This is a genomic window from Parafrankia discariae, from assembly GCF_000373365.1.
Taxonomy (GTDB): Bacteria; Actinomycetota; Actinomycetes; order Frankiales; family Frankiaceae; genus Parafrankia; species Parafrankia discariae.
Genome location: NZ_KB891208.1, coordinates 56,899 through 172,241, shown reverse-complemented (window position 1 = coordinate 172,241; position 115,343 = coordinate 56,899). Strand labels below are relative to the sequence as shown.

At 73.0% G+C, this 115,343-nt stretch carries 92 protein-coding genes and 2 tRNA genes (2 of these 94 only partly in view); 40 read left to right on the top strand and 54 right to left on the bottom strand.

Going from position 1 to position 115,343, the window contains the following annotated elements:
- Together B056_RS0112175 and B056_RS0112170 are read right to left on the bottom strand one after the other, a co-directional pair.
- Positions 1-493 carry the 5' portion of a hypothetical protein gene (locus B056_RS0112175; RefSeq protein WP_018502142.1) on the bottom strand. It extends 38 nt beyond the left edge of the window, so only the first 493 of its 531 coding nucleotides appear in the window; the start codon lies at positions 491-493; the stop codon falls past the left edge of the window.
- Between the two features lie 215 nt (positions 494-708).
- Complete coding sequence (locus B056_RS0112170) at positions 709-2,718, bottom strand: thioredoxin domain-containing protein (RefSeq protein ID WP_018502141.1); 2,010 nt, start codon at positions 2,716-2,718, stop codon at positions 709-711.
- A 275-nt stretch (positions 2,719-2,993) separates the two neighbouring features.
- Here B056_RS0112170 and B056_RS0112160 point away from each other — a divergent pair, with 275 nt between their 5' ends.
- On the top strand, positions 2,994-6,044 hold the full coding sequence (locus B056_RS0112160; protein ID WP_018502139.1) for a leucine--tRNA ligase: 3,051 nt from the start codon (positions 2,994-2,996) through the stop codon (positions 6,042-6,044).
- 88 nt (positions 6,045-6,132) lie between these two features.
- Positions 6,133-6,564: an alternative ribosome rescue aminoacyl-tRNA hydrolase ArfB gene (arfB, locus tag B056_RS0112155; RefSeq protein ID WP_018502138.1), complete on the top strand. Its 432-nt coding sequence runs from the start codon at positions 6,133-6,135 to the stop codon at positions 6,562-6,564.
- Between the two features lie 69 nt (positions 6,565-6,633).
- On the opposite strand, the gene B056_RS0112150 is transcribed toward arfB, so the two are convergent.
- Together B056_RS0112150 and mca are read right to left on the bottom strand one after the other, a co-directional pair.
- Positions 6,634-6,969: a hypothetical protein gene (locus B056_RS0112150; RefSeq protein WP_018502137.1), complete on the bottom strand. Its 336-nt coding sequence runs from the start codon at positions 6,967-6,969 to the stop codon at positions 6,634-6,636.
- 128 nt (positions 6,970-7,097) lie between these two features.
- Positions 7,098-7,994, bottom strand: coding sequence for a mycothiol conjugate amidase Mca (gene mca, locus B056_RS0112145; protein WP_026239609.1), 897 nt, complete (start codon positions 7,992-7,994; stop codon positions 7,098-7,100).
- A gap of 765 nt (positions 7,995-8,759) precedes the next feature.
- On the opposite strand from mca, the gene greA reads away from it, so the two are divergent.
- From greA to B056_RS0112115, 5 genes are all read left to right on the top strand, one after another.
- Complete coding sequence (greA, locus tag B056_RS0112135) at positions 8,760-9,245, top strand: transcription elongation factor GreA (RefSeq protein ID WP_018502134.1); 486 nt, start codon at positions 8,760-8,762, stop codon at positions 9,243-9,245.
- A gap of 225 nt (positions 9,246-9,470) precedes the next feature.
- Positions 9,471-10,982: a magnesium chelatase gene (locus B056_RS0112130; protein ID WP_018502133.1), complete on the top strand. Its 1,512-nt coding sequence runs from the start codon at positions 9,471-9,473 to the stop codon at positions 10,980-10,982.
- 51 nt (positions 10,983-11,033) lie between these two features.
- Complete coding sequence (locus B056_RS0112125) at positions 11,034-13,031, top strand: vWA domain-containing protein (protein WP_026239608.1); 1,998 nt, start codon at positions 11,034-11,036, stop codon at positions 13,029-13,031.
- 81 nt (positions 13,032-13,112) lie between these two features.
- Positions 13,113-14,231, top strand: a complete 1,119-nt coding sequence (locus B056_RS0112120) for a trypsin-like serine peptidase (protein WP_026239607.1) — start codon at positions 13,113-13,115, stop codon at positions 14,229-14,231.
- Between the two features lie 78 nt (positions 14,232-14,309).
- Positions 14,310-14,771: a membrane protein gene (locus tag B056_RS0112115; RefSeq protein WP_018502130.1), complete on the top strand. Its 462-nt coding sequence runs from the start codon at positions 14,310-14,312 to the stop codon at positions 14,769-14,771.
- Here the strand turns inward: B056_RS0112115 and B056_RS0112110 are convergent.
- Entirely contained in the window at positions 14,746-15,669 is a 924-nt protein-coding gene (locus B056_RS0112110; RefSeq protein WP_018502129.1) for an alpha/beta fold hydrolase, read from the bottom strand. The two genes, B056_RS0112115 and B056_RS0112110, sit on opposite strands and share 26 nt — an antisense overlap.
- Positions 15,670-15,910: 241 nt before the next feature.
- Between B056_RS0112110 and B056_RS0112105 the strand changes: the two genes are divergently transcribed.
- A complete protein-coding gene (locus B056_RS0112105) occupies positions 15,911-17,611 on the top strand; it encodes an MBOAT family O-acyltransferase (RefSeq protein ID WP_018502128.1) in 1,701 nt (566 codons plus the stop codon).
- A gap of 115 nt (positions 17,612-17,726) precedes the next feature.
- Here B056_RS0112105 and B056_RS43580 read toward each other — a convergent pair whose 3' ends face one another.
- A complete protein-coding gene (locus B056_RS43580) occupies positions 17,727-17,978 on the bottom strand; it encodes a hypothetical protein (RefSeq protein ID WP_018502127.1) in 252 nt (83 codons plus the stop codon).
- 133 nt (positions 17,979-18,111) lie between these two features.
- Here B056_RS43580 and B056_RS0112095 point away from each other — a divergent pair, with 133 nt between their 5' ends.
- Positions 18,112-19,116: an SGNH/GDSL hydrolase family protein gene (locus B056_RS0112095; RefSeq protein WP_018502126.1), complete on the top strand. Its 1,005-nt coding sequence runs from the start codon at positions 18,112-18,114 to the stop codon at positions 19,114-19,116.
- 114 nt (positions 19,117-19,230) lie between these two features.
- Here the strand turns inward: B056_RS0112095 and B056_RS0112090 are convergent, their stop codons facing one another.
- Positions 19,231-19,617, bottom strand: a complete 387-nt coding sequence (locus B056_RS0112090; protein WP_018502125.1) for a hypothetical protein — start codon at positions 19,615-19,617, stop codon at positions 19,231-19,233.
- Positions 19,618-19,726: 109 nt separating this feature from the next.
- Here B056_RS0112090 and B056_RS0112085 point away from each other — a divergent pair, with 109 nt between their 5' ends.
- Positions 19,727-19,954 carry a DUF4287 domain-containing protein gene (locus tag B056_RS0112085; protein ID WP_018502124.1) on the top strand — a complete coding sequence of 76 codons (228 nt, stop codon included), beginning with the start codon at positions 19,727-19,729 and terminating at the stop codon, positions 19,952-19,954.
- Positions 19,955-20,071: 117 nt separating this feature from the next.
- On the top strand, positions 20,072-20,479 hold the full coding sequence (locus tag B056_RS0112080; RefSeq protein WP_018502123.1) for a PPOX class F420-dependent oxidoreductase: 408 nt from the start codon (positions 20,072-20,074) through the stop codon (positions 20,477-20,479).
- Between the two features lie 11 nt (positions 20,480-20,490).
- Here the strand turns inward: B056_RS0112080 and B056_RS0112075 are convergent, their stop codons facing one another.
- The 11 genes from B056_RS0112075 to mfd all read right to left on the bottom strand — a co-directional run bounded on the left by B056_RS0112075 (position 20,491) and on the right by mfd (position 36,016).
- Positions 20,491-21,288 (bottom strand): Bax inhibitor-1/YccA family protein, encoded by a 798-nt coding sequence (locus B056_RS0112075; protein WP_018502122.1) that lies wholly within the window; start codon positions 21,286-21,288, stop codon positions 20,491-20,493.
- 375 nt (positions 21,289-21,663) lie between these two features.
- Positions 21,664-21,738: transfer RNA gene (locus B056_RS0112070), tRNA-Leu, on the bottom strand.
- Positions 21,739-23,487: 1,749 nt separating this feature from the next.
- Positions 23,488-24,312 carry a uracil-DNA glycosylase gene (locus B056_RS0112060; RefSeq protein WP_026239605.1) on the bottom strand — a complete coding sequence of 275 codons (825 nt, stop codon included), beginning with the start codon at positions 24,310-24,312 and terminating at the stop codon, positions 23,488-23,490.
- A gap of 40 nt (positions 24,313-24,352) precedes the next feature.
- A complete protein-coding gene (locus tag B056_RS0112055; protein WP_018502119.1) occupies positions 24,353-25,309 on the bottom strand; it encodes a Ppx/GppA phosphatase family protein in 957 nt (318 codons plus the stop codon).
- Positions 25,306-25,947, bottom strand: a complete 642-nt coding sequence (locus tag B056_RS0112050) for a DUF501 domain-containing protein (protein WP_018502118.1) — start codon at positions 25,945-25,947, stop codon at positions 25,306-25,308. The genes B056_RS0112055 and B056_RS0112050 overlap by 4 nt, the downstream gene beginning before the upstream one ends.
- Positions 25,944-26,348 carry an FtsB family cell division protein gene (locus B056_RS0112045; protein ID WP_018502117.1) on the bottom strand — a complete coding sequence of 135 codons (405 nt, stop codon included), beginning with the start codon at positions 26,346-26,348 and terminating at the stop codon, positions 25,944-25,946. Before B056_RS0112045 ends, B056_RS0112050 begins: the two co-directional genes overlap by 4 nt.
- A gap of 7 nt (positions 26,349-26,355) precedes the next feature.
- The gene (gene eno, locus B056_RS0112040; RefSeq protein WP_020572460.1) at positions 26,356-27,639 is read right to left on the bottom strand and encodes a phosphopyruvate hydratase; all 1,284 of its coding nucleotides are present in this window, start codon (positions 27,637-27,639) and stop codon (positions 26,356-26,358) included.
- Between the two features lie 367 nt (positions 27,640-28,006).
- A complete protein-coding gene (sppA, locus tag B056_RS0112035; protein ID WP_026239603.1) occupies positions 28,007-29,962 on the bottom strand; it encodes a signal peptide peptidase SppA in 1,956 nt (651 codons plus the stop codon).
- Between the two features lie 359 nt (positions 29,963-30,321).
- Positions 30,322-31,620, bottom strand: a complete 1,299-nt coding sequence (gene mazG, locus B056_RS0112030; protein ID WP_018502114.1) for a nucleoside triphosphate pyrophosphohydrolase — start codon at positions 31,618-31,620, stop codon at positions 30,322-30,324.
- 5 nt (positions 31,621-31,625) lie between these two features.
- Complete coding sequence (locus tag B056_RS0112025; protein WP_018502113.1) at positions 31,626-32,381, bottom strand: SurA N-terminal domain-containing protein; 756 nt, start codon at positions 32,379-32,381, stop codon at positions 31,626-31,628.
- 80 nt (positions 32,382-32,461) lie between these two features.
- The gene (gene mfd / locus B056_RS0112020; protein WP_018502112.1) at positions 32,462-36,016 is read right to left on the bottom strand and encodes a transcription-repair coupling factor; all 3,555 of its coding nucleotides are present in this window, start codon (positions 36,014-36,016) and stop codon (positions 32,462-32,464) included.
- 491 nt (positions 36,017-36,507) lie between these two features.
- On the opposite strand from mfd, the gene B056_RS0112015 reads away from it, so the two are divergent.
- On the top strand, positions 36,508-36,921 hold the full coding sequence (locus B056_RS0112015; protein WP_018502111.1) for a MerR family transcriptional regulator: 414 nt from the start codon (positions 36,508-36,510) through the stop codon (positions 36,919-36,921).
- Positions 36,922-37,005: 84 nt separating this feature from the next.
- On the opposite strand, the gene B056_RS39410 is transcribed toward B056_RS0112015, so the two are convergent.
- Positions 37,006-39,723, bottom strand: coding sequence for a glycosyl hydrolase (locus tag B056_RS39410; protein ID WP_018502110.1), 2,718 nt, complete (start codon positions 39,721-39,723; stop codon positions 37,006-37,008).
- An 868-nt stretch (positions 39,724-40,591) separates the two neighbouring features.
- On the opposite strand from B056_RS39410, the gene B056_RS0112005 reads away from it, so the two are divergent.
- The 5 genes from B056_RS0112005 to B056_RS0111985 are packed head-to-tail and all read left to right on the top strand — an operon-like array spanning position 40,592 to position 45,409.
- Positions 40,592-41,434, top strand: coding sequence for a sugar phosphate nucleotidyltransferase (locus B056_RS0112005; protein WP_018502109.1), 843 nt, complete (start codon positions 40,592-40,594; stop codon positions 41,432-41,434).
- A gap of 19 nt (positions 41,435-41,453) precedes the next feature.
- A complete protein-coding gene (locus tag B056_RS0112000; RefSeq protein ID WP_018502108.1) occupies positions 41,454-42,887 on the top strand; it encodes a DUF4910 domain-containing protein in 1,434 nt (477 codons plus the stop codon).
- On the top strand, positions 42,884-43,633 hold the full coding sequence (locus B056_RS0111995; protein WP_018502107.1) for an IspD/TarI family cytidylyltransferase: 750 nt from the start codon (positions 42,884-42,886) through the stop codon (positions 43,631-43,633). Before B056_RS0112000 ends, B056_RS0111995 begins: the two co-directional genes overlap by 4 nt.
- Positions 43,596-44,522 (top strand): phytanoyl-CoA dioxygenase family protein, encoded by a 927-nt coding sequence (locus tag B056_RS0111990; RefSeq protein ID WP_026239602.1) that lies wholly within the window; start codon positions 43,596-43,598, stop codon positions 44,520-44,522. The genes B056_RS0111995 and B056_RS0111990 overlap by 38 nt, the downstream gene beginning before the upstream one ends.
- Positions 44,519-45,409, top strand: a complete 891-nt coding sequence (locus B056_RS0111985) for an SDR family oxidoreductase (protein ID WP_018502105.1) — start codon at positions 44,519-44,521, stop codon at positions 45,407-45,409. Before B056_RS0111990 ends, B056_RS0111985 begins: the two co-directional genes overlap by 4 nt.
- Positions 45,410-45,464: 55 nt before the next feature.
- On the opposite strand, the gene B056_RS36210 is transcribed toward B056_RS0111985, so the two are convergent.
- Positions 45,465-46,619, bottom strand: coding sequence for a glycoside hydrolase family 26 protein (locus B056_RS36210; RefSeq protein WP_018502104.1), 1,155 nt, complete (start codon positions 46,617-46,619; stop codon positions 45,465-45,467).
- 852 nt (positions 46,620-47,471) lie between these two features.
- Here B056_RS36210 and B056_RS0111975 point away from each other — a divergent pair.
- Positions 47,472-48,791 carry a hypothetical protein gene (locus B056_RS0111975; protein ID WP_018502103.1) on the top strand — a complete coding sequence of 440 codons (1,320 nt, stop codon included), beginning with the start codon at positions 47,472-47,474 and terminating at the stop codon, positions 48,789-48,791.
- Positions 48,792-49,436: 645 nt separating this feature from the next.
- Here the strand turns inward: B056_RS0111975 and B056_RS0111970 are convergent.
- The 5 genes from B056_RS0111970 to B056_RS0111945 form a co-directional block, all read right to left on the bottom strand.
- Positions 49,437-51,020 carry a Wzz/FepE/Etk N-terminal domain-containing protein gene (locus tag B056_RS0111970; RefSeq protein ID WP_026239601.1) on the bottom strand — a complete coding sequence of 528 codons (1,584 nt, stop codon included), beginning with the start codon at positions 51,018-51,020 and terminating at the stop codon, positions 49,437-49,439.
- A 222-nt stretch (positions 51,021-51,242) separates the two neighbouring features.
- Complete coding sequence (locus B056_RS43575; RefSeq protein ID WP_195905893.1) at positions 51,243-54,980, bottom strand: hypothetical protein; 3,738 nt, start codon at positions 54,978-54,980, stop codon at positions 51,243-51,245.
- A gap of 111 nt (positions 54,981-55,091) precedes the next feature.
- Entirely contained in the window at positions 55,092-56,375 is a 1,284-nt protein-coding gene (locus tag B056_RS0111960; protein WP_018502098.1) for a class I SAM-dependent methyltransferase, read from the bottom strand.
- A 587-nt stretch (positions 56,376-56,962) separates the two neighbouring features.
- Entirely contained in the window at positions 56,963-57,532 is a 570-nt protein-coding gene (locus B056_RS0111950) for a dTDP-4-dehydrorhamnose 3,5-epimerase family protein (protein WP_018502096.1), read from the bottom strand.
- Entirely contained in the window at positions 57,529-58,557 is a 1,029-nt protein-coding gene (locus B056_RS0111945; RefSeq protein ID WP_018502095.1) for an NAD-dependent epimerase/dehydratase family protein, read from the bottom strand. Before B056_RS0111945 ends, B056_RS0111950 begins: the two co-directional genes overlap by 4 nt.
- Positions 58,558-58,961: 404 nt before the next feature.
- On the opposite strand from B056_RS0111945, the gene B056_RS0111940 reads away from it, so the two are divergent.
- The gene (locus tag B056_RS0111940; RefSeq protein WP_018502094.1) at positions 58,962-60,482 is read left to right on the top strand and encodes a S8 family serine peptidase; all 1,521 of its coding nucleotides are present in this window, start codon (positions 58,962-58,964) and stop codon (positions 60,480-60,482) included.
- Between the two features lie 57 nt (positions 60,483-60,539).
- On the opposite strand, the gene B056_RS0111935 is transcribed toward B056_RS0111940, so the two are convergent.
- Positions 60,540-61,559: a glycosyltransferase gene (locus B056_RS0111935; protein ID WP_018502093.1), complete on the bottom strand. Its 1,020-nt coding sequence runs from the start codon at positions 61,557-61,559 to the stop codon at positions 60,540-60,542.
- 50 nt (positions 61,560-61,609) lie between these two features.
- Positions 61,610-62,827 carry a glycosyltransferase gene (locus B056_RS0111930; protein WP_026239600.1) on the bottom strand — a complete coding sequence of 406 codons (1,218 nt, stop codon included), beginning with the start codon at positions 62,825-62,827 and terminating at the stop codon, positions 61,610-61,612.
- A 188-nt stretch (positions 62,828-63,015) separates the two neighbouring features.
- On the opposite strand from B056_RS0111930, the gene B056_RS0111925 reads away from it, so the two are divergent.
- The gene (locus tag B056_RS0111925) at positions 63,016-64,242 is read left to right on the top strand and encodes a glycosyltransferase (RefSeq protein ID WP_018502091.1); all 1,227 of its coding nucleotides are present in this window, start codon (positions 63,016-63,018) and stop codon (positions 64,240-64,242) included.
- A gap of 109 nt (positions 64,243-64,351) precedes the next feature.
- Here the strand turns inward: B056_RS0111925 and B056_RS0111920 are convergent, their stop codons facing one another.
- The 10 genes from B056_RS0111920 to B056_RS0111875 form a co-directional block, all read right to left on the bottom strand.
- The gene (locus tag B056_RS0111920; RefSeq protein ID WP_018502090.1) at positions 64,352-65,005 is read right to left on the bottom strand and encodes a PIG-L deacetylase family protein; all 654 of its coding nucleotides are present in this window, start codon (positions 65,003-65,005) and stop codon (positions 64,352-64,354) included.
- A gap of 109 nt (positions 65,006-65,114) precedes the next feature.
- Positions 65,115-65,702, bottom strand: coding sequence for an aminoacyl-tRNA hydrolase (gene pth / locus B056_RS0111915; RefSeq protein WP_018502089.1), 588 nt, complete (start codon positions 65,700-65,702; stop codon positions 65,115-65,117).
- A 17-nt stretch (positions 65,703-65,719) separates the two neighbouring features.
- Positions 65,720-66,346 (bottom strand): 50S ribosomal protein L25/general stress protein Ctc, encoded by a 627-nt coding sequence (locus B056_RS0111910; protein WP_018502088.1) that lies wholly within the window; start codon positions 66,344-66,346, stop codon positions 65,720-65,722.
- 313 nt (positions 66,347-66,659) lie between these two features.
- Entirely contained in the window at positions 66,660-67,307 is a 648-nt protein-coding gene (locus tag B056_RS0111905; protein WP_018502087.1) for an alkaline shock response membrane anchor protein AmaP, read from the bottom strand.
- Entirely contained in the window at positions 67,304-68,068 is a 765-nt protein-coding gene (locus B056_RS0111900) for a DUF6286 domain-containing protein (RefSeq protein ID WP_018502086.1), read from the bottom strand. Before B056_RS0111900 ends, B056_RS0111905 begins: the two co-directional genes overlap by 4 nt.
- 107 nt (positions 68,069-68,175) lie before the next feature.
- The gene (locus B056_RS0111895) at positions 68,176-68,685 is read right to left on the bottom strand and encodes an Asp23/Gls24 family envelope stress response protein (RefSeq protein ID WP_018502085.1); all 510 of its coding nucleotides are present in this window, start codon (positions 68,683-68,685) and stop codon (positions 68,176-68,178) included.
- Positions 68,682-68,921 (bottom strand): DUF2273 domain-containing protein, encoded by a 240-nt coding sequence (locus tag B056_RS0111890; RefSeq protein ID WP_018502084.1) that lies wholly within the window; start codon positions 68,919-68,921, stop codon positions 68,682-68,684. Before B056_RS0111890 ends, B056_RS0111895 begins: the two co-directional genes overlap by 4 nt.
- A gap of 51 nt (positions 68,922-68,972) precedes the next feature.
- On the bottom strand, positions 68,973-69,341 hold the full coding sequence (locus tag B056_RS0111885; RefSeq protein WP_018502083.1) for a hypothetical protein: 369 nt from the start codon (positions 69,339-69,341) through the stop codon (positions 68,973-68,975).
- The gene (locus tag B056_RS0111880; protein ID WP_018502082.1) at positions 69,331-69,717 is read right to left on the bottom strand and encodes a hypothetical protein; all 387 of its coding nucleotides are present in this window, start codon (positions 69,715-69,717) and stop codon (positions 69,331-69,333) included. Before B056_RS0111880 ends, B056_RS0111885 begins: the two co-directional genes overlap by 11 nt.
- Positions 69,714-70,268: an Asp23/Gls24 family envelope stress response protein gene (locus tag B056_RS0111875; protein WP_026239599.1), complete on the bottom strand. Its 555-nt coding sequence runs from the start codon at positions 70,266-70,268 to the stop codon at positions 69,714-69,716. Before B056_RS0111875 ends, B056_RS0111880 begins: the two co-directional genes overlap by 4 nt.
- A gap of 364 nt (positions 70,269-70,632) precedes the next feature.
- Between B056_RS0111875 and B056_RS0111870 the strand changes: the two genes are divergently transcribed.
- A complete protein-coding gene (locus B056_RS0111870) occupies positions 70,633-71,790 on the top strand; it encodes a 4-(cytidine 5'-diphospho)-2-C-methyl-D-erythritol kinase (protein ID WP_268258367.1) in 1,158 nt (385 codons plus the stop codon).
- A 76-nt stretch (positions 71,791-71,866) separates the two neighbouring features.
- Positions 71,867-73,735, top strand: a complete 1,869-nt coding sequence (locus B056_RS0111865; protein WP_018502079.1) for an ABC-F family ATP-binding cassette domain-containing protein — start codon at positions 71,867-71,869, stop codon at positions 73,733-73,735.
- A 120-nt stretch (positions 73,736-73,855) separates the two neighbouring features.
- On the opposite strand, the gene B056_RS0111860 is transcribed toward B056_RS0111865, so the two are convergent.
- The gene (locus B056_RS0111860; RefSeq protein WP_018502078.1) at positions 73,856-74,875 is read right to left on the bottom strand and encodes an acyl-CoA desaturase; all 1,020 of its coding nucleotides are present in this window, start codon (positions 74,873-74,875) and stop codon (positions 73,856-73,858) included.
- Between the two features lie 480 nt (positions 74,876-75,355).
- Between B056_RS0111860 and B056_RS0111855 the strand changes: the two genes are divergently transcribed.
- The 4 genes from B056_RS0111855 (at position 75,356) to B056_RS0111840 (ending at position 79,804) form a co-directional block, all read left to right on the top strand.
- Positions 75,356-75,427 (top strand) — tRNA-Gln (locus B056_RS0111855).
- A gap of 287 nt (positions 75,428-75,714) precedes the next feature.
- Positions 75,715-77,196: a bifunctional UDP-N-acetylglucosamine diphosphorylase/glucosamine-1-phosphate N-acetyltransferase GlmU gene (glmU, locus tag B056_RS0111850; RefSeq protein ID WP_018502077.1), complete on the top strand. Its 1,482-nt coding sequence runs from the start codon at positions 75,715-75,717 to the stop codon at positions 77,194-77,196.
- Positions 77,197-77,631: 435 nt separating this feature from the next.
- Complete coding sequence (locus B056_RS0111845) at positions 77,632-78,606, top strand: ribose-phosphate diphosphokinase (protein ID WP_018502076.1); 975 nt, start codon at positions 77,632-77,634, stop codon at positions 78,604-78,606.
- Positions 78,607-78,784: 178 nt separating this feature from the next.
- Positions 78,785-79,804, top strand: a complete 1,020-nt coding sequence (locus tag B056_RS0111840; protein WP_018502075.1) for a tryptophan--tRNA ligase — start codon at positions 78,785-78,787, stop codon at positions 79,802-79,804.
- Between the two features lie 67 nt (positions 79,805-79,871).
- Here the strand turns inward: B056_RS0111840 and rsmA are convergent, their stop codons facing one another.
- Both rsmA and B056_RS0111830 read right to left on the bottom strand, forming a co-directional pair.
- Complete coding sequence (gene rsmA / locus B056_RS36195) at positions 79,872-80,666, bottom strand: 16S rRNA (adenine(1518)-N(6)/adenine(1519)-N(6))-dimethyltransferase RsmA (RefSeq protein ID WP_018502074.1); 795 nt, start codon at positions 80,664-80,666, stop codon at positions 79,872-79,874.
- Positions 80,667-80,758: 92 nt separating this feature from the next.
- Positions 80,759-81,583: a TatD family hydrolase gene (locus B056_RS0111830; protein WP_018502073.1), complete on the bottom strand. Its 825-nt coding sequence runs from the start codon at positions 81,581-81,583 to the stop codon at positions 80,759-80,761.
- A 135-nt stretch (positions 81,584-81,718) separates the two neighbouring features.
- Here B056_RS0111830 and B056_RS0111825 point away from each other — a divergent pair, with 135 nt between their 5' ends.
- Both B056_RS0111825 and B056_RS0111820 read left to right on the top strand, forming a co-directional pair.
- Positions 81,719-83,092, top strand: coding sequence for an ABC transporter substrate-binding protein (locus B056_RS0111825; RefSeq protein WP_018502072.1), 1,374 nt, complete (start codon positions 81,719-81,721; stop codon positions 83,090-83,092).
- A gap of 215 nt (positions 83,093-83,307) precedes the next feature.
- Positions 83,308-83,775: a YdcF family protein gene (locus B056_RS0111820; protein WP_018502071.1), complete on the top strand. Its 468-nt coding sequence runs from the start codon at positions 83,308-83,310 to the stop codon at positions 83,773-83,775.
- Positions 83,776-83,847: 72 nt separating this feature from the next.
- On the opposite strand, the gene B056_RS0111815 is transcribed toward B056_RS0111820, so the two are convergent.
- Positions 83,848-84,396 (bottom strand): YdcF family protein, encoded by a 549-nt coding sequence (locus B056_RS0111815; RefSeq protein WP_026239597.1) that lies wholly within the window; start codon positions 84,394-84,396, stop codon positions 83,848-83,850.
- An 826-nt stretch (positions 84,397-85,222) separates the two neighbouring features.
- Here B056_RS0111815 and B056_RS0111810 point away from each other — a divergent pair.
- Positions 85,223-85,837: a dTDP-4-dehydrorhamnose 3,5-epimerase family protein gene (locus tag B056_RS0111810; protein ID WP_018502069.1), complete on the top strand. Its 615-nt coding sequence runs from the start codon at positions 85,223-85,225 to the stop codon at positions 85,835-85,837.
- A gap of 18 nt (positions 85,838-85,855) precedes the next feature.
- Here B056_RS0111810 and B056_RS0111805 read toward each other — a convergent pair whose 3' ends face one another.
- From B056_RS0111805 to B056_RS36185, 5 genes are read right to left on the bottom strand one after another with little or no spacing between them, the layout of a single operon-like run.
- Positions 85,856-86,455 (bottom strand): acyltransferase, encoded by a 600-nt coding sequence (locus B056_RS0111805; RefSeq protein WP_018502068.1) that lies wholly within the window; start codon positions 86,453-86,455, stop codon positions 85,856-85,858.
- Positions 86,452-87,486, bottom strand: coding sequence for a glycosyltransferase family 2 protein (locus B056_RS36190; protein WP_018502067.1), 1,035 nt, complete (start codon positions 87,484-87,486; stop codon positions 86,452-86,454). The genes B056_RS0111805 and B056_RS36190 overlap by 4 nt, the downstream gene beginning before the upstream one ends.
- Positions 87,483-88,112: an acyltransferase gene (locus tag B056_RS45750; RefSeq protein WP_018502066.1), complete on the bottom strand. Its 630-nt coding sequence runs from the start codon at positions 88,110-88,112 to the stop codon at positions 87,483-87,485. The genes B056_RS36190 and B056_RS45750 overlap by 4 nt, the downstream gene beginning before the upstream one ends.
- Positions 88,109-89,032 (bottom strand): glycosyltransferase, encoded by a 924-nt coding sequence (locus tag B056_RS0111790; protein WP_018502065.1) that lies wholly within the window; start codon positions 89,030-89,032, stop codon positions 88,109-88,111. Before B056_RS0111790 ends, B056_RS45750 begins: the two co-directional genes overlap by 4 nt.
- On the bottom strand, positions 89,029-90,510 hold the full coding sequence (locus B056_RS36185) for a glycosyltransferase family 4 protein (protein WP_230202955.1): 1,482 nt from the start codon (positions 90,508-90,510) through the stop codon (positions 89,029-89,031). The genes B056_RS0111790 and B056_RS36185 overlap by 4 nt, the downstream gene beginning before the upstream one ends.
- Before the next feature lie 183 nt (positions 90,511-90,693).
- On the opposite strand from B056_RS36185, the gene B056_RS0111780 reads away from it, so the two are divergent.
- Together B056_RS0111780 and B056_RS0111775 are read left to right on the top strand one after the other, a co-directional pair.
- Positions 90,694-92,235: a lipopolysaccharide biosynthesis protein gene (locus B056_RS0111780; protein ID WP_026239596.1), complete on the top strand. Its 1,542-nt coding sequence runs from the start codon at positions 90,694-90,696 to the stop codon at positions 92,233-92,235.
- Between the two features lie 20 nt (positions 92,236-92,255).
- Positions 92,256-93,452, top strand: coding sequence for a glycosyltransferase (locus tag B056_RS0111775; RefSeq protein ID WP_051105601.1), 1,197 nt, complete (start codon positions 92,256-92,258; stop codon positions 93,450-93,452).
- A 52-nt stretch (positions 93,453-93,504) separates the two neighbouring features.
- On the opposite strand, the gene B056_RS0111770 is transcribed toward B056_RS0111775, so the two are convergent.
- From B056_RS0111770 to B056_RS0111750, 5 genes are all read right to left on the bottom strand, one after another.
- A complete protein-coding gene (locus B056_RS0111770; RefSeq protein WP_230202954.1) occupies positions 93,505-94,929 on the bottom strand; it encodes an O-antigen ligase family protein in 1,425 nt (474 codons plus the stop codon).
- A gap of 2 nt (positions 94,930-94,931) precedes the next feature.
- Positions 94,932-95,756 (bottom strand): YveK family protein, encoded by an 825-nt coding sequence (locus B056_RS0111765; RefSeq protein WP_018502060.1) that lies wholly within the window; start codon positions 95,754-95,756, stop codon positions 94,932-94,934.
- Between the two features lie 179 nt (positions 95,757-95,935).
- Positions 95,936-97,072 (bottom strand): glycosyltransferase family 4 protein, encoded by a 1,137-nt coding sequence (locus B056_RS0111760; protein WP_018502059.1) that lies wholly within the window; start codon positions 97,070-97,072, stop codon positions 95,936-95,938.
- Positions 97,069-98,130, bottom strand: coding sequence for a polysaccharide pyruvyl transferase family protein (locus tag B056_RS0111755; RefSeq protein WP_018502058.1), 1,062 nt, complete (start codon positions 98,128-98,130; stop codon positions 97,069-97,071). The genes B056_RS0111760 and B056_RS0111755 overlap by 4 nt, the downstream gene beginning before the upstream one ends.
- Before the next feature lie 57 nt (positions 98,131-98,187).
- Positions 98,188-99,294 carry a hypothetical protein gene (locus B056_RS0111750; protein WP_020572454.1) on the bottom strand — a complete coding sequence of 369 codons (1,107 nt, stop codon included), beginning with the start codon at positions 99,292-99,294 and terminating at the stop codon, positions 98,188-98,190.
- Between the two features lie 837 nt (positions 99,295-100,131).
- On the opposite strand from B056_RS0111750, the gene B056_RS0111745 reads away from it, so the two are divergent.
- Complete coding sequence (locus B056_RS0111745; RefSeq protein WP_018502056.1) at positions 100,132-101,034, top strand: tyrosinase family protein; 903 nt, start codon at positions 100,132-100,134, stop codon at positions 101,032-101,034.
- A 10-nt stretch (positions 101,035-101,044) separates the two neighbouring features.
- Entirely contained in the window at positions 101,045-101,404 is a 360-nt protein-coding gene (locus tag B056_RS0111740; protein ID WP_018502055.1) for a hypothetical protein, read from the top strand.
- 127 nt (positions 101,405-101,531) lie between these two features.
- On the opposite strand, the gene B056_RS0111735 is transcribed toward B056_RS0111740, so the two are convergent.
- Both B056_RS0111735 and rsmI read right to left on the bottom strand, forming a co-directional pair.
- Positions 101,532-103,169 (bottom strand): right-handed parallel beta-helix repeat-containing protein, encoded by a 1,638-nt coding sequence (locus tag B056_RS0111735; RefSeq protein WP_063826619.1) that lies wholly within the window; start codon positions 103,167-103,169, stop codon positions 101,532-101,534.
- Between the two features lie 715 nt (positions 103,170-103,884).
- Positions 103,885-104,895, bottom strand: a complete 1,011-nt coding sequence (gene rsmI, locus B056_RS0111730) for a 16S rRNA (cytidine(1402)-2'-O)-methyltransferase (RefSeq protein ID WP_018502053.1) — start codon at positions 104,893-104,895, stop codon at positions 103,885-103,887.
- 40 nt (positions 104,896-104,935) lie between these two features.
- Here rsmI and B056_RS0111725 point away from each other — a divergent pair, with 40 nt between their 5' ends.
- A complete protein-coding gene (locus B056_RS0111725; protein ID WP_018502052.1) occupies positions 104,936-106,570 on the top strand; it encodes a dolichyl-phosphate-mannose--protein mannosyltransferase in 1,635 nt (544 codons plus the stop codon).
- Positions 106,571-107,018: 448 nt separating this feature from the next.
- Positions 107,019-107,219, top strand: a complete 201-nt coding sequence (locus tag B056_RS0111720; protein ID WP_018502051.1) for a hypothetical protein — start codon at positions 107,019-107,021, stop codon at positions 107,217-107,219.
- A 53-nt stretch (positions 107,220-107,272) separates the two neighbouring features.
- Here B056_RS0111720 and B056_RS0111715 read toward each other — a convergent pair whose 3' ends face one another.
- On the bottom strand, positions 107,273-108,784 hold the full coding sequence (locus B056_RS0111715; RefSeq protein WP_018502050.1) for a hypothetical protein: 1,512 nt from the start codon (positions 108,782-108,784) through the stop codon (positions 107,273-107,275).
- A gap of 390 nt (positions 108,785-109,174) precedes the next feature.
- Between B056_RS0111715 and B056_RS0111710 the strand changes: the two genes are divergently transcribed.
- From B056_RS0111710 to B056_RS0111690, 5 genes are all read left to right on the top strand, one after another.
- The gene (locus tag B056_RS0111710; protein WP_018502049.1) at positions 109,175-110,959 is read left to right on the top strand and encodes a glycoside hydrolase family 15 protein; all 1,785 of its coding nucleotides are present in this window, start codon (positions 109,175-109,177) and stop codon (positions 110,957-110,959) included.
- Between the two features lie 160 nt (positions 110,960-111,119).
- A complete protein-coding gene (locus B056_RS0111705; protein ID WP_018502048.1) occupies positions 111,120-112,760 on the top strand; it encodes an FAD/NAD(P)-binding protein in 1,641 nt (546 codons plus the stop codon).
- 29 nt (positions 112,761-112,789) lie between these two features.
- The gene (locus B056_RS0111700) at positions 112,790-113,224 is read left to right on the top strand and encodes a hypothetical protein (RefSeq protein WP_018502047.1); all 435 of its coding nucleotides are present in this window, start codon (positions 112,790-112,792) and stop codon (positions 113,222-113,224) included.
- Between the two features lie 207 nt (positions 113,225-113,431).
- Positions 113,432-114,952, top strand: coding sequence for an FHA domain-containing protein (locus B056_RS0111695; RefSeq protein ID WP_026239595.1), 1,521 nt, complete (start codon positions 113,432-113,434; stop codon positions 114,950-114,952).
- 83 nt (positions 114,953-115,035) lie between these two features.
- Positions 115,036-115,343, top strand: the 5' portion of a protein-coding gene (locus B056_RS0111690; protein WP_018502045.1) for a DUF305 domain-containing protein. The gene runs 634 nt beyond the window's last position; the window shows 308 of its 942 coding nt (coding positions 1-308); it begins with the start codon at positions 115,036-115,038; its stop codon lies off the right edge, out of view.

The window sequence follows — 115,343 nt, the reverse complement described above, 5'->3', positions numbered from 1 at the left end:
TTTCCATCGCCTCGCGCAGCCGGGCGAGCCAGGTGTCGGCGTTCTCCCCCACCAGCCGTACGCACCAGGCGAGGGCCTCACTGCGGCTGCGCGCCACCCCGGAATCGACCAAGGTGTCGAGAACCTGCCGCTCGGGCTGGCGCAGCCGGGTCATCACCGGAACGGACACGGTGGTGAACAACTCCGTACTACCTGCCAGTGACACGCCCCAGGACACGCTGCGGCCGTAGCGCAGTTCCGCCTCCCGGGCCAGACCGATTCGCGCGTCCCGCGTCTCCTCGCGGAATCCGCGGATTCGGCCGGCCCGGTCCGCGTCCGACGGCGGCAGCGCGCCGATCACGGTGATCTCGTCCCGGTCGACGGTGACCTTCGGCGGCCCGGTGAACCAGCCGTCGGGTACCCGGTGGGCGAACCACGCGGCGACGTCATCGGCCGGAACGGGCTCGGGCCGTTCGACTCCCCGTCCGCCCGCTCGCCCACGAAGACCGGCCATGACAGACCCCTCACCTGGTCGGATGGCACGCCCGGTCGGGCGGCACGGTGGCCCCGCCCGGGCCGGCCGGCTCGCGCCACACCCGGCCCGCGCCGTCGATTACATGCTTACACAGGCAATGGTGACAATGCGCGGGCCGTCGGGCCCAGGCCCGTTCGGCCTCAGCGAACAGGCCGGGCCCACCGCCAACCGGGTCAGGCCGGCTACCAACCGGGTCAGGCCGGGAGCCGCACTCCCAGCCGGGCCCGGACCTCCTCCGGGGTCCGGGCCGGGAGCTCGCAGACGAAGTCCCGGCAGATGTAGACGGCCGGCTCGTCCCGGCCCTCGGTCAGCGGGCCCTCGGTGACGACGACCGCGCCGGGCGCGGTACCGAGCCTGGCCAGGCGCTCCAGATCCGGCCGGCCGACCACCGCCACCTCGGCCGGCCCGGCCAGCAGGGCCTCCGCGACGGCCCCCGCCCAGCCGGCGAACCGGGCGTCCCGGCTGAGCAGCGGCGTGAGCTGCTCGACGGTCGCCCCCGCGCTGTCCCGGTGATCGGCGGAGCCGGTCAGCGCCGCGTAGGTCAGCAACGCGCCGGCGACGGCCGCCTGGCCTGAGGGGGTCGCCGAGTCGGAGGCGTCCCGCGGCCGGCGCAGCAGCGCCTCGGCGTCGTCGGCGGTGTCGAAGTAGCCGCCGTCCGGCGCGGGGAACCGCGCCCGGACCACGTCGAGCAGCTCGCCGGCGAGCGTGAGCCAGCCCGCCACGCCGGTCACCTGGTGCAGCGTGAGGAAGCCCTCGGCGACACACCCGTAGTCCTCCAGCACGCCGGCGTTCGGGCCGCGGCGGCCGTCCCGGCTGGTCCGCCCCAGCCGGCCCTCGTGCAGGTGGACGTCCCGCAGCAGCTCGGCGGCGCGCTCGGCGGCCACCACCCAGGACGGCTCGCCCAGCAGCGCGCCCGCCTCGGCGAGCGCCCCGATGACCAGGCCGTTCCAGGCAGCGACGATCTTGTCGTCCCGGGCGGGCTGCGGGCGGGTGGCCCGCGCCGCGGCCAGCGCGGCCCGGACCCGGGCGAACCTGGCGGGGTCCGCCGGGTCGACCGGCAGCATCAGCACGGACGTCCCGTGCTCGAAGGTCCCCTCCGCGGTGACCCCCAGGACCTGGGCGGCCCAGGCACCGTCGTCGGGGCCGAGCACGTCCATCAGCTGGGCGGGCGTCCAGGAGTAGCTCGCGCCCTCCTCGGGATGGCCGTCGGGGCTGCCCGCCGGCACGGCGTCGGCGTCGAGCGCCGAGGCGAAGCCGCCCTCGGGGGTGCGCAGGTCGGCGAGCAGGAAGGCCGCGGTCTCGCGCACCACCCGCTCGGCCAGCGGCAGGCCGGTGGCCCGCCACAGGTGCAGGTAGACCCGCAGCAGCTGGGCGTTGTCGTACAACATCTTCTCGAAGTGCGGGACGGTCCACGACTCGTCCACGCTGTAACGGGCGAAGCCGCCACCGAGCTGGTCGTACATGCCGCCGCGCGCCATCCGCTCGCAGGTCTCGCGCACCATGCCCAGGGCCCGGTCGTTCCCGGTGCGGGCCCAGCCGCGCAGCAGCATCTCGGCGACCATGGACGGCGGGAACTTCGGTGCCCCGCCGAACCCGCCGTGCACGGAGTCGAACCGGTCGGCCAGCCCGGCGACCGCCCGGTCGAGGAGATCGGCCGTGATCTGTGTTGTGGCCCCACCACCGGCCGCCATCCCACCGGGCGCCACCGCCTCCGCCAGCTGGCGGGCGATGTCCGCCCCGGACTGCTCGACCTCCGCCCGGCGGGCCGTCCACGCGTCCACGATGGCCGTCATGACCTGCGGGAACGAGGCGCTGCCCCGCATCGGCCGGGGTGGGAAGTAGGTGCCGGCGAAGAACGGCTCGGCGGCCGGGGTGAGGAACACCGTCATCGGCCAGCCGCCGTGCCCGGTGAGCGCGACCGTGACGTCCATGTACACCGAGTCGACGTCGGGGCGCTCCTCCCGGTCGACCTTGATGTTGACGAAGTGCTGGTTCATGTACGCGGCGATCTCGGCGTCCTCGAAGGACTCGTGCGCCATGACATGGCACCAGTGGCAGGCCGCGTAGCCCACGGAGAGCAACACCGGCACTCCGCGGGCGGTGGCCTCGGCGAACGCCTCGGGCCCCCAGGGCCACCAGTCGACCGGGTTGTCGGCGTGCTGCAACAGGTAGGGGGACGTCTGCTCCGCGAGCTTGTTGGGCACCGCACCACCATGCCATCGCCACGGCCGGGACACCGGCCGCGCCGGGGCATCAGGGCCCCTCCGGCCCACAGTCCCGCGACAGCCGTGCGCGGGAGGAGGGGGCCGTGGCCGAACCGATACGCTGGAGGCCGAAGGTGATCCCCGCTGTTCACTCGCTCCGGTCCACGACCGCCACGACCGCCACGACCTCGCCGGGCCGGCGGACGGCCGTCGTCGGCAGGGCGCGCGAGCGCGGGCGGGTCAACAGTGATCGAAGCCCTGGGATGCGACCTGCCATGAGCGAGACGACCGAGCGCGGCCCCGCCGCGGTGCCCGCGGGAACCGCGGCCGGTGACGGCGACCTGCCCCACCGGTACGACTCCCGGCTGGCCGCCGAGATCGAGCGGCACTGGCAGCAGCGGTGGCTGCGGGAGGGCACCTTCGAGTCGCCGAACCCGACGGGCCCGCTGTCCGAGGGCTTCGAGGCGGTGCGCGGCCGCGACCCGTTCTACGTCCTCGACATGTTCCCGTACCCGAGCGGGACCGGCCTGCACGTGGGCCACCCGCTGGGCTACATCGGCTCGGACGTCTTCGCCCGCTTCCTGCGGATGACCGGGCGCCACGTCCTGCACACCTTCGGCTACGACGCCTTCGGGCTGCCGGCCGAGCAGTACGCCATCAACACCGGTCAGCACCCGCGGGTGACGACCGAGGCGAACATCGCGAACATGCGCCGCCAGCTCGCCCGGCTGGGGCTGGGCCACGACACCCGCCGCGAGATCGCCACCACCGACACCGCGTACTACCGGTGGACCCAGTGGATCTTCCTGAAGATCTTCGACAGCTGGTACGACGAGGCCGCCGGGCAGGCCCGTCCGATCAGCGAGCTGGTCGAGGAGTTCACGGCCGGCCACCGCGCCGCGACCGGGCCCGGCACGGCCGAGGCGAACCCGCGGCAGGCCGCCTGGTCGGAGCTGACCGCGGCGGAGCGCCGCCGGGTCGTCGACGCGCACCGGCTGACCTACATCTCCGAGGAGCTGGTCAACTGGTGCCCGGGGCTGGGCACGGTGCTGGCCAACGAGGAGGTCACACCCGAGGGCCGCAGCGACATCGGGAACTATCCGGTCTACCGCCGTCCGCTGCGCCAGTGGATGATGCGGATCACCGCCTACGCCGACCGGCTGATGTCCGACCTGGACCTGGTCGACTGGCCGGACTCGATCAAGCACATGCAGCGGAACTGGATCGGCCCGAGCGACGGCGCGACCGTCCGTTTCTCCTCGGTCACCGGCCCGGGCGACCCTGCCGGCACCGGCGGCCCGAACGCCCCGGGCGGCCCGGCGCCGGTCGACGTCGAGGTGTACACCACCCGGCCCGACACCCTGTCGGGGGCGACCTTCCTGGTCCTGGCGCCGGAGCACCCGCTGGTCGACGCCCTGACCGCCACCGCGTGGCCGGTCGACACCCCGGCCGGCTGGCGCTTCGGGCAGGAACGCCCCGCCGGGGTCACCGACGAGCAGTGGACGCCCCAGGCGGCCGTCGACGCCTACCGGGAGTTCGCCGGCCGGCGCAGTGACCGCCAGCGCGGCGGCGCGGAGATCGACCGCACCGGCGTGTTCACCGGGACGTACGTCCGCAACCCGGTCGGCGGCGGCGTGATCCCGGTCTTCCTGGCGGACTACGTCCTGCTCGGCTACGGCACCGGCGCGATCATGGCGGTGCCCGCGCACGACGAGCGCGACTTCTCCTTCGCCCGGGAGTTCGGCCTGCCCGTTCCCGCGGTCCTGGAGCCCGACGCGGCCTGGCTGGCCGAGCGCGGCCTGGCCGCCGGTGCCCCGGCGTCGTCCTGGCCGGAGGCGTTCAGCGGCGAGGGCGGGTATCTGCCCGGCGCCGCGGACCGGCCCTCGCTGGTCGGCCTGTCCAAGGCCGAGGCGATCAAGACGACGATCGGCTGGCTGGAGGACGCCGGCCGCGGCCGGGCGACCCGCTCCTACCGGCTGCGGGACTGGCTGTTCTCCCGCCAGCGTTACTGGGGCGAGCCGTTCCCGATCGTCTTCGACGACGACGGCATGCCCCGCGCCGTCCCCGAGGACCAGCTGCCGGTCGAGCTCCCGGAGATGACCGACTTCCGGCCGAAGGCGATGGCCGACGACGACGAGAGCGAGCCCGTCCCCCCGCTGGCCCGGGCCACCGAGTGGACCACGGTCACCCTCGACCTCGGCGACGGCCCGCGCGACTACCGCCGCGAGCTGAACACGATGCCGCAGTGGGCCGGCTCCTGCTGGTACTACCTGCGCTACCTGGACCCGACGAACTCCGAGCGCTTCGTCGACCCGGCCGTCGAGCGCTACTGGATGCACTCCGAGCGCGGCCCGGCCGGTGACGGCGGCGTCGACCTGTACGTGGGCGGCGTCGAGCACGCCGTGCTGCACCTGCTCTACGCCCGGTTCTGGCACAAGGTCCTGTACGACCTGGGCCTGGTCTCGACCAGGGAGCCGTTCAATCGGCTCTACAACCAGGGCTACATCCAGGCCGACGCCTTCACCGACGAGCGCGGGATGTACGTCGCGGCGGCCGAGGTCGTCCAGGCCCCGGACGGCTCGTTCACCCACGAGGGCGCCCCGGTCAACCGGCGCTCCGGGAAGATGGGCAAGAGCCTCAAGAACAGCGTCAGCCCCGACGAGATGTACGACAGCTACGGGGCCGACACGCTGCGGGTGTACGAGATGGCGATGGGCCCGCTCGACGCCCACCGCCCGTGGCGCACCGACGACATCGTCGGCTCCTACCGGTTCCTGCAGCGGCTGTGGCGCAACATCATCGACGAGGCCACCGGGCAGCCCCGGGTCCGCGACGTCGCGCTCGACGACGAGACCGCGCAGGCCCTGCACCGGACGATCCTGGCCGTCCGCACCGACTACGCCGAGCTGCGCTTCAACACCGCCGTCGCCCGGCTCATCGAGCTGACGAACCTGGCCAGCAAGCGCTTCGGCGGCGGGCTCGACGGCCCGCCGCGGGAGCTGGCCGAGGCGTTGGTGCTGATGGCCGCGCCGCTGGCGCCGCACATCGCCGAGGAGCTGTGGACCCGGCTGGGGCACACCGGCTCGGTCTGCGCCGTGCCCTTCCCGGAGGGGGACGAGTCACTGGCCGCCGCCGCGACGGTACGGCTGCCGGTGCAGGTCAACGGCAAGGTGCGCTTCACCATCGACGTCCCGGCCGACGCGGACGAGGCGGCCGTGCGCGCGGTCCTGGAGGCACACGCGGACTACGCCCGACACACCTCCGGGCGCACCATCAAGCGCCTCATCGTGGTCCCCGGCCGGATCGTGAACATCGCCCTGGGCTGAGCCGACCCCGGCCCCACCGCCAGCCGATCCGTGGCGGTGGGGCCGAAACTCCCGGGACGAAACCACCGCCGGCTGGCACGATGGACAGGTGCTGCCGAGCGTCCTGGTGATCCGGCCGGGCTTCGGAATCCCGGCCGGCGAGCTGGCGTGGCGCTACTCGCGATCCGCCGGGCCCGGCGGCCAGTCGGTGAACACCTCCGACTCCAGGGTCGAGCTGTCGTTCGACCTCGCCCGGTCGGGCTCCGTCCCGGAGCAGCTGCGGGCGCGGGCGCTGTCCCGCCTCGACGGACGGCTGGTGGACGGTGTACTCACCCTCGCCGCCTCCGAGCACCGCTCCCAGCTCCGCAACCGGGAGGCCGCGCTCGCCCGGCTGGCCGGCACGCTGCGGGAGGCCACCGCGCCACCGCCCCGTCCCCGCAAGGCGACCCGCCCCACCCGTGGCTCGGTCGAGCGCCGCCTGGCCGGCAAGAAACGCCGCTCCACCACCAAACGCACCCGCCGCATCGGCCCGGACGACTAGGCACCCGGGCCGAACCGGGTACCGGAAACAGCACTCACAACCCTGCGACCCGGGCGGCGGGGCCACCGGTCAGGCCAGGTCCTGGTCCTTCTCCGGGCCCGCCGCCGTGCCACCGGTCACCGTTTCACCGGTGGTGGCACCACCTGCCCCCGCGCTGCTCACCGCCGCGCTGCCTGCCACCGGTTCAGCGGCCGGCGCCACGGCTGCGGCCTCGGACCGGCCCCGCTCCTGCGTCTGCGGGCCGAACTCGCCGCTGGCGACGTTCGCCCGCATCCGGCGCAGGCTGCCGGAGAGGAACGTGAACAACGCGACCGAGGCGAGGATCAGCGCGAGGACCACGAGAGCGCCGCCGGTGCCCGTGCCGATCTCCGCGGCGAGCCGCGTTCCGCCAGACGTGTCACCCACTGACCGGCACCTCCTGTCCACTCTGCCCGCTGTTCGAGGTTCGTCGGCCGATGTCTGATGTTCGTCGGCCGACGTCGTCGGCCGGGGCGTCTGCCCCGTTCCGCGACCCTACGCCGCGCCACCGACAGTCAGCGGATCCCGTTGAACAGATCGTCCTCGGGAAGGACCCCGACCTCGAGCAGCGACCGGGCGAGCTGGTAGTCCTCGGTGGGCCACGTCTGGCGCTGCAGTGCCAGCGGCACCTGGAACCAGGGCCCGCTCGGGTCGACCTGGGTGACGTGCGCCAGCAGGGCGCGGTCGCGCACCTCGAACCAGTCGGCGCAGGGCACCCGGGTGGTGAGCCGGCCGGTGTCCTCGGCGCGGTCGATCCACTCGTCGAGCCGCTTGGCGTAGGGCGATTCCAGGCCGGCGGCCAGCATTCCCTCGTGCAGGGCGAGGATCCGGTCCTTGTGGAAGGTGAGGTGGTAGTAGAGCTTCAGCGGCTGCCACGGGCCCAGGTCGGCGTCGACACCGACCTCGGGGTAGCGCGCCGGGTCACCCGCCGCCTCGAACGCCTCCACGCTGATCCGGTGCGTCATGATGTGGTCCGGGTGCGGGTACCCGCCGTTCTCGTCGTAGGTCGTGACGACCTGCGGGCGGAACTCGCGGATCAGCCGGACCAGCGGCCGGGCCGCGGCGGCCAGCTCCAGCGTGGCGAAGCTCCCTTCCGGCAGCGGCGGCAGCGGGTCACCTTCGGGCAGTCCCGAGTCGAGGAACCCCAACCACTCCTGGCGCACGCCCAGGATCCGCCGGGCCCGTTCCATCTCCTCCCGACGGACCTCGGGCAGCCGGGCGAGCACCTCGGGCGAGTCCATCGCCGGGTTGAGGATGCTGCCCGCCTCGCCGCCGGTACACGTGACCACCAGGACCTCGACGCCCTCGTGGGCGTAGCGGGCCATCGTCGCCGCGCCCTTGCTGGACTCGTCGTCGGGATGCGCGTGGACGGCCATGAGCCGCAGACCACGCTCCTGTTCGTCCGGGAGCATGCAACCATTGTGGCTGACGGCCGGACGGGCCCGGCCCGGCGTCAGCCCGGCGCGCGGCCCGCTGCCGAACGGGCGCCTCACACCGGCTCGCGGGCAGTTGACGCAGGTCAACGGGCACCGCACGCCGGTCGGCGGGTGCCCGGCCACGGACCGCCAGTGCCGCGACGGCACGGACCGCACCGGTAAGTGCCACGACCGCAGGCCCTGGGCCAGGTACGCGACCGGCGGTTCGAGAGGCCGTCGGCCGGCGATGGCCGGCGGTTCGGCCGGCCGCCCGGACAGGGGATGATCGCCCCCGGCCAGGCCGGTACGGAAGCCGGCCGGTCACCCGGCGAGACCCAGTTCACTTTCGATCTGGAAAAGTCACCGAGAGCCGTGGCAGAATACACCGTCCGCGCACGCTCCGAAGACAGCGAGGTCGCCGGCCGGCACGCCGACATCGTCGTCGGCCCGGCCTCGAGCGGCCCACCGGTCAACGGCCGCGCCGGCCCGTCGCACGGACGGCCGCGCGCGCCGGGCGAACCGACGTCGAGGACGGCCGGACCATCCGCTCGGCTCGACCTCGTGCCGACCGCCGTGGCGTCGCACGTGGCGTCGGCCATGTGCCGACCTCACGAGATCGGACGGGACGAGATCGGACGAGACGGGATTGGACGAGGCGGGAACGGACCAGGCGGGAACGGACCAGGCAGGGCCGGACAAACCGGCAACCATGATTCCCTCCAGTAAAATAAGAACTTTGGTATCCCTCGAGGAGCGTGACGCGTGACGCAGCAGACCTGGCTCACTCAGGAGGCCTACGACCGACTTCGCTCCGAGCTCGACTACCTCACGGGCACCTGGCGGACGGAGATCGCCGCGAAGATCGAGGCCGCGCGGGAGGAAGGCGACCTGAAGGAGAACGGGGGCTACCACGCGGCCAAGGAGGAGCAGGGCAAGCAGGAGGCCCGCATCCGCCAGCTGATGGACCTGCTCCGCGACGCGCGTGTCGGCCAGGCGTCGTCGGGAGCGGTCGGTGAGGCCGGGCCCGGCACGATCGTCGAGATCCGCTTCCCCGGGGAGAAGGAGACCGAACGGTTCCTGATCGGCTCACGCGAGGACCACAGCGCGAGCATCGAGGTGTTCTCGCCAGCCTCGCCGCTGGGCGGCGCCGTCACCGGACACAAGGCCGGAGACACGGTGAAGTACACGCTTCCCAACGGCCGGCCGGCCACCGTGGAGATCGTCTCGGTCGCGCCCTACGCGTCCTGACGACGTGACGCGCCGGTTGCGGACGATGCCACGCCCGGGTCCTGGGCGATGTCGCGCTCCGCGTCCTGACGATGTCGACCGTGTTCTGTCGGTGTCGCGCTCCGCGTTCCGACGAGTCGGCCCGCGTGTTCCGTGGGCGTCCCTGGCAAGCCGGGCGGAGTACGCCATAAGCGGACGACCGCCCAGTCCGCTGCGCGCGGGCCGGCGCGGACGTACCGTCGGCTGGTGGCAGATCCGCCGGCTCCGCACAGTCCGTCCACGCCTCCGACGAACCCGATCACCGTCGGCTCGACGGCCCGGAAGACGACCGACGCCCCCGGGTCCGGAACTCCGCCGACCGACATCACCCTGGCCGACCTGCGCAGATCAGGGCACCGACAGCGTTCGGTTCGCGCCGAGCTGCGCGAGAACCTCCTCATCAGGATGCGGGCCGACGAGACCCGTTTCCCGGGCATCGTCGGCTTCGACGACACCGTCCTGCCGCAGGTCGAGCGGGCGCTGTTGGCCGGGCACGACATCGTCTTCCTCGGCGAGCGCGGGCAGGGCAAGACCCGGCTGATCCGCACACTCGTCGGCCTGCTCGACGAGTGGTCACCGGCCGTCGCCGGTTGCGAGATCAACGACCACCCCTACGCGCCGGTGTGCGGCCGGTGCCGCCTGCTGCTCGCCGAGCTGGGCGAGCGGCTGCCGATCACCTGGCGGCACCGCTCGGAGCGCTTCGGCGAGAAGCTCGCGACCCCCGACACCAGTGTCGGTGACCTGATCGGCGACGTGGACCCGGTGAAGGTCGCCGAGGGCCGCACCCTCGGCGACCCGGAGACCGTCCACTACGGGCTGGTCCCGCGGACCAACCGCGGCATCTTCAGCATCAACGAACTGCCCGACCTGGCCGAGCGCATCCAGGTCTCGCTGCTCAACGTGCTCGAGGAGCGCGACATCCAGGTCCGCGGCTACCTGCTGCGGCTGCCGCTGGACCTCCTGCTGGTCGCCTCGGCGAACCCGGAGGACTACACCAACCGGGGCCGGATCATCACCCCGCTGAAGGACCGCTTCGGCGCCGAGGTCCGCACCCACTACCCACTGCGTCTGGACGACGAGCTGCGGCTGATCCGGCAGGAGGCCGTGGTCTCCTGGGCCGACTCGCCGCTGGGCCGGCCCGAACTGCCCGACCATCTCATCGAGGTGGTCGCCCGCTTCACCCGGGCGGTGCGCGAGGCACCGCAGGTGGACCAGCGCTCGGGTGTGTCGGCCCGGCTCGCGGTGGCGGCGGCGGAGACGGTGGCCGCCTCGGCCGTCCGCCGGGCGGCGCTGACCGGCGAGGACACCGCCACCGCGCGGGTCGTCGACCTGGGCGCGATCATCCCGGCGGTCCGGGGCAAGGTCGAGTTCGACCAGCTCGAGGAGGGCCGCGAGGAAGAGGTCCTGGCCCTGCTGCTGCGCCGCGCGATCGCGGAGACCTTCCGGGCGAAGCTGGCCGGCACCGATCTCTCCGGCCTGCAGCAGCGCTTCGAGCGCGACGGCGCGGTCGAGACGGGCGACCTCGTGCCGGCCGCCGAGCTGCTGCGGCGGGTGGGCCCGGTGCCGGGTCTGGCGGCGATCCTGAACCGTCTCGACATCGACGGCGCGGAGTCGCCGGGGCTGGCCGCCGCCGCCCTGGAGCTGGCGATGGAGGGCCTGCACCTCAACCGCCGGCTCGCCAAGGAGGAACTGCCCGGCCGGACGGTCTACGGGGGCTGACCGCCGGCACCGGGCCCCGCACCACTCCACCCACCCGTGCAGGAGGAACCGGTGAGTTCCGGACAGTTCCGCTACGGCCCATGGGACGGCGGGCCGGACCCGCTGGCCTCCCCGTTCTCCGCGACCGACGCCATGGACGAGATGTCCCGGCAGATCCTCGAGGGGCGCACGCCCCGGGAGGCCATGGAGAGCCTGCTGCGCCGCGGCATGCCGAACCGCCGCGGCCTGGACGACCTGCGCCGCGCGATCGAGCGCCGGCGCCGCGAGGCCCGTTCGCGCGGCCGGCTGGACGGCACCCTCGAGGAGGTCCGCCGGCTGCTCGACACCGCGGTCGGCCAGGAGCGGGCCACGCTGTTCCCCGACCCCGCGGACGAGGCGCGGATGCGCGAGGCGGAACTGGACGCGCTGCCGTCCGACCCGGCCCGGGCGGTGCGCGAGCTGGCCGACTACGACTGGCGCTCGCCGCAGGCCCGCGAGACCTACGAGCAGATCTCCGACCTGCTGCGCCGCGAGGTCCTCGACTCCCAGTTCCGCGGGATGAAGCAGGCGCTGCAGGGCGCCTCACCCGAGGACATGGCCCGGGTGCGGGAGATGGTCCACGACCTCAACGAACTGCTGGAGGCGGACGCCCGGGGCGAGGACACCCAGGGCCGGTTCGACGAGTTCATGCGCCGCAACGGCGAGTTCTTCCCGGAGAACCCGCGCAACGTCGAGGAGCTCGTCGACGCGCTCGCCCGCCGAGCCGCGGCCGCCGCGCGCCTGCTCGCCGGGCTGACCCCGCAGCAGCGCCAGGAGCTGGCCGACCTGATGTCCACCGCGATGGAGGACATGGGCCTGGCCGCCGAGATGTCCCGGCTCTCACAGGCGCTGCGCTCGGCCCGGCCGGGCCTGGACTGGGGCGGGCGCTCGCGCGGGCGTGGCCGGGGGCGGTTCTCCGACGCGATGTCCGGCGAGGAGCCGCTCGGCCTCGGCGACGCGACCAGCGCGCTCGAGGAGCTGGCGGAGCTCGACGACCTCGCGGCCTCGCTCAGCCAGGACTACCCGGGCGCTTCCCTGGACGACGTCGACCCGGAGGCCGTCGAGCGGGCGCTCGGCCGGTCGGCCGTCGACGACCTGCGCAACCTGCAGCAGATCGAGCGGGAGCTGGAGCGGCAGGGGTTCGTCACCCGCCGCGCCGGGGCGCTGGAGCTCACCCCGCGGGCCGTCCGGCGCATCGGTGAGTCGGCACTCGCCCGGATCTTCCGCGAGGTGGCGGCCCGCGGGCGCGGCGACCACAACCTCACCGACGCCGGCTCCGCCGGTGACCTGCTCGGGACGTCCCGGCGCTGGCAGTTCGGCGACACCCAGCCGATCGACGTCGTCCGCACGGTGCGCAACGCGGTGCTGCGCGGCGGGCCGCCGGGGCGGGGCCGGCGGATCCGGCTGCAGGTGGACGACTTCGAGGTGGCCGAGACGGAGCGACGCACCAGCGCGGCCGTCTGTCTGCTGGTGGACCTCTCCTACTCGATGGCGCTGCGTGGGACCTGGGGGGTGGCGAAGTCGACCGCGCTCGCCCTGCACACCCTGGTCGCCACCCGGTTCCCGCAGGACAAGGTGCACATCGTCGGCTTCTCCGACTACGCCCGCGAGCTGCGCCCGGTCGAGCTCGCCGGGCTCGACTCGGAGATGGTGCAGGGCACGAACCTGCAGCACGCGCTGCTGATCGCCGGGCGGCTGCTGCGCCGGTACCCGGACTCCGAGCCGGTGATCATGGTGGTGACGGACGGCGAGCCCACAGCTCACCTGCAGCGCAACGGCACGCCGTCCTTCTCCTGGCCGCCGCTGCCCGAGACACTGGAGCTGACGCTCGCCGAGGTCGACCGGCTGACCCGCCGCGGCGTCACGATCAACGTCTTCATGCTGGACGACGAGCCCCGCCTGGTGCGCTTCGTCGAGGAGATGGCCCGCCGCAACGGCGGGCGGGTGCTCTCCCCCGACCCGTCCGCGCTGGGCAGCTACGTCATCCGGGACTACCTGCGCTCCCGCAACTCACGCCGCGTCGCCCGCTAGGCCCGGGGCTCGGGAAGGTCCGGAGAACCACCCCACCCAGCGCCAACACAATGAGTTATCAAGCTGCTACCGTGCGCGCTCGTGGTGGCAGAGCGCGGACGCGGCGACGGACACGGAATCCACCGACCCCGACGGTGGGTCGCCGCGGCGGCCGTGGCGGCGGCACTGTGCTCGGTCGCCCCGACCGTCCCGGCGCTGGCGGCCGCCGCCGTCGGCGACCTCCCCGCCGGCGGTGCCACCGTGGCCGTCCCGCCCGCGCTCACCTCGAACCTGCCCGGCCCCTTCGCCGGCCCGAACTCCGAACCGCTCGGACGTCCCTACGCCGAGCCGATGTCGGCGTCGGTCGCGGCGAGCCCCCTGGAGCAGTCCCGGATCGAGCGGTACTGGTCCGCCGACCGGCGCGCCCGAGCCCAGACCGCGGACGCGGCCGAGCGCGGCGACCGGCCCGCCCCGTCCACGCCGGACGGGTCCGCCGCGACCGGCCGGGCCCAGCTCGCCGCCGCACCGCCGCCGCCGAGCACCGGCAGCCCGTACGCCTACGGCGGGCTGGTGACGAAGACGGTCGGGCGGCTGTTCACCACGCTGCGCGGCGTCGACTACGCCTGCTCGGCGACGGTCGTGTCCAGCCCGAGCCGTGACCTGGTCGTGACCGCGGGCCACTGCCTGCACGAGGGCTCGGGGGGCGAGTTCGCGACGAACGTCAGCTTCATGCCCGGCTACTCCGGGGGACAGCTGCCCTACGGAATGTGGATCGCCCGTCGGATCACGGTCACCCCGGGCTGGGGCCTGGACGGGGACTTCGACTACGACACCGGGTTCGCCCTGTTCAACACCCGTGGCGGTCGCCAGCTCGAGGACGTCGTCGGCGCCCAGCGCATCGCCTTCAACCAGCCCCGTACCTTCGCGCAGTACGCGTTCGGGTACCCGCGGCTCGCGCCCTACGACGGCAGGCGGCTGGTCTACTGCGCCGGAGCTCCCTCCGCCGACCCGTACGGAACGGCGTCCCTCGGGCTGAACTGCGACATGACCGGCGGCGCGAGCGGCGGCCCGCTGATCACCGGGCTCGGCCGGGCCGGGCCCGGGGCCGGCTGGGTCGACAGCGTGGTCAGCTACGCCTACGTCGGCGAGACGCAGACCATCTACGGCACCTACTTCGGGCGGGCGATCGAGCTGCTCTACTACCAGTCGATGGAGCTCTGAGCGCCGCGGCGGGGCCTCGAAGGTGGAGTCGCGCCGCCCCGCGGCGGGCGCCCCGCCGGAGCTGGATACGGTCTCGACATGCCGCACTCGGGCAGCTTCGGGCTCTTCCTCACCTTGCACGTACTCTCGGCCGTCCTGCTCGTCGGGCCGCTCTGCGTCACGACCGCCGCGGCTCCCGGGCTGGTGCGGACGGGGCCGGCCGGCCTGCCCAGGATGCGCGCCGCCGCGCGGACGACCAGGTATTATCCGCCCGCCACCGTCCTGATCGTCCTGTTCGGGCTGGTGATCGTGCGGCAGGGGTCGTTCGGCAGCGTCCGCGGGTTCGGCGACCCGTGGCTGGCGGCGTCGGTCGTGCTGTGGCTGGCGGCGGTCACGATCACGATGGCCGTGGTCGGGCGGAACCTGCGCAGGGCCGTCCATGAGATCGAGCGCGGCGGTGACGCGCGCCGTCAGCTCCCGATGATCACCATCGGGGCCGCGGCGGCCGTCACCTGCTGGGTCGTGGTGATCGCGCTCATGGTGGTGAAACCGGGCTCCTGAGGGTGCTCCGCACGGCATCCGCACGCACGGTCTCACCGTGGTGCGTGACGTCCTCGAGCCGGTCCAGCAGCCGGGACCAGATCTGCCTGGGCAGGTCGTGCCCCATCCCGTCGATCTCCATCAGCTCCGCGGACGGGATCGCGGCCGCGGTCAGCCGCCCACCGCGGACGGGGATCAGCGGATCGAGCGTGCCGTGCACGACGAGGGTGGGCACCCGCAGCGCGCGCAGCGCCTCGGTGCGGTCCGACGCCACCAGGACGGCCGCGAGCTGCCGGGCGACCCCCGCGGGGTTCTGCCGCCGTTCCCAGAGCACCGCCGAGCGGGTGCGCAGCCATTCGACGTCGAGCGGGAACTCCGGCGAACCGATGACCCTGGCGGACTCCTCGGCGGCGACGATGAACTCCGCCAGGTTGGTCGGGCTGGGGCGCAGCAGCAGGTCGACGGCCTCGTCCGAGGGCTTCACGGTGGGGTCGCCGGGGTGTGACATCACCGAGGTGATGCTGCGTACCCGCTCCGGGCTGGCCAACGCGAGGATCTGCGCCACCATCCCGCCCAGCGAGACACCCAGGACGTGGGCGGACTCGAGCTCCAGGACGTCCATCAGGCCCAGCGTGTCGGCGGCCAGGTCCTCGAGCCGGTAGGGCGCCAGCTCCGTCCGGCCGTTCACGATGGCCAGCAGGTCGGGCGGGCCGTGCCAGTCCAGCTGGGTGGAGTACCCGACGTCCCGGTTGTCGAAGACGATCACCCGGTAGCCGCGCCGGACCATGCTCGCGAGCAGGTCGGGATGCCAACCGACGAGATGCTGTCCCATCCCGCTCACGAGCACCAACGGCAGTCCGTCCGGATCACCGTGCACCTCGACGGCCAACTCGAGGCCGTTGACGGGAACGATTCTCATGCCCCGGGACGGTAGCCATCACCCGGCCGCTTCGTCAGTACACGGCCGCGAATCGGCTCCATGTCACCCACGTCACCCAGGGGTGACGTCCGGGCTCTTGGGGTGACGCACCGGCTTCCCGGGCGACCCGTCCGGCCGACCCGGGCCGGCCGGTGGCCCGTCGGAGAGCGCCACGGCGCCACTTCAACTACTTTCAGTAGTCGACCATACTCTTTCCGTAGCAGACGCCGGGCGGTTGCGCGTGGTATTCCCAACGATCGAGTTCGCCGCGTTCCTGGTGGTCGTCATGGCCGTCTCCTGGCTGCTCATGCCGGTCCCCCTCCTGTGGAAACCGTTCATCCTGGGCGCCTCCTACTTCTTCTACGCCTACGCGGACGCCCGGTTCGTGCTGCTCATCGTCGCCTCCACGCTGATCAACCAGGCCGCGGCGGTCGCCATCGACCGCTTCCGCGACCGACGGATCCTGATCGCCGCCATCGTGTGCGACCTCGGGCTGCTGGGCTGGTTCAAGTACTACGGTTTCTTCGCGCTGTCCGTCGACCGGGCCCTGCAGGACGTCGGACTGCCCGCGCCGCTGCCCCTGCTCCAGGTCGCGCTGCCGATCGGGATCTCGTTCTTCACGTTCCAGGCGCTGTCCTACGTGATCGACGTGTGGCGGGGCGACATCCGCCCGGTGTCACTGATCGACTTCGCCGTCTACGAGGCGTTCTTCCCGCACCTCGTCGCCGGGCCGATCGTGCGCGCCAGCGAGTTCACCCCGCAGCTCACCTCCCCGCGGGACCCGCGCCAGGTACAGGTGACCAGGGCGGTCTTCCTGATCGCGGGCGGGCTGGTGAAGAAGGTCGTCCTCGCCGACCTGCTCGCCACCCGCATCGTCGACCCGGTCTTCGACGCCCCGGGACGGCACTCCTCCGGCGAGATCGCGGTGGCCGTCTACGGCTACGCCGTACAGATCTACTGCGACTTCTCCGCCTACTCGGACATCGCGATCGGCGTGGCCCTGCTGCTCGGCTTCCGCTTCCCCGACAACTTCGACCGCCCCTACACCGCCACCAGCCTCCAGGACTTCTGGCGCCGCTGGCACATGACGCTGTCCCGGTGGCTGCGTGACTACGTCTACCTCCCGCTCGGCGGGAACCGCTCGGGCCGCCGCCGGACCTACGTCAACCTGATGATCACCATGGTCCTCGGCGGGCTCTGGCACGGCGCCGCGTGGACGTTCGTCGTGTGGGGCGCCCTGCACGGTGGCGGGCTCGCCGCCGAACGCGCCTGGCGCGCCCGCCGCGACGGCCGCCCGCCCGCGGTGGGCGGCTTCGGCGCCGGTGATTCCGGCGCTGGCGGTGTCGGCGCCGGTGGGGGCAGCGCCGGCGGGGGCAGTGGGGCCGGTGGCGGCGGCAGCGCCGGTGACGGCGGCGGGGCCGGCAGGCCGATGGTGCCCGCGCCGGCCCGGTCAGTGGAGGTAGTGGAGATACCGGTGGCCGCCCAGGCGGACCGCTCAGCTCCCACCGGCGCGCCCGTCACGGCCGGTGCGGCAGGCACGGCCGGTGCGGCCGCCAGCGCTGCCCCGGTCGCGGCCACCGTCCCGATGCGTGGCCGGCGGCACACGCCACGGGCCTGGATCGGACGTCTCGTCGTGTTCCACTTCGTCTGCGTGGCCTGGGTGCTGTTCCGGTCGCCCGACCTCGCGACAGCCGGCGACATCTTCGGCCGCCTGCTCACCGCCGGCGGACCATCACCCCTGGTGACGAAAACCGTGCTGGCCGCCATAGCGATCGGCCTCGGCACGGCCGCCGTCCCCCGCCCCTGGTGGATCCGGGCCCAGCAGATCTTCGCCACCCGTTCCCTGACCGCCCAGATCACCATGGTGGTCGCATTCCTACTGATCATCTATACCTTCGTAGGTCAGCAGGACGTAGCACCGTTCATCTACTTCCGGTTCTGATGAGCGGGCGGCGCACATCGGTCGCATCGGTCGCACAACCTGCACCCACAGTGATCATCACTTAAGGTAATCGATTGAGCACATAGAACTCGACAGTTCCGGGGGAGGCCATGACTCAGCGCGACGAGCCCGCGGCTTCGACTCCGACCGCGCCGGCGCCCCGCCGGGATGGCGACCGACCACCGACGGCCGTGCCCGGTGCCCCGGCCCAGCCAGGCGCACCGGCCCAGCCAGGCGCACCGGCACCGCGGAACCGCCCGACGCCCGACGCGTCGCCCCGCCCGATGGCGTTCGAGGCACCGCCGCGTCCGACGACACCGGAGGCCAGGTCACCGAGCGCGGCGACCGCTCCGATGACGCCCCCCACGGCTGCTCCGCCATCCCCACGCGCGAAGCCGGCCGCTCCCACGGCGCCCCACAAGCCCACAGCGCCCCACAAGCCCACAGCGCCCCACAAGCCCACAGCGCCTCGCACACCGACGGCGCCCCGCACACCGACGGTGCCCGGCACGCCCGCCGTGTCGGCCCGGCGGGGGCTGCTGTTCGTCGTGGCCTGCCTGACCCTGCTCGCGATCCTGCGCTCGGCCGCGATGGTGCACGCCGGGGAGGGGATGCCGCCCGGCACCACCCGGGACCTGGTGCTTGGCGTGGCTCGTCCGTTGGACAGGGTCGCCTCGACGCTGCGGCTCAACCAGCCCGACCGGCTGCTGACGAAGGCGTTCGGGCACCCCGACCCGACCGTGGACAAGACCGACGACTCCGAGCTCGCCACCGCCGCCGCGCTCGCCGAGCCCGACACGAACACCGGCACCGGCACCGGCAAGGGCCGTGGTCAGGACGACGCGGCGGCACGCGCGTTGCGTACCCCCACCGCCGCCGACCCGCTGCGGGTGCTGGTCACCGGTGACTCGTTGACCGAGTCGCTGGGGCCGACCATCACCAGAACGGCGCCGTCGGCGATCCGCGCCGAGACCGACACCAGGTTCGGCACCGGCCTCGTCCGCCCGGACTTCTTCGACTGGGCCACCCACGCCCACCAGCAGGTCGCCGAGCGCGACCCCGAGGCGGTGGTGGTCGCGATGGGAGGCAACGACGGCCAGGGCATCACCCAGCCGGACGGCACGATCCTCCCGGCCGGCTCACCGGAGTGGGAGGCGGAGTACCGCCGTCGGGCGATCGTGCTCATGCGTATCTGGTCGGACGGCGGAACCCGCCGGGTGTACTGGCTCGCCCTGCCGCCGGCCCGCTCGAGCACACTGAACGACTACTTCACCCGGATGAACGAGGCGACCCGCGCGGCCGCCGACCGGGTACCCGGGGCACGCTTCCTGGACCTGCGGCCGACCCTGTCGAACAACGGCGCCTACACCGACTACCTGACGGACGGCGGCGGCCACTCGGTCCTCATCCGCACCCGGGACGGCGTCCACCTGACCCTGGACGGCGCGCGGCTGGCGGCGGCCCCGGTGCTGCGGACACTCGGCGAAGACTGGCATCTGAGCTGAGGCGGGGCACCGCCACGCGCGGCCGGCCCAGCCGGGATCGACACGGCCCGACCCGGTTCGGATCGACGGGGCCGGGGCCGGGGCCGAGACGCGGCCGGGGCCGGGGGCGGCCGGTCAGCGTGGTCGGAAGCCGAAACCCGGGCCGTCGAGGTCGTCGCGGGCGGTGCTCACCGCGGTGAGCGCCCGACCCATCAGCTCCGCCTTCCGGTTCGGCGCGGCGGTGCGGTCCGCCGAGGTGACGGCGTCGAGGAAGTCATCCGCGAGGACGATGAGCTGGTCGGGCAGGGCGTGATCCGCCACCCGCGGCGGACGGACGCCGAGCGGAGCGCCGCTGCCGGCCTGCCGGCCGAGCACAGCCAGCTCGTCGATCAGTGTCCGGAGCCGGGCGGCGCGCGTCTGTCCGGTGGGGATCCGCACGTCCCAGGACGAGCCCGTCCAGCTCCGCACGCGGGAGAGCAGCAGGTTCGTCTGCCGGGACAGCTCACGGACCGAATCCGACATCCGGGCAGGATACCCGACGATGGCACTGTCGGGTCTTGCTCAGACGTGTGGCATGAGGCACGCTCGCTTCATGGTCCGTTGACGTCGGGTTCAACCTCTGGAGGCGCGCATGTCGCAGTACCGCTCCCCGCAGATCCACCAGGGACTCATCGACCGCATGCCGCAGGCGACCGGACACGACGTCGGGCACTGGCTCGCCCGCCTGCACGACGGACCCGGGCTGTTGCGCTTCTCGGAACGGGTGGGCTGGCTACGGGACGCGCACAGCCTGCCGCACCGGTACGCGGCGGCCGTGGTGCACGAGGCCGACCTGCGTCGGCGCGCGATCCGCGTCTGAGGCTCGGCACGCGATCAGCGACTGAACAGTGATTCCGGCCGGCGGCCGGGCCCGGGCCGGGCCGCCGGCCGGCCCGGCCGGCGGGCGGCCGTGGGCCCGCCGGGCCACAATGACGGCGTGGATCTCGCCGCCGCCCAGGCGTTCGTCCTGGAACATCATCGTGCCGTCCTGGGTACCACCCGCCGGGACGGCACCCCCCAGCTGTCGCCCGTTCTGGTCGGCGTGGCGGATGACGCGCTGGTGATCAGCACCCGCGTCACCGCGCTGAAGACCACGAACGTCGAGCGGGACCCGCGGGTGCACCTGTGCGTGCTCTCCGACGGCTTCTTCGGGCCGTGGGTGCAGATCAGCGGCACCGCCGAGATCGTCCGGCTGCCCGACGCCCTCGACGGGCTGATCGCCTACTACCGCCAGGTCTCGGGAGAGCACCCGGACTGGGACGACTACCGCGCCGCGATGGTGCGCGAGCAGCGCTGCCTGATCAGGATCACGCCGACCACCGCGGGGCCGAACCGCTCCGGCTGACGGCGCCGGAGTTACTGCCGGAGCTTGGAGAGCAGGCGCAGCAGCTCCAGGTACACCCAGACGAAGCCGACCAGCAGGCCGAACGCGGCCCGCCAGGCCTCCTCACGAGGCGCGCCGGAGGCCACCGCCCGCTCGATGTAGTCGAAGTCGAGGATGAACTGCAGGCTGGCCACCACGAGCACCGCGACGCTGAACAGGATACCCAGCGGCGACGCGTCGTTGATCACGGGCAGATGGCTGCCGGACACGGCCCTGATGACGAGATCGGTGATACCGAGCAGCACCACGCCCAGCAGGGCGCCCGTGACGATGCGCGCCATGCGGGGGGTGGCCCGCAGCCGCCGGCTGCGGTAGGCCACGAGCATGGCGACGAACACCAGCGCCGTGCCGAGCAGGGCCTGGAGCACGACGCCCGAGAACGCGGACTCGTAGAACCGCGAGACCGCGCCGACGAGCAGGCCCTCCAGCGCGGCGAAGACCACCACGAGCGCCGGGCTGATCCGGCTGCGCAGCGAGATGACGAAGCTCAGCGCGAGCGCCGCGACACCGGCCCCGAGCGCGATGCCCGGCGAGTCGGACGAGAGGTACCAGCCGAAACCCGCGCCGACCAGCATCACCGCGAACACGCCGAGCGTGTGCATGACGACGTCGTCGAAGGTCAACCGGTCGAAGGCCGGGGTGGGCGGTGGGCCGCCCGGCCACGGAGCCGGGCCGCCCTGCGGCCAGGAACCGGCGGGTGGGACCGGCGAGCGGCTCTGGCCGAAACCCGACCGGGTGAACGCCGGGTTGGATGAACGCAGCTCTGCCATCGGGCCTGGACCTCCCCAGCGAGTCGCGGACGGTCCACCTGCCGCACGCGATCGCACAGTACAACGGCCACCGGATGAGGAGCGTTCCGCACCTGGCGCGCAACGTGATCCCGCCACGCACCCGGGACAGTCGACCGGTCTCGGGGTGGCGCGACCCCGGCGGCCCCGGGCGTGGATCACCGGAACCCCGGGTCCCCACTCGTCGAGCAGTAACAGAAGGGGCGAAAGGGACAGGAGCGGACGCAATGCGTGCCGCCGCAAGAATCAGTCCGCACGGAGGCGCCCTTCAGACAAAGGGCGCCGATGCTGATCACGAGCCTGCCGACCGCCGCCCCCACAGGGGCATTACCAGGCGCGGCGGTCGACATTGATAGGTGCCGGTGGTCGGAGTCGAACCGACACTCGAGCTGTTTTTAGGACAGCCTCCTCTACCTGTTGGGATACACCGGCTCGTTCACATCGCTGATGTTTCTACCACGCTACGTAGGGTCTGGGAATGACACATCGCAGGAAAAGTCGCGCGGAGAGGCCGCCACGGACGAATTCGTGACTCTTTGTGACGACAGCGACGCGCACACCGCTCTCCTGCGGCGTGCGGTCACTCCGCGGTTCGAATCCGGCAGGGGGTGGGACGGCCGCCAGCCCCCGCACGGCGCTCCCCGGTCCCGGACGGGACCGTTCCCGGCCCGCCCCCCGCGTACGCATGAAGATCAAGAATACTGAAGGCCCCGGCCCGTCCGGCCCCCGCCCAGGCGAACGGCCGCGCCGGCCGGACGGCGCGCCGCGCACCCGGCCGGGCCGGCGGGCGGCGGTCCGGCCCGGGCGTTCCCGCCGGCAGGCGGCCCACCGCGACCCGCCGCCCCGGCCGGCCGGCGAGCCGGTAATCCCAGTCGTGGCGGTCGATCCCGCCACGCGGTCGATCCCGCCGGACGGCCGCTCCCCCGGCCGGCGGCACGGTGGCCTCGCCGACGCGGCACGGGCAGTGATCCGCGGCGCCGGCGCCGCCGCGCGCGAGGTCGCCCAAGGACGCCGCCCGAGCCGGCGGCCGCGGCGCGCGGCGCGCCCGGGCGGTTCCGTGGCGGGCCCGCCTGTCGCGGGCGGGCCGGCGGCGAGGATGACAACGGGGCGTGTTCGAGGCGGGCCCTCCGGCCGGCCGTGGCGGTGGGGCGGCACGGCAGGTCGGCCGGGCCGTACCGCCCCGCCTGCCCGGTGCCGCGACAAAGTGCCCACCGGGCACGAAAGACATGGCGCGGCGGGCACCGGTGCCGCCGGCGGCACCGGCCCGGCGGATTCCTGTCGTTATCAGTGGTGCGGCGCGAGAATCCGTACCCACGGCAGCCGGGTGAATTCCGGCGGTTGTTCCCGGCGCCGACCGGAATCCAGTGCCAGTGCCATCGAAATCCTCCGGCGTGCCCCTGATGTCATTCAGCCGACACCGGCCGGGAACCGCGGATCTAATTCGAAGGCCATTCGGCCGGTGTCGGGAAGGCCGTCTCGACTCGGCCGCCGCCGCGGACGGCCCGCGCACCCGCGCACCCCCGGACCGCGCACTCCCGGACCGCGCCCGGCGACCGGACCCGACCCACCCTCGCGCGGACCACCGGCCCGCCTCCGGTGTCTCCACCGGACCACCCCCCGACACCCCCGCCGTCCGCCACCTCGGAGTGACGCTGGCCACACAGTGGCATCACAGCGGACACCCGGGATACACCTTCCGCACGGCCTCGGAAGCGGAAAGCGATACCACGGGCCACCGGGACCCGGGTCACGCGCCCTGGGCGAAGGGGGCTCCGCGATCACCGCCGGTCGCCGGATCCGGGCCGGACGGTCCGACCCGCCCCACCAGGACCGCCGGCGGGTTCACCGGTTCGTATCCCCGCGGACAATGAGATCCGCGGTGAACCACGTTCTCGGCGAGGAAAAATGCGGCTGCCCCAGCCGCCACGGCGAACCTCGAAGACCACACCGAGCCTTCACCACACGACCCGCGTGTTAGTCCGATAGCCGGTCACAGCGTGATCTGGCCCACTGTCTCCGCATAGCGGAAGTCCCGCTCCCACCGGATACGGTAATAGATGTTTCCGCAAGACTCGACCCTCAGTGTGGTTTCGGTAACCTGGTCCCGCGGCGATTCGCGGCCCCGCGAACACGCCCCGACCGGGCGGCTCGGGACGCCACCATCAGCCCCGCGCACGGCCGTCAGACCGGCCGGGTCACCGGATCGGCCACGGCGGCGGCGAGGACGGCGTCGAGCATCGGCTCGGTCAGCCGGCCGGTGAACGTGTTCTGCTGGCTCGGGTGGTAGCACCCGAGGATCCGCACCGGGCCCGCGTCCGCCGCGACGCCGTGGCCGAACGGAACACGCCGCGCCGGCGTCGGGTAGCCGGCCCGGGCGAGCGCCGGCCACAGCGCGGACCAGGCGAAGCCCCCCAGCACGACGATCGACCGCAGAGTCGGTCGCAGCAGCTCCAGCTCACGGACGAGCCAGGGCCGGCAGGTGTCCCGCTCGGCCGGGGTGGGCTTGTTCGCCGGCGGCGCGCACCGGACGGCGGCGACCACCCGCGCGCCGGTCATCCGCTGGCCGTCACCGGCGGAGACGGAGGTTCCGAGGGCGGCCAGGCCGGCCCGGTGCAGCGCGGCGAACAGCCAGTCCCCACTGCGGTCGCCGGTGAAGATCCGACCGGTCCGGTTGCCACCGTGCGCGGCGGGGGCGAGGCCGACGATCAGCGTCCGCGCGTCGGCCGGCCCGAACGAGGGCACCGGCCGGCCCCAGTAAGGCTGGTCGGCGTACGCGGCCCGGCGGGCGGCGGCGACCTCCTCGCGCCAGTCGACCAGCCGCGGGCAGGCCCGGCAGACCGACATCCGCGCGTCGAGCTCGTCGCAGCTCGGAGCCGCCCCGGCCAGGCCGGCGACCTCGGGCCCGGAGCGGGCTACCGGGGTGCCCGGGACGGCCGGGTCGCCGGGCCAGCCCGAGCCGGGCGCGGCGGGAGACCGCTCGCCCACCCCGGACCGCCCCGCGCTCACCTGGGCCCCGGCGCCGGCCCGGCGGTGGTGCCCGCCGGGTTCACCGAGCCCCGGACTCGACCACTCCGCCCAGGGAGAGAGCGATGCCGTCGAGGATGTCCCGCTCGCTCGCGATCACCGAGGGGGTTCCGGCCCGCTCCATGAGGGTCCGCAGCACCAGCGCGCCGGCGGCGATGACGTCCACCCGCCCGGGGTGCATCACCGGCAGTACCGCGCGCTGGGCGTGGGTCATCTCGAGCAGGCTCGCGGTGACCGCCGCCACGTCGGCGGCCGAGGTGACCATCAGGTGGATGCGGTCGGGGTCGTAGGTGGGCAGGTCGGCGGCCAGGGCCGCGACGGTGGTCACCGTCCCGGCGACACCGACCAGGGTGGCGGCGGTGGTGATGGGCACCGTGCGCTCGGCCAGGTCGAACGCCGCGTTCACGTCGGCGACGATCGCGGCGATCTGCTCCGGCGCCGGTGGATCGGAGTGCAGGTGACGCTCCGCCATGCGCACGCAGCCCACGTTGACCGAGATCGACTCCCGGACGCCCTCGGCGCCGCCGAGCACCAGTTCGGTCGAGCCGCCGCCGATGTCGGCCAGCAGGATCGGGGTCGCGACCCCGTCGAGGTCGCCGATCGCGCCGGTGAAGGAGAGCGCCGCCTCCTCACCACCGCTGATCACCTCGGGGTCGACGCCCAGGATCGCGCGGACGCCGTCGACCAGCTCGGCGCGGTTGCGCGCGTCCCGGGTGGCGCTGGTGGCGACCATCCGGACCCGGGTCGCGCCGAGCCGGGTGATCTCGTCGGAGTAGTCGCGCAGGGCGGCGAACGTCCGGGCCAGCGCCTCGGGCGCCAGCTCACCGGTGCGGTCGACGCCGGCGCCGAGCCGGACGATCTCCATCTGGCGGGTCAGCTCGCGCAGCCGCCCGCCGGAGCCGGCCGCACCCTCGTCGATCTCGGCCACGAGCAGTCGGATGGAGTTGGTGCCACAGTCGATCGCGGCCACGCGGGTCATCCGGCGGTCTCCTCTCGTCCCTGGCCGACGCGTGCCGCCTGGCCGCGTGAGCCCCCCGGTTCCCCCGCACAGGATGCGCCGTCCGGCTCGACGCACGGCCCCCGGGCCCCCCAGTCGGCGAGCTGGGCGAGAGCCTCGTCACCGAACGGATTGACCCCCGGGCCGGCGGCCAGGCTGTGGGCGACCAGCACGTGCAGGCACTTGACCCGGTCCGGCATCCCGCCGGCGCTCGGGTCCCCGGGGAGGGTGTCGTGCGCGTCGCGACGGGCCAGGTAGTCGCGGTGGGCGGCGCGGTAGGCGGCGGCGAGCGCCGGGTCGGCCCCCAGCCGGGCGGTCATCTCCCGCATCAGGCCGGAGCCCTCCAGCCGGGAGATCGCCGACGCCGCCCGCGGGCAGGTCAGGTAGTACAGCGTCGGGAACGGTGTTCCGTCCTCGAGCCGGGGGGCCGTCTCCACGACGTCCGGCAGCCCGCACGAACAGCGGTGCGCGACGCCGAGCACGGCCCGCGGCGGGCGGCCGAGCTGGCGCCGCACGACGGCGCGCTCGGCGTCCGTCCAGCCCGCGGCGTCCGCCCGGCCCGCCTCGCCCGCCCGGTGCGCGGTGTCCGCCCGGCCCGTGACGCCGGCGTCGCCGCTCATGAGGGCGGCGCCGGTGTCGGGGTCGCCGGGGGCTGGTCCAGCTGCGACCACAGCCGGCCGTACCAGGACCGGTCGCCAGCGCCACCGGCCGCGTCCGCTCCGGGCCGCGCGGTCGGCTGCGGCGCGGTGGGCATCAGGTACGACTTCTCCCCGGGCAGGATGAAGTGCAGCCGGCGGCGCGCCTCGTCCGCCACCCACGCCGGGTCGTCGTAACGGGCGACCTCCGCGCGCAGGTCGTCGACCCTGGTCTGCCGCTGGGCGTTCGCCCGCGTGAGCTCGGAGATCTTCGCCTGCTGCTGCAGGTACAGCCGCAACGGATAGGCCAGGGTCAACACCAGCACGCAGATGACGACGGCCAGCAGCGTGGCCCTCGTCGTCAGCGCGGTACGCCGGACGGGCATGCTCGACTCAGCCGGTGGTCGTCCGGCGCGGGAACGCGCCGGCTCCCGCATACCGGGCGGCGTCGTCCAGCTCCTCCTCGATGCGCAGCAGCTGGTTGTACTTCGCGACCCGCTCGCTGCGCGCCGGGGCACCGGTCTTGATCTGGCCGCAGTCGACGGCCACGGCCAGGTCGGCGATCGTGGTGTCCTCGGTCTCGCCGGAGCGGTGCGACATCATGCAGCGGTAGCCGCTGCGGTGCGCGAGGTTGACCGCGTCCAGGGTCTCGGTCAGGGTGCCGATCTGGTTCACCTTCACCAACAGCGCGTTCGCCGCCCCCTCGGCGATGCCGCGGGCCAGCCGCTCCGGGTTGGTGACGAACAGGTCGTCGCCGACGAGCTGGACCCGGGAGCCGAGCCGGGTGGTGATGTTCGCCCAACCGGCCCAGTCGTCCTCGGCGAGCGGGTCCTCGATGGAGACGATCGGGTAGGAGTCGACCAGGTCCGCGTAGTAGTCGATCAGCTGGTCGGCCGACCGGCCGCTGCCCTCGAAGGTGTAGGAGCCGTCGGCGAAGAACTCGGTGGAGGCGACGTCGAGCGCCAGCGCGATGTCGTCGCCGAGCCCGAAGCCGGCCTTGTCGATCGCCTCGGCGATCAGGTCGAGCGCCTCCCGGTTGGTCGGCAGGCTCGGGGCGAAGCCGCCCTCGTCGCCGACCCCGGTGGCCAGGCCGCGGCCCTTGAGCACGCTCTTGAGCGCCTGGTAGACCTCGGCGCCCCAGCGCACCGACTCCGCGAACGTGCCCGCGCCGATCGGCGCGATCATGAACTCCTGGATGTCGACGTTGGTGTCGGCGTGCGCGCCGCCGTTGAGGATGTTCATCATCGGCACCGGCAGCAGGTGCGCGCTCGGGCCGCCCAGGTACCGGAACAGCGGCAGGCCGCTGGAGGCCGCGGCGGCTTTGGCGACCGCGAGGCTGACCCCGAGCAGCGCGTTCGCGCCGAGGGCCGACTTGTCGGGCGTGCCGTCCAGGTCGATGAGGGTCGCGTCGAGCAGACGCTGCTCGGTGGCCTCCAGCTCCATGATGGCGGGGCCGATCCGGCCGATGACCGCCTCGACGGCCTTCGTGACACCCTTGCCGCCGTAGCGGTCACCGCCGTCGCGCAGCTCCACGGCCTCGAAGGCACCGGTGCTGGCACCGCTCGGGACGGCGGCGCGACCGAGGGTGCCGTCCTCCAGGACGACCTCGACCTCGACGGTGGGGTTGCCTCGGGAGTCGAGGATCTCACGGGCTCCGACAGCCTCGATGGACGGCACGGGCACGACCTTTCGATGGAGACGCGACCGGGGCACCGGCGCGGGACGGCATCTGCTGGCGGACAGACATCTGCTGGCGGACACGAGCGACAGCTGGCGGACAGAAACGGCATCCGGCGGACGGACGGGCACCGGGGATCCGCCGCGGCGGCCCGGCAGCCCGTGGCCCGGCGGGCGCGGACCCGGGACACGGGGACGAGCGGCGCCGTCCGGACGAACCGGTCGGTGCGAGACTACCGCCGCCCGCGCGCCACCGCGTCGCCTCCCGGTCGCGCCACGCGGGGACGTCCCACCGTCCTCGTGACCAACCGATCACGCTCCGAGGCCGCGCAACCGCCGCGCATTTCACCCGGCCGGGCCCACCGGACTAACGGATCTCGCCGACCGGCGGCATCACCAGCGGGCCGGCGCCCGGCAGGCCCGCCCGGGCCAGGCAGGCGCCCAGCAGCCGCTCGCCGACGAGCAGCGCGCCCCGCGCTCCGAGGCCGGCGAGCCCCGCTCCCACCCCGGGTACCAGCGCGGACGCCGCGGCCGGCTCCTCGCTGGACTTCGGCGCGCGCAGCCGGTCGAACACCGACGGCTTCGGGGTGAGCCGGACCCGGGGCGTCTCCCCCGCCGGCAGCCCGGCCCGGGCCCAGGCCAGGTCGATCGCGTGGGCGAGCCCGCCCAGTTCGTCCACCAGGCCGTGGTGGTGGGCGTCGGCGCCCGTCCAGACCCGGCCGCGGGCGAGCTCGTGGGCGTCGCCGTGCGACAGACGACGAGCCTGGGCGACCTTGTCCACGAAGTCGGCGTAGACGCGGTCGAGGAACTCGTCGAGCTTGGCCCGTTCGGTCGGGGTGAACGGCTGGCGCGGGGACATCATCAGCGCGTTCTCGCCGGCGGCGACGGCGCCGAAGCCGATGCCGACCTTGTCGAACAGGTCACGCACGACCTGCTTGCCGCCGAAGACACCGATGGACCCGGTCAGCGTTCCCGGGTTCGCGACGATCACGTCCCCCGCGAGCGCGACGAAGTACCCGCCCGAGGCGGCCACCGAGCCCATCGAGACGACGACTGGACGGCCCGTGGATCGGAACCGTTCGATCTCCCGACGGACTACATCCGAGGCCACATAGGAGCCTCCGGGGCTCTCCACCCGGAAGACCGCGGCGGCCACGGAGGGATCACGCGCGGCGGCGCGGAAGGCTGCCGTGACCGCGTCGGCGGCCAGCACCGGCCCCGAGAACGGCATCGTGGCCCCGCCGAGGACCACCGGCCCGGTGCCGTGCACGAGCGCCACCACCGACGTGCGCGGATCGATCTCCGGCGGCACCACGCCGGCACCGGCGGGCGACAGAGCCGCCGCGTCGGCCGGTCCCGCGCCCCCGGGACCACCGGCCGGCCCCGCGGGGGAACGGCCGGACTCCCGCGAAAAGATCGTCGCCGGCAGCGACGAGGCGAACGCCCCGGCCCGGCGCACCGGCGACTCGGCCTTGCGGACGGCCGCCCGCCGGTAGGCCGAGACGTACCTCAGCACCGGTTCGACCGTCTCACCGGCGTCATCGCCCGGTTCCAGGCCGGCCAGCGCGCGGGCCCGCTCCCGGGCGTGCTCGTAGACCTCGTCGCGGTAGCCGATCCGGTCGACGAGGCCGGCGGAGAGCGCCACGTGGCCGGCCAGCGGCGCGGTGTCGATCATGTGCCGGACCCGGTCGGCCGACAGGCCCCGGCTCCGCGCGATCCCGGCGACGATCTGCTCGGCGCTGGAGTCGACGAGGCGGCCCAGCGCCTCCCGGTGGGCGGGGGTGAAGTCCCGTTCCACCAGCGTGTTCACCGCGTTCTTGTACTCGTGGCGCTGACCGATCTCGACGGTGACCCCGAGCCGGTCGAGCGCGTCGCGCAGGAACGGGGTCTCCATCGCGACGCCGGTCAGCCCCAGGTCACCGGGCGGCGCGAGCCAGATCTCGTCGAACGCGCAGGCCAGGTAGTAGGCGACGGTGCCGCCGCCGAACTCGCCGAAGGTGTCCGCGTAGGCCAGGGCGACCCCACCACCGGCCCGGAACTCGGCGACGGCGTCCCGGATCTCCTGCACCCGCGCCAGCGGCATCCCGCAGGCGGCGACGTGCGCCACGACGACGCTCGCGCGCTCGTCCCGGGCCGCTCGGCGCAGCCCGTCGACGATCTCCCGCAGGCCGGTCCGCCGGTGTGAGACGGCCGCCGTCAACGGGTCCGCGGGCACGCCCTCGACCGGATCGGACGTCAGGTCGAGTTCGAGCACGATCGGGGCGTTGCGCCGCCGCGCGATCCGCTGGACGTCGGCGACCACCTGTCTGGGGGTTCCAACCATGCTCCGAGGCTAGACGCAAGGCCGGGTAATTCGGCGAGGCTGGTCGGGCGCGGCTGTCAGGGCCAACGCCGCCCGCCCACCATGACGGCGGCACCGCGGAACACCATGATCACCCGCGGGACGCGGGACGCGGCCGGGGCTCGGGGGGTCGTGTCACCGGGAGGCAGAGGTGCGCGGCGGAGCACCGGGAATCCCGGAGAAGGCCGGAGAAGGCCGGAGGTGGAGAATATTCACGCCTACCAGGCCTGTATGCACGGCGCTGAGGAACCGCGGCGGTTGAGTGACAGCCAGGACACTCACCCATCCGCCACGCATCGCCGGACGGCGGTATCCGGCCTGCGTAGTTCCTCGACGCCCGGTCAGGGCTCGCGCACCGGCCCGCCCGCGGCGCCCCGCTCCAGCGGGGGAGGGCTCGCGGCTGCCCACAGGTCTCGCCAGCTGTCGGCGGCCAGCCCACCGGGCTCCTCGCCGCGGGCGAGGGCGGCGTGCTCGGCCCGGGCCAACGTGTCCCGGAACAGCCGGGCCCGCCCACGCAGCGCGGTCTCCGGGTCGACGCCCCGCTCCCCGGCCAGCACGACCGCGGCGAACAGCAGATCCCCGATCCGCTCCTCGGCGCCGGTGCCCGCCCCGGCGGTCCCGATCTCCCGGGCCAGCTCCGCGACGAGGTGTGGCACACCGGCCCCGGCATCGCTGGCGGTCCTGGCGGCATCGGCATCGGTGCCGTTGTCCGCCGGGTGGCGGGGCAGCGCCAGCTCCGGCGGGAGTCCGAGCTTCGCGGCCCGCCGCAGCAGCTTGGCGGTCAGGAAGAGCGCCGGCGCGGACAGCGGCACGCCCTCCGTCACCGACTTCCGGCCCTTCTCCACAGCCTTGATCGCGTCCCAGTTGGTGACGACGTCGTCCGCCCCGGAGACGGCGACGTCACCGAACACGTGCGGGTGGCGGCGGACCAGCTTGGCGGTCAGCCCGGCCGCGACGTCGTCGACGTCCCAGCCCGCCCCGCCGGCCTCGGCGGCGACCCGGGCGTGGAAGAGCACCTGCATGAGGACGTCGCCCAGCTCCTCGCGCAGCTCCGCGAGATCGCCGTCCTCGATGGCCTGGTAGGCCTCGTAGGCCTCCTCGAGCAGGTAGGGCGCCAGCGAGACGTGGGTCTGCTCGGCGTCCCAGGGGCAGCCGCCGGGCGAGCGCAGCCGGTCCATGACCGCGACCGCGTCGAGCAGCGCCGACCCGGGCAGCTCGCGGGTGGCGACCAGCAGCTCGACCTCGACCCCCGGCCACGCGAGGTGGTCCCGGCCGGCGGCGTCCCGGCCGGCGGCGTCCCGGCCGGCGCGGGCGGCGGCGCGCAGCACGCGGTCGGCCGCGGTCGGTGAGACCGGGTCGAGCAGCCACGCGACCTCGGCACCCGGCCCGGCCGCGGCCCGCAGCTCGGCGACCGGGTCGACCTCCACGCCGGGCTCGGCGGGCGACGCCGACCGCAGCACCGAGACCTCGACGCCGGCCTCGCGCAGCGCCGCGGCCTGCGGGTGGTCCGGGCTGGCCGTCCAGACCCGGGCCGAGCGGAGCACGTCCCAGGCGGCGGCGGTCAACAGACCGGGGGCCACCCGGGCGCTGGTGGAGACCAGGGTGATGCGGGTTCTCCCGCCGGTCACGCGGCTGGTCACGCCGGTCAGGAGCCCAGGGTCAGGTCGAGCGCGGACTCCGGCGCGGCCGTCGTGGCGATCGTCCCGGGGGCGGAGACCACGGCGAACTGCTGGTCGTCCCACGAGCCGAAGCGCGGGTTGATCGAGACGTGCTCCCGGTCGGCGGCCGCGGTCAGCAGCGGGCGGAGCTTGACCGCGCGCTGGTCGGTCGCCAGGAAGCGCTGCAGGTACGGCCGGGCCGCCTCGAAGGTCAGCGGAAGGTCGCCGACCTGCGCCACGATGCTGTCGTACTGCGCGCGGGCGTCGGCCACCGAGGCGAGCGTGGTGGGCGCGATCTTGTCACCGAGGGCGGATTCCAGCGCGCCGGTGCGCACGATCACGCCGACGTCCTTCTTGGCGAAGCCGGCCGCGGCCGCCCGCGTCTCGAAGGCCTCGACGCTGCCGAACTGCAGCACGGCGTACGCCTGGTAGTAGGCGTCGACGTCCTGGCTGCTCAGCGTGACCCCGAGGCGGTCCGCCTCGGACTCGAGCACCTGGAGCTGCACCAGGGTGGTCAGCGTGCGGCGCTGCAGCTCGGCCCGGTCCAGGCTCTGGGCCGCCTGCTGGGCGGGGACGGCCGAGACGGCCTCGAAGCCGCGGTCGACGATCCCGCGCACCGTGGACGTCTCGATCGTGCTCGATCCGACCTGCGCGGCGGCCCCGGCGTGCGTCGTGCATGCGGTACCTGCGATGCCGGTGAGCACGACGAGCCCGAGCCCGGCCAGAAGACGCGGAAACTTCACAGTGCTGACCGTATCCGCTCGCCGGGCTTGAACGGTACAGGGCTATCACTTGGACGGTATGGGACGCTCCGCCGTGGTTCTCACCGGCTCGCGGCGGCGGCCACCGAGTCACCGGCGACGGCCTCCAGCAGCTGGCCGGCCCAGGCCAGCAGCGCGCGGTCACGCAGCGGGCGGGAGCCGATCCGGCCGGTCTCGGTGGGTGCCGGCACCAGCACCGTGCGCACGGCCGGCTTGACCACCGCGCCCTTGTAGAGCCTGGTCAGCCGCAGGGTCTGGCTCTCCCGCAGGTCCAGCGGGGCGAACCGGACCTGCCGGCCGGCGACCGTGATCTCGGTGACGCCGAACCGGCGGGCGAGCACCCGCAGGCCGGCAACGGCGAGCAGGTTCTCCACCGGCTCGGGCAGCGGGCCGAACCGGTCGGCCAGCTCGCCGCGGACCTCGGCGATGTCGGTGTCGGAGACCGCGCCGGCCAGCCGGCGGTAGGCGTCGAGCCGCAGCCGCTCGCTGGGCACGTAGTCGTGCGGCAGGTTCGCGTCGACGGGCAGCTCGACCTTGACCTCCGGTGGCTCCTCCGCCTCGCCCTTGTACTCGGCGACGGCCTCGCCGACCATCCGGACGTACAGGTCGAAGCCGACTGACGCGATGTGGCCGGACTGCTCGCCACCGAGCAGGTTCCCGGCGCCGCGGATCTCCAGGTCCTTCATCGCGACGGCCATGCCGGCGCCCAGGTCGTTGTGCTGGGCGATGGTGGCCAGCCGGTCGTGCGCGGTCTCCGAGAGCGGCCGGTCCGCCGGGTACAGGAAGTAGGCGTAGGCCCGCTCGCGGCCCCGGCCGACCCGCCCGCGCAGCTGGTGCAGCTGGGAGAGCCCGAAGTTGTCGGCCCGCTCGACGATCAGCGTGTTCGCGTTCGAGATGTCCAGGCCCGACTCGACGATCGTCGTGCAGACCAGGACGTCGAACTTCTTCTCCCAGAAGGAGACCATGACCTGTTCGAGCGCGTCCTCGTTCATCTGGCCGTGCGCGGTGGCGATCCGCGCCTCGGGGACCAGCTCGCGCAGCGCGGCGGCGGCCCGGTCGATGCTCTCCACCCGGTTGTGGATGAAGAACACCTGCCCCTCGCGCAGCAGCTCGCGGCGGATGGCCGCGGTCACCTGGCGCGGCTCGTAGGGCGCCACCGAGGTCAGCACCGGATGACGCTCCTCGGGCGGGGTGTCGATCGTCGACAGCTCCCGGATGCCGGTGATCGACATCTCCAGGGTCCGCGGGATCGGCGTGGCGCTCATGGTGAGCACGTCGACCGCGGTCCGCATCTTCTTCAGGTGTTCCTTGTGCTCGACGCCGAAGCGCTGCTCCTCGTCGACGATCACCAGGCCCAGGTCGGAGAACTTCGTCTCGTTGGAGAGCAGGCGGTGTGTGCCGATGACGACGTCCACCGTGCCGTTGGCGAGGCCGTCGAGCACGGCGCGCTGCTCGGACGGCGCGTTGAACCGGCTCACCGCCTTCACCGTGACCGGGAACGGCGCGTACCGCTCGGCGAAGGTCTGGAAGTGCTGCTGGACGAGCAGCGTGGTCGGGACGAGCACGGCGACCTGGCGGCCGTCGGTGACCGCCTTGAAGGCGGCCCGGACGGCGATCTCGGTCTTGCCGTAGCCGACGTCACCGCAGATCACCCTGTCCATCGGGACGGGCTTCTCCATGTCGGCCTTGACCTCGTCGATGGCCGCGAGCTGGTCGGGTGTCTCCCGGAAGGGGAAGGCGTCCTCCAGTTCGCGCTGCCAGGGGCTGTCGGGGCCGAAGGCGTGGCCGGGGGCGGCCATCCGGGCGCTGTACAGCCGGATCAGCTCGCCGGCGATCTCCTTGACCGCCTTGCGGGCCCGGCTCTTGCGCTTGCCCCAGTCGGCGCCGCCGATGCGGTCCAGGCTCGGGCCCTCGCCGCCGACGTAGCGGCTGATCTGCTCGAGCTGGTCGGTCGGCACGTAGAGCCGGTCGCCGCGGGCGTACTCGAGCAGCAGGTACTCGCGCTTGGCGCCGGCCACCGTGCGGGTGACCATCTCCACGTAGCGGCCGACGCCGTGCGCGTCGTGCACGACGAGGTCGCCGGCGCTCAGCGCCAGTGGATCGATGCCCTTGCGGCGCCGGCTCGGCATCCGGCGCATGTCCCGGGTGGTGACCCCGCGGGCGCCGGCGAGGTCGGTCTCGGTGAGCACGGCGAGACGCAGCGTGGGGCTGACGAACCCGTCACCGAGCTGGGCCTGGGTGACGACGGCCACCCCGGCCGCCAGTTCGGCGTCGGCCGCCAGCCGGGCGCCGAGGTCGGCCTCCCGCATCATCTCGACGAGCCGTTGCGCCGGGCCGTGGCCCTCGGTGACGAGCAGCACCCGCCAGGAGTCGGCGAGCCAGCCCTTGATGTCCGCGGTGGCCCGCGCGGTGTCCCCGTGGTAGGCCGTGGCCGGCCGCAGGCTGGCGACGACGGTGTCGTCGCCGAAGGTGTCGTCAGCGCCGCCTGCCGGGTCGGCGGCGAACGGGCTGACGGACCACCAGGGGATACCCAGCTCGGCGGCCCGCTCCCGGACGTCCGAGACCGAGCGGTAGGTCGCCGCGCCCAGGTCGATCGGCGCCCCGCCGCCGAGCGCCGCGACGCTCCATGAGGCGTCCAGGAACTCCTGGCTGGTCCGGACCAGCTCGCCGGCCCGGGTGCGCACCCGCTCGGGGTCGCAGACCAGCACCCGTGAGCCCGCCGGCAGCTCGTCGAGCAGCAGGGTCATCTCGTCGGTGAGCACGGGCGCGAGCGCCTCCATGCCCTCCACCGGGATGCCCTCGGCGATCTTGTCGAGCATGTCGACGAGCTGCGGGTGCTCCCGCGCCAGCTCCGCCGCGCGGGCCCGGACCTCGTCGGTGAGCAGCAGCTCCCGGCACGGCGGCGCGAACAGCTCGGCCGCCGGCTCGCCGTCCTCCGCGGGCAGCGCGCGCTGGTCGGCGACGGAGAAGCGGCGGATGTCGTCCACCTCGTCGCCGAAGAACTCGATCCGCAGCGGGTGTTCCTCGGTCGGCGGGAAGACGTCGAGGATCCCGCCGCGGACGGCCATCTCGCCGCGCCGCTCGACCAGGTCGACCCGGTGGTAGGCGATGCCCACCAGGCGGGCGGTGACGTCCTCGAGGTCGGCGGTGTCACCCTTCGCCAGCGCGACCGGGGCGAGCTCACCCAGCCGGGCCACCTGGGGCTGGAGCACCGAGCGGACCGGTGCCACCACGACGGCCAGCGGGCCCGCCCCGGTGGCACCGCCGGTGCCCGGGTGCGCGAGCCGGCGCAGGACGGCCAGCCGCCGCCCGACGGTGTCCGCCCGTGGCGAGAGCCGCTCGTGCGGCAGCGTCTCCCAGCTCGGGTACACCGCGACACGCTCGGGCCCCAGCAGGCTGCCCACCGCGTCGGCCAGGTCCTCGGCCTCACGGCCGGTCGCCGTCACCGCCAGGACGGTGCGGCCGGTCCGGGCCATCGCCGCCACCGCGAACGGGCGCAGCGCCGCGGGCCCGGCCAGGTCGAGGACGGGTTCGTCCGACGAGGCCAGCGCGCGGGTCAGCGCCGGGTCGCCGCCGGGGCGGGTGACTAGGGCGTCAAGCAGCGGCGCGAGGGTCATGTGATCCGTCCCGTGCCTCTCCAGTGCTAGCGAATCCGGTGCCGACGGACTACGCGGCGGCCACGGCGATGCGGCCAGACGACGGCCGACTCCGGTTGCAACAGCGATCCGACAGGCGGTACTGCCGGCCGTGAGGATCGCCGGCGGTGGGAATCCGGCGGAGGGCATCTCCACCGGCGGGCCGACCACCCCGCTGGGTACCGAAGAGGTGTACCCCGGACGCGGCGCCGTACCGGTCGTGGCACCGACCCGGAGGGGCACCCCCGCGGACCACACCGCCGCGGCGAGGGAACCCCCGGATACGGAGCCACCCTGGGTGCGGAGGCGTCCAGGACGCAGCCGTCCCCGGTGAGGTTCCCGGGCGGCGGGGTCGATATGACCAGCCTACGGCAGGGCGTCCGATCGAGATGCGGGCGCCGCGTGACGGATCGACGTACAGTCGTCAGACGCCCGGTTTGCCACCGGCGCCAGATGCTGACGTAAGGGTCGACTTGTCCACCACGCGACGCCGTGACGTCCACCAGATCGGGGATGTCGCCGCGCGAGTCGGGCTGTCCCTGCGCACGGTTCGGTACTACGAGGAAGCCGGGCTCCTGATGCCGGTCGGTCGAACGGTGGGCGGCTTCCGCCTCTACGACGACGACGCGGTCGACCGGCTCTTCCTGATCAGGAAGATGAAGCCGCTCGGTTTCACTCTGGAGGAGATGCGCTCCCTGCTCGTGCTGCGCGACGAGCTCGAGCGGGCGGACCTGCCCGCCGAGCGCCGCGCCGAGCTCCAGGCCCGGCTGGCGACCTGGGTCGCCCTCGCCGAGGAGAAGCTGATCACGCTGCGCGAGCAGGTGCAGGTGGCCGAGGCGTTCGTCGGTGGACTCCACGACGACGCCGGCCGCTCCGGCTCCGCCTGACCCGGCCCGGCTCCGCCCGGGGCCGCCGACCCGGTTCCGCCCGGGGTCGCTTACCTGACTCTGCCCGGGGTCCCGCGTGGGCGTTCACCAGAGCCGTTTGTAGGTGTCCGCCGAGCGTGGGTGCCGGTTGGGGTTGAGCAGCGACGAGTGGACGTTCCCCGGAACGTCGTCGCTGAAATACGCCTCGTAGGCGAGAATGGTCGCGTTGCTCTCGAAGATGTTGAACATCCGCTCGATGTAGAGCGGGTTGTCGCCGCCCGACTGGCCGACGGCGCCGGCCTTGGTGTTCTGCTGGCTGACCACACCCCACTCCGGTACCGAGAACAGCTTGCCGTGCAGGCGGGCGAAACTGATCACCTGGCACAGCCCCTCGGTGGCGTTGCACTGGGCGTCGAAGGCGGCGAGGGTCGGGCTCGGCGGGTACTGGTCGTAGCTGTCGATGCCGATGACGTCGACGTACGGGTCGCCCGGGTAGACGGCGAAGGCACTGTGCGGCCCGTGGGCGTTGATGTTCCAGTCGATGCGGACCTTCGGGCTCGTCTGCTTGATCGACGCCGAGGCGTTACGGAAACACTGCACGTAGGCCGTCGGGCTCGTCGAGGCCCGCCAGACGAACCAGTCGCCGTTGAACTCCCAGCCGAGGCGGACGAACGAGTCCCCGCGGCCCTCGCTCACCAGCCACCGGCCGAACTGGCGCCATTTCGCGTTGTAGTCGCCGGCGGCGCAGTCGGCGAGATTCCCCAGCTCCGGGCCCGAGTCAGGGAAAAGCGGAACACTGATTACCAGGGTTCCGGCGAAGTTGGAGAACGTCGACGCGCTGCGACCGATCCAGGGGTTCACGATCGCGTCCCAGCTGTTGCGGTCGGTGTAGGTGACCACCACGTCCACCGGCCGGCCACGGAACTGTGCCCAGGCCGTGGCCTCGGCCACCGTGTGCGCGGCCACCCCGCTGGGGAAACTCCCCGCGGTCGCCGCCCGCGCCACCCGGGTCGCCGGCCCCGGTGGCGGGGCGGCCGCGCCGGACCCGGCCGCCGCCTCGGCCGAGGCGGGTGCCGGCGGCGGCACAGCGGCCGGCGAGGGCGCGGCGGACGGGGTCGGCGTGACCGGGCCCGCGGCCACGTTCGCCGGGCTGTTCTGGGCCGGCCCGAGCATCCAGGCGACCAGGGCCAGCACCGCGGCCAGGGCGACCAGGCCCACCGGCAGGTACGGGTGCCGCCCGGGCTTCGCACCCCAGTGCTCGATGATCCAGTCAGTGACCCGGTGCGGCAGCGAGGCGTCGGCCGCCGGCGCCGGCCGGGCGGACCGCGCGGAACCGTGCCCGTCGCTGACGGGGTCGGCGATGGGCAGCACCCCGGTGAGGTGGCCGCCGGCGGACCCGGGTTGCGAACGCTCGGAACGGCCACGCTCGGGCCGGCCACGCTCGGAGCGGCCACGCTCGGGCCGGCTGCCCTCGGGCCGGTTGTTCTCGGGCCGGTTGTTCTCGGGCCGGTTGCGGTCGGCGGCCGAACGCCGCTGCCGCGACTGCTCCGGAGGTTCCTGCCCACGGTGCTGCCGCTGCGACTGGCCACCCGGCCGCGGGGAGCGCGCCGGGCGTTCGTCCGACCGCTCGGCGCGCTCGGACCCGGCCACCGGCCGCGCGGAGCGTTTCCGCACGGCGGTGCCCTCCTCGGGCGTCCACCCACGCGGGCCGTCCCGGCGGCGGGTCCGCTCCGGGCTCCGCTCCGAGGACCGCCGGTCACGGCCGGGCTGGCGGCTCCGCTGGTCGTGGTCCCCGCGGTCGCGCGTGCTCTGCTTTGGGCGGGCCGGCGGCAGGATGACCGTCTCGTCGGCGCGTGCCCCACCCGGCCCGGTGGAACCCGTCCCGCCGGGCCGGGACTCGCTGTCGAAGTCCCGCCGCTGGAAATGCCGGGTTGCGAGATCACCGGATGGCCGCGCCGAGGGCGGCGACTCCGACGGTGGCAACTCCGGCGGCGGAGGCGGAGGCACCCGCGAGGGCGGTGCCGCCCACGGGGCGGGGCGGGCGGGCTCGCCGGCCCCGGCCGCCGGCCCGTCCCAGGACCCCACCGCGTCGGGACGCCCGTCCGAGCCGCGGTGCCGGCCGCGGTCGCGCTCGTGACCGGACCCGTCGTACCCCGGCGCGGAATCACCACCGCCGCCGTCCACGGGCCAGCCGGGTCCGGACCGACGCGGCTCGGACCGACGCGGCTCGGGCTGACGCGGCTCGGGCTGACGCGGCTCGGGCTGACGCGGCTCGGGCTGACGCGGCTCGGGCTGACGCGGCTCGGGCTGACGCGGCTCGGGCTGACGTCGCTCAGGCTGACGCTGTCCGGGCCGTTCCGGTGCCTCGTGCCGTTCCGGTGCCTCGGGGCGGTCGGGTCCAGGGGTGTCCCACCCGGGGACGTCCCATCTGGAGTCGCGGTCGCGGTGCGCCCCGTCCGAGTTCCGTCCGCGATCGCCGGGCCCGTGGTCATCGGGCCACCGCGCTCCGGACTCGCCGCGCGCGGCGGATCCCGAGTAGGCCGGGCCCTCCGGATACGGGGCGATCGGCGGGGCCGGCGAACGACGCCGCGCCGGCCGGCGCCGGGAGGAGAGCATCTCGGGGTCGAAAGGCGGGCGGGGAGCCCGGTCAGGGGGTGGAACGTCGTCGCCGCGCCGGTAGACCCCGATCGACCAGTCGGACGCCGACCGGGTGCCCGCGGGGCCGTCGTCGACGACCCATTCGCCGGTCGGCTCGTCGCCACGGCCGGCGCGGGTCACGTCAGGGCGGCCGAAGTCGTGGCCCTGCCACTCGTCAGGCGGCATGGGCAGCGCCCCCGGGCCTGTCGTCCCGCCGAGCTGGGGCCTGAATCAGGTCGAGCCGTTTACTAAAGGCAATAAGTTCGACCGAGAGCATGGATCTCACCTCCCGGCCGACGTAGAGAAAGACAACGGTATAGGCGCGCCGAGGCCAGCGACCGCGCGGGCCGGGTGGATGACATGGAGACGTCGGACCACGTCCTTCATCCCAGGACATCCGGCAAACCGTAACAAGGTCGACGCACACCGGTGTCAAAGGGACCATGGAAGAGCCCCCCGCGGACCGGCACTCACGTCAAGGTCGACAGAGTCGTCCGGCCGGGTCGGCGCGGTCCGACCCGCCCATGCTGACCAGGTACTTCGGGACCGTGGACCGGCACGGAAGGGGCGGTACGGTACCGTTGCCGCGTCGCGCCCGGCGCTCACGGCCGGCGGTTGGCCGCCGGCCCGCGTACACGCGATCAGCGCGCAACCGAACACGCGACCGAACACGCGAATACACAGTGGACCAGGAAACTCCGCGGACCGACTGGAGGACACCGCGCGTCCGCCCCCGGCAGGTGACGGGCGTCGCGAGCTGCACATCCTCACACTCCGGCGGCTGGCGACCGTGCCGGCCGGCAGGAGCCGCGCCGGCCGAGTCCGAGGGGAACCGGGCCCGCCGTCGGGAACGGACGGCCGCGCCGGCCAGCGCCCGACGCGGGAGACGACCCCTCCCGGTCGGTACGCACCGGCGGAGCCGGTGAGCCGGTACGGCCAGTGGCACGGACCCCGTCACGGCCCCGCACCGGCTCTGCCTCCGGCACCTGGCCATCCGTACCGAGCCATCCGCCCCCGGGCCCGCCGGGGCACTGACACGGGAGACGCGACAGCCTTGACCACCGAGACAACCCGAGCTCTCTCGACGGATGCCGCGAGCGTCGACCCGCGCGACATTCCGGTCGTCATCCTCTGCGGCGGCATGGGAACCCGGCTGCGCGAGGCCAGCGAGAAGCTCCCCAAGCCCCTGGTCGACATCGGCGGCAAGCCGGTGCTGTGGCACATCATGAAGACGTACGAACACTACGGCTTCCGCAAGTTCGTGCTGTGCCTCGGCTACAAGAGCGACCTGATCAAAAACTACTTCCTGGCCTACCGCGAGCAGGTCGCCGACTTCACGCTCAGGCTGGCCGACGACCACACCCCGCACTTCCACAACACCGCCGGCGACGAGGACTGGGAGGTCACGTTCGCCGAGACGGGGCTGCTCACCGGGACGGGCGCCCGCCTGCGCCGGGTGGCCCAGTACCTCACCGGCCCACGCTTCATGATCACCTATGGTGACGGGGTCGGCGCCATCGACGTGGCCGACGTCCTCGCAGACCACGTTCGCTCCGGCCGGATCGGCACGGTCACCGGCGTCCGCCCGTCCAGCCGTTACGGCGAGCTGGTCACCGAGGGCAACGCGGTCACCCAGTTCGCCGAGAAGCCCCCGGCGACCGGCTGGGTCAGCGGCGGCTACTTCGTCTTCGAGCGCGAATTCGTCGACAAGTACCTCGACGACGACCCGTCCACGATGCTCGAGCGCCACCCGCTGCAGCAGCTCGCCCGGGACAACCAGCTCACCCTGCACACGCACGAGGGGTTCTGGATGGGCATGGACACCTTCCGCGACTGGACCGAGCTCAACCAGCTGTGGGACGCGGGCTCGGCGCCGTGGCGCGTCTGGGCCGACTGACGGACCGGACGCCGCTCCCATGAGTACCGCTCCCCTGAGTCCTGGTCCGCTGACCACCGCCGGCATCGAGGCGGTCGGGCACCGGCTGTACGACCTCGTCGCCGCCCTCACGCCCCCCCTGCGCTCCATCACCGGTAACGGGGTGCGCGCCACGCTCGACCTCGTGCGTGCCGCGCTGCCCGCGCAGATCCCGTTCACCGTGCACGAGGTGCCCTCGGGCACGCCGGTGCTGGACTGGACGGTCCCGCGGGAGTGGAACGTCGCCGGCGCGCGGCTCGTCGGGCCGGACGGGCGGGTCGTCCTCGACGTCGCCGACAACCCCCTGCACCTGCTCGGCTACAGCACGCCCGTGCGGGCCCGGATGCCGCTCAGCGAGCTGCGCCAGCACCTGTACTCGATGCCGGACCGGCCCGACTGGGTCCCCTACCGGACGTCCTACTACAACGACGCGTGGGGTTTCTGCCTCACCGACCGCCAGCTCGCGGCGCTGCCCGAGGGCGAGTACCAGGTCGAGATCGACACCTCGCTCACCGACGGATCGCTGACCTACGGCGAGATCGTGCTGCCGGGGAGCACCGACGAGGAGTTCCTCGTCACCACGCACACCTGCCACCCTGCGATGGCCAACGACAACTCCTCCGGCATCGCCGTGGCCGCCGAGCTGGCATCCGCGCTGGCCGCGCGGGAACGCCGGTTCACCTACCGGCTGCTGTTCATCCCGGGGACGATCGGCTCGATCACCTGGCTGGCCCGCAATCCGGCCGCGGTCGGGCGGATCCGGCACGGCCTGGTACTCACCGGCCTCGGTGACCGGGGCGCGCCGACCTACAAGCGCAGCCGGCGCGGCGACGCGGTCGTCGACCGGGCCGCGGCGCGCGCCCTCGCCGAGACCGGGCGGCCGCACCGGGTCGTCGGCTTCTCCCCCTACGGCTACGACGAGCGCCAGTTCTGCTCGCCCGGCTTCGACCTGCCGGTGGGCCGGTTCGGCCGCAGCCAGCACGGCGAGTACCCGGAGTACCACACGTCGGCCGACAACCTCGACTTCGTGACGCCGGAGTCGCTGGCGGACTCGTTCGCCATCCTCAGCCGGACGATGGAGATCTGCGAGGCCGACCGGGTCTGGCGCAACACCTCCCCCTACGGGGAGCCCCAGCTCGGCCGGCGCGGGCTGTACCGCTCGATCGGCGCGACGATGAACCGCGCGTCGATCGAGATGGGCCTGCTGTGGGTGCTCAACCTCGCGGACGGCACCCGCACTTTGCTCGACATCGCCGAGCGGGCCGAGCTGCCGTTCGACGCGGTCGCCAACGCCGCGGACGCGCTGGCCGGCGTCGGCCTGCTCACCGAGGACGGCCCGGCCGTCGACTCACCCGACACCGCTCCCATCGCGGCACCCGCCACGGTCGCACCGCCCGTCGCCGTCACGCCCGAACCCGCGGTAGTGATCAGGTGAGTTCGACGGAATCAGCTCTGCCCGCCCAATCGGCTCCCGGCGGGCCGGCCTGGACGATCGTGCTGGCGGCCGGCGGCGGCACCCGGTTCGGCGGACCCAAGCAGTTCTCCGACCTGGGCGGGCTCCCACTCGTGGCGCATCCCGTCCGGGCGGCCGCGGCCGCCTGCGACGGGGTCGTCGTGGTGCTCCCCGCGCCCCTGCTCGACCGGTGGACCCCGCCGGACGGCGTGCGCGCCGTCGCGGGCGGCGCCACCCGCGCCGAGTCCGTCCGGGCCGGGCTGGCCGCCGTCCCGGCCGAGGCCGGGGTGATCGTGGTGACCGACGCCGCGCACCCGCTGGCCACCGCCGCGCTGTACCGCTCGGTCGTCGCGGCGGTCCGCGCGGGCGCGGACGGCGCGGTGCCCGGCCTGCCGCTCACCGAGGTCGTCAAGGAGGTTCTGGCCAACGGCCCGGACCTGGTCACCGGGGTCTCGCTGGCGCGCGAGACCCACCGGCTGGTGCAGACCCCGCACGCGTTCCGGGCCGGCGCCCTGCGCGCGGCGCACGCCGGCGCGGTCGAGGCCGTCGAGGACTCCGCCATGGTCGCCGACGCCGGCGGACGGGTGGTCGTGCTCCCGGGCGAGCCGGCCAACATCCACGTCACGACGCCGGAAGAGCTCGAGATCGCCCGGCTGCTTCTCATCCACGTCCAGAGCGAGGGGGAACCCGATGAGCACGGTGCTGCTCGACTCAGCGCTGTCCGATGACGAAAGGCGCGCCAAGCTGTACGCGGGCGAGCTGTTCGTCTACTCGCCGCGACCCAGCACCACCGCGTTCGTCGAGTTCACCCGCGAGCTGATCCGGGACGCCTTCGGCGACCTGGACCCCGAGACGGCGCAGCACCACATGCCCGTCGAGGAGTACGCCGCCCTGCTCGCCGAGCTGAAGCCGCGGTTCATCCACCACCCGACCTGCAAGGAACTCCTGCCGGCGATGCTCGCCGAGCTGGGCTGCGACATCAGCAAGACCTACTTCGACGTCCCGCGGCTGCGGACGTCCACCAGCGACGACTACCTCACCTCGGGTATCGCCTACGCCTTCCACCCGCACCGCGACACCTGGTACTCGGCGCCGTTCTGCCAGCTCAACTGGTGGATGCCGATCTTCGACATCGTCCCGGAGAACGGGCTGGCCTTCCATCCCCGCTATTTCACGCAGGGGGTCAGGAACAGCTCGCGCACCTACAACTACTACGAGTGGAACAAGACGAACCGCGCGTCGGCCGCCAAGCACATCAAGACCGACACCCGCGTGCAGCCGAAGCCCGAGGAGGAGGTCGAGATCTTCCCGCAGACGCGGGTCGTCGCGCCCCCCGGCGGCATGCTGGTCTTCTCGGGTAACCAGCTCCACTCCTCGGTGCCGAACACCTCCGGCCGCACCCGGTTCAGCATCGACTTCCGCACCGTGCACTACGACGACGTCGTGAACCACGTGGGCTCGGTGAACGTCGACTCCGAGTGCACCGGCACGACGATGCGCGACTACCTGCGCGGCACCGACCTCGCCCGCATCCCCGAGGACATCTGCCTCAGCTACGACACCGCTCCCCCGCTGCCGGACGCGATCCTCGTCTACGAGCCCCAGACCACCGCGTGACGACCGCCGACGGGGAACCGACCCGGCCGCCGGCCGGCCGGGAGGCCGCGGGCCCACGCCCGCTGGCGGGCCGGGTCGCGGTGGTCACGGGCGCGTCGAGCGGCATCGGTCGCGCCGTCGCCGCGCGTCTGGCCGCCGACGGCGCCACCGTGCTGGCCCTCGGCCGCGACCAGGCCCGCCTGGACGCCCTGGCCAAGGAGGCGGGCGCGGCCAGTCCGACCGACGCGGCCTCCGGGGCCGGGGCGCTCGTGCCGGTGCGCCTCGACCTGGCCGACACCGCCGCGGTGGACCGGTTCGCCGCGGACACCGTCAGCCGGTACGGCCGGGTGCACCTGCTCGTCCACAGCGCGGGGGGCTACCTCACCTCCCGGGTCGAGGACGCCTCCGTCGACGACTTCGACGCCCAGTACGCCGCGAACGTCCGCGGCCCGTTCGTGCTCACCCAGCGCCTGCTGCCCGCCCTGCGCGCGGCGGCCGCGGGCCGCGCGCCCGAGGCGGCTGACGTGTCAGGCGCGGCTGACGTGTCAGGCCCGGCGGGCGCGGCGGAGGAGCCGGGCGCCGACGTGATCGTCATGAACTCGTCGCAGGGGGTCCGGGCGGGCGCGGGCACCAGCCAGTTCGCGGCCACCCAGCACGCGATGCGGGCGGTCGCGGACAGCCTGCGTCAGGAGATCAACGCCGACGGCATCCGGGTGGTGACCCTCCACCTCGGCCGGACGGCGACGCCCCGCCAGGAGACCATCTTCCTGCACGAGGGCCGGCCCTACCGGCCCGAACTGCTGATCCAGGCCGACGACGTGGCGGACCTGGTCACCTACCTGACCCGGCTCCCCCGCACCGCCGAGATCACCGAACTGCACCTGCGCCCCGCCAAGAAGAGCTACTGACCTGACCGCCCCGCCCCACGTCGAGCGGGGCCGGGGCGGTCAGGAAGCGGGGTGGTCAGGAGGAGCCGGGGTCGCCGGCCAGCGGGGCGGCTCCGGCCGGGGTCGAGATCCCGGCGCCGGCCTGGGCGGCGCTCACCCGCGGCCCGAACAGCTCGAGGTACCGCGCGGCGCTGTCCGGGTTCGCGGTCGGGTTGTGCAGCGACGAGCCGACGTTGTCCGACTCGGCCGGCGAGGCGCTGTAGTAGCCCTCGTAGGCCAGGATGTCGCGGTTGGCGACGAACAGCTCGTACATCTTCTCCACGTAGAAGGGGTTGTCACCGCCACCGCCCGTGGAGCGGACCAGGCCCCACTCGGGGACGGCGAACTGCTTGCCGCGCTCCCGGGCGGCCGCCGCCACCGAGCACGCGCCGGACGCCCGGTGGCACTGGCTGTTGAAGATCTTCTGCGTGGGCGACGCCGGGTAGGAGTCGTAGGCGTCGATGCTGATGATGTCGACGACGTCGTCGCCGGGATAGGCGTCCCAGACGTTGTCGCCGTTGACCATGGTGTCCCGGTGCGCGGTCATGTTCCAGTCGATCTTCACCTGCGGGTCGGTCGACCGCATCGCGGTGACCGCCCGCCGGAAGCAGGTCTTCCAGGTCACGGTGTCGCGCGGGTGCCACCAGAACCAGTCGCCGTTGAACTCCCAGCCGAGGCGGACGATCGCGTCCGGCCGTTCGTTGCGGACCATCGTGGTGCCGAAGTCGCGCCAGTGGCTGTCGTAGTCCCCGCGGGCGCACGCCGCCTCGTTGCCGCTCTGCGGGAACAGCGGCTGGGCGACGGAGAGCTTGCCCGGGTAGGTCTCGGGGCGGAAGTCGGACATCGGCCAGTCGGCCTGGGTGATGGTCTGCCAGTTCGTCCGGGCCGTGAAGACCATCGCGATGTCGGTGGGCCGGCCGATCCACTCCTCCCAGCCGGCGAGGTCGTTCGGCGGGTTGGCGTTCGCGCCGGAGACCCAGCTCACGCCACCGGTCGTCGGATGTGTGGTCGGGGGCTCGTCCTCCCCACCGGTCAGTACGACGATCCCGACGGCCAGCAGAACCACGGCCATCGCCGCGCCGATACCCCCCAGCAGCAGGACGCGGCGCCGGCGCCGCGGCTGGCCGCCGGCGGGACCCGCCGCCCACTTGGAGCCCGGGCCGCGACGGCCCTCGCTCCCCGAACCAGGCACCCGGGCATCACCGTCGTGGCCGTCGGGCCGATCCCTCGGTGGTCCCTCGCCGGACGAAGAACCTGGATCGCCGGCATCCCCACGGCGATGTTCCACGCCCCCACCTCCGTCGACGACGCGCCGCCCGCGCCCTGGTGACTGTGTCTGATGGACCTGCGGCCGCCGGAGCATCGCGGTGCCGCAGTGCCGTGATCCCGGTCGCGTTCCGCCCTCGGTCACGTTTCGCCCCCGGGCCGGTTCCGCCCCCGGTCGCGTTCCGCTCGGCCGCGCCCGCGCCGACGTGGCCACACGACCTGCCCGCATCCGGCTCGCTGACCGGCCAACGGGGTGCGAGCCCGGCCGGTTCCCCGGCGCGGCACGCATCATGGTCAGTTCCTTGTGTCTCTTGCTACTCGTTCATTATTCACGGGCCCGCTAGATCAATACGACATGCTCCCCGACAACCACCTGTCGTAACCATGACGCCACGTGAGGTTTACTAACGATACCCGGTGGCGTAGGGCCGGAGCGGCCCGCACGAGCGGGCAATCCGCCCACGGATACACTGTCGCCCCGAGCCGACACCAGATCCTCGGGTGGGAGAACACCGCCGACCACTGACCCTCCGTCCGCACCCCCCGCACGACCCGGGGCGGACCAATCGGTGGTGTACCAACCAACGGGGTGGGGCCGACCGGCCCCCGAAGCGGCCCGGCAGTGCGAGAGACGACCGGCCGTACCCGGTGGACGGCGGCGTTGACGCGGTCGTCCCGACCAAGGACGACGGCGCGGGCGAGACATCCGACGCGGTAGGAACGGGGGCGGGAACTGGTGGTCACCACCACCCTCACCACGAGGATTCCACGCTCGTGGGTGATCCCCACCTCGGAGGCCGTCGACCGGCGCCCGGAGAACGCGCGGATCCTCAAGGCCCTGACGGTCCTGCTGTTCTGCAACATCTTCCTGCAGCGACTCGCCATCCCCGTGGCGGGCGCCCAGCTCCAGCTCATCCTGCCGATCACCATCGGCGGCGTGATCGTGATGATGAGCCGCGGCGACCTCCAGGTGAACGTCGGCCGCCTGCGCGCCTACCTGCTCGCCATGACCGCCTGTTGCGCGGCCGCCCTGGTGTCCTTTCTACGCGAGCTCGACGACACGGCCCTCACCTCGCTCATCCTGCTTTTCGGCACCTACATCCCGCTGTGCTTCGGGCTCGCCCCGCCCGACTCGCGCGCGCTGTTCCCCAAGCTGCTGGACCGGTTCGTGAACCTCACGACGATCCTCGCCGGGGTCGCGCTGTTCCAGTTCGCGATCCAGCTCGTGGGCTGGAAGTACACCGATGTCCTGAGCTTCATCCCGCCCGACTTCCGGATGCACGGGTTCAACACCAGCTACCCGGTCCAGTACGGATCGAGTCTCTACAAGTCGAACGCCTTCATCTGTCTCGAGCCGTCCTTCTGCTCGCAGTTCCTCGGGTTCGGCATCGTCGTCTGCGTCCTGCGCAGCGGCAGCTGGTGGCGCTACCTGATGTACGTGCTCGCCCTGCTCTCCACCGTCTCGGGAACCGGCGTCCTGCTGCTCGCCGCCGCCCTGGTGCTGCTGTCAGTGCACAAGGGCGCCCGGTTCGCCACCACGGCGCTGATCGGCGTGAGCATCGTCGTCCTCGTCCTGAGCTTCACCCCGGCGGCCGACATCTTCGCCCAACGGGCGACCGAGACCTCGTCGAACAACTCCAGCGGAAGCCTGCGGTTCGTCCAGCCCTACACCCGCACCTGGGAGGCACTGGACAAGGATCCGCTGACCGTCCTGTTCGGTTCCGGCCCCGGGTTCGCCGACCGGGACGCCATAGAGTTCTTCCTGAAGACCAGTCTGCCGCTGAACTACGCCCTGCTCCCGAAACTGGTGCTGGAGTACGGCGTGATCGGGACGGTGGCGTTCCTGTCATTCGTCCTGGCCATGTTCGTGCGCGGTTCACCGTCGTTCGTGCTGTCCGGGTCGGTCGTCGTCTTCTACAGCATTCTGTCCGGCGGTCTACTGAGCCCGGTGGTGACCGCGCTCGGCATGCTGCTGGTCTCGTGGTTCACCGCCACGCCCGAGGACGAACGCTGGAGCCGCGGCCGCGGCGAGAGCATCCCGGCCGATCCCAGCCCGCCACCATCCGGCCGGCTGGCACCCGCCCAGCGCTCCGCCTAGCCCCGCCCAGGCACAACCCAGGGCTCCGGGCCCCACCCGTGGACGGCGAGGCTCGCCAGTCCCGGTCTCCCGCGGGCCCGGTCTCCCGCGGCCCCACGAGCCCGGGGCTGCCGATCACGGTCCTCCGGCGGCGGCCCCGGCCCCTGCCAGCTGTCAACCACGACTGTCCGGCCAAAGGCCCGGCGAAGAGAGTTGGCTGAACCACTCCGTACACCGCTCACACGACTCGCTTCGGCCCGGAACCCCGCCCGCGACGCCATGGGCACCGGCTAAGCGAGTTGCCACAGCCGCTCTTATACGCCGCTCACACAACTCGCTTCAGAACGCGGGGCGGCGGCGGGGGGCCGACGCGGTGGCCCCGAGTGACGAGGTTGCGGGTGGCTGGGGGTTGGCTGGGCGGCGGTTTCCTGGGTGGAGACAGCGAGGGGCGGACCGGCCGGGACTCTGCCAAATCCCGGTCGGCCCGCCCCTCATTCGGTGCGGTCCAGCATCCCGTCGCCCGTGGGCCCCGGGCTTCGGGGTGGTGCCTTTTGCTGTGCCTCTGGGGCCTGACCGCCACCCGTCCTTTCGTACCTCGGGGTGGCGGCCGCCTCTTGTGGTGTCTGTGTTGCCTGCTGCCGATTACTGCTGTCGGTGGTGCCTGGCTCAGCGCTTCGCGGGGCGCGCGTAACGGTCGGTCGCCTCGGTGTCGCGGGGGCCGCGGCTGGCCGCCTCCCCGCCGACCGGCGAGGCCGAGGTGATCGACTCGACCGCGGCCTGCGACGAGCCGCGCGCGCCGCCCGCGTTGCGGCGCACCGCCGTGCGGCCGTCGTGCACGACACCCACGACCCGCTCGGCCAGCGCCGGCCAGTCGCGCGGCACCTGCTCGAGCTCCTTGAGGTTGGTGTCGGGCGAGGTGATGACGACGACGGCGTCCGCCTGGATCGCCGAGGCGGCGGTCATCGGCAGGTCCGCGAGCGCGGCGGTGACGAGGATGACCAGGTCCACCACGGGGGCGCGGTCGGCCAGGATGGGCGCGAGGCCCCCCGGGCGGGCGGCCCGGGCCGGCGACACCCGGTTGTAGAGGATGTGGCCGCGGCCCGTGCCCGAGGACCGGGCCAGGCAGGTCGGCTCGTGCGCCCAGCGGGGCAGCTCGGCCGAGGTGGGCCGGGGCAGACCCTCCAGCGACGCGCGGACCTCCGACTGCGCCGAGGTGTCGAGGATCAGCACCACGCCCTGGTCGTCCGACCAGGCGGCGGCGACGGCGGCGACCAGCTCGGAGCTGAGGTCCGTCCGGGACGCCGGGGTGAAGGCCACCACCTTGCTGGTGGGTGACATCACCGCCGACATGGCTGACACCAGGGTCTCCGCCGCGTTCGCGCTCGTCCGGCTCGCCGGCAGGTCCGCGATGAGCGGCACGCCCATCAGGTCGGCCGAGTTGTGCGGGTCGAGGATGGTCGGGCGCCGCTGGTACATGATCCAGAGCCCGGCCGCCGAGCCGAACAGCCCGAGCAGCGTCGCGACGAGAACGTTACGGAACAGGCTCGGGGCGACCTGGCCCTCCGACCGTGGCTGCTCGGCGAGCCGGATCGTCCCAGCCGCCGTCGCGTCGCCGACTCCGGCTTTCTGAATCAGGGTGTTGAGATCCCCGACCTGGCCCTGAAGAACCTTGATCTGATTGTCGAGAGTGTTGTTGGTGACAGCCGGATCACGCTGGGCGATCAGACCGTCGATCTCACCCTGCTTGCTGTCACGGGCCCGCGTCAGCCCCTCGACCATGGTCCCGTCTCCGGCGCCGGACTTGCCGAGCTGGGACGTGTAGGCGTCCTTCGCGGCGTTGACGAAGTCGATCGCGGCCTGCTCGCTGGTTCCGGTACCGGTGATCGTGAAGAAGTAGCCCTCGTCCGACGGGGTCGTCTTCAGCCGGCTCGCCACGTCCGCCCGGGAGATCTTCAGCTTGGTGCCGATCTCGTCCAGGGTGGCCGTCGACGTCGCGAGCTGGGCCTGCGTCTGCACGAAGCGGCCCGCGTCCACGGAGTTCGCGCCGAGAGTGTCGCCCGAGGTGTCCAGGAAGATGCGGGAGCTCGCCTGGAACGTCGCGGTCTGCTGCTTGGATACGATCATCGCCAGCGCGGCCAGGATGACCACCGAGATGGCGATCACCATCCAGCGCGGCTTCAGGATGCGGATCAGCGACGGGGCGGATGGGGCCCGGCCGGACTCCGTGCCCTGCTGAGAGGAGCGGCTCACGCGGCGCCCGCCTCAGGGCGCCAGGCGCGTGGCGAGGTGCCGGTCAGCCGCGCCTGGGCGGACGCCGAAGCGAGCCCTCTCGGCGGCAGGTGAAGCGGAGTCATTTGGGGCCCCCCACAGGAGCGTCCGGCCCGGTCATCGGACCACGGCCAAGATCTGACGGAACCGATTTGTGAGCATAGCCGATAGCGCAAAGTAAGCGACTCATAGCGTGAGCGCAGGCTAGCGGCCAGGGTTTCGCCCGCCGCCTCGCGGTTCGTCGGTACCACCACGCCGCTCCGGTTCGAGCAGGTCCAGTGGCTCCGGGTCATGGCGGTTCCGCTCGCCGGCCTGCGGCGACACCTCGACCGAGCTGCCACGCGGGGACGGGCCCTGCAGGACGGTGGTCCGCTCGACGTCCTCCTGTGCCGCCCCGCCGGAGCCCGCGCCGCGAGGGCCCGTGCCTCCGTGATCCGCGCCGCGAGGGCCGGTGCCGCCCCGTGCCGGGGTGCCGTGCGCCTCGGCGCCGTGTGCCGGCCTGGCATGTACCGCCTCGCCGCGGCTCGGACGGCCGGGAGGCGGCGGCGCGAGCGCGGGCAGCCTCGACTCCTGGGCCCGTTCGCGGCCGAGGCCCTCCGACCCGGGGGGCTCGACGACCCGCACGTTCCCATTCGGCAGCCCGGCCCGGTCGGACGTGCCGGCCCGATCGGACCTCCCAGCCCGGTCAGACGTCGCGATCTCCTCGAACGTCTCGATCTGTTCGGGTGCGCCGAGCTGGACGGCGGTCTCGGCCGCCTCGTGGGCGTCCGGGCGTCCGCGGGCGTGTTCGCGGACGATCCGGCGCAGCAGGATCCACCAGACCGGGGCGATGCCCCAGAACACGAGGTTGTAGCCGACGACCGCGCCCGTGGCGTCCGCGAGCAGCAGACCGAGAATCGGGAAGGCGAAGAGCATCGGCGCCATGGACAGGTTGATCCGGAATGTGATCTTGGTCCGGCCGAGCGCGTACATGATGCAGGCCGGCCCGGTCGGCAGGGCCGTCCCCGCGTAGTGGAACGCGGAGTACACGAGGATGTGGTGCGCCCCGGGCCAGGTGTCGCCGAGCAGCGTCTTCCCGATGGCCGGGAACGCGATGAACAGCAGGCTCCACAGGCCGCCGACGCCCACCACGACCACCGTGAGCAGCACCGCCGCGCGCTCGCGGGCCCGCACGGACATGTCGATGCGCCGGGACAGCTCCGGCACCGCGAAGCTGACGATGCCCACGCCGATGACGGTGGTCGGGCCGAGCAGTGTCCGCACGCCGTTCAGCGCGCCGATCGTCTCCTTGGAGCTGAGCAGCCCGATGAGCAGCATCGACGCCTGCAGCGCGCCCTGGACGGTGACGAACTCGGCCGAGAGGTTGACCGCGTTGGCCCGGTTCTCCCGGACCCACGCCAGCGCCCGCGACGGCGCCGGCCACAGACCGGCCTGCGCGACTCCTAGCAGGGCCGCGACCAGCGCGGAGATGCCCCAGGCGAGCAACATCGGCGGCGACGCCGTCACCCCCCGCTCGATGAGCACCGTCAGCCCGACCACCTGGACCACGGCCCAGGCCACATCGTTCAGGAACGCGCCGACGGGTTTGCCCATCGCGAAGAACACGTAGCGCCAGGCGTCCTGGAGCAGCAGGCCGGGCAGGACGAAGCCGACCACGACGAGGGCGGAGCCGACCGACCCACCGGCGACGGCCCCGACGCCGACCAGCACGATCCCCAGCAACCCGCCGAAGACCAGACACGCTCCGGTGGCCGAGGCCGCCGCGTACCGGAAGGCGGACACCGACTTGCCCGAGTACGAGATGCCCAGCGGCAGGCAGCCACCTGCCCGGGAGATCCCGATGATCACCGAGAAGATGATGTAGGCGATCGCGAACGAGCCGTACTCGGACGAGCTCACCTGCCGGGCGATCAGGAGCGAGACCGCGGCGTTGGTGGCGCTGGAGACACCCTGGTCGGCGAGGGTCCAGATCGCCTTCGCCTTCGTCGACCCGCCGCCTACGACTGCCTCCTCGGCCTCGGCCGGCCCGGCGCCCGAGCGCCGGTCGGCCACCTCCAACGCCCCGGTGCCGGAACCACCGCCGCGCGCGTGGCGGGCCCGGCCGGCCCGGACGGCGCCGTCCGCCGCCGCGCCCTCGGCCACTCCACCGGGGCCGGCCGGGCCGGCCCACCGGCCGCCGGCCTGCCCCGGCCCCGTTCCGGGACCCGAGCGCCGCATGACCTGCGTGCTGGCGGCGTCGGGCTCCGGCCGGTTACGGCCGTAGAGGCGCGGGATGTAGTCCGTCTGGTCAACCGGGGCGGCGTCCTCCATCTCCAGTCGGCGCCGCAGCGCCGACAGGTCGATGGTGTCGGTGAACGCGTTGATGAAATGGATGTCGGGGTTGCCACCGCCACCGGTGGCCGGCCGCCCGCGGCGCGCGCCACGGCCCTGCGCGCCACGGCCCTGCCGGCCCCGGCCGTCACCCACCCGACCGGTGAGCGCGGTCTGGTCCGATCCAGCCCCGGCACCGGTGGCGCCACGGCCCGGTGGGCGTGGCTCCCGGCGCCCCGTCGCCGACCATCCACGCCCCGACCGCCGCGCCTCCCCCGCGCCGGCCGCGGGCCGGGTGGCCGAGGGCGGTGCGGCCGAGGGCGGTGCGGCCGGGCGCTGGGTGGCTGACGGGGGTGGGGTGGAAGCCGGGCCGGCGACGTCGACCCGCATGAAGTCGTCGCCCCGCCGGCCCGCCGGCGACGGGCCGGGCGCCGGGACAGGCGGCTGCGGTGGCGAAGTCCACGGCGACGAGACCTGCGGTGACACCCCATGCGGCGGCGGGGTGTGCGGCGGCGGGGTGTGCGGTGGCGGGGTGTGCGGTGGCGGGATCTGCGCCGGCCCGGGGCCGGGCGGCGGGGATCCGGCTGGACGCCCCGGCAGCGGTGTGCCCACCGTGAAGCCGTTCGACGGAGCGGGCCGTGGCGTGGGCTGACGGGCCACGCCACCGGGCGGGGGCGGTGCCTGCGGCCCGGTACCCATCCGGGTGGTGGTCTCGGGCGGCGTCCAGCCACCGGACGGCGTGGGCTGCTGCCCGCCCGGCCGGTGCGCGGCACCCCGCTCGCCCTGTCCCGAGTGGTCCTGCCGGCCGGCGGGGTCGGCCTGCCCCGGGGGCGGCGTGCGGCCGGGGACGGGTGTGTTGCCGGCGGAGTACCGGGGCATCGGGGTCCAGCCCGGCGGCGGGGTCAGCGCGCGCGCCGCGCCCTGGCCCGGCGGTGTCCCGTCCGGCGGTCGGACGCCCGGCAGGGGCGTCCCGCCCGGACGGGGGGTGTAGCCGGGCGGCGGCGTGCGCCCGGACGGCGGGGTGCCCCCGGGGGCCGGAGTCCGTTCGAACGGCGCGGCGCCGCCCGGCGGCGGGGTACGGGTACGGGCCGGCGGCGGGGTGGGCGCGGGCGGCGTGGCGCGGCCGGGCCACGGGGTCGCGCCGGGAGGTGGGGTGCGCCCGTACGGCTCAGGCCCGGGGGGCGGAGTGCCCCCGGACGGCGCGGCCCGGCCCGGGGGCGGAGTGCGACCCGCCTCCGGCCGGTAGCCCGGGGGCGGAGTCCGGTCGGGCGGCAGAGCACGGTCAGGCGAGGAAGTGCGGTCGGGCGGCGGGGTGCGGTCGTCCCGGTGGCTGGACCGGCCCTCCACCACGAACGGCTCGGGAGCCGGCCGGTGCCGCGCCGGTGTTCCACGCGGATCCGTCCCGGCCCGCCCGTCAGCACCGCCCCACTGGTCAGCCCCGTCTCGGGGGTCAGCGGCACCGTGGGGACCAGCCCCGCCCCGCGGGCCGGGCGTGCCCGGCAGGACGATCCGCGGCTGGCGCGGCGCGCGCGGCACGTACTGCGTCGTGTCGGCATCGCCCGCGGGCGGCTCGGGCGGGAGGTCCGCGTCGTCCGCGTCGCCGGCCCTCGGCTCCATACCGAGATCGGTCACGCCCCACACCCCGTCCCGCCCGGGACGTCGGGGACGTCCGGGCTGCGGGGTGCTGGGCGCAGCCGGGTGGCTGCCGACGCTGATGTCATCGCTTCGGTGGGTCGGGCTCTCCTAGAGCACTACCGGACGGGGCACGGGCACGATGAAGCGGCCGCCCCGGGAGGCGTACTCCTCCTGCTGGGCCATGATCTCCTTCTTCACGTTCCACGCGAGCAGCAGCAGGTAGTCGGGCTGGCGCTCGAGCAGCACGCCCGGGTCGAGGATCGGGATCCGCGCGCCCGGAATGTACTTGCCCTGCTTGTGCACGTTCCGGTCGACGACGAAGTCGATCAGCGTGTGGTCGATGCCGGTGGAGTTCAGCAGCGTGGCGCCCTTGGCCGCCGCGCCGTAGGCCGCGATCGACTTCCCCTCGGCCTTCAGCGAGCGCAGCAGCTCGGTCAGCTCGTCCTGCAGCACGCGGACGTCGTCGCCGAAGCTGCCGTAGCGCTCGAACGTCCCGAGGCCGGCGGCGCGCTCCGCGTCCAGGACGGACCGCACCGACCCGGTGGGCTCGGCGGCGGCCTGGTGCTGCGCCCGCCAGCGCAGCGTCCCGCCGTGCAGGTCGGCGAACTCCTCGACGGCGACGAGCCGCAGGCCGTGACGGCTCATGAGGGCGTCCACCGCGATCGTGGAGAAGTAGCAGAAGTGCTCGTGGTAGACGGTGTCGAACTCGTTGTGCGCCAGCAGCGCGCCGACCCCGGGGTTCTCGACGTCGACGATCCCGTCGTCGGCGAGCAGGATCGAGAAGCCCTCGACGAAGCTGTTGAGGTCGGGGACGTGCGCCATCACGTTGTTCGCGATGATGACGTCGGCCCGCAGGCCCTCGGCGACGAGCGCGCGGGCGAGGTCGGCCCCGAAGAACTCCTCGCGGGTGGGCACGCCCGCCTTGCGCGCGGCGGCGGCCGGGCCGGGGGTCGGCTCGATGCCCAGCACCGGGATGCCGCGCTCGACGAACGCCTTGAGCAGGTACCCGTCGTTGCTGGCGACCTCGACGACCAGGCTGTCCGGCCCGAGGTTGCGGCTCGCGATCAGGTCGATCACGTGCTTCTCGGAGTGCCGGACGAGCATGTCGGAGAACGACGAGAAGTACGGGTAGTCGGCGTCGAAGATCTCGTCGGCGGGGAGTACGTGGGTCAGCTGGACGAGCGCGCACCGCTCGCAGAAGCCGACCTCCAGCGGGAAGACCGGGTCCACGGCGTCGAGGGCGTCCGCCTTGACGAGCCGGTTGGCGACCGGGGTGGAACCCAGCGACAGGAAGAGCCGTGGGGCGGGCCCGTCACACGATCGGCAGGCGGTGACCGGGGCGGCGACGCCTCCCGCGGCCGGGCTTCCTTCTGCTGAGGTTCCGGATGACATGCGTTCCCCTGTTCGAGGTGACCGGCGCGCGGTGACCGGTGAGCGGCGGTTCGGCTGGCTGCACTTCGGCTGGCTGAGGTTCGGTTGGCGGCGACTGGACGGGCCGGATCGGATCGGCCTCGGTCGAGATGATGACGATGTCGGCGTGACGGCCGTCAGCCGCCTCCGGTCGACCGGTCACGGACCGACCCACCGGCGACCGCATCCGACCAGATCACCATGACGGGGTGCGAACGGGCTGATTTCCAGGTGGTCCGCTCGTACCCGTCCGGCCGCCCGAACCACCCCCACATTACTCAGCGTCGCGAACGAACACGCCAGGTACTGGATTCGGCCGCTTTCGCCGCTTCCTCCACGCTTCCCGCCTCGTGCCCGGATGCCACCCCGACAGGCGCACATCACGGTGACGTGAGTGTCACACACGCGCGGAGTTGACCGGACGCAAGCTCGCCGGGCGTCCCAGACCCGGAACACCCAGACCCGGCGGACCCCCGGGCCGGCGGGACCGGCGGACGTGGGACTTCCGGTCGGGCGCGGGCCCGCCGGCGGGCCCGGGATGCTGATCCGGCAAGCCGGGTACCCCCCGTTCAGGCCCGGCCGAGCGGGGTGAGCTCGCTCTCCGGGGCGTCGGCGGACAGCAGCGGCCAGCCGCGGTCCTTCTCCGAGATCACCGAGACGGGCAGCGGCCAGGCGATCCCGAGCCGGGGGTCGTCGAAGCGCAGACCACGGTCGTGCCCGGGCGTGAACGGGACGCTCATCTGGTATGTGGCCTCGGTGTCGTCCACCAGGGTCTGGTAGCCGTGCGCGAGGCCGGCGGCGATGAACAGCGCCCGGTGGTTGTCCGCGGTCAGCTCCACGGCCACGTGCTCCAGGTAGGTCGCCGAGCCGGGCCGGCTGTCGACGACGACGTCCAGCAGGGCGCCGCGGGTGCAGCGGACCAGCTTGGTCTCGCGCACCGGCTCGCCGGCCCAGTGCAGGCCGCGGATCGTCCCGGCCCGGCGGTTGTAGGCGACGCTGCACTGCGCGACGGCGACCTCCAGCCCGGCGGCGGCGAACTCCTCCTGGCAGAAGGTGCGCGCGAACAGGCCGCGGTCGTCCGTGAACGCCTCGACGTCGACGATCGTCACGCCGTCGACGGCGGTCGGGGTGAGCCTCACCGGGCGGTCCAGAACAGCTCGGCGTCGACCTGGCCGGTGCCGATCAGGTACTGCAGCTGCTTGAGCCGGGTGTGCCCGCGGCCGGTGAAGGTCTCGGTGTCGAGCTGGATGCGGCTGAACACCTCGTAGAGCTGCTGGGCGCCCTTGTGCGCGTCCCAGTCGCAGGAGAAGCCCGGCAGCTGGGAGGCGATCTTGTCGAAGGACACCCGGTAGCTGCGGTTGTCCCCGCCGTTGTCGCCGAAGCTCAGCTTGCAGCCGGTGAAGACGGTGGCGACCGCGTCCGCGATCTCCTTCACCTGGTAGTTCTGCGCGCTGTCGCCCACGTTGAAGACCTGGTTGTGGACGACGTCGCGCGGCGCGTCGAGCACGCACCGGATCGCCTTGGCGATGTCCAGGCCGTGCACCAGCGGGCGCCACGGAGTGCCGTCCGAGGTCATCGCGATCTCGGAGGTGGTCCAGGCGACCCCGGCCAGGTTGTTCAGCACGATGTCGAAGCGCATCCGCGGCGAGGCCCCGTACGCGGTGGCGTTGCGCAGGAACGTCGGAGAGAAGGTGTCGTCGGCCAGCGGGGAGACGTCCCGCTCGACGTAGACCTTGCACTCGGCGTACGGCGTCTGAGGGTTGACCGGCGAGGTCTCGGTGACGTCCTCGCCCGTCGCGACGCCGTAGACGCTGCACGAGGACATGTAGACGAACCGCTGGACACCGGCCTGCTTCGCCAGCTTCGCGAGCCGCACGGAGCCCTGGTGGTTCACCTTGTAGGTCACGTCGGGCGCCAGCGCGCCGAGCGGGTCGTTCGACAGCTCCGCCATGTGCACGACCGCGTCGACGCCGTCGAAGTCCTCGACGGTGAGGTCCCGCAGGTCCTTGTCGAGCGTGTAGGGGACGCGGTCCGTGCCGCGGTAGAGCCAGCCGTACTTGTAGTAGCCGGTGTCCACTCCGACCACCTCGTGGCCGTCGCGCAGCAGCTCCGGGGCGAGCAGGCAGCCCAGGTAGCCCTCCGTGCCGGTGACGAGCACCTTCATCCGAGAGTCCTCCCGATCTCGACGAGGGCACGCGGGGTTCGACGACGGCCCTGCGCTCCGACCTCAGAAGGTACCGAGAGGGCCCGAGGTGTCCGCCAGTGACGCCCCACTGCGCTCCTGTCCGTCTGGCGACGAACACTCTGCGCATAGCAAAGGTCCGTCGGCCACGCATGGGCCGACGCCGCCGCCCGGCCCACCCTCCCCCGTACGGCTATGACCTACATCACGCCAGACAGCCGACGTGTGTCCCGGTGAACCGACCGCCTGTCGACTCGCAGACAAACGGCCGCACAACATCGAGAATGTGGAAAGCTCGCCTCCGGGCACGGTGTGTGCGTGTTCGTGGCGTGATGTGCATCCGCGGCCCGCGCCGCGCGGAGCGTCCGAAGGCAGGTCAGGTAGTGATGGGTCACCGAGGCCACGCCGGCGGGACCCGAGCCGGGCGGCGCCCGTCGACCGGGATCGCCGGCGGGGTGCTGCTCGCGGTGCTCTCGGCGGTACTGCTGCCCGGGGCGGCGGCGGCCGCCCCGGCCGGCACAGCGTCGCCGGGCCGCTCCCCGACGGGCGGGCTTCCGTCGAGCGGGTTCTCCGCCGACGACGCGCAGTGGTACCACGAGGCCCTCCGGCTCGCCGAGGCCCACCGGGTGAGCCGCGGCCGGGGCGTCATCGTGGCGATCATCGACGGTGGGGTGGACGCCACCCATCCGAAGCTGCGCGGGCAGCTCCTCGCCGGCGCCGGGGTCGGCGCGGACGCCGCCCGCGACGGGCTGCGCGACGACGACCCCGACGGTCACGGCACGGCCATGGCCGGGCTGGTCGCCGCCCGCGGCGACGTCGGCGACCCCGCTGTCTGGGGGGTCGCGCCGGAGGCGAAGATCCTTCCGATCTCGACCGGCGAGGAGGCCGACTCCGAGGAGGTCGCCCGCTCGGTGCGGATCGCCGTCGACAGGGGGGCCGGAGTGATCAGCATGTCCCTCGGCTCGGTGGGCCCGGCGACGAGCGCGGAGGAGAGCGCGGTCCGCTACGCGCTCGCGCACGACGTGGTCGTCGTGGCCTCGGCCGGCAACACCGAGCCGGGCGACACCGAGGTGAACTCCCCGGCGAACATCCCGGGTGTGATCGCCGTGACCGGATCGGACTACCGCGGGATGTTCTGGGGTGGCTCGGTCCAGGGACCGGAGGCCGTCCTGGCCGCGCCCGGGCCGGGCATCCGGGCTCCCGTGCCGACCAGGGTGTCGCCCGACGGCCTCGACACCGGGGGCGGCACCAGCAACTCGGCGGCGATCGTCGCCGGGGTGGCCGCGCTCGTCCGGGCCGCGAAGCCCGACCTGGACGCGTCGAACGTCGTCAACCGGCTGATCCGCACCGCGCTGGACATGGGCCCGGTGGGGCGCGACGACCAGTACGGCTTCGGGCTGGTCGAGCCGGTGGCCGCGCTGACCGCCGAGCTGCCGCTCGTGGCCGCGAACCCGCTGCTCACCACCCCGGGTCCACGCACCGGCGGCGGCCCGGCTGGCACCGGCGGCACGGCCGGCGGCGCCAGCCCCGGCGGCGCGACCCCCGACGAGGCCACCCCGGCTCTGCCGACACCGGCACCGCCCGCGACCGCCACCTCTCCCGTGGGCGCCACCGGAGCCGGCCGGGACGGGGACGACCCGTCCATGCTCACCTGGATCGCCGGGCTCGGCCTCGCGGCGTCGGCGGGTGTCCTGCTCGGGGTGTTGGCGTATGTGCTGGCCGGCGCCCGCTTCGCCGCGGCGCTGGACCGCCGGCGCCGGGCGACGGCCCCACTGTTCCCGCCACACCCGGTGGCGCCACCGCACCCGCCGGCTCCGCCGCGCGCGGCCGGGCCGGCGGCGGGCGGGCCGCGCACCCCCGGCGGGGGCGTTCCCGTCGACACCCGCGGGTGGCGGACACCGTACTGACTCGGACTTCCGGAACAGCCGGGCGTCGGTGTCAGCGGTACCGGCGGTGCCCCGCGGTCAGCGCGGCGGGGGACCGACCAGCAGGCCCTTGATGTAGGCGGCGTGCTCGTCGGCCGTGGCCCGGCGGCCACGCGCCCGGGAGAGGACGGTCCGGCCGGCGTAGCCGGCGACGAGCATCGAGCGCATCACGTTCACCCGCGCCGGGGCGTTGTGCTTGCGCAGGTAGCGGACCATCGAGGCGCCGCGCATCTGGAGCATCCACGTCTTGCCGGCCCCGGAGCCGCCGGCGCCGTGCGGGACGAGCAGGTCGGTGCGCAGCCGCTGGCGCATTCCCGCCTCGCGGATCGCCCGGCCCAGGGCCATGTCCTCGTTGTAGACGTAGAACGTCTCGTCGAAGCCGCCGAGCTCCAGGAACGACTGCCGGCGGACGGCCATGCAGGCCCCGGTCAGCCACTCCGGGCTCATCGGCCGGTTCGGCGTCGGGCGCGCGAACAGCGCCGACGACGGGGCGATCTTGTGCGCGCCCAGGACGTGCAGGAGCACCCGGCGGGGAGTCGGCTCCCACCCGCCGTTGCCGAGCTCGGGCCTGTCGTCCTGCCCCTTCATGGTCGCCGCGCTCACGACCAGGCCGGGGTCGTTCTCGAGGTCGGCGACGAGGGTCCTGATGATCTCGACGGTCGGTCGGCTGTCCGGGTTGCCCAGCACCACGTAGTCGTAGGCGGACGAGCGGATGCCCATGTTGGACGCCTTCGCGAAGCCCTTGCCGCCACCGGAGTCGATGTAGCGGCCGTTCGGCCGGTCGGCGAGGAGCTCGTCGACCCGGTCGACGCCACTGGCGTTGTCGACGACGACGACGGGCAGGTCGATCGGCAGCGTCGCGAACATCTGCTCGAGCTGGCCACGGCTGTGGAAGCTGACGAGCTGAAGCTCGAAGTTCCAGCCGGCCGCGGCTGGCCGTACGGCGGGCGCGGCCGGCACCCTGGCGGGCGCGGCGGCGCCACCCGGAGCCGGGCTGTCCGGGGTGGAGCCGGCAGGCGTCGCCTGGTCGGCGACCGAGTCGGGTGCGATGTCCGGCACGGGTCTGTTCCTCTCAGCTGACGGCGGTCAGCCCACGGACGGACGGGCGGTCAGCTCACGGCGGACACGGAGGCGCCCGCCCCGGACGCGCTGGCGGGGTCGATGTCGGCCCCGGGCGCCGCCGGCTGCGCCGGCAGGGGCTGGCGGTCCGGCTTCGGCCAGATCGCCGGCCGGTCGCGGGCCAGGAAGCGGCGGACGCCGCCGAGCGCGACGGCCTGCAGGAAGAAGACCTGGGCGACCAGGCGGCTGGGGCCGGGCGGGGTCCCGCCCCGCATCAGCACGCCGGCGCTGGCCGCACCGGCGGCGTTGCCGAGCAGGAACAGCCGGGCACCCCAGCTGTTCCGGGCCGCCGGGACACTGATCGCGACCAGCGCGACGTGCGACAGCGGACCGAACGAGGACCGGACGAGCCGGTGCCCCCACAGCTGCGAGGTGACCGGCAGCGCGCCGGGCACGAGCGCGGCACGGCGCCGCCAGAGCATGTCGAGGTTGCCGGCGACGATGCGGGTGCGGCGCTCCCACTCGGCGGCGTAGTCCGGCGCGGAGGTCTCGATCGAGTAGGCCTCGGGCTCGTAGACCACCCGCAGACCACTTTCGAGAATGTCGAGCGCCAGCCAGGCGTCGTCCACCGCGGTGTCCTTCGGCAGCGGCCGGAACGCCTTGCGGCGGAACGCCAGCATCTCGCCGACCACGCCGATGGTGGCGCCGGTCGCGGACTCACGCTGCTTGAGCCAGGACTCGAAGGTCCAGTAGAAGCCCTGGGCGCCGGCCGGGTCGTCGACCTGCTTCTCACCGGCGACCGCGCCGACGGACTCGTCGGTGAAGTGCCGCGCGGCGGCGCGCAGCGAGTGCGGGGCGAGCACCGCGTTGGCGTCGGTGAGGACCACGACGTCGTGGCTGGCCGCCGCGACACCACGGTTGACCGCGCGGGCCTTGCCGAGCCGCTCTCCCGACGACAGGACCCGGACCCCGGGACGGCGGGCGGCCGTGGCCGTCTCCGCGTCGTCGGCGACGACGATGATCTCCATCGGGCCGGGGTAGTCCGTACCGGCCAGCTCGTCGAGCTTGGTGCCGATGACCGCCGACTCGCGGTACGCGGAGACCACGACGCTGAGGCCCGGCCACACGTCCGGCTCGGCGGGGACCGACGGCGTAAGCCCACGACTGCGGTACCCGATGTAAGCGGGATACAGAACATGGCCGTACACGGCGGTCGCGCCGAGAACCGCGATCGCGGTGCCCTTCCCGAATGCACGAGCTCCTGTCATGCGACAACCGTAGCGGTGCCTCTACCAGGTGACGGAATGGGCTACCGCCACCTTACCGGGGCGATCACCAAGGCGGGCCGGGCGAATCCCGTCCGTCCCCGCCCGGACCCGCCGTCCCGGTACGTCCACCGGCGTCCCTGTCCGTCCCCTGCCGGATGGCCCCGGACCCCGGGGCTACAGTTACTCGGATGAGCGACTCCGAGCGCTGGATCGTCGTCGTCGAGGAGCCCTTCCTCCCCGCGGATGCCGGCGGGCGGGTGGAGACCTTCAGCTTCCTCACGGCGGCCTCGGCGGCCGGTATCCGGATGCAGGTCCTGGTGCCGTCCCGCACCGACCTGGACATCACGGCCTACGAGGACGCCGTCCCCGGCGCGGCGGTCATCCGGCTCCCCCGGGACGACAGCCCCCTGGCCCACCTCTCACCGCGACCGTTCACCCACGCGTCCCGCCCGGTCGGCCCGCTGCGCCGGGCCCTGGAGCACACCCCGCCGCGCGCCGACGCCGTCATCAGCTACAGCTGTCGGACGTCGCATCTCGGCGAGGAGATCGCCCGGATCTGGCGGCTTCCGCACCTGGTGCGCGCGCACAACATCGACTCGGAGTTCTTCCGGGTCCTGGCCCGGAACTCCACGGGCCCCCGCGCGGTCGTCTACGAGCTCGAGTACCACCGGATGCGGCTCGCCGAGCAGGCCATGCACCACTCGCCGCTGGTGAACGCCATCGCGGACATCTCGGTGGAGGACCACGAGTGGCGCCGGGGGCGGGCGAGCGTCCCGACGTTCCATCTGCCGCCGTTCCTGCCGGCCAGCACGGTCGCCGGGGTCCGCGCGGCCGGCGGCGTCGCGGACACGGAGCGGGCCGGCGAGCGCCTGGTCTTCGTCGGCTCGCTGGACACACCCACCAACATCGAGGCGCTGCGCTGGTTCCTGGGCGGCTGCTGGCCCACGATCCGGGTGCGCCACCCGGCGGCCGTCCTGCAGGTCGTCGGCCGCCGTCCCGAGGACGGCCTGGCCGGGTGGCTGGCCGGCTTCGAGGGCGTGGAGCTGCACACCGACGTGCCCAGCGTGCTCGGCTACGTGGCCGGGGCGACCGTGTCGGTGAACCCGATGCGTTCCGGTTCCGGGGTGAACATCAAGGCGATCGAGGCGATGTCCGCCGGGACGCCGGTCGTCAGCACCCCGACCGGCAGCCGCGGCCTGGGCTGGCGTCCGGGCGAGCACCTGCTCGTCGCCGACGATCCGGGCGCGTTCGCGGACGCCGTCTGCGGCCTGCTGGACAACCCCTGGCTGGCCGCGGAGGTCGGGACGGCCGGGCGCGAGTTCGTCCTGCGCGAGCTCGACCATTCGACGCTCATCGACCGGATCCGGGACATGCTGGCCGGGCGCGCCGAGGCGGCCACGGCTCGAGCCACCTGAGCTCGGGCCACCCGAGCTCAGGCGAACCGGGCTCGGATCGCCTGGGCTCGGCGGATCGCCTGGGGTCGGATCGCCTGAAAGCAGGCCATCCGAAACAGCCCTGGCCTGGTCACCAGGCCAGGGTCAGCTTGCGGGCGTCGAACGCCTCCGCGTAGCGGCTGCCGCACTCGATGCCACGCAGCCGCATCGTGGCGCGGAAGGTCTCCTCGTCGAACCAGATCCGGTCGTGCTGGCTGCTGAAGTGCCGCTGGAGATGCTCCACCTTGGCCGCCACCACCTCCTCGGACACCGGTACGTAGAGGCTCGGGGCGCCACGGTCGCTCTCCCACTTGGGGATCTCGTAGCCGAGGATCAGCGCGCCGCGGAAGGCCTGCCAGGCCAGTTCGGCCAGCATGCGGTGGTCCTGATGGGCGTCACCGAGCGAGGGCGCGAAGACGATGTCCGGGGTGACCTGCCGGGAGATCTGCAGCAGCATCTCCTTGACCCCGCTCCACTCCCGGGGGAGGAAACCGTCCCGCACCTCGTGCAGGTGCAGCGAACCCAGGGACGGGCCGAGCAGCTCGCGCGCGCTCGCCTCCGCCTCGGAACCCCGCTCACCACTGCCGGAGAAGACCACCCAGTGGACCACACTGTCCGGATGGGCGGCGATCATCTGCGCGATCGTGCCGCCGGCGCCGATCTCCACGTCGTCCGCGTGCGCGCCGAGGGCGACCACCGTGTAGGCGCTGCCCTCGACGGGGCGGCCCGGCGTCAGCGCGAGCATCGCTCGATCCTCTCGATCACGTGGCGGCCCAACCTACCCGGATCCGCACAGCGGAACATCACCGACACCGCCCGGCCAGCGCGCTTCCGCGCCCGCCCGCGCAGGCGCGTCAGCCGGCGTGGAAGCGGTTCTGTACGGCCGCGAGCTCCTCCTGGAGCAGCGACTCGACGGCATCCGCCGCATTGTCGACGAGCAGTGGGAGCGCCTTGCGCTCGACCGGGCTGAAGTCGCGCAGGACGAAGTCCGCCGGGTCCATCCGGCCGGGCGGGCGACCGATCCCCACCCGGACCCGCAGGTAGTCCCGCGAGCCCAGCGACGAGGTGATCGAGCGCAACCCGTTGTGGCCGTTGTCCCCCCCGCCGCGCTTGAGGCGGATGGCGTCGAACGGGATGTCCAGTTCGTCATGAACGACGATCACCCGGGAAACGTCGATCTTGTAGAACGCCCGGACGGCGGCCACCGGCGGGCCTGAGACGTTCATGAACGTCCGCGGCCTGGCGAGAACGACCGAGCGCCCGGCGAGGCGCACCTGGTCGATCTCGGCCCGCGAGCGGTGGGACCGCAGCCGGGCGCCGGTGCGCTCGGCCAACAGGTCCACCACCATGAAACCGACGTTGTGCCGGTTCCCGGCATAGCTCTCGCCCGGATTGCCTAGGCCGACGACGAGCCAGGGCCCGTCATCGGCAGGGGCTTCCATCCGTTCGCCGGAACAGATCAGGCCGAGGCGGCCGAGTCGGCGGCCGTGCCCTCAGTGCCCTCGGCGGTCTCACCGAGATCGGCTTCCATCTGGGCGACCGTGCGCTTGGCCAGGCCCTGGACGACGACGAGCTCCCCGTCGGCCTCGAGCTCGACACCCTGCGGCAGCTCCAGCTGGGCGGCCGTGATGCCGTGACCCGCCTCGAGGCCGGTGATGTCGACCTCGATCCGGTCCGGCAGCGACGCCGCGTCGGCCTTCACCGACAGCGCCGTGACCTGCTGGTCGACCAGGGTGTCGGGGTCGGCCTCTCCGACGAGGACGAGCGCGACCTCGACCGAGACGTGCTCGCCCCGGTTGACCAGGACCAGGTCGACATGCTCGTAGCTGCCCCGGATCGGGTGGCGCTGGACCTCCTTGGGCAGCGCCAGCTCCGTCTGGCCCGACAGCTCCAGCGTCAACAGGACGTTGGTGCCGGCGTCGGTCTTGAACGCGTGCAGCAGATCGTGAGCGGGCAGCGCGATGTGGCGCGGCGGCTGGCCGTGACCGTAGAGAACAGCCGGGACCTTGCCGGCCCGGCGGGTGCGACGAGCCCCGCCCTTCCCGAACTCGGTGCGCGGCTCCGCGGCGATGCGGACCTCGGACATGGGGGCGCTCATCCTTTCAGCAATGTGAACTCGGCGCCTGGCGGTCACCGACCGCCGATCACCAGCGGACGGTGACTCAGCGGCGAAAAGTGGCACAGCGCCGGACGGCGGGGCCGCGCCATCATGGACGCGGTCCTCAACAGTACCGGAAGCTTGGCTGTCAACACCCGACAGGTGTCGTGTCGCCCCAACCTGGCCACCACGGCTCCCCCCGCCCGGCTCGCGAAGGCGCGCGAACTCCCCGGGCGGTCCGCCCGCCGGCCCACCCGTCCGGCGCCGGCTCCGGGCCGCCCGGGGCCGGCGCCGGACGGCGTCAGCGCACCCTGGCCGGCAGGCCGGCGTGCACGGCGAGATCGATCTCGGCGCCGAGATCGGGGCGCCCCACCGCGCGGCGCGCCCTCGGCAGCACCCGCTCCTCGAGATCGGAGCGGACCGCGCGGATGTCCGCCCCGGCGTCCGCCTCGACGGCCAGTTGCAGCACCGGCCGGCGCGGCCGCCCGCGCACGACCACCCGCACCGCGTGCACCAGGGGGTTCACGACCAGGTCCGCCGCGACGGCGTCGGCGAGCGCGGAGGTGTCGAGGTGCACCCCGCCGACCTCGTCGTCGGTCACATAGAGGCCACGGAGCCGGCTCGTCCGCGCCTGGGCGACCAGCCATCCGACGGCGAGCAGGGTCACCACGCCGGCGGCCGTCCCCACGACCGGCCAGAACCACCCGTGGCGCGCCGCGAAGGAGTGGACATCCCCGCTGAGCACGGGCCGGTCGGCGAGGGCCGGGCCGAACAGGCCCGAGCCGGCCAGCAGGACCAGCACTCCGCCACCCAGCAGCAGCAGGCCGACCAGCCCGAGCAGGATCTGGTTCCAACGGTCCACCACCGGGATGAACGCGCGGGCCGGCGCGGGTGAGCGGGCGCCGGCCGGCGGAGCCGCGTGCCGCGCCGCGGCACCGCCGCGGCTCATCGCCGGCCCCCGGGCGTCCCGGAGCGGGTGGTGCCGGCCTCGCGTTTCGAGCCCGGCGCCACCGCGGCCGGCGAGGCACGCCAGGCACCGGGCACGGTCGGCCCCGCGACGGCCGCGGGCTCGGGCGACACCGGTGAGGACGACGTCGACGCCGACGCAGGGCCGACCGACGTGGGCGCCACCGGCGCCGTCGGCGTCGTCGGCGTCGAGGGGGCGACGAGCCCGCGGCCCGAGCGCCGGCGCTCGGAGCTCGCCGTGACCGTCAGCCGCGGCGGGCGCAGCAGGTCGAACGACTCCACCCGGCGCGCCAGCCGCGCCCGGGCCTCGAGCACCGCGCCGGTGGACGTCCGCGGCCGCAGCCGGGCCCGGACCACGGCGCGGCGGCGGCGCACCCGGACCGAGGCGGCCGTGATCCCGTCGACGGTGAGCACGCTCTGCCGCAACGCCCGCGCGAGCGCCCGGCGGGAGACGAACACCGCCGCGCCGGGCGTGGTCGTACGGGTCCGCAGCCGCGGCCGCACGCCCAGCCGGACGCAGCCGAACAGCACGCCCGCGCCGGCGAGCACCGCGCACACCCCGACCAGCCGGACGGCCCCGCTCGACCACGACCAGTCACCGAGACGCGCGGACCAGGCGGGCCAGTCCACCAGGGCTGGACCGTGCCCACCCGCGGCGACGATGATCTCCACCAGCGCGATGACACCTGCCGCGGCGAGCACCGCCGCCACGAACGCCGCGAGGATACGGTTACCGGCCCGCATGGTGCCTCCCTCCCGCGCCGAGGGGGTTCGAACCGCCGGTCAGCGGCACGGACAGAACAACCGGCACCGTTCGGCCTGCCCACGAGCGGCCACACTGACACGCGGGGTCACCGCCCGGCACCGGAGCACCCCACCCCCGCGGACAACAGCGGGATGTCGATGTCGATGCGCGCGACGGGCAGCCCGGCCAGCGCGGCCACCCGTTCACGCACCCTGTCCCGGACGGCCTGCGCGGTCTGGCTCACCGGGGCCGGGTAGGCGATCGACAGCGTCAGCGACACCCAGGCCGCGCCGTCCACCACCCGCGCCGTCACCTCGGGCCGGCCACCCGGCCGATCTCCGGGCCCGTCGCCGGGCCGAGCGCCGTGCCCGGTGCCGGGACGGCGCCGGGCGCCGCCGTGACCGGCCCGCCGCCAGCCCGCCCCCCGCCAGCCCGGTCGCGGACGACCACCGGGCGAGCCGTCGCGCAGGAACGCGGCGACCCTGGTCGCGGCCCGGGGCGGCGGGCCCCCGACAGCCTCCACGTCGGCGGCGGCGATCGCGGCGATCTTCGCCACGACCCGCTCGGCGACCAGCAGCCGTCCCGGGTTGTCGCCGCCGGGATGCTCGGGGTTCACGGCTGGTCCCGGCGCCGGCCGCCGCCGGGGAACCGGCCGCGGTCCCGGCCCGGCCGCGACTGGTCGAACCGGCCCCGGTCGAACCGGCTGAGGTCGATCTCGCCGTCGGCGAACTTCCCGACGATCAGGCCGATGGCCCCGAAGAGCAGGACGATCAGGAACTCGCCGAACCCGCCGAACGCGAGCGCGAGGCCCGCGACGAGCCCGGCGATCAGTCCGAGCGCACTTGATCGCATCCGAGGTCCTCCCTCACCGGCGACGCGGGCAACCCGGCGCGCCGCCCACTCTCACCGACAGCGCCGGTGACCTGGCGTGCCGCCCGCTCCGGACCGGCGCGTGCCGCCCCCGGCGCGCCGCGTCAGTCTGATTGCCAGTCTCGGCCGGGTGGCCTCGACCTTCCAGTTCGCGGCCCGGGCCCGCCAGTTCGCGATCCACCGGTTCGCGTCCGCCCCGCGGGCGAGCCGGGCCCGGGCCCGGCCGAACGGGCCGCGCCGTCGGTAGAAGGTCACAGCGCCCGCGCGGGTCGTGTCGGTCGTGGTGAACGCCCGCAGACCGGCCTGGAAGGCCTCGGGATCGCCGCCACGGTCCGGGTGGTTGTCGAGGATGAACCGCCGCCGGGCCGCCCGCGACCGCGCGGCCCCGGGGTCAGATGACACCGGCCCAGGCCGGGACGTCGACCTCGAGATCGTCGATGATCACGTCGATCCGGGGGCAGTCCGGGGCCGCGAGGGCCACCGCCGCCCGGACCTGCGCCGCGAGTTCGACCATGGTCGGCCCGAAGCGACAGACGACGCGAACCGTGATCGCCGCCGGCCCGTCCCCCGGCGCCACGCCGTCCTCCGGCGCCACGCCGTTGTGGGGCGTGCCGCCCGAGGTCGGTCGACCGACCAGCCGGACGACGTCCGGGCAGGCCCGCACCCGCGCGGCCACCTCGTCCAGGAGTTCGGCGTCCGTGCCTTCGGCCGGCACGGGCACGTCGACCAGGCCGGGCGGGTCGGCTGGTGCCGGGTGGACTGGTACCCGCGCGGTCAACGGACCCGTGGCGGGGCCTCCGCCGGCTCGTCCTCGCCGATGTAGACGTCGTCCACGGCGATGTTGACCTCGGTGACCTCCAGGCCGGTCATCTGCTCGACCGAGTCGACGACGTTGCGGCGGACCGCCTGCGAGAGGTCGACGATCGAGACGCCGTACTCGCAGACGACGTCCAGGTCGATCGCGGCCTGCCGTTCGCCCACCTCGACCGAGACGCCCCGCGACACACTGGGGCTGGTTCCCGGCAGCCGTGCCCGGAAGGTGCCCATCGCCCGGCTGCCGCCGGTTCCGAGGTCGTGGACCCCGGACACCTCCCTGGTCGCGACGCCGGCGATCTTGCGGACCACGGAGTCGGCGATCGCCGTCCGGCCCTGCGCCGTCACCAGTTCGGTGGAGGCCCGCCGGGCGGGGGCGGTGGACCGCTCGGCCGTGCCGTTCCGGTGTCCGTCCGCCGACCGGGCCCGGTCGGGCCCCGTCCCGCCGGGGCGGCCCTCGCCCGGGCCCTGGGCGGTGCCCATCTCCGCGCCCTGTGTCCGCGTGGTGGTCGTCATCGCTGCTCCTCCCGCGTCACGGTGCCCGCGCCCGGCCGGCGGCGCCTGGCGGCCCGAGGCCGCGCGGCGCGCCCGGTGTGGCCGGGAGGGTCACCGGTGCCGTTCCCCCCAACGGAGTACCCGCCCCGCCCGGGCTAATACGTCCCCGCCACGTCCTGGCTGGAACGGGCCGGTACGCCGGCACGCACCCGGAGGCGCCAGAACCGACCGAGCGCAAGAGCCGCTCCGCCGCCGCGACCGATAAGTTGAGCACGGGCCCCTACGCCGCGCGCGGGCCCCGGTGACCAACACCGGCCATGCCGAACCAACACCGGCCATGCCGAGCGCGCTCGCCGCGAGCGACGCCTGAGCCAAGGAGCGTCCGTTGCCTCGATCGCATCCGGGTCGACGCGCCACCGAACCCGGCCGCCCCCTGCCGACCGTCACCGTTCGCGCGCCCGCCAAGGTCAACCTGCACCTCGGGGTGGGCCCGCGTCGGCCCGACGGGTACCACGAGGTGACGACGATCCTGCAGGCCGTCGGGCTGTACGACGACATCACCGCGACGTCGGTCCCCGTCGAGTCACTCGCCGGGCCCGACGGCGCCGGCCCGGTGTTCACCGACGAGGACCCGATCGCGGTCACGGTCGGCGTCGCCGGCGAGGGCGCGCGGCCGGCGGCGTCGGACGACGCGGACGACGCCGGCGCCGGCCCGGGCGGTTCCCCGGGTGACACCGGCGTCGAGCCGTCCGTCTCGGTGGTGCCGACCGGCAAGGACAACCTGGCCGTCCGCGCCGCCTACCTGGTCGCCGAGGCCGCCGGGATCCGCGGCGAGGCCGTCCACCTGACGCTGACGAAGGGCATCCCGGTCGCCGCCGGGATGGCCGGCGGCAGCGCGGACGCGGCCGCCGCCCTGCTCGCCTGCGACACGCTGTGGGGCGCGGGCCTCGACCGCGACACCCTCGTCGCGCTGGCGGCCCGGCTGGGCAGTGACGTCCCGTTCCCGCTCACCGGTGGGACGGCGCTGGGCACCGGCCGCGGCGAGCAGCTCACCGACGTCCTCGGCCGCGGCGAGTACCACTGGGTGTTCGCGCTCGCCGACGGCGGTCTGTCGACGCCCGCCGTCTACGCCGAGTTCGACCGGCTCGCCGAGGGGAGGCTGCGCACCGGGCCGACGCCCGCGGACGCCGTCCTGAGCGCCCTGCGCGGCGGGGACCCGGCGGAGCTCGGCGCCGCCCTGACCAATGATCTTCAGCCGGCCGCGCTGCGGCTGCGCCCGTCGCTGCGCCGGGTGCTGGAGAGCGGGCTGGAGCTGGGCGCGATCGGCGCGATCGTCAGCGGCTCCGGGCCGACCTGCGCGTTCCTCGCCCGCGACGCGGCGGCGAGCGTCTCGCTCGCCGCGAGCCTCGCCGGCATGGGCGTCGCGCGCGCCGTGCGGCGGGCCCACGGCCCGGTCGCCGGAGCGCGGGTGATCGGCCCGGAGGACCTGGCCGGCCCAGCCGGGGAACCGTCCAGATCACGGGAGGAACCGTCCATATCGTAAGAAGAGCCAGCCAGGTCGCGCGGAGCGCCCTTCCGGTGGCGGTCGGTCGTCGCGTCGTCGTCCCCGGGGAGCTCCGGTGAGCCCGGTCGTCGTCTCGTTGGAGAGCGTCTCGGCGGCGCACGGTACCCGCACGCTGCTCGACGGGGTCGGCCTCGGGCTCGACCTCGGTGAACGGATCGGCGTGGTCGGCCGCAACGGGGCCGGCAAGTCGACCCTCCTCAACATCATCTCGGGCACCCAGCCGCCGGACTCGGGTCGGGTCGTGCACGCCGGCGGCACCCGGGTCGGCGCCCTCTCGCAGGCCGACTCGCTGCCCGGCGGCACCGTCCGCTCGGCCGTCGTCGGGGACGTCCCCGACCATGTCTGGGCGGCCGACCCGCGGCAGCGGGCCGTCCTCACCGGTCTCGGCCTGATCGACCGGCTCGACGACGAGACCGGGCCGATGTCCGGTGGCGAGCGCCGCCGCGTCGCGCTGGCCCGCCTGCTCGTGCTCGACCTCGACCTGCTGATCCTCGACGAGCCGACGAACCATCTCGACGTCGAGGGCGTCGCCTGGCTCGCGCGCCACCTCGCCACCCGGCGCGGCGCGCTGATCGTCGCCACCCACGACCGGTGGTTCCTCGACGAGGTGTGCGATCGGGTGTGGGAGGTCGTCGACGGCCGGGTCGACGCCTACGAGGGCGGCTACTCCGCCTACGTGCTCGCCCGGGCGGAGCGCGCCCGGCGCGCCGACGCGACCGAGGCCCGGCGGCAGAACCTGCTGCGCAAGGAGCTGGCCTGGCTGCGCCGCGGCCCCCCGGCCCGCACCAGCAAGCCCCGGTTCCGCATCGACGCCGCCAACGCACTGATCGCCGACGAGCCGCCGGCGCGCGACAGCCTCGAACTGCGCACCTTCGCGGCGTCCCGGCTGGGCAAGGACGTCTACGACGCCGAGGACGTCGACCTCACCGTCGGTGACCGCACGCTGCTGCGCGACGTGACCTGGCGGCTCGGCCCCGGCGACCGGATCGGCCTGGTCGGCGTGAACGGCGCCGGCAAGACCTCGCTGCTACGGCTACTCATCGGCACCCTCGAACCGAGCGCGGGGCGGGTCCGCCGCGGGGCGAGCGTGCGCCCGGCGATCCTGTCCCAGGAGGTCACCGAGCTGCCCGGCGACCTGCGGGCCCTTGAGGCGGTCGAGCAGGTCGCCCGGATCCTGGCGGTGGAACGCGGCCGGGAGCGCACCGCCGGCCAGATGCTCGAGCAGTTCGGCCTGCCCTCGAGCCGGCAGTGGACGAGGGTGCGTGACCTCTCCGGCGGAGAGCGCCGCCGCCTGCAGCTCCTGCGTCTGCTGATGGGACGCCCGAACGTCCTGCTCCTGGACGAGCCCACGAACGACCTCGACACCGACACGCTGACCGCGCTGGAGGACCTGCTCGACTCCTGGCCCGGGACCCTCGTCGTCGTCAGCCACGACCGCTACTTCCTGGAGCGGACCTGCGACGTCGTGTGGGCTCTGCTGGGTGACGAGCGGATCCGGATGCTGCCCGGCGGCGTCGAGGAGTACCTGGCCCGGCGGGCGGCGGCGGGCGCCGCCCCCGGCTCCGGGACGACCGGTCCGGGTGGGTCCACCGGTCCGGGTGGGTCCACCGCCACGGGCGGCGGCGTGGGGGGCGCGGCCGGGCCGGGCGGCTCGGCGGCGGGCTCCGGGCCGGCGGCGGGCGGGCCGGACACGCGGCCGGCGCTGAGCTCGGGTGAGCTGCGCGCGGCCCGCAAGGAGCTGGCCCGGCTGGAACGGACCCTCGAGAAACTGGGACGCCGCGAGACCGAGCTCCACAAGGCGCTGGCCGAGGCCGCCACCGACCACGAGCGCATCCTCACCCTCGACGCCGAGCTCCGGGCGCTCACCAGTGAGAAGGACGGCGTCGAGGAGCAGTGGCTGGCCCTGGCCTCCAGCCTCGAATAGGCCCCCGGCCCGGCCCGGGGCCCGGGCGGTGAGTCGGGCCCCGGAGCCACCGGCCGGAGCCGGTGGCGAAGCCTGGGTCGGTGGCGGGGCCTGGGTCGGTGGCGGGGGTCGGCGACGGAGTCAGACGCGCTTGGCGGCCAGGCGGGCGGGGTCGGGCCAGCGGACGTCCCGGGCCAGGCCGAGGATCTCCAGGGTTCTGATCACGTAGAAGCTGGTGTCGATCTGCCAGGGGCGGACGCCGTGGCGGGCCGAGGTCGGCTCGGCGTGGTGCAGGTTGTGCCAGGACTCGCCCATGGACAGCAGGGCCAGCGGCCACACGTTGCCCGAACGGTCGCGGGAGCGGTAGGGCCGGGAGCCCATGACGTGGCAGATGCTGTTGACCGACCAGGTCACGTGGTGCAGCAGCGCCACCCGGACGAGCGAGGCCCAGAAGAAGGCCTGCAGGGCCGCCTCGAACGAACCCCCCCACAGCCCGCCGACGACCGCGGGCAGGGCGAGGCTGACGAAGGCGCAGAGCGCGAACGAGCGGCTCACCCGCACGATCATCGGGTCGTCCAGCAGGTCGGGGGCGTAGCGGCGCTGGTCGGTCTGTTCGACGTCGAAGAGCCAGCCGACGTGGGCGTGCCAGAGCCCGCGGGCGAGGGCGGCGGGGCCGGTCCCGTAGCGCCACGGTGAGTGCGGGTCGCCGTCGGCGTCGCTGAAGGCGTGGTGCCGGCGATGGTCGGCCACCCAGCGGATCACCGGGCCCTCAATGGCCATGTTGCCGGCGATGGCGAGCGCGGCCCGCACCGGCTTGGCGGCCTTGAAACCCCGGTGGGTGAAATAGCGGTGGAATCCGACGGTGACGCCGTGGCCGGTGATCGCGTACATCACCGCCGCGAGTATGACGTCCCGCCAGGAGATCCAGTGGTCCCACAACAACGGAACCGCCGCGACAAGGGCCACGAACGGAAACAGGATCGTCGCCACGAGCACGAGCTGTTCGCCGCGGGCCCGGGACATGGAGCGTGGTGCGGTGGTGTGCGGCTCGGCCCGCGGCGACGCGGCCCCGCCGGCATCCGCGACGGGCTGGTCACCTCCAGCCGCCGACGAGTCCTGATGCCTGGTTTCGGTCGCTTTCACCGTGTCGGTAGCGGTCATTGCTTCATCCCGTCCGTCGCGGTGGGCCGCTCACTGCCGACCCTCTGGTCGCCACGTTAACCCGCCTGGATGACAACGGGCACCATTCACGGCGTCCGCCACGCAAACGGGCCGGACCGTCCAGCCCACGCCGACGGCCGCCACGCGACGGATGGCATCTTTCCCGATCCACGGGATTCCACTCTCCTCCGCGCCAACACCCCTCGCGACAGGATCATCACCTTGCGTCCGGATCGGTCGATCACGGCGAGAGTGTTCACGCGAACACAACACGAATGCACCTCGCGACCCCGGCCGGTAGGCGGTTACGTGCCGCGACGTACCCGCACCGCTCCAGCGAGAGTCGGGTCCGGGACAAGCCCTGATCCACAGAGAACACCAGGGGGACCACGGACGCTCGCCGGAGGACCCACGGACATTTCTTCCGTTGCCGGGCACGATGGTAGAGTGGGCGCGACAGTAACCCTGTTTTACCCGCGGTCCGCCGTAGTGTAATCGGCAGCACAGGAGATTTTGGTTCTCTTAGTCCACGTTCGAGTCGTGGCGGCGGAGCACAAGCAGTCGCGGGTGTTTGAAATTATATCGACAAGACGGCGTCCTTAACTTTCGCGCCAACGTCCAGTCAAAAGATTTCCCTCTTTGCCACTCCCATCTCCACACGCTGGGCGGACCGCCCGGAGTCACCCACCGTCGCCGAGGGTGGAGTGCCTCTTCGGTAGGCTGACAGCCGATGCCTCACCCTCCGCGGGCCGGCCAGGTCCATCGAGATTGCGGGAGCTCGTGTGACTGAGCCACGTCCGGCGGCTGTCATCGTCCTGGCGGCGGGCGAGGGGCGGCGAATGCGTTCGGGTACCCCGAAGGTCCTGCATCGCCTCGCCGGTCTGACCCTGCTCGAACACGTGCTCCGCGCCGCCGAGCCGGTCGGGGCGTCCCGGGCGGTCGTCGTCGTCGGTCACGGGCGCGAGCAGGTCGCGGCCATGCTGGCGCGGCGGGCGCCGCACGTCAGCACCGTCGTCCAGGAGCACCAGGGCGGGACGGGCCACGCCGTGCGCGTCGCGCTGACGGCCCTGGCCGACCTCCCGCCCGACGCGTCCGTCGTCGTGCTGCCCGGCGACACCCCCCTGCTGACCAGCGAAACCGTCACCGGCCTCGTCGAGCGGCACCGGTCGCGGGGCGCGGCGGCCACCGTCCTGTCGGCCGTCGTCCCCGACCCGACCGGGTACGGCCGCGTCGTGCGCGGCGACGGTGGCCAGGTGCGGGCGATCGTCGAGCAGCGGGACGCCGACCCCGCGACCGCCGCGATAACGGAGATCAACACCGGCGTCTACGTGTTCGACGTCGAGCTGCTGCAGTCCGCGCTCAAGCGGCTCACCACCGACAACGCGCAGGGCGAGGAGTACCTGACCGACGTGATCGGCCTGCTCGTCGCGGACGGGCAACCGGTCGGGGCGCACGTGGTCGCCGACGCGGCCGAGGCCGGCGGGGTCAACGACCGGGTCCAGCTCAGCGAGGCCGGCCGCGCGCTGCGGGAGCGGATCACCCGGGCCGCGATGCTCGGCGGGGCCACGATCGTCGACCCGGCCACCACCTGGATCGACGTCGACGTCGCCCTGGAGCCGGACACGACCGTCTGGCCGAACACGCACCTGCGCGGAACCACGACGATCGCCACCGGGGCGGAGGTCGGCCCGGACTGCACCCTCGTCGACACGGTCGTCGGCCCGGGAGCACGGGTGGTCAGCTCGGTGACCGACGGCGCCGAGGTCGGGGCCGGCTCCGTCGTCGGGCCGTTCGCCCATCTGCGCGCGGGAACGAGGCTCGGCCGCAGCGGCAAGATCGGCGCCTTCGTCGAGACGAAGGCCGCCGACATAGGCGACGAGTCCAAGGTCCCGCATCTCGCCTATGTGGGCGACGCGGTGGTCGGCGAGCGCAGCAACATCGGCTGCACCACGGTGTTCGTCAACTACGACGGGGTGGCCAAGCACCGCACGGTGATCGGCTCGGACGTCCGGATCGGCAGCGACACGATGCTGGTCGCCCCGGTGACCGTGGGGGACGGCGCCTACACCGGCGCCGGCGCCGTCATCAGGGAGGACGTCCCACCGGGGGCGCTCGCGATCAGGGAGGGCCGGCAGCGCAACGTGCCGGGCTGGGTGCTGCGCCGCCGGCCCGACAGCCCGGCCGCGCAGGCCGCACGACGCGCCGGCCAGCAGGAGACAGGCACGACCAGGCCGACCACACTTGAACCCACCACATCTGAACCGACCGCACCAGAGCCGACCACGAACGAGCCCGGCCAGCCCGAGCCGCCAGGCACGTGAGTTGAGCCACAGCCCAGCCCCGGGCCCCGGTATCGCTGGCGTTTCCGCCGTGCGAGGCCGAACGTAGAAACGGTTTGGCCGCAGGTGGGCTGCTCTGCGGCTATGGACACCGTCCGACCCAGTCTGCCGCGTTGGAGGGGACGCCTGATCCCGAGTCGCTCGTTCCCGGCCGCCCGCGCCACGTCCGGGCGGAACGGGTAGATCTGACCTGACCAGGCAGTGACCCCAGCCCAGGCCCCGGCGTGACGGGTACCCGCCCGTCGCCCGTCGCCGCCCGGCCCCCGACGACCACCGCGACCAGCAGACAAGTCAGCCGATTCGGCCGATCCAGCCGGCCGAGTCACCGCGGATGAACACATCAACGGTCCACGTCCGCAACCGTCCGTGTCACGGGCCGCCTGTCAGAGCCGCCAGTCATGCCTTGAGGAGATAACGGTGGGATACCAGACCGAGAACCGGCGGAACCTGATGCTCTTCGCGGGGCGTTCCCACCCGGAGCTCGCGGCCGAGGTGGCCCGGGCCCTCGACGTGCAGCCGGTCCCCACGAACGCGTACGAGTTCGCCAGTGGCGAGATCTTCGTCCGCTTCGAGGAGTCCGTCCGCGGGTGTGACGCCTTCGTGCTCCAGTGCCACACCGCGCCGGTGAACACCTGGCTGATGGAGCAGCTCATCATGGTCGACGCGCTCAAGCGCGCCAGCGCCAAGCGCATCACCGTCGTCGCCCCGTTCTACCCGTACGCCCGCCAGGACAAGAAGCACCGCGGCCGCGAGCCGATCTCGGCCCGCCTCGTCGCCGACCTGTTCAAGGCCGCCGGCGCGCACCGGCTGATGTCCGTCGACCTGCACACCGCCCAGATCCAGGGGTTCTTCGACGGCCCGGTGGACCACCTGTTCGCGCTGCCGCTGCTCGCCGACTACATCGAGAGCAAGCTCGACACGTCCGAGGTGACCGTCGTGGCGCCCGACTCCGGCCGGGTGCGCGTCGCGGAGCGGTGGACCGACCGGCTCGGCTGCCCGCTGGCGATCATCCACAAGCGCCGCGACCCGAACGTCCCGAACCAGGTCAAGATGTTCGACGTGGTCGGCGAGGTCCGCGGGCGCACCTGCGTGATCGTGGACGACATGATCGACACCGCCGGGACGATCACGAAGGCCGCGGAGTCCCTCAAGGAACACGGCGCGACTGACGTGATCGCCGCGGCGACGCACGGCGTGCTGTCCGGCCCGGCCGCCGACCGGCTGAAGAACTCCGAGATCAGCGAGGTCGTCCTCACCAACACGCTGCCGCTGCCCAGCGAGGCCCGACTCGACAAGATCACCGAACTGTCGATCGCGCCGCTGATCGCCGCCGCCATCAAGGCCGTCTTCGAGGACGGCTCGGTGACCGGCCTGTTCGGCGGCGACGCCTGACCCTGCCGGCTCCGGCCCTGCGGGGCCCGGCCCTGCCGGCACCGGCCGGCACGACCGCGGCGGCCGGGTGAGCCCATGGGCTCACCCGGCCGCCGCGCATCGGCCCGGCAGGAGTCCGGGCCGCCCCGCGGGCGCGGGCGGGGAGGGCGGGAACGGGTGGGCCGTAGAATCACCCGACATGACGCAGGACCGGCCACGGGTCTCGCTCACCGGCATCAAGCCGACCGGCGATCCGCACCTGGGCAACTACATCGGGGCGATCCGCCCAGCCCTCGACCTGGCGGCGACGTACGAGTCGATCTACTTCATCGCCGACTACCACGCCCTGACCTCCATCCGGGACCGGGCGAAGTTCGCCGCCTACACCCGGTCCGTCGCCGCCACCTGGATCACGCTCGGCCTCGACCCGGAGCGCACGGTCTTCTACCGGCAGTCCGACGTCCCGGAGATCTTCGAGCTGACCTGGATCCTGTCCTGCGTCACGGGCAAGGGCCTGATGAACCGGGCGCACGCCTACAAGGCGGCCCGTGACCGCAACGCGGAGAACGGCGTCGCCGACCTCGACTCCGGCGTCAACATGGGGCTGTTCAACTACCCCATCCTGATGGCCGTCGACATCCTGGTCATGGGCGCGGACGTCGTCCCCGTCGGCCAGGACCAGTCGCAGCACCTGGAGATCGCCGCCGACATCGCCGGCTCGTTCAACCACCTCTACGGCGACGTGTTCAGTCTGAAGATCCCCGAGGCGGTGCTGCCGTCCGGCGTCAACGCGCGGACGATGCCCGGCACCGACGGCCGGAAGATGAGCAAGTCCTACGGGAACACGATTCCGCTGTTCGCGCCGCCGTCCCAGCTGCGCAAGCTGGTGCGCGGCATCCGCAGCGACAGCACGCCGGTCGAGGCGCCGAAGGACCCGGACTCCTCCGCCGCCTTCCAGATCTACGAGAACTTCGCCGACCCGGAGGCGGTCAAGGACATGCGGGTCCGCCTCGAGCAGGGCGGCACCGGCTGGGGCGAGCTGAAGAACGCCCTGTTCGAGACGCTGGACGCCTGGCTGACCCCGCTACGGGCCCGCTACGACGAGCTGGTCGCCCCGGGCAGCGAGCTGGACGCGATCCTCGCCGCCGGCGCGGAGAAGGCCCGCGAGCGCGCCCACCCCGTCCTCGCCGGCGCCCGCCGCGCGATCGGCGTCGGCTGACCGGTCCGGCTACTCGGCAGGTCCGGCCGGCCGCCAGACGGGCTGGTCGGCCAGCGGGGCCAGCGGGTCAGGCGGGCTGGTCGACCGGGTGGAGGCGGGCCTGCTGGGCCAGCCGGGCGAAGGCCGCCACGTCGAGGGTCTCGCCGCGGGCGCCCGGATCCACCCCGGCCGCGCGGGCGAGCAGCTCGGCCCGGGCCGGCGAGCCGGCCCAGGGGGCGAGCGCCGTCCGCAGCGTCTTGCGCCGTTGGGCGAAGGCCGCGTCGACGGCCGCGAAGACCTCGCGGCGCAGCCCGGCGTCCGCCGGTGGGGCGGGGCGCCGGGTGAAGGCGACGAGGCCGGAGTCCACGTTGGGCTGCGGCCAGAACACCGGGCGGGGCACGGCGCCGGCCGGGCGGGCCTCGGCGTACCAGGCCAGTTTCACGCTCGGCACGCCGTAGATCCGGCCGCCGGGTGGCGAGGTGAGGCGGTCGGCGACCTCGGCCTGCACCATCACCAGGCCCCGCTGAATCGACGGGAACCGCTCCAGCAGGCCGAGCAGCAGCGGGACGGCCACGTTGTACGGCAGGTTCGCCGCCAGCACCGTCGGCGCGGCGACCGCCGGCGGCAGGTCGGCCGGTTCGACCCGCAGGCCGTCCGCCTCGACGACGTGCAGCCGGGCGGCCACCTCCGCCGGCAGCCGGGCCGCGGCGGTGACGGGCAGCGCGGCGGCGAGCACCGGGTCCACCTCGACCGCGGCCACCGCCGCCGCCTCGGCGACCAGGCCGAGCGTGAGCGAGCCCAGCCCGGGGCCCACCTCGAGGGCGACGTCGTCCGGGCCGATCCCGGCCAGACGCACAAGCCGGCGGACCGTGTTCGGGTCCACCAGGAAGTTCTGGCCCCGGCGCTTCGTCGGCCGCAGGTCGAGGGCGTGGGCCAGCTCCCGGATGTCGGCCGGCGAGAGCAGCGCCTCGGTCGCTACCAGGGCCCGAACGTCCGTTCCGCATTGGCGGCGACCTGGGCGGCGAGCTCGTCCACGGCCTCGCCGCGGGTCTGCGCGAGCAGCCGCAGGGTGAGCGGCACCAGGTACGGGCCGCCGGGCCGCCCGCGCCACGGGACCGGGGTGAGATACGGCGCGTCGGTCTCGACCAGCAGGAGCTCGGCGGGCACCACCGCGGCGGCGTCGCGCAGCTCCTGGGCGTTCTTGAAGGTGACGTTGCCGGCGAAGGACATCACGTACCCGGCGTCGGCGCAGATCTTGGCCATCTCCGCGTCGCCGGAGAAGGCGTGGAACACGACCCGCTCGGGCGCGCCCTCCTCGGCCAGGATGCGCAGCGTGTCGTCGTGCGCCTCCCGGTCGTGGATCATCAGGGCCCGACCGGTCTCCTTGGCGATGGCGATGTGCCGGCGGAAGCTCGCCTGCTGGGCGGCGTGCTGCTCCGGGGGCGTGCGGTAGTAGTCGAGCCCGGTCTCGCCGACGGCGCCGACGCCGTCCAGCCGGGCGAGCGCCGTGATCGCCGCGAACGTCTCCTCGTCGACGCCGCTCGCGGCCGCGTTGGGGTGGATCGCCACCGCCGCGCGGACCTCCGGGTTGGCCGCGGCGATCTCGGCCTGCCAGCGGCTGGTCGGCAGGTCGACACCGACGGAGACCATCCGGGTGATGCCGACCGCGCGGGCCGCGGCGATGGCCTCGGCCACCGGGGTGCCCATCAGGTCGAGATGGCAGTGCGCGTCGACCGCCGGGACGGGCAGCGGCTCGGGCGGCGGTGGCGGGTCACCGACACGTCCGGAGTTCCTCGCCACCCGACAGCTCCTTCACCCGAGAACGCACCCGCCGACATCCCCTTGCCCACCGCAGATCCTAGGACTCCCGCCGGGTGTACCGCCCCGACGGGCGTGGGATTCTGAAGGAGTGCTTGACCTCACGGGTTTCTGCCGATGACGACTCCGCTCCCCGTCGCGCTGGTCACGCCGCTGACCGGACCGGACGCCGCCCTTGGCCTGGCGGCGCTGCGCGGAATGACACTGTGGGCACGTGACGAACGGCTGCCGCCACCCTGGGACGAAGTGGGCGTGACGGCCTACGACGCCCACCCCGACCCGGTCGGCGCGATGCGCTCGGCCGCGGCGGCCGAGCCCGCCGCCGTCTTCGGCCCGGTCGGCCCGCGCGCGGCGCTCGGCGCGCTCGGCGCGGCGGGCCGGGTCGTGTTCAACGCCGGCGCCCCGTCCACCCGTTTCATGCGCCAGTCGTTCCCGCACGTCGTCAACGTGGCCGCGCCGACCTCCACCTGGCCGCGCGGGGTGCTCTCGGCGATCCGCTCGGTGGACCGTCACGCCCGCCGGGTCGCGCTGCTGGCCTCGGGGGATCTCGCGGTCGAACTGACCTCGGTGACCAGGGCCGCGGCCCGTTCCCAGGGGTACGAGGTCACCTCCAACGTGTTCCCGCCCGGCCGCGGCGCGCAGACCGCCCGCCTGCTCCCGCCGGCGGACGTCCTCATCGTGCACGGCGGGGCCGACGACGAGCTGGAGATCGCGAACGTGCTGCTGCGCCGCTCGTGGCGGGCCGCCGCGTTCTCCACCGCGGTGAGCGCCGAGGCCACGGCCACGCTGGGCGCGCTGCGAGAGGGCCTGCTGGCCCCGGCCAGCTGGGCCCCGGACAGCGTCGCCGAGGTCGGCACGGGCCCGACCGCGCGGGAGTTCTCCGCCGACTTCGCCGCGCTGCACGGCGTCCCGCCGACGGCGACCGCCGCCTGGGCGTACGTGGCGGGGCTGATCCTGGGGCGCTGCATCCGCCACTGCGGCGGTGTCGGCGACGCCTCGCTGCTGGCCGCCGCCCGCGGCCTCGACACCACGACCATGCTGGGCCGCTTCCGACTCGACGAGGTGACCGGGCTCCAGGTCGGCCATCAGGTCCCGATCGTCCAGTGGCAGTCCGGCGCGTCCTGGACGGTCTGGCCCCGCGAGGCGGCGCGCGCGCCGTTCCACCATCCGCGCTGGAACGCCCCGCCGCCGGGCGGGGTGGACGTCGAGGCCGACCCGCGGCCCGCGGCCGGGGCCACGGACGCCCCGGCCGACGAGCGGACGGCCACCGGCCCGGGCCCGGGCCCGGAGCCGACCCTGCCGCTGCCCGCCCAGGACGCCCCGACCGGTCCGTTCGGCTCGTCTCGCCCGTTCGGCCTGGGCCGGCCGCGGCCCGGGCTGGGCGGCGGCTTCGGCGCGCGCTGGCCGGCCTCGCCCGCTCCGGACGGGCCCTCCGTCGGGCCGTCCGGTCAGGATGCCGACGCCGGCCGGCCGGCCGGCTGGCCGGGCTGAGGGGGATCGCGATGTCGGCACCACCCGCACCACGCTCACCTCGGACGGGCGAGGACCCCTGGGGGGCCCGCGGACGGCCGCCGGCCCGCCGCGGACGGGCGCGGGCAGGCCACGGTCAGCCGACGGACGGTCGTGGGCGGCCGACGGACGGTCGGGCCCAGGGCCGCGGGAGGCGGCGCACCACCGTCCTCGGGGTCCTCGGGGTCCTGAGCATCATGTTCCTCGGCGCGACCGTCCGGCTGTTCGTCCATCCCCGGCGGGACTCCCCCGCGCCGGTCGACGCCATCGTGATGTTCGCCGGCAGCCCGGGCCGCCTCGAACACGCGGTGAGCCTGGCCGTGGCCGGGTACGCGTCGACGCTGGCCGTCTCGGTACCCACCTCGGACGACCCGTGCCCGCCGACCATCCCGAACGTCGAGGTGATCTGCTTCGCCCCGGATCCGCTGACCACCCAGGGCGAGTCACGCTGGGTGGCCGCCGCGGCCGCGCGGTACGGCTGGCGGTCGGTGCTCGTGATCACCTCGACCAGCCAGACGACCCGCGCCCGGCTCCGGTTGGGGCGTTGTTACTCGGGACAGGTACTCATGAGCCCGGTGGCACCACCGAGAATCATGTGGCCGTACATGATCGCCTACGAGTGGGCCGCGATGGGCAAGGCGCTGATCTTCCAGCGGGGCTGCTGATTTCCGCTGGTCTCGGCAGAGCACTGCCGGCCCGTCGATCTCGGCAGCGGGGGCCGCCGGGCTACCTGTCGATCAGCAGCCACGCTGCCAGACGAACGCCTTCACGGACGCCGCGGTCTGGTAGGCGAACAGATACGGCCACTGCCGCCAGGGGGTACTGACCGCGTCCACCAGGACCTCGCCGTCATAGCAGCGCTCGATGCGCAGCCTGGCCCGGCTGTCCTGGGAGCGGTCCGTGACGAACAGGATCGAGCGCCAACCGTGGATCCTGGCCAGCCGGCCAGCTTCGCGAGCCTCGCCCTGGGTGGTCACCGGGTCCGGCCAGAAGCAGATGACCTGGATGTCCCGGCCGATCTCGGCCGCGTCGGGGCACCGCCAGGTGCCGGGCATCGAGACCACCAGAACCGGTGCTATGCCGGACCTGGCCAGTTCGACGGCCTTGTCCCGTCGTTCGCCCGGGCCCCCAAGCATGAAGATCGCGTCCACGGGACGAGGCTTGTCGATCCTCGGGAAGACGATCATTCGCATGTTCAGCACGGCGACCAGAACCGCGGCACAGAGCGCCCCGGAGCGCAGCGCACGCCGCCACCGCGACCGTGCCTGTTGTGCGTCTGTGATCACACTCGTGACTGTAGAGGGCCGCGCAGGTGGCCGCGGACCGGTCGAGACGTGCTCTGTTTCACGTTCCCCGACCACTCCCCACGGGAAATCGCCGGACGCGGCCGGAGCGGCCAGCCGGAAGAAGTCAGCCGACGTCGCGTGACGGTACGCCGAAAATCGGCGCGGCGCGGCGCGCGCAAACACCCGGGCACCCGTCCCGAATTCCGGTGGGCCGATGAGAGAAGATTCCGCACCCCGCACCCAGCACCCCGCACCCGGCTCTCCGGGGCCATGCGGGCGGCCGGCCTCCCAGCCGGGCGGCGCACGCTGCCGGGGCGGTTCAGCGATCGGCCCGGCCAGACATCACCACGCCCTCGCCAGGAGGTCATGGCCGACATTCTCCAAGCATCGCTCCGTTCCGGCGGGGCATCCAAGTGAACCGGGTTCACCCGTGGGCAGCCGACACTTCATCCCATGGTCGACATCGCGCCCAGAAGAGATCTAAGCCACCCGCCACACGCACCGAAGGACCACGACGAAGCGAGTGGGGGCTGATATAGTTCAGCACGCGGATGTCGGCCGCCGAGGTGTCGCTCAACCGACCTCGACGACTACCGGGTCCGCGGTCATGCGCAGTGGCGCGGCACCTCCTCGCCTCATCCTTGCTGCCCAGCTCCCGCCGCCCGCCGCGCCGTCCACCAGGCCAAGCCGGGGACCGCCGGCGCAGGTCCGACATCGACCGCAGATTCATGCCGTCCATACTTCCGTGTATCGGAGTGTCCGGCCGCCGAGAAACCCATCGGGTTCTCCGGCTCTCCGGGTACCGGACGCAAGAGGGAGATCTTCCGTGGCCGTCCTGGCTACCACGCAGTTCACCGGCTCCACGACCGAGATTCCGGGCCTTTTTGTGTTCGATGTTACGTCCATCGAGGATGAGCGCGGCTGGTTCCAGGAGAAGTTCCACCACGCCAAGCTTGTCGACGCAGGGATTCCGGCAAGCTTCCAGGCCGTCCAGAACAGTCTTTCCTACAATAAAAATTCAGGCGTGACACGGGGCTTTCACGCCGAGCCCTGGGACAAGTACATATCGGTGGTCAAGGGCCGCGTCTTCTGCGCCTACGTCGATCTGCGGTCCGGGAAGAACTTCGGAACCGTCGTCACCGTCGAGCTCGACCGGAACCGAGCCGTCTTCCTGCCACGGGGGGTCGCGAACTCCTATCAGACGATCGAGGACGACACCTACTATCTGTACAGCGTCAACGAGCACTGGAGTGCCGACCGGTACGACAGCTACGTCTTTGTGAATCTTGCCGACCCGGTCCTAGGCGTGCGGTGGCCCGTCCCGTTGCGCGAGGCCGTGATATCCGATCGAGACCGGCACCACCCGTCGCTGGCCGACGTGAGCCCAGTGGAGATCGCGCCGGCCGCGGTCGCCGGCCGCGGGGACGCGGACCCGGGCTGACCGAGTCGCGGCCCGGCCTCACGGCCGGCTCGGGACGTCGTGCGGCGCCCAGCTCCGGACAACCCGGGCGGGCGCGCCCACCGCGAGACTGAAGTCGGGCACGACCCCCTTCACGACGCTGTTCGCGCCGACGACGGCGCCGCGGCCGATCTTCGAGCCAGCGGTGACCACACAGTTCTGGCCCAGCCAGGCGCCGTCGCCGATCACCACCGGGGCGACGCCCGTGTGGCCCTGGTCCCGGATCGCGACGCCGGCCGCCCGGTAGGCGTGGTCATGGTCGGCCACGTAGACGCCACGCGCGAACATCGCTCTGTCCCCGATCGTGATGCCGCGCACGGCCGACAGCGTGCACCACCCGACGAACGACGAGCCCGCGCCGATTCGGATCACCGGCGCCGCCGGCTCGCCGTCTCCGCCGATCACCTGGAACCACGAGCCGGGGCCCACATGGACGCCGGCGCCGATCGACATCCAGCGAGCGCCGTAAAGCCGGAACGGCGGCTCGATGTCGGTACGCGGGCCCAGCGCCCCGAACGACCCGGTCAGGAACCGGGTGAAGGCCCGGCTGCGGGCCCTGCGCCACAGGTCGAGGGACCGCTCGGGTAGCGAACTGCTCATGGCCTCGTCAGATGTCGGGACGGGTGAACCGTGCCGGATGCGAGCTCGGGCGGAACGCCCGACTGGCTGGGGACGCCGCCCGTGGGCTCGGAGTACGGGGGGTAGCCGGGCCACCAGTCCCGCCGCCGGCCCCAGAGCGCGCGCCAGTCGCTCGCCCGCGCCCGCGGCCGCCCGCGGGCCAGCCCCGACCCCAGATCGGCCAGGGCCCGCAGCGCCACCCCCAGCACGATCATCGCCAGGCAGAGCCGCTGCCGCCGCCCCGTCCAGTGCTTCCGCACCAGCGTGGTCTTCCCGCGCAGGACGAGCACGTGCTTGGCCGCCCAGTTCGAGGACGAGGCCCCGACGTGGTGCACGATCGTCGCGGTCGGGACGATCGTGGGGCAGTAGCCGGCGGCCCGTGCCCGCATCGACAGGTCGGTGTCCTCTCCGTACATGAAGAACCTGGGGTCGAACCCGCCCAGCCGTTCGAAGAGGCCGCGTCCGACCAGCAGCAGGCATCCGGTGACGACACCGACCTCGCGGACGCTGTCGCGCTGCCAGCGCCCGAGGGACTCCGGATCGAAGATCCTCGATCCGCGGAACATCGTCGACAGGCCGACCCCGAAGCACACCAGGCTCCACAGGCTGGGTGCCCCCCAGCAGGAGCTCGGATCGACCGATCCGTCCGGCCGCAGCGTCCGCCCACCGTAGAGCCCGCAGGCCGGGTTCCGGCGGGCGAAGGTGAGGATCTCGGTGATCGCCCCCTCCAGGACGACGGCGTCGGGGTTCAGCAGGAGCAGGAAGTCCCCGCTGGCGTGGGAGGCCGCCAGGTTGACCGCGCGGCCGAATCCGAGGTTCGTCGCCGATTCGATCAGCCGCACCGACGGGAACACGTCCCGGATGGCGTCCGGTGATCCGTCCGTCGAGGCGTTGTCGACAACGATGATCTCTGTTTCGGCCCCGGGCGGCTCAGCCAGGACGGACTGTAGGCACCGAACCGTCAGCTCCGCGGTGTTGTAGGACACGATCAACACGGACACCTCGACGGTCACTGCCCACCCGCCGGGTGGGAGCCGGAGCGCCGCCCGGTGCCGTCCGCGTCGGTACGGTCATTCCGCCCAGGCCGGTCCGCCTGGACGGCATGGCCGGAACGGGCCGACTCTCCGCGCCTCCCGATGACCTTCGCCGGAACACCCGCGGCCAACGCTCCCGCGGGCAACGACTTCGTGACGACAGAACCGGCGCCGACAATCGTGCTGTCGCCTATCGTCACGCCTGGGAGAACCACCGAGTTGGCGCCGACCCACACGTCGTTGCCGATGACGATGTCCGCCTCCCGCTTCGGCTGGCTGTCGATGACGATGTCCGGCAGCGTCTCGTAGTTCGCGGCCGTGAGAAACGTGCCCGGCCCGATCAGGGAGTGCTCGCCGATCTCGATCCGGCCAGTGCGGTCACCGGCCCACAGCGAAACCCGCTCACCGATGTGGGCGAACGCCCGTATCTCCACCCGCTCCCCGTTCCGGACGGAGACGTTCGGCGCCAGGCGGACACCCCGTTCGATCGTCATCCGGCGGACCTGCTGGACATGCGAGTAGTTGTAGAAGTGGAGGATCCGCAGTGAGTGCAGCAGTGCGCGGGCGTCGAGCAGGGAACGGAGAAAGCCGAGAACCCTGGTCACGTCGTCTCCTCAGGAAGGCGCCGGCTGCTGTCGTCACGCTCCCAGGAACCGAGGTCGCCGCGGCGGACCTTCCGGACGGCCAGCAGCTTCGCCACCGCCGAGATGGCGAGGTAGGCGGGGGCTGCGGTGAGCAGCCGGCGATCGGCGGCGACGACGGACAGCCAGGACGCGCCGCCGGTGTTCCGGTTCTCCACGGGCACCAGCCCACGATTGCGGAGCTCGATGTTCCCGGCGTACACCCGGACCTTCCTCCGGACGAAATCCCGCACTGTTCTCGCGGGATAGACAGTGAAGTGGACGGAGTCCACCGTGACCCGTTCCTCCGCGCTGAACTGGTGGTAGAGGTACAGATCGTCGGCGATGGCCTCGGGAAAGCGGGCGAAACGCTTCCGCCCGACATCGCCGACACCGACGACCCCGGAGCCCACGTGCCCGTCGGCGACATAGGGCAGACGCATCCAGATCCGGTAGTAGTCGCGGACGGGCCGGGCCACCCCGGTCATGCACGGACGCAGCGCGGGCGCCGCGGCGAGCGCCGCCCCCGTGCGCAGGACGGCGGCGACCTCAAGCAGCGCCGATCCGGCGACCTCCACGTCGGCGTCGACATAGAAGCGCGGGAAGGCCATGGCCGCCGCGTCCCCGGTGTTCAGGGCGGCCGCCTTGTTCGCTCGATCCGTCTCGATCACCCGGACGCCACGGGCACGGGCGGCCGCGGCGGTGCCGTCCGTACATCCGTTGCACACCACGATCACGTCGAGCGCTCCGACGGGCAGCCCGGCACTGAGCGCCGCGAGGCACCGTCCGATGACGGACTCCTCGTTGTGCGCCGGCACGACGACGCTGGCCAGGACGACACTGGCGGGGACATCACCGGCGCCGTGCGGTGCCGGGGCGGAACCCACGGAGAGCGGTGCCGTCACCCCGTCGCCGATCTGAGCTCGTCACCCTCGTGGTGGCCGCCAGATGCCGTCGCCGGCGGGTTGGAGCCGGTCTGCCCTCGGCGGCGCGGCGCCGGGACGGCGCAGTCAACCGTCCTCGGGCGGACCCGCTCGCCGGCCGAGCGCTCCCGCCCGGTGATGCGGTCGAAGACATCCACGTAACCGGGGACCTGCAGGCTCCAGTCCAGCACCTCGACCGCGCGCTGCCGGCCCCGCTTGGACAGGTCGGCCCGCCGCTCCGGGTCATCGAGCAGACGCTCGATCGCGGCGGCGAACCCGTCGATGTCGCCGGGTTCGACGTATTCCGCGATGTCCGCGGCGGTGACCCTGGTCTCGACGAGATCGAACGTGACCACGGGCAGGCCGTAGGCCATGTATTCCATGGTCTTGTTCATGGTCGACACGTTGTTGAGCGGGTTCATCGGGTCCGGTCCGACCGCCAGGTCGGCGGTCGAGAGGTATTTGTCGATCATCTCGTGGTCCGCGCGACCGGTGAAGGTCACGTGGTCGTCGAGATCCAGCTCCGTGGCGAGCGCGCGCAGATCGTCATAGCAGTCACCGAAACCGAGCAGGGCCAGGTGGACGTCGGTGCGGCCGCGCTGGTGGACGAGGATGTCGAGGGCACGCAGCGCGTTGTCCACTCCGTCCTGCGGGCCCATCACCCCGAGATAGCAGAGCAGAAACTCGCGGCCTTCCCGCAGTTCCGGGTGGACGGCGCCGGGCCGCATCCGATCGGTGTCCGGGCCGCTGCGCACGACCGTCGTGTCCTGCCTGGTCCGGCCGCCACGGCGGATCGCGATCTCCCGGTAGGAGTTATTGGTGGAGATGACGTGGTGCGACAGCCCGTAAGTGATGCGTTCGAGCGCGAAAAGGAAGGCGAGCAGAATCCGCGACGGGCGCTCGAAGCGCGACTTGTAGACCTCCGGGCATAGGTCGTGCTGGTCGTACACAAGGCGCACACCACGCCGCCGATAGAGTAACGCGAGCAACGCGTAGGTGTCCGGCGGATTGCACACCTGGATAACGTCGAAGCCGCGTTCCCGGTAGACCTTGCGCGCCAGTCGGGCAGTACGCATCCAGCAGACAAAAAACTCTTTCATATATGAGATTACGCCGGACGTGGCGACGTACGGCTCATACTTGTAGAGGTGTACATCATCGAGTAGCTCATAGCCCGGGTCACCCGGCCCCTTGGGGCATATGACCCGCACCTCGTAACCGGCGCCCACCAGGGCCTGGCATTCCAACCAGACCCGCCGGTCGAGCGGTACCGGCAGGTTCTGCACTATGATCAGCACGCGATTACTCAACGTCACTGCTCCCCCAGATTGACCAAGTGAACCTGCGATGAGCGCCGCCGCTGGACACGTCACCCACTGACGACATACTAGAACAGATTTTGTTCGATCCGTCCGGCCCTTTGGGGAACTCGAGATGAACCGGGCGGCCAGGTCGGTCAACGCATCAGGGTACAGTGCCCTGACCATGCGTTTTAGCGGAAAGCTTGATCGTCTGTGGCGAAATCCCGCACCGAACCGGCGTCGCGATCTGCTCGCCGACAAGCATTCTTAGACGGAAAGCAAGGACGCTGGCTCGACACCTCGGAACTGAACCGGGGCCTTGCCGGGCGGTCCCGGAGAGGTGTGGCGGCGACGGCCGGCGCCCAAATCTGGCGATTGTTCACTCAATTCGGCTCAACGATTGTTCTGGCCCGGCTGCTGTCACCGGACGCCTACGGCCTCGTCGGGATGGTGCTGGCGATCTCAGCCCTCGCTGATCAGCTGACGGACCTCGGGCTCTCCCAGGCCGTCATCCAGCGCAAGACGATCACGCACAGTCAGGTCAGCGCGCTGTTCTGGGTCAACGTCGTGGTCGGGTTCAGCCTCGCGGTCGCGCTGGCCGCGGCCAGCCCGCTGATCGCCCTGTTCTACGGGCACGACGAGCTCGTCGGAATCACCCTCGTCGTCGCGCCGTCGTACCTGATCACCGGCGCCCTCGTCCAACACCAGGCGCTGCTCCAACGGCAGATGAAGTTCGGCTCCGTCGCGGCCCGCGACATGATCGGCCGGACTACCAGCATCGTCGTGGCCATCACTCTCGCGTCGCTGGGGGCCGGCTACTGGTCGCTGGCGCTCATGCCGACCTCGGCGGCCCTCGCCCGGGCGGTCCTCGTCTGGACGGCCTGCGACTGGCGGCCGAGCCGACCGGCCCGCGCGGACGGCCTCGCGCCGATGCTGCGCTTCGGCGGCAGCGTCGCCGGCTCCGGCCTGCTCGGGTACGTCAGCCGCAACGCCGACAACGTCCTGGTGGGCCGGTTCGCCGGGCCGGCGGCCCTCGGCCTCTACTCCCGTGCGTACGCGCTGCTCCTGCTCCCGCTGCAGCAGGTCAACCAGCCGGTCAACATGGTCGCGATCCCCACCCTGTCCAGGCTCCACGACCAGCCGGACCGGTTCCGCGACTACTACCGCGCCGCCGTGTTCACCGTGGCGCTGCTCGCTCTGCCACTGGTCGTGCTGATGGCGCTGCTCGCCGACGTGTTCGTCACCGGCCTGCTGGGCGCGCCGTGGAGCGGGGTCGTGCCGATCTTCAGAGTGCTGGCGATCGCCGGATTCGCCCAGGCGATCAGCTCGACGGCGACCTGGCTGTGGGTCTCGCGAGACCGGGCCGACGAGATGCTCAAGGTCGCCGCGGTGACCCGTCCGCTCACCGTGGCCTCGTTCTTCCTGGGATTGCCCTGGGGGCCGGTGGGCGTCGCCTGGGCCGTCAGCATCGCCTCCGTGGTGACCGCCATCCCGATGCTTGCCAGCGCCACCCGCGACACACCGGTGAGGCTGGCGGACGTCGCGACCTCGATCGCGCCGGCCGTCCTCGCCAGCGCGGTGCTCGCCGCGGTGACCGCCGGGGTGCGGGCGGTGGTGAACCTGCCCCCGATCGCCGAGCTCGTCACCGCGGGGACGGCCGGCGCGGCGGCGTATGTGGCTGTCGTCTCGGCCATGCCGACCTGCCGGCGCCAGCTGCGCGGCGTGCTGCGCGGAAAGCGCGGGCCGACGCCGGGTCAGGGGCCGGGTCAGGGGCCGTCCGACAGCCCGGCTCCCGGATCCGTCCCGCCCCAGGATCAGTGGCCGCTCGCGGCGGCGGCCGAGCACGGTGCCCGACGCCGACGGCCACACCGGCGGTCTCGTTGATCTCGACGGAGGAACCGACCATGCCCGAGCCCGACCCCCGCTCCGCCCCCGCGCGCGACGTCGTGTTCACCCTGTCCAGGGAGACGCTGCGGGACATGGCGATCCGCTCGTACATGCGGCCTCCGGACCGCGTCCTGCTCACCCTGATGCAGTCGCCGCGGGTGCGACGGCTGCTCGTCGCCGAGCCGTTCCGCAGCCGGGTGACAGCGTTGGCGAAGGGCGACCCGGTGGTGGCCGTTCCACCGACGAGCAGGCCGGACCGCTACGTCGTGTCCGCGCGCCGCTGGCGTCGCGAGGACCCGGTCTCGCCCGCGATGCTGCGCCACACCTACCGGCGCTACGACCGGGTGCTGCGACGGGCCGCGGAGCAGGCCCGCTGCGAACGGCCCGTGGTCGTCACGACGTACCCGCTGCTGGCGGGGCTCGCCGAGTTGGAATGGGCCGACTCGGTCGTCTACTTCGCCCGTGACGACTGGGCGACCTACCCCCCGCTCGAACGCTGGCACCCTGCGTTCCAGGAGGCCTACGCCGAGATCCGTCGCCGGCGGCGGCCGGTGGTCGCGGTGTCGGAGTCGCTGCGCCGGCGGCTCGCTCCCACCGGAGGCTCACTGGTCGTCCACAACGGCGTCGATCCCGCCGAGTGGGAGCGGCTGCCGCCGGCACCCGCGCTGACCGCGGGCCTGCCCCGGCCGTGGTGCGTCTACGCGGGCACCGTCGACGACCGGCTCGACGTCGACATGGTCGCCCGGCTGGCGACGGAGAGCACGGTGATACTCGCCGGGCCCGTCAAGGACGAGCGGCACGCCGCCCCGCTGCGGGCGTTGCCCTCGGTGGTCCTGCCAGGCCATCTCCCCCGGCCGGCCGTCACCGGGCTGATCGCCGCAGCGGATGTGTGCCTGCTACCGCACCGGGTGACCTCGCTGACGGAGGCGATGGATCCAATCAAGCTGTACGAGTACCTGGCGGCGGGGCGGCCCGTCCTGGCGAGCGACCTGACCCCGGTCCGGGGCATGGGACCGCGGGTCAGGCTGCTGGCGCCGGGCGACGATCCGGTGGCCGCGTTCCGGGAGGTCCGCGGCTGGCCAGAGGTGACCGAAGCGGAACGCCACCGGTTCGTCACGGCGAACAGCTGGCCGGCCCGTCATGTGGAGTTGCTGGACTTCACTCTTGGCGGCGGTCCGGAGCGGACGCGGCGGCCCGCGGCCCAGCCGGCGTGAGGCCGGTGCCGCGAGGGCCGGCGTACCCCGGTTCGGCCCTCACGGCGTTGGTTCACGCGATGCCGGCGGGCTGCCGGGCGGCCGGGACCAGCTCCGCCACGCTTTGCTGGTCACCGCGCGGGCCCCGCCCCTGGACGGGTGCCCTCGCGGCAGGCCCGGCCGGTGTGGGCACGGGCCGCTGTTCGAGTCGCCACAACGCGCCGGTGACACCCAGCGTCAGGTAGAACAGGCCGGCGAAGGCCGGGAACGACAGTGAGTCGAAGCTGTACGAGGCCGCCGCGACGGCGACGAGCATCGCGGCGAGGGCCTGGGCCAGCTCCCGGGTCGCCGCGTCGGCGGCGCGCCGGGCCACGCCGAACGCCATCGTGATCCCGCCGAGCATGACGATGACGAGCGCGGCCAGACCCACGTATCCGGAGGTGAGGATGGTCCCGAGGTACTGGTTGTCGAGGAAGAAGTACTTCGCCGGGATGAAGGTGCCCGGCCCGCGCCCGAACCACGGCCGCTCGCTGATGTAGGCCTGCGCGACCGCGTAGTCCGCGATCCGTCCCTGATAGCTGGGATCGGTCTTGTAGTTCAGGAACAGACTGCGCAGCGTGCCGAGCACGCCGGGCACGGTGGCACCGAACGCGCCGACCCCGATCACCAGCCAGACGAACACGTTGAACCGCCGCCGCCAGCTCCACACGACGCTCTGGACCAGCAGCACGCAGCCAAGCCCGATGATCGCCGTCCGGGAGACGGAGAGAGGGGCGGCCGCCGCGGTCAGCACCAGCGCCCCGGCGGCACGCTGCCGGGCACCCCTGGTGACAGCGTGAAAAGTCCGGTACAGCGCCAGCGGGACGATCATGGCGACGACCACCCCGAACTCGATGTAGTGCGACGCCGTGCCGGCGACCCGGGAGGTGCCGCCCCCCCGTGAGACGGACTCCAGCGCCGGGGACCACATCACGAACCCGGGAAGCCGCAGGTACCTGCTGTAGTCCTCGTGCGTCAGGTACTGGACGATTCCGAACAGCGCCATCACGGCCCCGAAGGACACGATGCGCGAGATCAGGACCTCGAGCCGGGCCCGCGAGGGGATTCCGTCGGCTGCCGCGAGCGCGATGCCGACGAGCGCCAGAACGGCCAGGATGGACCGGTCCGAGGCACGGGACTCCACCCCGTCGAGCCCGCGGCGCTGACCGGCCACATAGGCGGCGAGCAGCGCGCCCAGATAGATGAGCAACAGGCTCCGGACCGGCTGGCGGTCACGGCGGACCAGGCCGGGATGCAGCCAGGTGCACAGCCAGGCGCCGGCCAGCACCAGGCCGAGCAGGAACACCGGCCGGCCCGCGGCGCCGAGCGACTGCAGGGTGTTGCGCGCCGGGATGACGAACAGCAGCACGCCGAGGAGTGTCAGCATGCTCACCGCGTCCGGCCGCCACCGGGCGATCGGGAGCGCCGCCACCGTCCGCAGCGCCGCCTGTCCGGGCATCGTCACCGCGGGCGGCCGCTTCGGTCGAGGTCCGGCGGGACGGGCCCCGCTCCGAGTCGGCCGCCCGTCCGAATGGTCACCGTGTCCTCGTTGACCGCCGCGGTCTCGTGCCCCGGTATGGCCCGCTCCGAGGCGTCCCTGCCGTACAGCGGCGCGGCCAGCGGATCCGGCTCCAGAACCAGCGGGCTCCGTGGTGATCCGGCGTCCGGCGGGCTGTCGGGCCGGCGGGTTCCACCGGCCGCGGCGCGACGGCGGGCGGCGACGAGGCCGTCCAGCGCCACCGCGAGGCCCACCGCCGCGGCGAGCGCGACGACGCCGATGACGATCCGCTGGCGGGAACGACCCGGGTACTGGGCGGGTGAGAGGTTGGCCCCCTCGGCCGCCGGCATGATCGAGTACTGTGCGCCCGGATCAGCTACGCCGGCGCTGGCCTGGTGCGCGACGAGGTGCCGGTTCGCCATCGCGACGACCTCCTCGACGGTGCGCCGGGCCAGGTCGGGCGTCGGGCCCGTCACGCTGACCGACAGGACCAGCTTGGCTCTGGTCCAGCTGACCTTGTAAGTGGGGAGAAGGCCCAGCTTGTGGATCTGCGCGCGGGACGCGTCGGCGTCCATGGCGCGTTCCTCCAGCGAGCCGGCGAAGCCGACGCCGCCGGAGTTCTCCACGCTGCCGGTCGGCGCACTCGACCGGCTCGGCGGGGCGTTGACGAAGGCGTCCATGGCCGCGGAGTACTGCGGCTTCACTCCCGAAGTGGTGACCAGGGCCGCGGCGATCCCCAGTGCCACAACCACCAGGAACACGTACCAGCGCCGAATGGTGATGCGCATGATCTGCCATATATCCATCTGAGCGTTCCCTCCCCTCCCACGCCGCCGGCGCTCACCGACGGCAGATGTTCCGATCGCCTTTCGGCACGTCGTCGGGCCCAGCGGGTCCGTGTTCCTCCCGTGCCTCGTAAGGACGGCGCCGTCACACGCCCTCCGGTCTTCTCCTCCGGCCCGGCAGATCACATCCCTCGCAGCAGGCCAGCCAACCGACCCGCCTGCGCACCGGTGTTGAACGTCTCCTCGACCGCCTGGCGGCCGGCCCGCCCGATCTCCGCCGCCCGGTCGGGGTCGAGCAGGAGCCCCGCCAGCTCCGCGGCGAGGGCACTGGAATCACCCGGCGGAACGAGCAGTCCGGTCCGCCCGTGATCGACGTAGTCGGACATCCCCGAGGTTTCGGTTACCACGACGGGGCGGCCCGATGCCATCGCCTCGAGAACGACACTGATGCCACTGACATGTAGGTTCGGACGCAGCGCCACCACCACGGCGGAGGCTCGGGAATAGAGATCAACAAGATCGGCGTGGTTCATTCTCGGGTGTCGTTTCCCGAGCGTTTCCGGAATCGTCACCTCTCGACCGGTCACCAGTTCCAGGCGCAGCCCGGCGACTTTTCCGGCCGCGTCCGCGATGGCGGCGAGAAGCGTGTCGTGGTCCCGGTGCCGGTCGTTTCCGACGCTGACCACCAGGCCGGGTACCGAATCGGTTTCGGCCGGCCGGAAGAAGTCCGCGTCGATACCGAAGGGCAGATGGGCGAGTCTGCGTTCGGCGACCCCCAGGGCGTCCCGGAGCACCGGGAGCTGGGCACTCGACAGCACCCAGACCAGCTGGGCCGAACGTAGCGCGCGGGGTGCCAGCGCCAGTGCCCCCCGCGGCCGGCCCACCGGATCGGTCAGCCAGATGACGCCGGTGGCGACCGGCCGGCCGCCCCGCCACCGCTCCATCGAGGCAGCCGGTACCCCGGCCCGTTCGTCCCAGCACAGCACCGCCTCCGCCGCCGCGTCGATCCGACGCGCGGCGACCTCCCGCCACTCGAAGCCCCCCAGCGCGCGGGTGACCCTCGCGCCCGGCGCCCGGTGGCTCACCGCCGGCAGCGAACCGCTGGTTCGAAAGCCGTGGTCGGCAAGCCTGTTCAGCCCGTACGGCCAGACGTCCGGGACCTCGCCTCGGGCGTGCCGACGTTCCCAGTCGTAGGGGTCGAGGCCCCGGCTCAGGAGCACCTCCACGACCGGCCGTGACTCACGGCCCGTATTGGCGGTGTCGGCGCGAGCGGCGGTGTCCGCGCGAGCACCGACGCCGCGTCGCGGTGGGGCGGTCACGGCGCGAACTCCCGACATCTCTCCAGGGCCTCGTCCGCACTGGTCGCCCAGTGCACGAGGTCGCTGCCCGAGGTCCACGCCTCGAAGGTCCCGCTGACCTTTCCGTAACTGTTGTCAAACACCGAGTGTGGGATACCGAGAAGCAGGCAGAGAATGTGCGCGTGCAACCGGTCGGTCACCACATAACGCGCGGTACACAGGAGGCTCGTCGCTGTTTCAACGCTTACCGTAGCCATTGTTTCATAGGCCGCGTGCAGCGCGGGGCGGGCCGCCCGGTGCCCATCCGGACTCCGGCCCAGGGCATGCCGCTCGAGTTTCGGCAGCACTTTTGCCGATTGCCACCGCGCCGCGGGAAGGCCGCGTATTCCCCAGTCGGCCCGACGTATTCCGGGGCCGGCCACGCCCGCGATGGCTCCGGTGCCCTCGACGTCATCGCGGGCAAGGCACAGCACGCCGTCGGGACGTACCGGCCGCGGCGGTCTCAGTGGGCCGTTGGCCAGGGCCGAGTCTGGCGCTAACACGAGCGGCACATCGAAGTTCTCGGTGGCGAACAAAAGGCTACGCCGTTCACGGACCATGAGAGTGAAATTCGGATGGGCCGCGGTCACGCGTTGGGCCTCGGAAAGCGCCGTCCGACTACGGAAGGAAATACTCTGCGGAAGTTGGATCACGGTACGGTCCGGGAAGTCACGCAGGACCCGGACCCGGAGCTCCTGATGCCCCGGCCAGAGGTCACCGAAATTCCCCCCGCCGAGTAACAGGACAGGCCCCTCCGGCAGTGCCTCCCGTAACCGGTCCGGCCGGTAGCGCGCGGTGTCCGCGACGTAGGCGACTCTTACTCCCAGCTGTCGGAGAATCTGGCGTACGCCGAGCCAGATGGCCGAGTCACCGCTGTTGCGGTGGTACGGGAAGTCGAGGAGCGCCACGTCGGTCGTCCCCGGCGGCAGCAGGTCGGCGACGGCGGCCGTGGCCCGCGTCGACAGGCTCTCGATCAGGCGGGCAGTGGATGCGACCGCTGCCGTCGAGGCGTACGGGACCCCTGTCGCGGCCTCCGTCATTACTCGCGTCCCCCAGCGTCCCGTAATCCCCGGATGGTCCGTCGGTACAGCACCGCGTCAGGTCGTCGCGGCCCGGCCGCGCGGGGCCCGCCGCCGCACGAGCCGGTGCACCCGCCGTGCGTCGGACCTCGCGATCGCCTCGGCAAGCGCCCTGACGAGCACGGGGTCACGGTTCGCCCGGCGAAGTTCCCGCAGGTTCACGACCGCCCAGTGCCGGGGGCCTCGGCCGGGGAGGTCAACCCGCCGCACGACATCCGGATCAAGACCGGACGGGAAGCAGGTGAACTCGCCGAGCACGCCGAGGGACTCCAGGGCGAGCATCGTGCGCAGGCACTTCTCGCACCGGCCGCAGTTGAAGTCGCCGCCCGGGTTCTCCCAGCAGACCCTCAGGTTCTGCCGGACGACCGGGTGCCTCGCGATGAAGGCGACCTTCTCCTGGCGGGTGGCGTCACATCCGTCGTGCTCGATCGCGATCTGGTCGCTGGACAGCAACGGATCGGTGAGCGGGTGTGAGGCGAGCGGCTGCAGCTCGTGGTAGGCGAGAGTCCCGGCGACCAGCGCGCGACCGAACCGCCGGGACAGCAGGTGCGCGACGGTGGCGAGCCCGGACGAGACGTAGGCGGGCCAGCTGACGTGCGGATCCGACAGCGCGCGCAGGTCGGTCTCAAGCTCGATCAGCTCCTTGCCGAGGCTCTCCACCGTCCGGCGCAGGCTGCCGGAAACGACTCGTCGCAGCTCGGCGTCCTTCAGAGCGACGTCGAATCCATGCACGTAGACGACCGCGTCCACCCTGTCGATGTTGCGCAGGAGCGTGTAGAAGCTGTCGACCCCGCCGGAGAAGAAGCAGAAGGTCTCGGCCCCCGCCGGCCGGGCCGAGCGAGCGGTCCCGGTCAGCACCTGTACCGGCTCGAGGGCGGGATACCACCGCGACATCAGCGCCTGGTAGTCGTCCACCCGGGCGGCCAGCACCTCGCTGATCGGCCCCGCGCACTCCAGAGTCATGCCGCGCCGCATGGCGATTGTCAGCGTGGCGGTCAGGCCGGCGTTCGCCGTCTCGGCAAGCTCTACGCCCGAGGAACGGAAGTACGCCTCTTCCGCTCCCCTCAGGCCACGCACACCGATGGAGACAAGATCGCCCGACGCGGACGAAACCTCCACCTTCATGACTTTCCCCCTAGTTATAGCCCTGATAGCGGGCAGGGTCGAGCATAACGGGGTGGGACACCGAGATACGAGAATTCCGGGATGTCCCCGACCCATCTCGTCGAACGGTACTACCTCGACGGGAGATCTTCCGGAGCAGCTACGTGGACGCTTGCGGGAGCAGGCGCGGCCGCGCCTGCTCCGATGACCCGGGCGCGCCATCGGATGCCGATTGCTTGCTTGTCGTCAGAATTTGTTTGCTAGACGACAGGAATCCGAAAGTGGCACCTCGACCTCGCCTCCGACAGTCGGACCGACACCTGACGAGCCGAATCGACTGCCACGAAGGAAGATCTGCCACGGCACCCATTCACCAGCCCACCATAATGTAGCGGCACCGGCACGGAGAGTGCCTAGACGGTTTCCGGAAAGAATTCAAGCCAATTTGTAGCTACGCCCTCCGGCATGCGCTTAAACTGGTGACGACTCTCACGCAGACAGGGTTCAAAGCATGAAGGTCGCAACGCCTCCATCATTCAGCAATCCGATGCCGGTCCTGCATCCGGTCGACCGGCAGCGAGTTGCCCGGTCCCCGGCCGCCACGGACCGGCGGGGGATCGAGAAGGCGGGCGGCAGCCGGGATGCGTGTGGGCACAGGGGAAGCCGGCGTCGGGAACACCCGCCGCCGGGTCGGTGGCGTGGACAGCGACGGCGGCTTCCGGGAACCAGTCGGCCGGCGTCGGATATCCGACATCGACCGGCCCGGTGCCGAGGGGCCATCGCAGGTCACGGCGTCGAGTCGTTCACAGGAATGCGCCGCCGCGCCCAGTGAGCGCGGCGGCGAGGGGGGAAGGTTACGTGCCTGTTCGTCGAAGTATCTACGCACTCAGTCCGACCGAGGTCCAGGCGTTCACCGACGCGCTGAACACCCTGAAGCAGTCAGGTGTCTACGACCAGTTCGTGACCCGGCACCACACCGCGATGATGACTTTCACACCGTCCTCACAGGCCGTACGGAACGCCGCGCACAAGGGACCGTCGTTCCTGCCCTGGCACCGCCAGTCACTCCTCGAGTTCGAATCCGCGCTCGCCACAGTCCTGCCCGATTTCGGAATTCCTTACTGGCCGTGGGAGGCCGACGCCGCGCTCCCCGACCCGAAGCAGGCTCTGATCTGGACGGCAGATTACTTCGGCGGGAACGGTTTACAGAGCAACGGCTGGTATGTACAGGACGGACCGTTCGTCAGCTGGCAGGCGATCATCCTGAACAGCTCGACGAATCAGCTCGTCCCCCGTTCAAGGGTTGGACTCATCCGGAAGTTCGCGGTGGACACCGGCGCGACAACCCTGCCGACTCAGGCGGACGTCGCCGACTGCCTCACCGAGTCACAGTACGATCATTCGCCCTGGATCGACTCCCAGAGCACGAGCCCGAGTTTCCGTAACCGGATAGAGGGCTTCCTCCGGCACGCCGGCGAGTCATCCACCCAGGCCAGGATGCATGGCCGGGTGCATCGGTGGGTCGGCGGCGACATGGGCGTCAGCACGTCCCCGAACGATCCGATCTTCTGGCTGCATCACTCGAACGTCGACCGGATCTGGTCGATATGGCAGGCGTCCGGGCACGCTACCGACTACCTCCCGGTCACCGGCGGGCCGACGGGCCACAACCTGAACGACGCGCTGCTGGGTCTTGCCACGTCCGGGGTCACGCCCGCCTCGTTGCTCGACATCACCACGCTCGGCTACAGCTACGCGTAGGGGGAGAGACATGACCGAGATGTCACGCCGGCGGGTGCTGAGCAGCGCCGGAGTCGCGGGTGTGCTGGCCGCCACCGGGTTCGTCGCCACACGGCCGACCGAGGTGGAGGCCGCCACCGCGGATCCCCTGCGGTCCTTCCGATCGGGCCAGATCAAGGATCTCAGGATCGGCGGGCGAGCAGTACAGATCGCCGAGAGCCCCAGTGATCTCGTCGTCACCGTCGACGGGCGGCAGTTGAACCACGTGCAGATTCATCGGGACAGCCCCACCCGATACCTGTCTCACGTCTTCCCGCACCACGAGTTCGCGGACGTGAGGTCACTGGTCGCTGCCCTGGTCGAAGGCGACCGGACGCTCCTCATTCTCTGAGATTCGCTGCAGCGAGCCGCCGTGCCGAGCAGCGGCCAGACGCAGTTGTCCGTGGGTCCCGGTCGCGACCGGGACCCACGGATCCGTACGAGTGGGGGATCGGGGGGCCGTCGGCCCCCCGGTCACCTCAGCATTTGGGGTCGTCGTTCACCGGGCGGCCGGTGTCGGCCCAGATGTTGGACTGGTCGAACTTCACCTGGCTTCCCTTGAACGCCTTGATCCCGTACAGGCAGTTGCGGCCGAACCGGTTGTTCACGAAGGTCACGTCACCGGCCCCGTTGAGGGTGAAGCCGCCGCCGTTGATGAAGTTGCCGTCGAAGACAACCCGCGAGATCGGCCCGATGTTCTGCCCGAACATGTAGCCGGCGTTACTCGACTCGCCGGTCGTCTCGTTGATGGGAATCAGAGTGTTGTGGCGCAGCACGATGTTGCTGCCGCCGGTGGTCTGTACCGCGTCGTTGTGGCTGGACGGGGTCTGGGCGAGATGATGAACGTACGAGTTCTCGATGAGGATGTTGTCGTTAACGAAGAAGCCGTCGATCGTGTTCGAGATGTTCACCCGGCGAGCGGTGAAGTCGGCGGTCGACATGCCGGAGTTCGAGGCACCCTGCCCGTCGATGGTGACGTCCTCGACCAGCAGGTTCCGCCCGAGGTTTTTGATCACTGCGGAACCCGACGACCGGCAGGAGATCCGGGAGTTCCGGATGACGACGTTGTCGGCCTCCACTCGGATGCACCCGCGCACATCTCTGTTCTCGATCACCGTTCCCGCGCGGGTGATGCGCTGGTCACCGGAGAGGAGGGTCAGCGACGTCCCCGCCCGGACGCCGGTGGTGCTCGCGTTGGGCATGCCGGCCGGGATCGGCGTGATACCTGACCCACCCGGTGCGGGCGGCGCCGTGCTCGGGCGCGGTTGCCCACTCGTCGGCGCGCTGGGAGTCGCGCTCGTGCCAGGCCGCGGGCTGGCGCTCACCGGCGGGGACGTGCTCGGCTGGCCGCCCGTGGTCGCCGCCGGCCCCGTCGGGGCTGGCGATGACGGCTTCCCGATGAGAAGGGACGCATCGTCCGCGTAGAGGAACTGGCCGCTGGGAAGCCGGTCGGCGACGACCGCGAAGTCCAGCCGGTGGCCCGTGGCTGTCGCCCGCAGGGAGACCTCGATCTTTCGCCAGGTGGCATCGTTCAGGGTGACGTTGGTCAGGGTGCGCGCGGCCGTGCGGGCACCGTCGAGCTCGGTCAGCCTCAGCTGGACGCGGGTGCCCGGGGCGGTCGTGCGCACCCAGACGGCGCCGAGATAGGTCAGCCTGGCGCCGGTCCAGGGCACGGCGTCCGGAGTGTCGGTCAGGGTGATGGCGGGTACCCGGGCCCTGGCCGTGACGACCGCCGCGCCGGACCCGCTGCGGCCGGGCACCGTCGGGGACAGGCGAGAGCTCTCGGATGGCCCGACCGACCAGCCCGCCACCGTGTTCTCGAAGCCAGGGTTCGGAAGGAAGTTCACACCGTTCTGGTACCGCGGCTCGGTGTCGGCCAGCTGGATGGGCTTCCCACCCGCGTCGTCGCCTCCGAGCGCGGAGTGCAGGATCGCGCCGGTCGTCCCGCCGACCACGACAAGGAGGCAGAGAGCGGATACCAGGATCTTGCGTCTGGCGGTTCGGACCGCGCGGTCACGCCTGCGCCGGTCACGCCGCCCCACCCGGCGGCCCGCGCCACGCGAATTCCGCGCGGGGCCGTCCGGTCTTGCCTCGTCCTCGATGATGCTCTGATGCATCTGCAGCCAGCTCCAGAAGATGGACGGCCGGGTTCACGGGAGCTGTCGCCTGCTGGCGGCCAGCGGCTTGGAACCCGTTGACAGAATGTGCACCCCCCCGTTGAGAGCACTCCCACCGGGGCAGCCCGGTTCGGCGGGCGCAGGCGGGATGCATTCATCAGGATGCTTTCAAACTGATTCCTCTGATTCCGCCGATTTTTCTTGACATAAAGCAAGCATTGACGGCCGGCCGACGGCTACAGCCCGTGACAGCCAGAGCCGCCAACAGCCAGAGCCACTAACAGCCAGAGCCACCGACAGCCAGATTTTCGGAATTTGACACACAGCCGATAATCCATGCCTGGCAGAGTGGCTATCGTACCCCGACCACTCCGCCTCGCCAATGGATACTCGTAGGGAGGATGTGGACGTCCGGTCTGAGGGATGCCGTCGGATGCACGCGGTCGGGTAGGCGCTGTCGAACGGACGCCGGAACGGTTGCTGAACGTCTGGGGGGCACGGTAACCGTACGAGACCGCCGGTCCCCCGGTACGGCCAAGCGGAAGGAATTCCACACCGAGACCACAGATGAGAAAAGACCTGCCGCGGCACGACGCGGCTCCACGCCCTCATGGTCCGTGCGGGCGGCACTGCACGGCAGACATCGCCAGGAATCACCGCCCCGAAGTGCGAGTTCCGCACCGACGCACCGGTCACCCGGGCGGGCCGGGGCGGCTCACCCGTCGGCTGTTCCCGGGGTCTCTGTCCGTTCCGAGTCGCGGGCGGCGATCACGGCCGCGTACACCTCCCGGGGTGACAGGGAGTACTCGGCGGCCACCGCCTTACGTGCGTCCCGCGCCGGCATGCCACCCGCCGTCAGACGGGCCACCGCCGCGGCGAGCGCCTCCGGCCCGGCCTGAGCGGGCGCCGCCAGACCAGCCCCCGGCCCGGCCTCGGCACCGGCACCGGCACCGGCACCGGCACCGGCCTTGTACGGCCCCAGCCCTGCCCAGCGCGCGCCAGCTGGCACGCTCGCTCCGCCCACCCGGGCGGGCCCGGCGCTCGCGTCACCGGCGATCACCAGGGTGAACTCACCGCGGACGGTGCGCCCGTCGCCGGCCCAGTCGACCAGGCCGGCCAGGTCTGTCCGGACGATCTCCTCCCAGGTCTTCGTGAGCTCGCGGCACAGCGTCGCCCGGCGCGGCCCACCGAAGGCCTCGGCCAGGTCGCGTAGCGACGCGCCCAGCCGGTGCGGCGACTCCAGGAAGACCATTGTCCGGCTCTCCGCCGCGAGCCCGCGCAGCCGTGAGCGGCGTTCCCCCGCCTTACGGGGCAGGAAGCCCTCGAAGGTCCAGCGGTCCGAGGGCAGCCCGCTGACGGCCAGCGCCGCCGTGACCGCCGACGGCCCGGGAACCACGGTGATCGCCACCCCGGCCGCGGCCGCCGCCGCGACGACCCGGTAGCCCGGATCGGAGACCGCGGGCATGCCCGCGTCCGTGACGAGCGCGACGGTGCGCCCGGCGAGCAGCTGCTCGGTGAGCATCTCGGCGCGGGCGCCCTCGACCGCGTCATAGCAGGAGACGACCCGCCCCGTGATCGTGATCCCGAGCGCGTGCGCGAGGCGGCGTACCCGGCGGGTGTCCTCCGCGGCGATCACGTCGGCGCTCGCGAGCACCTCACCGAGCCGCGGGCTCGCGTCGCGAACGTCGCCGATCGGGGCACCGCACAGCACGAGGGTCCCGGACACCCGACCAGTCTGCCAGGGGGCAGGACCTACCCTGATCGGTGTGACGGCGACGACGGCGCACCTCCCCCGTTCCGAGACCGGCGCATCGGAGCGCAGCCGCCCGGAACCGGCCACTGCCGCCAGATCCGGCCGCACGCCGCGTGAGCGGCTGTGCCCGCCGATGCCCGGCGACCGCGCCGTCGGCTGGCTGGCGCCCCTGTTCGTCGCGGTGACCGCCGGGATCCTGCGGTTCTGGCGGATCACCGAGCCCCGCGGGCTCTACTTCGACGAGGTCTACTACGTCAAGGACGCCTGGGGTCTGATGACCGCCGGGTACGAGATCAACTCGAAGACCTGCGACGGGCCCGCCTACGTGGTCCATCCGCCGTTCGGCAAGTGGCTCATGGCCGCGTCGCAGTGGCTGTTCGGCTACGTCGACTGCGCGGGCACCCCGCACGGCAGCCCCGAGCTGGGCTGGCGCTTCTCCTCCGCGCTCGCGGGCACGCTGGCGGTGCTGGTGCTCGCCCGCGCGGCCCGCCGGATGTTCCGCTCGACGGTGCTCGGCTGCTTCGCCGGCCTGCTGCTCTCCATGGACGGGCTGGAGTTCGTGCAGAGCCGGATCGGCATCCTCGACATCTTCCTGATGACGGGCATCGTCATCGCGCTGGCCTGCCTGGTGCTCGACCGCGACGACGGCCGGCGCCGACTCGCCGACCGCCTCGACCGGGCCGCGGCCGGCGGCGGCTCCGGAGCCGACTCCGGTGCCGGTGCCGGCCCGACGCGGGCCGACCTGCGGTTCGGTCCCCGGCTCGGCCTGCGCCCGTGGCGGCTGGCGATGGGCGTCGCCCTCGGTGCCTCCATGGGGGTCAAGTGGAGCGCGCTGTACACGATCGTCGGCTTCGCCGCGCTCGCGCTGGCTTGGGACGTCGGTGCCCGCCGCACGGCCGGCGCCCACTCCCCCGTGCTGGGCGCCCTGCGCCGCGACCTGCCCGGGTGGCTGACGGGCTGTGTCCTGCTGCCGATCGTGACGTTCCTGGCGACCTGGACGGGCTGGTTCGTCACCGACGGCGGCTGGTACCGCGACCGGTACGGGCCCGGTTTCCTCGACGCCTGGCACGGCTGGTGGGACTACCAGATGGAGGTGCTGCACTTCCACGAGGGCCTGTCCGACTCGCACCCGTTCCGGTCGGCCCCGATGAGCTGGCTGGTGCTCGGCCGGCCGATCGCCTACTTCTACAGCTCCCCGGCGTACGGCGCCGAGGGCTGCACCGCCGTCAACGGCTGCTCGCGGGAGGTCATCGCGCTGGGCAACCCGGCCGTCTGGTGGGGTGGGACGGCGGCGCTGGTCGGCTCGCTGGCGCTGTGGGTGCGCGCCCGTGACTGGCGGGCGGCGCTGGTGCTCGTCGGTTTCGGCTCGGCGTTCCTGCCCTGGCTGCTGTTCCCCAGCCGGACGATGTTCTTCTTCTACGCGCTGCCCTCACTGCCGTTCCTGGTGCTGGGCCTGACGGCGATGGCGGGGCTGGCCCTCGGGCCGCGCGAGGCGTCCGAGACCAGGCGGCTCGCCGGCGCGCTGTCCGTCGGCGTGTACACGGTGATCGTGGTCCTGTTGTTCGCCTACTTCTACCCGATCCTGGCCGCCGAGGTGATTCCTTATTCATCTTGGCGAATACGTATGTGGTTCCCCGGCTGGATCTGACGGGACAGGCCCCACCCAGGCCGCCGTCCGGGCCGGAAGCGGTTGACGGGAGCCGCTCGCCACCACGCCGGTCGGCCCGTCGGCGGACGGCGGGGCCCAGAAAGAGACCACAGCCGTGTCTCATGTCACCTTTGCCGGAAAGTCCCCCTACAGCCGGCGACACCATGAAGTGACACCATCACCGAGAGAAGGTCTCGGCGAAGTGAGGCCGGCACGGGGGAGACATTTCGACATGGGTAGTCACCGAAAGTCCACGCCGACGGTAGCTAGCAGCAGCACCACACCGGCGAACGAGGGGGGTCACGCACGCCCCGACAATCCGATCGGGGATCGTGGATCGGTCACCACGTCCCTTGGCCGCGGAGACGGGGAGCCCCTGACGGGTCTCCTCGACACGATCGGTCACCGGCCACGGGTGTCCGGGGGACCAGGACTGAGAGGAAAGAGCATGGCGGATGTGTCGGTGCGCTTCGCGATGACCGATGACAGCGAGATCGTTCTGAACCTCTCGCTCACCCAGGCGATCCGTCTCACCGAGGCGATCGCGTCCAAGGTCAGCCAGGCCATGACCGAACAGCCGCGGGCCGGCATGAACGGCAGCAACGCCTACGGCCCAGGTGTGCGTCCGGGGCCGTACTCGACCTCCTGAGTCCCCACCGGGCGGCGTCCCGGCGAGCCTCGGCGACCGGCAGGCGCCGTCCGTCACCGCAGCGGGTATCCCGACGGCGGTCCGGCGGGCGGCCGGCCGGGCGTTCCCACCACCACGTCGGGACGCGCCCGGTCAGCCCGCACGGCGTCGGCGCGGGCCACCTCGACGCGGGCGGCTTCCGCCCGCATCGCCTCGGCCCGCTGCATCTCGGCCCGTTGCAGTTCAGCCCGCTGCAGTTCAGCCCGCTGCATCTCGGCCCGCAGTGCCTCCGCCCGTGCCATCTCCAGGCGCGCGGCCTCCGAACGCCCAGGGTCCGACCGCCCGGGGCCGGACCGGTCGGTGTCCGACCGCGCCGGGTCGGCACGCCCGACGAAGACATCGGGCCGCGGCGCCTCGCGCCGGGCCGGCTCCACCGCGCGTCCCGCCTCGGTGACCGGCGGGTCCCCACCGGGGCTCCCGACCGTCACGTCCTGGCTTCCCGCCGCCGCGGGACGCCCCGGGCCGGAGCCCGCGACGAGCACGTCGGGGCGCCGCACCGCCGGCGGACGTCCACCGCCGGGACGCCCGGTGGCGCCGCCGGTTCCGATGGCACCGCCGGGAACACCCATGGGGACCTCGGGGCGCCCCACGGCCACCTCGGGCCGCCCCACGGCCACCTCGGGCCGCCCCACGGCCACCTCGGGCCGCCCCACGGCCACCTCGGGCCGCCCGACGGCGACCTCAGGACGCCCGGGGGCTCGCGCGACCCCGACCTCGGCGCGAACGGCGTCGGCTCGGACGGTGTCAGCACGGGCCGCATCAGCTCGGGCCGCATCACGAGCCGCGTCGGCACGGGCGACGCTCAGGCGGGCGGCGTCCAGGCGGGCGATGTCCCGGCGGGCGGCCTCCAGCCGGGCCGCGGCGTCGAGGCGGGCGGCGTCCAGGCCGGCGGGGTCGAGCCGCGCGGGATCAAGGCGTGTGGGGTCGAGGCGTGTGGGACCGAGCCGCGCGGTGTCCGGGTGCGGGAGGTCGTCCGGCGGCGGGCCGGTGAGCTCGGCTATCAGCGCGTTCAGCAGGCTCAGGTCGCGGCGACGGATCTCCGCCGCCGTCGCGGCGTCACCGGGCCCCGGGGCCAGCGCCGCGCGCACCCGGCCGAGCCGGGCGCGCAGCGCGACGACGTCCGCCGCGGCCAGCAGCCCCTCGCGCAGCACGAGGACGACGTGGCCGCCGTGGTCGACGACGTCGAAGGGCTGACTCATCTCCATCGTGACCACCCGGATGCCCACCGGGGCCTCCTGGTCGTAGACCAGGCAGAGCTTGTCCTCGGCGAGAACCTCCGCGGAGCCGTCGTCCCACAGCACCGTCGCCCGGGCGGTCGACGGCGCGGCCGAGGACGCCGCGTCGACGCGGACACCGCCGCCGACCGGGCGCGCCTCCTCCTGTGACGCCGGATGCACGGACAGCACCGTGCCACGACGAGACCACACCCCGCCGCCAAGATCGTCCACCGGGAAGACCCGGTCGCCACGGGCGAACATGACAAGGCTGGCTCGACCGTCCGCGATGGTCGGCAGCTGCTCGGTCATGGCGCGATCGTAGGGCGCCCGCCCAGGCGCCGGGCACCCGAGACCCTCCACAGCCCGTTGGACGGCCCGCCGCGCCCCGGTCGCGCGCCGGTCGCCACGCAGGCGACTTCACCGTCAGAACAGGGACTTCCGCCCCGGGACGCCCACCCGGAGCCCGCCGTGCCGGGCTGCTCCCGGGCTACCCCGATCGGGTAGTGGGGGGCACTTTCGGCGGTGGCCGCCGGCCCGGTGGGGCGGGCGGGATGGCCTGCCCGCTGGGATACCTTCGGCTGACCACGCCGAAGTGGGCCGCAGTGACCACGCCCCGGGACGACACACCGCCCGCCCGGGGGCTTCCCGCAAGGCCCGTCCTCCGGCCGCGCCCGGACATCCCGACCCGCGGAGGTCCGCATGCCCGCATCCGACTACCCGCCGATCGAGGAGCACGCGGTCATCGGCGACCTGCGCACCGTGGCCCTGGTCGCCACGGACGGCACAATCGACTGGTACTGCCCGCAGCGCTTCGACGGCCCGTCGGTCTTCGCGAGCCTGCTCGACGCCGAGCGCGGCGGCTCCTTCCGCATCCACTGCGCGCTGTCGAAGGCCAAGCAGCTCTACCTGCCCGACTCGAACGTCCTGATGACCCGCTTCCTCACTCCGCACTCGGTGGGTGAGGTCGTCGACTTCATGGTCCCGATCGACAACGACCTGACCGAGACGCCGCACGTGGTCGTCCGCCAGGCCCGCGCCGTGCGCGGCACCGCCGGGTTCCGGCTGCGCTGCGATCCCCGGTTCGACTACGGGCGGGCGTCCCACACGGTGACGCTGGTACCCGGCGCCGGCGCGGTCTTCGAGTCGGCCACCGGCACCCTCGTGCTGCGCACGGCGCTGCCGCTGCGGATCGAGGGCACCGCGGTCACCTGCGACTTCGAGCTGGCGATGGGCGAGACGGCCGACATCCTCCTCGAATGGGACTCCCGGATCCGCCCGCTGCAGCCCGGCGAGGCCGACAACCTGTTCTCCCGGACGCTGGAGTACTGGCAGACGTGGGTGCGCCGGGGCCGGTACCACGGCCGCTGGCGGGAGATGGTGCTGCGCTCGGCGCTGGTGCTCAAGCTGCTGGTCTACCGCCCGACCGGGGCACTCATCGCGGCGCCGACCACCTCCCTGCCGGAGGAGCTGGGCGGGGTGCGCAACTGGGACTACCGCTACACCTGGATCCGCGACGCGGCGTTCACCACCTACGCGCTGATGGCCCTCGGGTTCACCGAGGAGGCCGCCGCGTTCATGGACTGGCTCGAGCAGCGCTGCAAGGAGGCGCCGCCCGAGCTCGGCCTGGGCGTGCTGTACAGCGTGGACGGCAACGCCGACCTGGACGAGATCGTCCTCGACCATCTCGAGGGCTACCGGGGGTCGCGGCCGGTGCGCATCGGCAACGGCGCCGCCGGCCAGCTCCAGATCGACATCTACGGCGAGCTGATGGACTCGGTGTACCTGTACAACAAGCAGGTCCCGATCTCCTTCGGGCTGTGGGAGGCGCTCGGCCGCCAGCTCGACTGGCTGGCCAGGCACTGGGAGCAGCCCGACGAGGGCATCTGGGAGACCCGGGGCGGGCGCCAGCGCTTCACCTACTCGGCGGTGATGACCTGGGTGGCGTTCGAGCGGGCCTGCCGGATCTCCCGGCAGCGCGGCCTGCCCGGGCCCACCAACGACTGGAAGGACCACGCCGGGCGGGCCTACCGGTTCGTCCAGAACGAGGCCTGGGACCCCCGCAAGGGGGCCTACATGGAGTTCCCGGGCTCGCCGCGGCTGGACGCCTCGCTGCTGTGCATGCCGCTGGTGAAGTTCTCCGGCCCGACCGACCCCCGTTTCCTGTCGACGCTGGACCGGGTCGGCTCGGAGCTGGTGAGCGACAGCCTGGTGCGCCGGTACGCCGCGGACGGCAGCGACGGCCTGACCGGGGACGAGGGCACGTTCAACCTGTGCTCGTTCTGGTACGTGGAGGCGCTGACCCGCGCGGGCCGCACGACCGAGGCCCGGCTGGTCTTCGAGAAGATGCTCACCTACGCCAACCACGTGGGGCTCTACGCCGAGGAGATCGGCCCCTCCGGCGAGGCCCTGGGCAACTTCCCGCAGGCCTTCACCCACCTGGCCCTGATCAGCGCGGCGATCCACCTGGACCGCACCCTGGGCTGACCCGGCCGGGCGGTGTCTTGCCCCGGACACCCCAGCTCGGAAGAGTCATCGGGCCACCTATCCTGGCAATCCGGTCCAGGTGGCCCGGTCGCGGCGCCGCCGCCCGCGCCCACGCGGCGGCAGGCCCGGCGAGCCCGCCCGCTGAGGAGGTGAAGGCGCGTTGGTCGGCCCGCACCCGCCCGGCGGTCCGGACGACCCGCTCGACGGCCCCACCACCCTGCTCGGCAGCGCCGCGGCACCACAGGCGCCCCCCGCCCCGGCCCGGACGGGCGGGGACGAGGCCCGTGGCGACCTCACCCCGCACCTGATCGGGACGTCGGTCTGGACGGACCGCATGCTCGCCGACGCCGGCATCCCCGTCCACGACACGCCCCTGGTCACCGTGGGCGGTGGGATCGGCTCGTTCGTCCTGGTCGACTACCTGCGCATCGCCGGCGTGCCGACCTCGGCGATCCGGGTGCTGTCCAACATCGACACCCCCTGGCAGACCTACCGGTACCTGACCCGGGTCTCGCAGATCCCCGACCACGAGCGCATCCGCTCGGACTCGAGCTCGACCCCGGACAACATCTGGGCCTTCCCGTCCTACGCGGTGCGGGAGGCGTTCGCGGCCCGCGACCTGCGGGGGTTCGTCAAGCCGCTGTGGCACGTCGCGACCGAGCCCCTGCTCTCGGACTACTTCACCCCCCGGATCAGGATGGTCTTCGACGGCCTGGCCCGCGAGGCCGCCCGGATCTCGTATCCCGAGATGCTGGTCTCCGGGCAGGTCAGGATGGTCCGCCGCCGCGCGGGCGGGGGATACCTGACCGTGCTCACCCCTCCGGCCGGGCGGTCCGCGACGAAGCGGGTGGCCTACCGCAGCCGGTACGTCCACCTGGGAGTCGGCTACCCGGGGCTGAAGTTCCTCCCGGACCTGCAGGAGTACCGCTCCCGGTACGGCGACGTGCGGCGGGTGGTGAACGCCTACGAGCCGCACGAGCACGTCTACGACGAGCTGATCCGGCACCCGGCGACGGTGGTGGTGCGCGGGGCGGGCATCGTGGCCTCGCGCATCCTCGACCGGCTGATCACCGACCGCGACCGGCACGGCGCGCGGACGCACATCGTGCACCTGTTCCGCACGTATGTCCGCGGCTCGCACGGCCCCAGCGTGTTCATGCGCCGCCGAGGCGGCGACGGCTGGGCCTACCAGGGGTTCAACTACCCGAAGTCGGTCTGGGGCGGCCAGCTGAAGGCGCGCATGCGCACCCTGGAGGGCGACGAGCGCAGGGCGCTCTACGACACGATCGGCGGGACGAACACCCCCCGCCGGCGCCGGTGGCAGGCCCAGCTCGCCCGCGGCCGCCACGAGGGCTGGTACGTGACCCGGGTGGGCGAGGTACAACGGCTCACCCCCGGCCCGGACGGGACGGTGGTCACCCGGGTCCGCACCGCCGACGGGATGCTGGAGGTCCCGGCGGCCTACGTCATCGACGCCACCGGTCTGGTGGCGGACATCCGTGAGCACCGGGTGCTGGCCGACCTGCTCGACCACTCCGGAGCCGGGCACAACCCGCTCGGCCGGCTGGACGTCGAGCGGACCTTCGAGGTCCGCGGGACCCGCAACGGGCCGGGGCGGCTCTACGCCTCGGGCGCGGCGACCCTCGGCGGCTACTTCCCGGGCGTCGACACCTTCCTCGGTCTGCAGATCGCCGCCCAGGAAATCTGTGACGACCTGGCAGCGGAGGGATTCGTACCCCGGATAGGGGTGGCACGTTCGGTGTCGCAGTGGATGCGTTGGATGCGTAACCAACCGGTCTGACACCGCACACGATCGGAGAAGAACGACGCATGGTGCCGACCCTGGCGGGACGGCTGCAGACCCGCCTGTTCCTACTCGCGACCGTCGGGGTGGTTCTGACGCTGCTGGTCGCCCCGTTCCTGCCCACCGAGGCCTCTGCCGGAGCGGCGTGGCGGGCGAGCTTCGGCGTGCTGTTCGCGGTCGCCCTGCTCGGGCTGGGCTGGGAACTCGCCTACCACGGGCTGCAGCAGTTCCGCTGGGAGAAGGACTGGCCGACGATGTTCGGCCTGCTCACCGCGGTGAACGAGGGCCTGCTGGTGTGGCTGGTGGCGCGGGCGGGCGCCGTTCCGGGTGCGGACGAGATCGAGGGAAAGGCCTTCCTCGTCCATTTCGGGCTCGTTTGGCTGGCGGTGTGGCTCTGCGCGAACGGCCCGATGCGCGTCCCGTTCCTGCGGTGGCGTTTCCACGGTGGCCGGGTGCTCTGACGGCGGTGCCGCTGCCTTCCCGGGGCCATTACCACGTTCGCCGCGACCGGTGCGCCGCTGCCCCGCCGGCGGGGTCCGCACAGCGACACCGAAGGCTTCAACCAGCGCTCTCGCGGCAGGATAAGTGCGGTACGCCGTGCGCGGGTGCCGCTAGTCTGAAGATCGGTACCGTTTGCACGGCGCGGGTGGGCGGCGAAGGGCGAGGCAATGGCGGGACTAGACCGTTTCCGGGTCGTGGTCGGCACGGGGCACGGCGGGCACACGGGCGTGGTCGTCAGACTGCCCGGGGTGCTGGTCGTCGCCCACGTGGGCCGGCCCGAGACCACCGAGACGACCAAGCGGCTGCTCGCCCTGTGCGCCGAGGTCGCCGGCGAGGCCGGCACGGCGGCGACGATGGGCCGCCGCCTCGTCCGCCGCGTCGCCGGGCTGCTGGCCGACGCCGATCCGGACCGCGTGCCCGACTTCAGCCTCCTCACGACGGTCAACGACCGGGTCGCCGCGCTCGTCCACGGCGCGATGGACGTCGTCGCGACCGGCCCGTCCCCCGTCTCGCTGTCCGGGGTGGATTCGGCCACCTGGGTCGACCGCCTGCTGCCCGCCGAGATCAGCCGGCTGGAGGTCGGGCCGACCGGCACGATCGGCGACGGGGCGCCCACCGGCGGGATCGACGACCTGGGCTTCCCGCTGGACCTGCGGATCGGCGCGGTGCCGGGCACCGCGGTGAGCCTGGTGGCCGACGACTCCCCGGCGCTGCCCGTCCCGAAGGCCTCGACCGACGCGCTGCTGGCCGGCTTCGAGTCACCGTTCGAGTCGCCGCGCGAGCCGATGACCGGGGCGGCACCGATCCCCACCCCGGGCGGGCGGGTACCCGACCCGCTCTCCACCGCCCCGCCGGCACTGACCCCGCTGCTGAGCAGGGAGGAGGAGGCGCACCGGATGCGCGCGGCCGCCGAGCCGACGCAGGCCGCCGACTTCGACGAGCTCGAGGAGGACCCGCCCACGGAGCTCGCCGGGCGGGAGCCGGCGCAGTCCGGGCACTCGGGGGGACAGCACGGCGGCGGGCACGGCTCGATGGGGCACGGCTCGATCAACGCGATGGGCCACACCCCGGGCGGGCCCCCCGGCCTGCACGACGATCTCGGCGACGATCTCGACGACGACCACGACGCCATGACCCAGCTGCCGGGGCAGACCTTCACCGTCTCCGACCTCATCGAGGACGACGAGGCGCAGACGATCCTGCCGAACCCGTCGCAGCCCCAGGTCGAGGGCGTCCTGTGCGCCCACGGCCACTTCAACCACCCGCAGGCGCCCTACTGCGCCGAGTGCGGCCTCTCGCTGGCCCAGCAGACGAACCGGACGGTGCTCGGCCCGCGGCCGCCGGTGGGCGTCCTGGTCTTCGACGACGGCCAGACCGTCAACGTCGACATGGATCTGGTCATCGGGCGCCAGCCGGACCGCGACGAGGCCGTCCGCGCCGGCAACGCGCGCCCGCTGCCCGTCGAGGACGGTGAGAGCGCCGTGTCCCGGGTGCACGCGGTGATCACCCTGACCGGGTGGGACGCGGTCATCACCGACCGTGGGTCGGCGAACGGCACCTACATCGCCCCGCCCGAGGCGACGGTGTGGACCCCGCTGAACCCGCACCAGCCCGCGCCGCTCGTCCCCGGCACCCGCGTGCAGGTCGGCAAGCGGACCTTCGTCTTCAACTCGCACCTGCAGGTCTGAGCGCGCCCGGGGGGCCGGGCGACCCGGCCGGACGGGCGGTTCGCCCCTGACCGGGCGCCGTCCGTGGGTCACACTGGACGGTGATGAGCCGAGCCGACGAGGACCGAGGCGTGACCGCCATGCCGCGTGACAGCAGGACCACAGACGACGCACCCGCCGCCGCCGAGGTCGAGGTCGAGTGGGCGAGTCCCGCGGCGGCCACGGCCGGTGCGGACGACGCAAACGCCGACACCGACACCGGCACCGGCCCGGAGGGCGACGGGGGCGGACCGGCGGAGGACACGCGGGCGGACCGCGCGCCGGCGTGGGTCCGGCTCTGGTGGACGCCGCTCGTCCTGTTCGCCGTCCTCGGGCTGCTGGCCGGCGGCGCCGGCCTGCGCACGCTGCTGGA

Bases quoted from the DNA above. Each gene is read 5' to 3' on its own strand.
- B056_RS0112160 (WP_018502139.1), top strand. From the start codon at position 2,994: ATGAGCGAGACGACCGAGCGCGGCCCCGCCGCGGTGCCCGCGGGAACC.
- mca (WP_026239609.1), bottom strand. From the start codon at position 7,994: ATGCTCCCGGACGAACAGGAGCGTGGTCTGCGGCTCATGGCCGTCCAC.
- B056_RS0112115 (WP_018502130.1), top strand. From the start codon at position 14,310: ATGCCGCACTCGGGCAGCTTCGGGCTCTTCCTCACCTTGCACGTACTC.
- B056_RS0112110 (WP_018502129.1), bottom strand. From the start codon at position 15,669: ATGAGAATCGTTCCCGTCAACGGCCTCGAGTTGGCCGTCGAGGTGCAC.
- B056_RS0112090 (WP_018502125.1), bottom strand. From the start codon at position 19,617: ATGTCGGATTCGGTCCGTGAGCTGTCCCGGCAGACGAACCTGCTGCTC.
- B056_RS0112085 (WP_018502124.1), top strand. From the start codon at position 19,727: ATGTCGCAGTACCGCTCCCCGCAGATCCACCAGGGACTCATCGACCGC.
- B056_RS0112075 (WP_018502122.1), bottom strand. From the start codon at position 21,288: ATGGCAGAGCTGCGTTCATCCAACCCGGCGTTCACCCGGTCGGGTTTC.
- B056_RS0112055 (WP_018502119.1), bottom strand. From the start codon at position 25,309: ATGACCCGCGTGGCCGCGATCGACTGTGGCACCAACTCCATCCGACTG.
- B056_RS0112050 (WP_018502118.1), bottom strand. From the start codon at position 25,947: ATGAGCGGCGACGCCGGCGTCACGGGCCGGGCGGACACCGCGCACCGG.
- B056_RS0112045 (WP_018502117.1), bottom strand. From the start codon at position 26,348: ATGCCCGTCCGGCGTACCGCGCTGACGACGAGGGCCACGCTGCTGGCC.
- sppA (WP_026239603.1), bottom strand. From the start codon at position 29,962: ATGGTTGGAACCCCCAGACAGGTGGTCGCCGACGTCCAGCGGATCGCG.
- mfd (WP_018502112.1), bottom strand. From the start codon at position 36,016: ATGACCCTCGCGCCGCTGCTTGACGCCCTAGTCACCCGCCCCGGCGGC.
- B056_RS39410 (WP_018502110.1), bottom strand. From the start codon at position 39,723: ATGCCGCCTGACGAGTGGCAGGGCCACGACTTCGGCCGCCCTGACGTG.
- B056_RS0112000 (WP_018502108.1), top strand. From the start codon at position 41,454: ATGAGTACCGCTCCCCTGAGTCCTGGTCCGCTGACCACCGCCGGCATC.
- B056_RS0111990 (WP_026239602.1), top strand. From the start codon at position 43,596: ATGAGCACGGTGCTGCTCGACTCAGCGCTGTCCGATGACGAAAGGCGC.
- B056_RS0111960 (WP_018502098.1), bottom strand. From the start codon at position 56,375: ATGTCATCCGGAACCTCAGCAGAAGGAAGCCCGGCCGCGGGAGGCGTC.
- B056_RS0111945 (WP_018502095.1), bottom strand. From the start codon at position 58,557: ATGAAGGTGCTCGTCACCGGCACGGAGGGCTACCTGGGCTGCCTGCTC.
- B056_RS0111940 (WP_018502094.1), top strand. From the start codon at position 58,962: ATGGGTCACCGAGGCCACGCCGGCGGGACCCGAGCCGGGCGGCGCCCG.
- B056_RS0111930 (WP_026239600.1), bottom strand. From the start codon at position 62,827: ATGACAGGAGCTCGTGCATTCGGGAAGGGCACCGCGATCGCGGTTCTC.
- B056_RS0111925 (WP_018502091.1), top strand. From the start codon at position 63,016: ATGAGCGACTCCGAGCGCTGGATCGTCGTCGTCGAGGAGCCCTTCCTC.
- B056_RS0111920 (WP_018502090.1), bottom strand. From the start codon at position 65,005: ATGCTCGCGCTGACGCCGGGCCGCCCCGTCGAGGGCAGCGCCTACACG.
- pth (WP_018502089.1), bottom strand. From the start codon at position 65,702: ATGGAAGCCCCTGCCGATGACGGGCCCTGGCTCGTCGTCGGCCTAGGC.
- B056_RS0111910 (WP_018502088.1), bottom strand. From the start codon at position 66,346: ATGTCCGAGGTCCGCATCGCCGCGGAGCCGCGCACCGAGTTCGGGAAG.
- B056_RS0111905 (WP_018502087.1), bottom strand. From the start codon at position 67,307: ATGAGCCGCGGCGGTGCCGCGGCGCGGCACGCGGCTCCGCCGGCCGGC.
- B056_RS0111900 (WP_018502086.1), bottom strand. From the start codon at position 68,068: ATGCGGGCCGGTAACCGTATCCTCGCGGCGTTCGTGGCGGCGGTGCTC.
- B056_RS0111890 (WP_018502084.1), bottom strand. From the start codon at position 68,921: ATGCGATCAAGTGCGCTCGGACTGATCGCCGGGCTCGTCGCGGGCCTC.
- B056_RS0111875 (WP_026239599.1), bottom strand. From the start codon at position 70,268: ATGACGACCACCACGCGGACACAGGGCGCGGAGATGGGCACCGCCCAG.
- B056_RS0111860 (WP_018502078.1), bottom strand. From the start codon at position 74,875: ATGACCGCTACCGACACGGTGAAAGCGACCGAAACCAGGCATCAGGAC.
- glmU (WP_018502077.1), top strand. From the start codon at position 75,715: ATGCGTTCGGGTACCCCGAAGGTCCTGCATCGCCTCGCCGGTCTGACC.
- B056_RS0111840 (WP_018502075.1), top strand. From the start codon at position 78,785: ATGACGCAGGACCGGCCACGGGTCTCGCTCACCGGCATCAAGCCGACC.
- B056_RS0111825 (WP_018502072.1), top strand. From the start codon at position 81,719: ATGACGACTCCGCTCCCCGTCGCGCTGGTCACGCCGCTGACCGGACCG.
- B056_RS0111820 (WP_018502071.1), top strand. From the start codon at position 83,308: ATGTTCCTCGGCGCGACCGTCCGGCTGTTCGTCCATCCCCGGCGGGAC.
- B056_RS0111805 (WP_018502068.1), bottom strand. From the start codon at position 86,455: ATGAGCAGTTCGCTACCCGAGCGGTCCCTCGACCTGTGGCGCAGGGCC.
- B056_RS0111775 (WP_051105601.1), top strand. From the start codon at position 92,256: ATGCCCGAGCCCGACCCCCGCTCCGCCCCCGCGCGCGACGTCGTGTTC.
- B056_RS0111770 (WP_230202954.1), bottom strand. From the start codon at position 94,929: ATGCCCGGACAGGCGGCGCTGCGGACGGTGGCGGCGCTCCCGATCGCC.
- B056_RS0111765 (WP_018502060.1), bottom strand. From the start codon at position 95,756: ATGCGCATCACCATTCGGCGCTGGTACGTGTTCCTGGTGGTTGTGGCA.
- B056_RS0111755 (WP_018502058.1), bottom strand. From the start codon at position 98,130: ATGACGGAGGCCGCGACAGGGGTCCCGTACGCCTCGACGGCAGCGGTC.
- B056_RS0111750 (WP_020572454.1), bottom strand. From the start codon at position 99,294: ATGAAGGTGGAGGTTTCGTCCGCGTCGGGCGATCTTGTCTCCATCGGT.
- B056_RS0111740 (WP_018502055.1), top strand. From the start codon at position 101,045: ATGACCGAGATGTCACGCCGGCGGGTGCTGAGCAGCGCCGGAGTCGCG.
- B056_RS0111735 (WP_063826619.1), bottom strand. From the start codon at position 103,169: ATGCATCAGAGCATCATCGAGGACGAGGCAAGACCGGACGGCCCCGCG.
- B056_RS0111720 (WP_018502051.1), top strand. From the start codon at position 107,019: ATGGCGGATGTGTCGGTGCGCTTCGCGATGACCGATGACAGCGAGATC.
- B056_RS0111715 (WP_018502050.1), bottom strand. From the start codon at position 108,784: ATGACCGAGCAGCTGCCGACCATCGCGGACGGTCGAGCCAGCCTTGTC.
- B056_RS0111710 (WP_018502049.1), top strand. From the start codon at position 109,175: ATGCCCGCATCCGACTACCCGCCGATCGAGGAGCACGCGGTCATCGGC.
- B056_RS0111700 (WP_018502047.1), top strand. From the start codon at position 112,790: ATGGTGCCGACCCTGGCGGGACGGCTGCAGACCCGCCTGTTCCTACTC.
- B056_RS0111695 (WP_026239595.1), top strand. From the start codon at position 113,432: ATGGCGGGACTAGACCGTTTCCGGGTCGTGGTCGGCACGGGGCACGGC.